The sequence below is a fragment of the Chitinimonas koreensis genome (assembly GCF_014353015.1).
GTDB classification, from domain to species: Bacteria; Pseudomonadota; Gammaproteobacteria; order Burkholderiales; family Chitinimonadaceae; genus Chitinimonas; species Chitinimonas koreensis.
On record NZ_CP060704.1, the window covers coordinates 288,358 to 403,700 of the forward strand.

The 115,343-nt window shown below is 70.7% G+C and carries 82 protein-coding genes, 4 pseudogenes and 2 riboswitches (2 of these 88 only partly in view); of the genes and pseudogenes, 49 read left to right on the top strand and 37 right to left on the bottom strand.

The window, feature by feature from the left end:
* The 9 genes from H9L41_RS01160 to H9L41_RS01195 all read right to left on the bottom strand — a co-directional run.
* A protein-coding gene (locus H9L41_RS01160; protein ID WP_157461923.1) for an amino acid ABC transporter permease crosses the window boundary here: on the bottom strand, positions 1 to 263 show its beginning. 397 nt of this gene lie to the left of the window's left edge; 263 of the gene's 660 nt are visible here — the first part of the coding sequence; the start codon lies at positions 261 to 263; its stop codon lies off the left edge, out of view.
* Positions 263 to 1,009, bottom strand: coding sequence for an amino acid ABC transporter permease (locus tag H9L41_RS01165; protein WP_028445740.1), 747 nt, complete (start codon positions 1,007 to 1,009; stop codon positions 263 to 265). The genes H9L41_RS01160 and H9L41_RS01165 overlap by 1 nt, the downstream gene beginning before the upstream one ends.
* A gap of 110 nt (positions 1,010 to 1,119) precedes the next feature.
* Positions 1,120 to 2,010: a transporter substrate-binding domain-containing protein gene (locus tag H9L41_RS01170; RefSeq protein WP_028445741.1), complete on the bottom strand. Its 891-nt coding sequence runs from the start codon at positions 2,008 to 2,010 to the stop codon at positions 1,120 to 1,122.
* 155 nt (positions 2,011 to 2,165) lie between these two features.
* A complete protein-coding gene (locus tag H9L41_RS01175) occupies positions 2,166 to 2,900 on the bottom strand; it encodes an amino acid ABC transporter ATP-binding protein (RefSeq protein ID WP_028445742.1) in 735 nt (244 codons plus the stop codon).
* 286 nt (positions 2,901 to 3,186) lie between these two features.
* On the bottom strand, positions 3,187 to 3,987 hold the full coding sequence (rsmA, locus tag H9L41_RS01180; protein WP_028445743.1) for a 16S rRNA (adenine(1518)-N(6)/adenine(1519)-N(6))-dimethyltransferase RsmA: 801 nt from the start codon (positions 3,985 to 3,987) through the stop codon (positions 3,187 to 3,189).
* A gap of 158 nt (positions 3,988 to 4,145) precedes the next feature.
* The gene (pdxA, locus tag H9L41_RS01185) at positions 4,146 to 5,249 is read right to left on the bottom strand and encodes a 4-hydroxythreonine-4-phosphate dehydrogenase PdxA (protein ID WP_028445744.1); all 1,104 of its coding nucleotides are present in this window, start codon (positions 5,247 to 5,249) and stop codon (positions 4,146 to 4,148) included.
* A 78-nt stretch (positions 5,250 to 5,327) separates the two neighbouring features.
* Positions 5,328 to 6,047, bottom strand: coding sequence for a peptidylprolyl isomerase (locus tag H9L41_RS24235; RefSeq protein ID WP_265583909.1), 720 nt, complete (start codon positions 6,045 to 6,047; stop codon positions 5,328 to 5,330).
* Complete coding sequence (locus H9L41_RS24240; RefSeq protein ID WP_265583910.1) at positions 6,041 to 6,622, bottom strand: SurA N-terminal domain-containing protein; 582 nt, start codon at positions 6,620 to 6,622, stop codon at positions 6,041 to 6,043. The genes H9L41_RS24235 and H9L41_RS24240 overlap by 7 nt, the downstream gene beginning before the upstream one ends.
* 81 nt (positions 6,623 to 6,703) lie before the next feature.
* Positions 6,704 to 8,878 carry an LPS-assembly protein LptD gene (locus tag H9L41_RS01195; RefSeq protein ID WP_028445746.1) on the bottom strand — a complete coding sequence of 725 codons (2,175 nt, stop codon included), beginning with the start codon at positions 8,876 to 8,878 and terminating at the stop codon, positions 6,704 to 6,706.
* 69 nt (positions 8,879 to 8,947) lie between these two features.
* On the opposite strand from H9L41_RS01195, the gene H9L41_RS01200 reads away from it, so the two are divergent.
* From H9L41_RS01200 to H9L41_RS01225, 6 genes are all read left to right on the top strand, one after another.
* On the top strand, positions 8,948 to 9,952 hold the full coding sequence (locus H9L41_RS01200; protein ID WP_028445747.1) for an aminoglycoside phosphotransferase family protein: 1,005 nt from the start codon (positions 8,948 to 8,950) through the stop codon (positions 9,950 to 9,952).
* A gap of 148 nt (positions 9,953 to 10,100) precedes the next feature.
* Positions 10,101 to 10,961, top strand: a complete 861-nt coding sequence (locus H9L41_RS01205; RefSeq protein WP_028445748.1) for a DMT family transporter — start codon at positions 10,101 to 10,103, stop codon at positions 10,959 to 10,961.
* 246 nt (positions 10,962 to 11,207) lie between these two features.
* On the top strand, positions 11,208 to 12,242 hold the full coding sequence (gene ltaE, locus H9L41_RS01210; protein ID WP_028445749.1) for a low-specificity L-threonine aldolase: 1,035 nt from the start codon (positions 11,208 to 11,210) through the stop codon (positions 12,240 to 12,242).
* 57 nt (positions 12,243 to 12,299) lie between these two features.
* Positions 12,300 to 13,364 carry an NERD domain-containing protein gene (locus H9L41_RS01215; protein ID WP_028445750.1) on the top strand — a complete coding sequence of 355 codons (1,065 nt, stop codon included), beginning with the start codon at positions 12,300 to 12,302 and terminating at the stop codon, positions 13,362 to 13,364.
* A 5-nt stretch (positions 13,365 to 13,369) separates the two neighbouring features.
* Positions 13,370 to 14,062 carry an N-acetylmuramate alpha-1-phosphate uridylyltransferase MurU gene (murU, locus tag H9L41_RS01220; protein ID WP_034606598.1) on the top strand — a complete coding sequence of 231 codons (693 nt, stop codon included), beginning with the start codon at positions 13,370 to 13,372 and terminating at the stop codon, positions 14,060 to 14,062.
* Positions 14,063 to 14,133: 71 nt separating this feature from the next.
* Positions 14,134 to 14,310 carry a hypothetical protein gene (locus H9L41_RS01225; RefSeq protein ID WP_157461924.1) on the top strand — a complete coding sequence of 59 codons (177 nt, stop codon included), beginning with the start codon at positions 14,134 to 14,136 and terminating at the stop codon, positions 14,308 to 14,310.
* Between the two features lie 226 nt (positions 14,311 to 14,536).
* Here the strand turns inward: H9L41_RS01225 and H9L41_RS01230 are convergent, their stop codons facing one another.
* The 6 genes from H9L41_RS01230 to H9L41_RS01255 form a co-directional block, all read right to left on the bottom strand.
* A complete protein-coding gene (locus tag H9L41_RS01230; protein WP_028445752.1) occupies positions 14,537 to 17,377 on the bottom strand; it encodes a bifunctional diguanylate cyclase/phosphodiesterase in 2,841 nt (946 codons plus the stop codon).
* A 16-nt stretch (positions 17,378 to 17,393) separates the two neighbouring features.
* Positions 17,394 to 18,215, bottom strand: a complete 822-nt coding sequence (locus H9L41_RS01235; protein ID WP_084300089.1) for a phosphate/phosphite/phosphonate ABC transporter substrate-binding protein — start codon at positions 18,213 to 18,215, stop codon at positions 17,394 to 17,396.
* Positions 18,216 to 18,512: 297 nt separating this feature from the next.
* Positions 18,513 to 19,832 (bottom strand): amino-acid N-acetyltransferase, encoded by a 1,320-nt coding sequence (gene argA, locus H9L41_RS01240; protein WP_028445754.1) that lies wholly within the window; start codon positions 19,830 to 19,832, stop codon positions 18,513 to 18,515.
* 218 nt (positions 19,833 to 20,050) lie between these two features.
* A complete protein-coding gene (locus H9L41_RS01245; protein WP_187523643.1) occupies positions 20,051 to 22,480 on the bottom strand; it encodes a putative bifunctional diguanylate cyclase/phosphodiesterase in 2,430 nt (809 codons plus the stop codon).
* A gap of 1 nt (position 22,481) precedes the next feature.
* Positions 22,482 to 23,084 (bottom strand): hypothetical protein, encoded by a 603-nt coding sequence (locus H9L41_RS01250; protein ID WP_051318907.1) that lies wholly within the window; start codon positions 23,082 to 23,084, stop codon positions 22,482 to 22,484.
* Positions 23,081 to 23,512 carry a group I truncated hemoglobin gene (locus tag H9L41_RS01255; RefSeq protein ID WP_028445755.1) on the bottom strand — a complete coding sequence of 144 codons (432 nt, stop codon included), beginning with the start codon at positions 23,510 to 23,512 and terminating at the stop codon, positions 23,081 to 23,083. The genes H9L41_RS01250 and H9L41_RS01255 overlap by 4 nt, the downstream gene beginning before the upstream one ends.
* A gap of 90 nt (positions 23,513 to 23,602) precedes the next feature.
* On the opposite strand from H9L41_RS01255, the gene H9L41_RS01260 reads away from it, so the two are divergent.
* Genes H9L41_RS01260 through H9L41_RS01275 form a run of 4 tightly spaced genes read left to right on the top strand, consistent with a single transcriptional unit; the run spans position 23,603 to position 27,340 of the window.
* Positions 23,603 to 24,445, top strand: coding sequence for a DUF3034 family protein (locus tag H9L41_RS01260; protein WP_084300091.1), 843 nt, complete (start codon positions 23,603 to 23,605; stop codon positions 24,443 to 24,445).
* A gap of 32 nt (positions 24,446 to 24,477) precedes the next feature.
* Entirely contained in the window at positions 24,478 to 25,164 is a 687-nt protein-coding gene (gene creB, locus H9L41_RS01265) for a two-component system response regulator CreB (protein ID WP_028445757.1), read from the top strand.
* Positions 25,161 to 26,579, top strand: a complete 1,419-nt coding sequence (creC, locus tag H9L41_RS01270; protein ID WP_028445758.1) for a two-component system sensor histidine kinase CreC — start codon at positions 25,161 to 25,163, stop codon at positions 26,577 to 26,579. The genes creB and creC overlap by 4 nt, the downstream gene beginning before the upstream one ends.
* Positions 26,576 to 27,340, top strand: coding sequence for a YdcF family protein (locus H9L41_RS01275; RefSeq protein ID WP_028445759.1), 765 nt, complete (start codon positions 26,576 to 26,578; stop codon positions 27,338 to 27,340). The genes creC and H9L41_RS01275 overlap by 4 nt, the downstream gene beginning before the upstream one ends.
* 6 nt (positions 27,341 to 27,346) lie before the next feature.
* Here the strand turns inward: H9L41_RS01275 and H9L41_RS01280 are convergent, their stop codons facing one another.
* The 13 genes and pseudogenes from H9L41_RS01280 to H9L41_RS01325 form a co-directional block, all read right to left on the bottom strand.
* A complete protein-coding gene (locus H9L41_RS01280; RefSeq protein ID WP_028445760.1) occupies positions 27,347 to 27,589 on the bottom strand; it encodes an acyl carrier protein in 243 nt (80 codons plus the stop codon).
* Positions 27,590 to 27,668: 79 nt separating this feature from the next.
* On the bottom strand, positions 27,669 to 27,791 hold the full coding sequence (locus H9L41_RS24245; RefSeq protein WP_265583911.1) for a hypothetical protein: 123 nt from the start codon (positions 27,789 to 27,791) through the stop codon (positions 27,669 to 27,671).
* Positions 27,792 to 27,808: 17 nt separating this feature from the next.
* Positions 27,809 to 27,943 (bottom strand): hypothetical protein, encoded by a 135-nt coding sequence (locus H9L41_RS24250; protein ID WP_265583912.1) that lies wholly within the window; start codon positions 27,941 to 27,943, stop codon positions 27,809 to 27,811.
* A 27-nt stretch (positions 27,944 to 27,970) separates the two neighbouring features.
* Positions 27,971 to 28,105: a hypothetical protein gene (locus H9L41_RS24255; protein ID WP_265583913.1), complete on the bottom strand. Its 135-nt coding sequence runs from the start codon at positions 28,103 to 28,105 to the stop codon at positions 27,971 to 27,973.
* A gap of 84 nt (positions 28,106 to 28,189) precedes the next feature.
* Positions 28,190 to 28,903: a DUF2987 domain-containing protein gene (locus H9L41_RS01285; protein WP_028445761.1), complete on the bottom strand. Its 714-nt coding sequence runs from the start codon at positions 28,901 to 28,903 to the stop codon at positions 28,190 to 28,192.
* A 130-nt stretch (positions 28,904 to 29,033) separates the two neighbouring features.
* A pseudogene (locus H9L41_RS25970) lies at positions 29,034 to 29,246 on the bottom strand (hypothetical protein); the annotation flags it as partial.
* 596 nt (positions 29,247 to 29,842) lie between these two features.
* Positions 29,843 to 30,331, bottom strand: a complete 489-nt coding sequence (locus H9L41_RS01295) for a DsbC family protein (RefSeq protein ID WP_028445763.1) — start codon at positions 30,329 to 30,331, stop codon at positions 29,843 to 29,845.
* Between the two features lie 50 nt (positions 30,332 to 30,381).
* The gene (locus tag H9L41_RS01300; RefSeq protein WP_187523644.1) at positions 30,382 to 31,215 is read right to left on the bottom strand and encodes an ATP-binding cassette domain-containing protein; all 834 of its coding nucleotides are present in this window, start codon (positions 31,213 to 31,215) and stop codon (positions 30,382 to 30,384) included.
* Positions 31,191 to 32,030, bottom strand: a complete 840-nt coding sequence (locus H9L41_RS01305) for an ABC transporter transmembrane domain-containing protein (RefSeq protein ID WP_187523645.1) — start codon at positions 32,028 to 32,030, stop codon at positions 31,191 to 31,193. Before H9L41_RS01305 ends, H9L41_RS01300 begins: the two co-directional genes overlap by 25 nt.
* Positions 32,031 to 32,043: 13 nt before the next feature.
* Positions 32,044 to 32,811, bottom strand: coding sequence for a S49 family peptidase (locus tag H9L41_RS01310; protein WP_051318908.1), 768 nt, complete (start codon positions 32,809 to 32,811; stop codon positions 32,044 to 32,046).
* Between the two features lie 241 nt (positions 32,812 to 33,052).
* Positions 33,053 to 33,577 (bottom strand): DsrE family protein, encoded by a 525-nt coding sequence (locus tag H9L41_RS01315; protein ID WP_084300095.1) that lies wholly within the window; start codon positions 33,575 to 33,577, stop codon positions 33,053 to 33,055.
* 227 nt (positions 33,578 to 33,804) lie between these two features.
* Positions 33,805 to 35,166, bottom strand: coding sequence for a SulP family inorganic anion transporter (locus H9L41_RS01320; RefSeq protein ID WP_051318909.1), 1,362 nt, complete (start codon positions 35,164 to 35,166; stop codon positions 33,805 to 33,807).
* 2 nt (positions 35,167 to 35,168) lie between these two features.
* Positions 35,169 to 35,993, bottom strand: coding sequence for a c-type cytochrome (locus tag H9L41_RS01325; RefSeq protein WP_051318910.1), 825 nt, complete (start codon positions 35,991 to 35,993; stop codon positions 35,169 to 35,171).
* 269 nt (positions 35,994 to 36,262) lie between these two features.
* Here H9L41_RS01325 and creD point away from each other — a divergent pair, with 269 nt between their 5' ends.
* The 4 genes from creD to H9L41_RS01345 all read left to right on the top strand — a co-directional run bounded on the left by creD (position 36,263) and on the right by H9L41_RS01345 (position 41,457).
* Positions 36,263 to 37,591 (top strand): cell envelope integrity protein CreD, encoded by a 1,329-nt coding sequence (gene creD / locus H9L41_RS01330; protein ID WP_028445766.1) that lies wholly within the window; start codon positions 36,263 to 36,265, stop codon positions 37,589 to 37,591.
* Complete coding sequence (locus H9L41_RS01335; protein WP_028445767.1) at positions 37,588 to 38,040, top strand: hypothetical protein; 453 nt, start codon at positions 37,588 to 37,590, stop codon at positions 38,038 to 38,040. The genes creD and H9L41_RS01335 overlap by 4 nt, the downstream gene beginning before the upstream one ends.
* 145 nt (positions 38,041 to 38,185) lie before the next feature.
* Positions 38,186 to 40,147: a PAS domain-containing protein gene (locus H9L41_RS01340; protein WP_265583914.1), complete on the top strand. Its 1,962-nt coding sequence runs from the start codon at positions 38,186 to 38,188 to the stop codon at positions 40,145 to 40,147.
* A gap of 29 nt (positions 40,148 to 40,176) precedes the next feature.
* Positions 40,177 to 41,457, top strand: coding sequence for a putative bifunctional diguanylate cyclase/phosphodiesterase (locus H9L41_RS01345; protein ID WP_265584082.1), 1,281 nt, complete (start codon positions 40,177 to 40,179; stop codon positions 41,455 to 41,457).
* Here the strand turns inward: H9L41_RS01345 and hslU are convergent.
* From hslU to metK, 4 genes are all read right to left on the bottom strand, one after another.
* Complete coding sequence (gene hslU / locus H9L41_RS01350) at positions 41,445 to 42,746, bottom strand: ATP-dependent protease ATPase subunit HslU (RefSeq protein ID WP_265584083.1); 1,302 nt, start codon at positions 42,744 to 42,746, stop codon at positions 41,445 to 41,447. The two genes, H9L41_RS01345 and hslU, sit on opposite strands and share 13 nt — an antisense overlap.
* Before the next feature lie 226 nt (positions 42,747 to 42,972).
* Positions 42,973 to 43,506 carry an ATP-dependent protease subunit HslV gene (gene hslV, locus H9L41_RS01355; protein ID WP_028445769.1) on the bottom strand — a complete coding sequence of 178 codons (534 nt, stop codon included), beginning with the start codon at positions 43,504 to 43,506 and terminating at the stop codon, positions 42,973 to 42,975.
* A 107-nt stretch (positions 43,507 to 43,613) separates the two neighbouring features.
* Positions 43,614 to 43,847 (bottom strand): hypothetical protein, encoded by a 234-nt coding sequence (locus tag H9L41_RS01360; protein ID WP_028445770.1) that lies wholly within the window; start codon positions 43,845 to 43,847, stop codon positions 43,614 to 43,616.
* 202 nt (positions 43,848 to 44,049) lie between these two features.
* Positions 44,050 to 45,219, bottom strand: coding sequence for a methionine adenosyltransferase (gene metK, locus H9L41_RS01365; protein ID WP_028445771.1), 1,170 nt, complete (start codon positions 45,217 to 45,219; stop codon positions 44,050 to 44,052).
* A 94-nt stretch (positions 45,220 to 45,313) separates the two neighbouring features.
* Between metK and H9L41_RS24260 the strand changes: the two genes are divergently transcribed.
* Genes H9L41_RS24260 through H9L41_RS01375 form a run of 4 tightly spaced genes read left to right on the top strand, consistent with a single transcriptional unit; the run spans position 45,314 to position 47,047 of the window.
* Positions 45,314 to 45,526 carry a lysophospholipid acyltransferase family protein gene (locus H9L41_RS24260; RefSeq protein ID WP_265583915.1) on the top strand — a complete coding sequence of 71 codons (213 nt, stop codon included), beginning with the start codon at positions 45,314 to 45,316 and terminating at the stop codon, positions 45,524 to 45,526.
* Between the two features lie 35 nt (positions 45,527 to 45,561).
* Complete coding sequence (locus tag H9L41_RS24265) at positions 45,562 to 46,080, top strand: LpxL/LpxP family acyltransferase (protein WP_265583916.1); 519 nt, start codon at positions 45,562 to 45,564, stop codon at positions 46,078 to 46,080.
* Complete coding sequence (locus H9L41_RS24270) at positions 46,023 to 46,187, top strand: hypothetical protein (RefSeq protein ID WP_265583917.1); 165 nt, start codon at positions 46,023 to 46,025, stop codon at positions 46,185 to 46,187. The genes H9L41_RS24265 and H9L41_RS24270 overlap by 58 nt, the downstream gene beginning before the upstream one ends.
* Positions 46,184 to 47,047 carry a lysophospholipid acyltransferase family protein gene (locus H9L41_RS01375; RefSeq protein WP_028445773.1) on the top strand — a complete coding sequence of 288 codons (864 nt, stop codon included), beginning with the start codon at positions 46,184 to 46,186 and terminating at the stop codon, positions 47,045 to 47,047. The genes H9L41_RS24270 and H9L41_RS01375 overlap by 4 nt, the downstream gene beginning before the upstream one ends.
* 214 nt (positions 47,048 to 47,261) lie before the next feature.
* Here H9L41_RS01375 and H9L41_RS01380 read toward each other — a convergent pair whose 3' ends face one another.
* Positions 47,262 to 47,912 (bottom strand): protein-L-isoaspartate O-methyltransferase family protein, encoded by a 651-nt coding sequence (locus H9L41_RS01380; RefSeq protein ID WP_028445774.1) that lies wholly within the window; start codon positions 47,910 to 47,912, stop codon positions 47,262 to 47,264.
* 148 nt (positions 47,913 to 48,060) lie between these two features.
* Positions 48,061 to 48,159, top strand: a riboswitch (TPP riboswitch).
* Positions 48,160 to 48,202: 43 nt separating this feature from the next.
* Here H9L41_RS01380 and thiC point away from each other — a divergent pair.
* The 3 genes and pseudogenes from thiC to H9L41_RS01395 all read left to right on the top strand — a co-directional run.
* Positions 48,203 to 50,098: pseudogene (gene thiC, locus H9L41_RS01385) on the top strand (phosphomethylpyrimidine synthase ThiC); the annotation flags it as partial.
* Positions 50,099 to 50,307: 209 nt separating this feature from the next.
* Positions 50,308 to 52,347 carry an NHL repeat-containing protein gene (locus tag H9L41_RS01390; RefSeq protein ID WP_265583918.1) on the top strand — a complete coding sequence of 680 codons (2,040 nt, stop codon included), beginning with the start codon at positions 50,308 to 50,310 and terminating at the stop codon, positions 52,345 to 52,347.
* Positions 52,348 to 52,510: 163 nt separating this feature from the next.
* Entirely contained in the window at positions 52,511 to 53,659 is a 1,149-nt protein-coding gene (locus H9L41_RS01395) for a hypothetical protein (RefSeq protein WP_157461926.1), read from the top strand.
* 194 nt (positions 53,660 to 53,853) lie between these two features.
* Here the strand turns inward: H9L41_RS01395 and H9L41_RS01400 are convergent, their stop codons facing one another.
* A complete protein-coding gene (locus H9L41_RS01400) occupies positions 53,854 to 56,862 on the bottom strand; it encodes a DEAD/DEAH box helicase (protein ID WP_187523647.1) in 3,009 nt (1,002 codons plus the stop codon).
* Between the two features lie 24 nt (positions 56,863 to 56,886).
* Between H9L41_RS01400 and H9L41_RS01405 the strand changes: the two genes are divergently transcribed.
* Positions 56,887 to 57,117, top strand: coding sequence for a hypothetical protein (locus tag H9L41_RS01405; RefSeq protein ID WP_187523648.1), 231 nt, complete (start codon positions 56,887 to 56,889; stop codon positions 57,115 to 57,117).
* A 337-nt stretch (positions 57,118 to 57,454) separates the two neighbouring features.
* Here the strand turns inward: H9L41_RS01405 and H9L41_RS01410 are convergent, their stop codons facing one another.
* Positions 57,455 to 58,822 (bottom strand): cytochrome-c peroxidase, encoded by a 1,368-nt coding sequence (locus H9L41_RS01410; protein ID WP_051318912.1) that lies wholly within the window; start codon positions 58,820 to 58,822, stop codon positions 57,455 to 57,457.
* Positions 58,823 to 59,247: 425 nt separating this feature from the next.
* Between H9L41_RS01410 and H9L41_RS01415 the strand changes: the two genes are divergently transcribed.
* The 20 genes from H9L41_RS01415 to metF all read left to right on the top strand — a co-directional run bounded on the left by H9L41_RS01415 (position 59,248) and on the right by metF (position 104,181).
* Positions 59,248 to 61,245: a peptidase U32 family protein gene (locus tag H9L41_RS01415; RefSeq protein ID WP_028445779.1), complete on the top strand. Its 1,998-nt coding sequence runs from the start codon at positions 59,248 to 59,250 to the stop codon at positions 61,243 to 61,245.
* An 18-nt stretch (positions 61,246 to 61,263) separates the two neighbouring features.
* Positions 61,264 to 61,983: a class I SAM-dependent methyltransferase gene (locus tag H9L41_RS01420; protein ID WP_028445780.1), complete on the top strand. Its 720-nt coding sequence runs from the start codon at positions 61,264 to 61,266 to the stop codon at positions 61,981 to 61,983.
* A complete protein-coding gene (locus H9L41_RS01425) occupies positions 61,980 to 62,909 on the top strand; it encodes a DUF1186 domain-containing protein (protein ID WP_028445781.1) in 930 nt (309 codons plus the stop codon). The genes H9L41_RS01420 and H9L41_RS01425 overlap by 4 nt, the downstream gene beginning before the upstream one ends.
* A 742-nt stretch (positions 62,910 to 63,651) precedes the next feature.
* Positions 63,652 to 66,252, top strand: coding sequence for a GGDEF domain-containing protein (locus tag H9L41_RS01430; protein ID WP_028445782.1), 2,601 nt, complete (start codon positions 63,652 to 63,654; stop codon positions 66,250 to 66,252).
* A 251-nt stretch (positions 66,253 to 66,503) separates the two neighbouring features.
* Positions 66,504 to 66,827, top strand: a complete 324-nt coding sequence (locus H9L41_RS01435) for a rhodanese-like domain-containing protein (protein WP_028445783.1) — start codon at positions 66,504 to 66,506, stop codon at positions 66,825 to 66,827.
* Positions 66,828 to 67,385: 558 nt separating this feature from the next.
* Positions 67,386 to 69,455 carry a penicillin-binding protein 1C gene (gene pbpC, locus H9L41_RS01440; protein WP_051318913.1) on the top strand — a complete coding sequence of 690 codons (2,070 nt, stop codon included), beginning with the start codon at positions 67,386 to 67,388 and terminating at the stop codon, positions 69,453 to 69,455.
* 98 nt (positions 69,456 to 69,553) lie between these two features.
* Positions 69,554 to 70,801, top strand: coding sequence for an STAS domain-containing protein (locus H9L41_RS01445; RefSeq protein WP_028445785.1), 1,248 nt, complete (start codon positions 69,554 to 69,556; stop codon positions 70,799 to 70,801).
* Positions 70,802 to 71,077: 276 nt separating this feature from the next.
* Positions 71,078 to 71,164: riboswitch (S-adenosyl-L-homocysteine riboswitch) on the top strand.
* 133 nt (positions 71,165 to 71,297) lie between these two features.
* Positions 71,298 to 72,707 carry an adenosylhomocysteinase gene (ahcY, locus tag H9L41_RS01450; RefSeq protein ID WP_028445786.1) on the top strand — a complete coding sequence of 470 codons (1,410 nt, stop codon included), beginning with the start codon at positions 71,298 to 71,300 and terminating at the stop codon, positions 72,705 to 72,707.
* A 426-nt stretch (positions 72,708 to 73,133) separates the two neighbouring features.
* On the top strand, positions 73,134 to 73,727 hold the full coding sequence (locus H9L41_RS01455; RefSeq protein WP_211236850.1) for a GNAT family N-acetyltransferase: 594 nt from the start codon (positions 73,134 to 73,136) through the stop codon (positions 73,725 to 73,727).
* The gene (locus tag H9L41_RS01460) at positions 73,724 to 74,056 is read left to right on the top strand and encodes a DUF6916 family protein (protein ID WP_028445788.1); all 333 of its coding nucleotides are present in this window, start codon (positions 73,724 to 73,726) and stop codon (positions 74,054 to 74,056) included. The genes H9L41_RS01455 and H9L41_RS01460 overlap by 4 nt, the downstream gene beginning before the upstream one ends.
* A gap of 53 nt (positions 74,057 to 74,109) precedes the next feature.
* Positions 74,110 to 74,376, top strand: a complete 267-nt coding sequence (locus H9L41_RS24280; RefSeq protein WP_265583919.1) for a phage tail protein — start codon at positions 74,110 to 74,112, stop codon at positions 74,374 to 74,376.
* Positions 74,355 to 74,792, top strand: coding sequence for a hypothetical protein (locus H9L41_RS24285; RefSeq protein WP_265583920.1), 438 nt, complete (start codon positions 74,355 to 74,357; stop codon positions 74,790 to 74,792). The genes H9L41_RS24280 and H9L41_RS24285 overlap by 22 nt, the downstream gene beginning before the upstream one ends.
* A 223-nt stretch (positions 74,793 to 75,015) precedes the next feature.
* Positions 75,016 to 91,224, top strand: a complete 16,209-nt coding sequence (locus H9L41_RS01470; RefSeq protein WP_187523649.1) for a DUF4347 domain-containing protein — start codon at positions 75,016 to 75,018, stop codon at positions 91,222 to 91,224.
* 2,522 nt (positions 91,225 to 93,746) lie between these two features.
* A complete protein-coding gene (locus tag H9L41_RS25975) occupies positions 93,747 to 94,862 on the top strand; it encodes an Ig-like domain-containing protein (RefSeq protein ID WP_373282109.1) in 1,116 nt (371 codons plus the stop codon).
* Positions 94,863 to 94,876: 14 nt separating this feature from the next.
* Positions 94,877 to 97,210 carry an Ig-like domain-containing protein gene (locus tag H9L41_RS01475; protein WP_187523650.1) on the top strand — a complete coding sequence of 778 codons (2,334 nt, stop codon included), beginning with the start codon at positions 94,877 to 94,879 and terminating at the stop codon, positions 97,208 to 97,210.
* Between the two features lie 84 nt (positions 97,211 to 97,294).
* The gene (locus tag H9L41_RS01480) at positions 97,295 to 98,791 is read left to right on the top strand and encodes a TolC family protein (protein WP_028445791.1); all 1,497 of its coding nucleotides are present in this window, start codon (positions 97,295 to 97,297) and stop codon (positions 98,789 to 98,791) included.
* Positions 98,788 to 99,606, top strand: a complete 819-nt coding sequence (locus tag H9L41_RS01485; RefSeq protein WP_028445792.1) for an efflux RND transporter periplasmic adaptor subunit — start codon at positions 98,788 to 98,790, stop codon at positions 99,604 to 99,606. Before H9L41_RS01480 ends, H9L41_RS01485 begins: the two co-directional genes overlap by 4 nt.
* A 37-nt stretch (positions 99,607 to 99,643) precedes the next feature.
* A complete protein-coding gene (locus H9L41_RS01490; protein ID WP_051318922.1) occupies positions 99,644 to 101,017 on the top strand; it encodes an efflux RND transporter periplasmic adaptor subunit in 1,374 nt (457 codons plus the stop codon).
* 1 nt (position 101,018) lies between these two features.
* The gene (locus H9L41_RS01495; protein ID WP_245589187.1) at positions 101,019 to 103,139 is read left to right on the top strand and encodes a site-2 protease family protein; all 2,121 of its coding nucleotides are present in this window, start codon (positions 101,019 to 101,021) and stop codon (positions 103,137 to 103,139) included.
* A gap of 208 nt (positions 103,140 to 103,347) precedes the next feature.
* Positions 103,348 to 104,181 carry a methylenetetrahydrofolate reductase [NAD(P)H] gene (gene metF, locus H9L41_RS01500; protein ID WP_028445795.1) on the top strand — a complete coding sequence of 278 codons (834 nt, stop codon included), beginning with the start codon at positions 103,348 to 103,350 and terminating at the stop codon, positions 104,179 to 104,181.
* A 154-nt stretch (positions 104,182 to 104,335) separates the two neighbouring features.
* Here the strand turns inward: metF and H9L41_RS01505 are convergent, their stop codons facing one another.
* Positions 104,336 to 105,109 carry a substrate-binding periplasmic protein gene (locus H9L41_RS01505; protein WP_051318923.1) on the bottom strand — a complete coding sequence of 258 codons (774 nt, stop codon included), beginning with the start codon at positions 105,107 to 105,109 and terminating at the stop codon, positions 104,336 to 104,338.
* Positions 105,110 to 105,518: 409 nt separating this feature from the next.
* On the opposite strand from H9L41_RS01505, the pseudogene plsB reads away from it, so the two are divergent.
* Positions 105,519 to 108,046, top strand: a pseudogene (gene plsB, locus H9L41_RS01515) (glycerol-3-phosphate 1-O-acyltransferase PlsB).
* A gap of 193 nt (positions 108,047 to 108,239) precedes the next feature.
* Here plsB and H9L41_RS01520 read toward each other — a convergent pair.
* Positions 108,240 to 108,983: a pseudouridine synthase gene (locus tag H9L41_RS01520; protein ID WP_034606632.1), complete on the bottom strand. Its 744-nt coding sequence runs from the start codon at positions 108,981 to 108,983 to the stop codon at positions 108,240 to 108,242.
* Between the two features lie 122 nt (positions 108,984 to 109,105).
* On the opposite strand from H9L41_RS01520, the gene H9L41_RS01525 reads away from it, so the two are divergent.
* From H9L41_RS01525 to metH, 6 genes and pseudogenes are all read left to right on the top strand, one after another.
* Positions 109,106 to 109,879, top strand: coding sequence for a tRNA threonylcarbamoyladenosine dehydratase (locus H9L41_RS01525; protein ID WP_028445798.1), 774 nt, complete (start codon positions 109,106 to 109,108; stop codon positions 109,877 to 109,879).
* Between the two features lie 99 nt (positions 109,880 to 109,978).
* Complete coding sequence (locus tag H9L41_RS01530; RefSeq protein WP_034606633.1) at positions 109,979 to 110,293, top strand: YciI family protein; 315 nt, start codon at positions 109,979 to 109,981, stop codon at positions 110,291 to 110,293.
* Positions 110,290 to 110,715 (top strand): DUF4124 domain-containing protein, encoded by a 426-nt coding sequence (locus tag H9L41_RS01535; RefSeq protein WP_028445800.1) that lies wholly within the window; start codon positions 110,290 to 110,292, stop codon positions 110,713 to 110,715. Before H9L41_RS01530 ends, H9L41_RS01535 begins: the two co-directional genes overlap by 4 nt.
* Positions 110,716 to 110,927: 212 nt before the next feature.
* Complete coding sequence (glnL, locus tag H9L41_RS01540) at positions 110,928 to 111,992, top strand: nitrogen regulation protein NR(II) (RefSeq protein ID WP_028445801.1); 1,065 nt, start codon at positions 110,928 to 110,930, stop codon at positions 111,990 to 111,992.
* Positions 111,993 to 112,005: 13 nt separating this feature from the next.
* Positions 112,006 to 113,415 carry a nitrogen regulation protein NR(I) gene (gene ntrC, locus H9L41_RS01545; protein ID WP_028445802.1) on the top strand — a complete coding sequence of 470 codons (1,410 nt, stop codon included), beginning with the start codon at positions 112,006 to 112,008 and terminating at the stop codon, positions 113,413 to 113,415.
* 436 nt (positions 113,416 to 113,851) lie between these two features.
* Positions 113,852 to 115,343, top strand: a pseudogene (metH, locus tag H9L41_RS01550) (methionine synthase); it runs 2,280 nt beyond the window's last position.

Below are 115,343 nucleotides of genomic sequence, written 5' to 3' on the forward strand. Positions count from 1 at the left end.
GCGCCGACGTCGTAGCCGGTGATCAGCGGCACCAGGATGTAGAACCAGAAGATCACCAGCAAGAGCGGCACCGAGCGGAACAGGTTGACGTAGATCGACGCGGCGATGTTCAGCGGCTTGATGCTCGACAGCCGGGCCATGGCCAGCAGCGTGCCGAACACGATCCCGACCACCGCGGCGAAGGCCGTCAGCGACAGCGAATACTTGAAGCCCTCGAACAGGAAGTCGGCGGCGCGGGGAATGGCGGACCAATCGAGTTGCATCATTTGCCTCCCGAGATGTAGCCGGGCACCTGCACGCGGCGTTCGATGAAGGCCATCAGGCGGTTCACCGAGAAGGCCAGCACCAGGTAGATCGCGCTGACCATGGTCATCACCTCGATCGGGTTGGCCGGCGCGTATTCGCCGGTGATCTGACGCATCTGGAAGGTCAGCTCGGTCAGGCCGATCGCCAGCGCCACGGCGGAGTTCTTGAACACGTTCATGAATTCCGAGGTCAGCGGCGGGATGACGATGCGGAAGGCCATCGGCAGCAGCACGTAGCGGTAGGTCTGCGGCAGCGTGAGGCCGAGCGCGAGGCCAGCATTCTTCTGGCCGCGCGACAGCGCCAGGATGCCGGTGCGCACCTGCTCGGCCACCCGGGCGGCGGTGAACAGGCCCAGGCCGATCATGGCGGTGAAGAACTCGGGCAGCGGCATGTCCTGCTTCATCCACAGGCCCAGGCGTTCGGGCACGACTTCGGGCAGCACGAAGAACCACAGGAACAGCTGCACGATCAGCGGGATGTTGCGGAACAGCTCGACGTAGGCGGTGGCCAGCGTGGCCAGCCACTTGATCGGCGCGGTGCGCGCGGTGCCGATCAGCGACCCGAGCACCAGCGCGATGACCCAGGCCGACAGCGCGGTGGCGACGGTCCAGCCCAGGCCGGTGATCAGCCACTGATAGTAGTACTCGCCGGTGCCATATACCTCTTCGAGGATGATGGCCCAGTTCCACTGGTAATGACCCATGGAGGACTCCCAAAGAGAAGGGGGCCGAAGCCCCCTTCGGACACTCAAGTCACGCGCCGCCGCAAACCGGCGCGGCGCTTTGCGAAGTGTCGTTCGTTACGCGATCACGATCAGATGCCGACGTCGGTCGGGTTCTTGATCGCTTCCTTGAGCTTGTCGCTCATCGGCAGGTTGATGGTCACGTTCTTCGGCGGGATCGGCTGCATGAACCACTTGTCGTAGATCTTGTTGATCTCGCCCGACTTGTAGATCGCGGCCAGCGTGTCGTCGGCGACCTTTTTGAACTGCGGGTCGTCCTTGCGCATCATGATGCCGTAGGGCTCGACGCTCAGGGCCGGGCCGACGATGGCGTAGTCCTTCGGGTTCTTGGAGGTGGCGATCTGGCTGGCCAGCAGGATGTCGTCCATCACGAAGGCGGCGGCGCGGCCGGTCTCGACCATCATGAAGCTCTCGGCGTGGTCCTTGCCGTAGACGTTCTTCACGTCGATCGCCTTGCCCTGCTCGTTCTGCTTGATGTAGCGGTCCGAGGTGGTGCCGGTGGTGGTGACGACGGGCTTGCCGTTCAGGTCGTCCAGCGTCTTGATGCCGGCATTGGTCTTGGCGGCCATGCGCACGGCGGTGACGAAGTAGGAGTAGCTGAAGGCGACCTGCTTCTGGCGTTCCTTGGAATTGGTGGTCGAGCCGCATTCCATGTCGATGGTGCCGTTGACCATCAGCGGGATGCGGGTCTGCGAGGTGACCGGCACCAGCTTCACCACCAGCGAGGGCTTGTTGAGCTTCTTCTTGACCTCGGCGACCACCCGGTTGCACAGGTCCATCGCGTAGCCGACCGGCTTCTGGCGATCGTCGAGGTAGGAGAACGGGATCGACGACTCGCGGTGGCCCACGGTGATCATGTTGGTGTCGTTGATCTTCTTGAGCGTACCGGTCAGTTCCTCGGCCTGCACGGCGCCGGCGAAGGCAGCCGTCACGGCGGCCGACAGGATCAGGGTTTTGCGCATTGCTGTTTTCTCCTTGTGTAGGTTCATCTCGTCAGGCCGGTTCAATCGATGGAATGCTGGAAGGCAGTCTGGAATGACTATAGATCGTCGGCGGCCGCGCTCAGGGTTTCATACCGCTTTGGATCATCCCATGGAACGCCGCGCCGGGACCGCGTTCAATGCATCGGCGACAGCACTTGTTGCAGGAACTGGCGTGCGCGCTCGGACCTGGGCGCGCTGAAGAACTGCTCGGGCGGCGCCATCTCGACGATCTCGCCGTGGTCGAGGAACACCACGCGGTCGGCCACTTCGCGTGCGAAGCCCATCTCGTGGGTCACGCACATCATGGTGATGCCGGTGCCGGCCAGGTCCTTCATGACCTTGAGCACCTCGCCGATCATCTCCGGATCGAGCGCCGAGGTCGGCTCGTCGAACAGCATCACCTTGGGCTGCATGGCCAGGCCGCGGGCGATCGCCACGCGCTGCTGCTGGCCGCCCGACAGTTGCGACGGAAACGCGGCGCGCTTGCTGGCGAGGCCGACCTTGGCCAGCAGCTCGTCGGCCAGCGCCTCGGCCTTGGCGCGCGGCATCTTGCGCACCTGGATCGGCGCCAGCGTGATGTTGTCGAGCACCGACAGGTGCGGGTAGAGATTGAAATGCTGGAATACGAAGCCGACTTCGGCGCGTACCGCGTTGATGTCGACCTTGGGGTCGGTGACGTTCTGGCCGTCGACCCAGATCTCGCCCGAGCCGATGGTCTCGAGCTGGTTCACGGTGCGGATCAGCGTCGACTTGCCCGAGCCGGACGGGCCGCACACCACCACCACCTCGCCCTGCGCGACCTCGAGGTTCACCCGCTTGAGGACGTGCAGGTCCTTGAACCATTTATCGACATTGACGAAGCGAATCAGTGACATGGCGGCTTCCGTTGAGGTGGGCAGAGTGTAGCGGCACGACTTCTCGCTTCAAGCGGGGAATCCCTAATCTGGCCGAAAAAACACAGCAATGCCGCGTCCGCCCTGGCTTCCAGCCCGATTGCGGACTTCCCGCCCGCGGCCGCTCGGGCCTGTCGCGTCAGCCAGTTAGCGCCGGCCGGGCCGCCGCGCGGCCGGCCGCGGCGGCAGGCGTCCGGGGCCGGCCCTACCGCGGCATCCGCGCAACTTCGCGACATCCGCGCAACGCCGCGGCCTGCCGCGCTCAGCGTGCGGGGAGCCGTTCGGCCAGCCGGTTGGCGAGCCGCACGTAGTCGAGGACCGACAGATTCTCCGGCCGGATGCCCGAATCGATGCCGAGCGCGGCGAAATCCTCGTCGCCCGCGATGCCCTTGAGGTTGTTGCGCAGCGTCTTGCGGCGCTGGGCGAACGACTGCGCCACCAGCGTTTCGAGGCCGGCGAGATCGGCCGCGGCCAGCTCGAAGGCGCGCGGAATCATGCGCACGATGGCCGAATCGACCTTGGGCGGCGGGAAGAAGGCCTCGGGCGGCACGTCGAGCAGCTTTTCCATGTGGAAGTGGTACTGCAGCATCACCGACAGCCGGCCGTAATCGGCGCAGCCGGGCTCGGCCACCATGCGCAGCACCACCTCGTTCTGCAGCATGAAGTGGCAATCCTCGATGCGGTCGGGGAAGCCGGCCAGGTGGAACAGCAGCGGCGTCGAGATGTTGTAGGGCAGGTTGCCGACCAACCGGATCTTGCGTTCCGGCGCGATCTCTTGCGCCAGCGCGGCGAAGTCGAAATTCAGCGCGTCGGCGTTGTGGATGGCCAGCCGCTCGGCCGGATAGCGCTTGGACAGGTGGGCGACGATGTCGCGGTCGATCTCGACCGCGTGCAGCGTGTCGAGCCGCTCGAGCAGCGGCGCGGTCAGCGCGGCGAGGCCGGGGCCGATCTCGACCATCGCGTCGTCGGGCCGCGGCCCGATGCAGGACACGATGTCGGCGATCACGCCTTGATCCTGCAGGAAGTTCTGGCCGAAACGCTTGCGGGGGATGTGTTTGCTCATGGCCGGCATTGTAGGGGCAAGCGCTGTGCGCTCCTATCGGCCGGATGGCGAGGAGGCCATTCAAGACCCTGGGCCGACCGGCGAAACGGCTGTAGGAGCGGCTTCAGCCGCGAATGGCCGCAAGTACGCCTCTTCCCGATTCGCGGCTGAAGCCGCTCCTACGTGGACGCCATCGGCCTTGCGCCGCCGGCCGCCAGCTCGACCGCCAGCCGTACCGCGGCATCGAGCGAGCCGCCGTCGGCGCGGCCGGTGCCGGCCAGGTCCAGCGCGGTGCCGTGGTCGACCGAGGTGCGGATCAGCGGCAGGCCCAGCGTGAGGTTGATGCCCTGGCCGAAGGTGGCGTGCTTGAGCACCGGCAGGCCCTGGTCGTGATACATCGCCAGCACCGCGTCGCCCTGCGCCAGCACCGGCGGGTTGAACAGCGTGTCGGCCGGCAGCGGGCCGGTCAGCCGCATGCCCTCGCTACGCAATTGTTCGAGCACCGGGATGATGACGTCGATCTCCTCGCGGCCCAGGTGGCCGCCTTCGCCGGCGTGCGGATTGAGGCCGGCCACCAGGATGCGCGGCTCGGCCAGGCCGAACTTGCCGCGCAGGTCGGCATGCAGGATGCGCAGCGTGGCGGTCAGCGATTCGGCCGTGATCGCATCGGCTACCTCGCGCAGCGGCAGGTGGGTGGTCGCCAGCGCCACGCGCAGCGCGCCGGCGGCGGCGGCCGGCGCGCTGCGCACCGAGCCGAGCGGATAGTCGTGCTCGAGATGGGCGACGCTGGCGGCGATCTCGGCCGGCGGCGGCGCGCCGCGTGGTTCGCCCGCCAGCATCATCACCACCCGCGCGGTGCCGGTGTGTTCGGCCAGGTATTCGGTATGGCCGGTGAAGCGGTCGTGGCCGGCGTCGCGGATCACGCCCTTGTGCAGCGGCGCGGTCACCATCGCGCCGAATTCGCCGCTGCGGCAGCCGAGCAGCGCACGGTCGAGCAGCGCCAGCACGTAGTCGGCATTGCGCGGATCGAGCCGGCCCGGTTCGCTCGGCGCGGCCAGCGGCAGGTGCAGCACTTCGAGCACGCCGCGCGGCGGCTCTGCGCTCGGGTCGTAGGCCTGCAGCGGCAGCCGGGCAGCGGCCAGGCGGGCGCGCTCGGCCAGCAGCGCGTGGTCGCCCAGCAGCACCAGCCGCGCTTCGAAGCGCGCCGGATCGAGCGCCGCGCACAGCTCGGGGCCGATGCCGGCCGGCTCGCCGGTGGTGATCGCGATGGTGGGACGGGACATGGCGGCCTCCGGCTCGTGGATGAAAAAACGGGTGGCCGGCCTGCGCCTCGCCACCCGTTCCGGTCGTGCTGTGCGGGCTTACTTCTCTTCGAGGCGGATCTCGACGAAGGCGGTGTCGCGCTGCTGGCGCACCCAGTCCTCGTACTGGTCGTCGGCCTTGCGGTCGCGCAGTTCCATCCGCACGCGCACGCGTTCGCGTTCGCGGGTCACGTCCTGGTCGCGCCGCTCGATCACCTGGATCAGGTGCCAGCCGAACGGCGTGCGCACCGGCTCGGACAGGTCGCCCGGGTTCAGCCCGTTCATCGCCTGCTCGAATTCGGGCACGGTGTCGCCGGGCGAGATCCAGTCGAGGTCGCCGCCCTTCTGCGCCGAGCCGTCCTCCGAATGCAGCTTGGCCTGCTCCTCGAACTTGAGGCCGCCGTTGATCAGCCGGTCGCGGATCTCCTGGATGCGCGCCTTGGCGTCGGTGTCGGAGGTCAGCTCGTTGACCTTGACCAGGATATGGCGCGCATGGGTCTGGCGGATCACTTCCTTGCCGTCGCGCTGGCGCTTCTCGGCCAGCTTGACGATGTGGAAGCCGGCCGGGCTGCGCATGATCGAGGTGGTCTGGCCCGGGCCGAGCTGGTCGAGCGCTTCGAGGAACATCGGCGGCAGGCGGCCGGCGGTGCGCCAGCCGAGGTCGCCGCCCTGCAGCGCGTCGGCAGCGTCGGAATAGGCCGCCGCCACCTCGGCGAACGGCTTGCCGGCCGCCAGCTGGCGCGCGGCTTCGGCGGCGCGTTGCTGCTTCTGGTTCACCACGTCGGGCGAGGCCCCTCGGGCAGGCCGATCAGGATGTGCGACAGGTGGTATTCCTGCTCGGCGCGGTCGGCGCCCTTGTTGGCGGCGAGGAACTGGTCGATCTCGGAATCGGTGACGAACACCCGGTTGTCGACCTCGCGCTCGCGCAGGCGCTGGATCACCAGGTCCTGCCGGATCTGGTCGCGGAACTGGCCGTAGCTGGTGCCTTCCTTCTCCAGCGCGGTGCGGAACTGGGCCGGCGTCAGCTTGTTCTGGTCGGCGATGCGGTCAATGGTCTGGTCGAGCTGGCGGTCGTCGACGCGCACGCCGGTGTCGCTGGCGTAGTCGAGCAGCACGCGCTCGGTGACCAGCCGGTCGAGCACCTGGCGCCGCAGCGCGTCGTCGGCCGGCGTGGCCATCTTCTGGCGCGCGAAGTTCTTCTTCACCGCCTCGATCCGGATGGCGAGCTCGTGCTCGGTGATCACCGACTTGTTGACCACCGCGACGATGCGGTCGAGCGTGACCGGCTCGGCGGCGAAGCCCTGCAGGGCGAGGGCGGCGGCGAGGAGCGGGGCGGCGAGGCGGGAAGGAATCATGGCGGGTCTGTCGGCGTGGATTTCGCGGTCGCGCCCCGGGGCGCAGCGGATCGGAGGCGGTTGGTCGGGAGCGGCGGGGGCCTAGTTCAGCTTGGTGTAGCCGGGGATGCTGTCGCGCAGCGTCTGCAGGGCATTGGTACCGAGGCGGCCCACATCGTTCAACTCGAGCTGGAAGAAGAAGCGGCTCTGCATGTCGTTGCCGCGGGTGACGTAGCGCTGGGCGAGCAGGCGGAACGCCCAGCAGTTGGCATTGTATTCGAGCCCGGCCAGCGTCTCCAGCGGCCGGCGGTCCTTGATCGACCAGTTGTGCCGCGCCAGCACCTGCCAGTTGCGGGTGACCGCCCACTGGGTCGACAGGTCGAGCTGCTTGGTGTCGGTGAAGCGGTCGAGCCGGTAGCGGAAATTGAGCAGCCGGCCCGGATCGGGCTGGTAGCGCAGGTTGAAGGTGGCCTTGCTGGTGCGGTGGGCGTCGCGGTCGTACTGGGTGGCGGCGTCGAGCCACCAGGCATCGAACGGCTGGCCGCCGGCGGTGACGATCACGTCGGACGCGGTCACGTCGTCGCCGCGCGCCGCCTCGCCCAGTGTGACGCGCTGCGGCTCGAAGTAGAAGCGCTGGCCGACCGCGAAGCGCGCGCGCTCGACGCCGTTGTCGGCCTCGAACAGCCGCGAGGTCAGCGCCAGCGTGAGCTGGTTGGCGTCGTTGAGGCGGTCGCTGCCGGTGTACTGGTTCTCGGTGAACATCTGGGCGAAGCTGAAATCGGCCTTGCCCGAGTCGAAGTTGGGGATCTTCGACTGGTCGCGGTAGGGGATGCGCACGTAGTAGGCGCGCGGCTCGAGCGACTGCACCATGTCGCGCCCGGCGATATGGGTCTCGCGGTCGAAGAACAGGCCCGAATCGAGGCTGAACACCGGCAGGTCGCGGCCGTAGCGCTGGCCTTCGTCGAGCCGGTAGCGCGTGCTGTGGAAACCGAGCTTGGGCGTGACGAAGCCGTAGCCGCGCTCGATCGGCAGGCTCACGCTCGGATAGGCCAGGTAGCGGTCGCCCTCGGGCCGCTTCCCGCCCTGCGCGCTCCAGGCATTGGCGAAGCGCACCGCCTCGCTGGCGACGTCGAGCCGCAGCGGGCCGGCCAGCACGCGGCTGTAGTTGGCGGTCAGCTGGGGCAGCCGGGCATAGGGCTCGTCGACCAGCCGGGCCGGGTCCTGCAGCGTCTGGTAGCGCTGCACCTTGAACATGGCGGCGAAAGCGCCCTGGTTGTAGTTCAGCGTGCCCTCGCGCGGCAGGAACTGCTGCGAGGCCACCGCCAGCCGGTCGCCGAAGTCGGCGAAGTAGCTGTCGTCCGACACCGCCTGCACGTTGAGATCGGTGCGCCAGGCCGGCGCCAGCTGCTGGTGGTGCTCGAAGCGCAGCGCGTGGCGCTCGTCGCCGTAGACGCGGTCCTTGCCGATCACGTCGGCCGACAGCACGCCGTTGTGCCGCTCGCCGAGGTAGCGGAACTCGGTGCCCAGCATCAGGCCGCGCTTGGTGATGATGCGCGGCGAGATGGTGGCGTCGTAGTTCGGCGCGATGTTCCAGTAATAGGGGATGGCCAGTTCGAAGCCGCCGCTGCTGCTCGAATCGAACGACGGGGCCAGGAGGCCCGACTTGCGCGAGCCGTCGAGCGAGAAATCGAGGTAGGGCGAGTACAGGAGCGGCACGCCCTTGAATTCGACCGTGCCGTGGTGGGCCACGCCGAGGTTGCGGCTGTAGTCGAGATCGAGTTCGCGGGCGCGGATGAACCAGGAATCGTCGCCGGCCGCGCAGGTGGTGAAGCGCGCCTGCTGCAGCGTGTAGCGGTCCGGCCCGTCGAAGATCAGCTTGACCGCGTCGCCGCGGCCGGCGCGCTCGCCGAAGCGGTAGTTCGGCGCATCGAGCTCGCCGGTGCGGCTCTCCTGCTTGAAGTAGAGTTCGCCGCCCTCGAGCACGTCCTTGTCCTGGGTCATGCGGGTGCGGTCGCCGGCGCGGATCTCGCCGCTGTCCTGGAACAGCTTGGCCCATTGCGCCTCGATGCGGCGGCCGTCCTGTTCGACGCTGACGTTGCCGCGCGCGGTGGTCTCGGCCTGGCCGATGCCTTCGACCTGGTCGGCATGGATCACGGTGGGGCCGGCCGGGGCGTCGGCGGGCGGCGTCGCGGCGGCCGGCTCCTCGGCGTAGGCAGGCCCCGCGAGGGCGGCCAGGGCACAGCAGACGGCGAGGGAGAGGGGCTTGAAACGCGGCATGGGCGCGACGGGGCGGGTACTCGAAGTGCGCTAAAATCGCACACTTTCCCCTATCGCACAAACCGCCCCATGGATCGAATCGACGCGCTGCGCGCCTGGCTGCAGGGCCGGCTGGAGACCGCTTTCACCCTGTCCGAGCCGATCGGCGACGCCTCGAGCCGGCGCTATTTCCGCGTCGCGCCGGCCGGCGGCGGCAGCTATGTGGCGATGGACGCGCCGCCCGAGCGCTGCGATCCGGCGCCTTTCCTGCGCGTCGCCGCGCTGCTGGCCCCGGCCGTGCGGGTGCCGGCGGTGCTGGCGCACGATGCGCAGCAGGGATTCCTGCTGCTGGAGGACGTCGGCGAGACCGATCTGCAGACCGCGCTGGCCGGCCTCGACGAGGAGGCCGCCACCGCGCTCTACCGCCGCGCGATCGACGCGCTGGTGGCGCTGCAGGCCGGCGTCGATGCTGCCGCCCTGCCCGACTACGATGCGGCGACCATGGCCGACGATCTGGAGCGCTTCGCCGAGTGGTACGCCGACCGCCACCTGGGCAAGCCGCTGGCCGGCGAGGACCGCGCGGTGTGGGAGCGCTGCCGGGCGCTGCTGGTGCTGCGCGCCCAGGCCCAGGGCAAGGTGGCGATCCATTTCGACTACCACAGCCGCAACCTGACGGTGCCGGCCGAGGGCGGGCGGCTCGGCGTGCTCGACTTCCAGGACGCGCGCCGCGGCCCGATCGGTTACGACCTTGCCTCGCTGCTCAAGGATATGTACGTGAGCTGGCCCGAGGCCTTCCGCCTCGAACTGGCGATCCGCTACTGGGAGGCCGCGCGCCGGGCCGGCCTGCCGGTGCCGGCGGCGTTCGACCAGTTCTACGCCGAGTTCGAGTGGATGGGCGTGTTCCGCCAGATCCGCACGCTCGGCACCTTCGCCCGCCTGGTCCACCGTGACGGCAAGCCGCGCTACCTCGACGACATGCCGGTCGCGCTGGCCTACCTGCGCGAGACCTGCGCGCGCTACGCCGAGCTGCATCCGCTGTACAAGCTGCTGAACCGGCTGCACGAGGTGCAGGTGCAGGTCGGCTACACCTTCTGAGGGCCGCGGTCCGGGCGCCTCGGGCGTCCCCCGTCGCGGCCCCGTAGGAGCGGCTTCGGCCCGAATGGTCGTTCGTCTCGCATAGCCATTCGCGGCCGAAGCCGCTCCTGCAACTGCGCCACCATTTGTCCCGCTCATCCGACTCCCCATGCCCCTGACCGCCCTGGCCCTGGTGATCTTCGCCGCCTTCACCCACGCCTCGTGGAACCTGCTGGCCAAGCGCGCCGCCGACTGCCGCCACTTCGTCTGGTTCTACTCGGCCGGCACGGTGGTGCTGTGGCTGCCGGTGGTGGCGATCTACCTCGCGTTCGAGCGGCCGCAGCTCGGCTGGCCCGAGTGGATCGCGCTGGCCGGCAGCGCGCTGCTGCACACCGCCTACTCGATGGCGCTGCAGCGCGGCTACAAGGTCGGCGACCTGTCGGTGGTCTACCCGCTGGCGCGCGGCACCGGCCCGCTGCTGTCCTTCTTCGGCGCCATGCTGGTGCTGGGCGAGCGGCCCGGCTGGCTGGCCAGCGTCGGCGCGCTGGCGGTGGTGGCCGGGGTGTTCATGCTGGCCGGCGGGCCGCGCATCTTCCATGCCGGCGGCGCGCGCCGCAGCCTGTTCTGGGGCGTGGCGACCGGTGCCTGCATCGCCGTCTACACGGTGTGGGACGGCCATGCGGTCAAGGTGCTGCTGCTGTCGCCGCTGCTGGTCGACTATGCCGGCAACAGCTTGCGCTTCCTGCTGCTGACGCCGCGCGCGCTGGCCGACCGGTCGACGCTGCTGCCCGAATGGCGGCGCTACTGGAAATTCGCGCTCGGCGTCAGCGTGCTCGGCCCGCTCGGCTACACGCTGGTGCTGTTCGCCATGCAGATGGCGCCGGTCAGCCATGTCGCGCCGGCGCGCGAATTGTCGATGATGGTCGGCGCCTGGTACGGCGCCCGGCTGCTCGACGAGGGCGAGCTGTCGCGCCGCATGCTGGCGGCCGGCGTGATCGTAGCCGGGGTGCTCGGGCTGGCGTTCGGCTGAGCGCCGGCTGCCGGGTTCCATCCCGGCGCTTTCCCCTGTAGGCGCGGCTTCAGCCGCGAATCGGCGGCGTGGCACCGGTCCCATTCGCGGCCGAAGCAGCGCCGACATGGACGCATCCGCGTCGACCTCCTGTTGCCCCGCCGCCTGCGGGCCTCAGCCTGCCGGCATCGCGGCCGGTGCGCCACGCTTGCCGCCATCGCGCGGTGCGATAAGCTTGCCGCTCCCCGATCGACAGGAAACCCCGCCATGAGCTACCCGCAGGCCGCCACCGGCCCCGTGCTGTACGACTTCCGTTCCGACACCGTCACCCGCCCGACCGCCGCCATGCGCGCCGCGATGCTGGCGGCCGAGGTCGGCGACGACGTCTGGGGCGACGACCCGACGGTGCAGCGGCTCGAAGCGGTCGCGGCCGAGCGGCTCGGCTACGAGGCCGGCCTGTTCGTGCCCTCGGGCACCCAATCGAACCTGATCGCGCTGATGGCGCATTGCCAGCGCGGCGACGAATACCTGGTCGGCCAGGACGCGCATACCTACAAGTACGAGGGCGGCGGCGCCGCGGTGCTCGGCAGCATCCAGCCGCAGCCGATCGAGAACGCCGCCGACGGCAGCATCCCGCTCGACAAGCTGAAGAAGGCGGTCAAGCCCGACGACGCGCACTTCGCCCGCACCCGCCTCCTGGCGCTGGAGAACACCATCGGCGGCAAGGTGCTGCCGGCCGACTACGTCGACACCGCGACCCGCTGGGCCCACGGCATCGGCCTCGCCACTCACCTCGACGGCGCCCGGCTGTGGAATGCCGCGGTGGCGCGCGGCACCACGCCGGCCGAGATCGCGCGCGGCTTCGACTCGGTCTCGGTCTGCCTGTCCAAGGGCCTCGGCGCGCCGGTCGGCTCGGTGCTGCTCGGCCGCCGCGACTTCATCACCCAGGGCCGCCGCTGGCGCAAGATGCTCGGCGGCGGCATGCGCCAGGCCGGCATCCTGGCCGCGGCCGGGCTGTACGCGCTCGATCACAACCTGGACCGGCTGGCCGACGACCACGCCAACGCCGCGCGGCTGGCCGACGGCCTGCGCAAGCTGCCGGGGCTGACGGTGGAGAACCAGACCAATATGGTGTTCGTACAGGTAGCGGCCGACGTCGCCGAAGGCTTCGCCCGCCACCTGGCCACGGCGGGCCTCCTGGTCAGCAGCGTCGGCACGGCGCAGCGCTGGGTGACCCATCTCGACGTCGACGCGGCGGCAGTGGATGCGGCGCTGGCGATCGCGGCGCGCTATTTCGACTGAGCGGTGGCCGATGAGCGCGGAGACAAGCGCAAGCGGCAATACGGAGAGGGGAAGACCATGATCGTCAAGGACATCGACGCATATCGCTGCGAGAGCAAGCAGGAGCAGGCGGGCTATGCCGCGGAGAAGCGCCTGGCGTGGTACCTGGCGCAATATTTTGGCGACGAGCCCCGCCTGTTGATCCTGAACGATCTCAGGGTGGTCGCACCCGACGGCGATTTCTGCCAAGTCGATCATCTGCTGATTCATCAATACGGCCTGATCATCGTCGAGAGCAAGAGCGTATCGGGCAAGATCCAGGTCAATGAACAGGGCGAATGGAAGCGGTGGTATTTCGACGCCGCAGCGAAGAAGGACAAGAGTTTCGGTATCCAGTCTCCGATCAAGCAAGGCCAGATGCAGGCGCGGCGTCTGCGCAGATTGATGTTGAGCAACGCCGCCGAAAATACCCGGTCCGCGATCGAGAAAATGCATATCGACGTTCTGGTCGCCATTTCGGACGGTGGCGAATTCCTGACCCGGGAGCGGGAGCGTTATCAGGAAGTCTGCAAGGCCGATCAGATCGACGAACGCATCGGTGAGCTGGTGAAACTGCGTGCCCAATACCATGGCGAAGGCGATTTCGTGCTGTCGGAGCAGAACAAGACCCGGCTGGCGCAATGGCTGGCGGCACGCCACCAGCCCAGGCCGCCGTCCGAACAAGCCGATTCGCCGGAGGCCGAGCCGGCGACGATCGCGGCGCCGGCCGTCGTTGCTTCGCCCGCAGTGGTGCAATCGAGCGCGGAGCCGAAACAGGAACCGAGACCGGAGCCAAAACCGAAAGCCGAGGCGGCAACGACCTGCGCATATCGCCCCAAGGATCAGGCTTTCGTCCATAAGCTGCTGGGCGTCGAACCGAGGCAATACCTGAGCAATTGCCGTCATTGCGCGTCCGATAAACTGGAAATCAGGTACGGCAAATTCGGTTATTACTTCTTCTGCCTGGCTTGCGAGAAGAACAGCAAGATCGACGCGATGTGCCCCGATTGCGGACAGTATTTGAAGATACGCAAGAATGGATCTGCCTTTTCGGGCGAATGCGCCAAGTGCAAGCAGATCCGCATGGTTCACTACAACGAATGAAGCCGATGAAAGCGATGATCCTCGCCGCCGGCCGCGGCGAACGCATGCGGCCGTTGACCGACCATACCCCGAAGCCGCTGCTCGACGTCGGCGGCCTGCCGCTGATCGGCTGGCACCTGCGCCGGCTGGCGGCGGCCGGCATCACCGAAGTGGTGGTCAACCATGCCTGGCTCGGTGCGCAGATCGAGGCGGCACTCGGCGACGGCGCGGCCTTCGGCGTGCGCATCGCCTATTCGCCCGAGGGCACGGCGCTGGAGACCGCCGGCGGCATCGCCCGCGCCTTGCCGCTGCTGGGCGAGGCGCCGTTCGCGGTGGTGAACGGCGACGTCTGGACCGACTACCCGTTCGAACGGCTGCGGCCGGTGGTGGAGCGGCTGGCGGCGGCCGGCGGCGCGCGCGGCCATCTGGTGCTGGTGCCCAAGCCCGCTTACAAGACCGGCGCCGACCTGGCGCTCGACGCCGCGGGGGCGGTCCGGCCGCATGGCGACGGGCTGGAGCCGCTGACCTTCAGCGGCGTGGCGGTCTATACGCCGGCTTTCTTCGAGGCGGTGCCGGCCGACCGGCCCGGTCCGCTGCTGCCGTGGTTCCAGGCCGCCATGGCCGAGGGCCGGTTGAGCGGCGAGCGCTATGCCGGCCAATGGCTCGACGTCGGCACGGTGGAACGGCTGGAATCGGCGCGCGCTGCCGCCCATCGCTAAAACCGGCGGGCCGTTGCGGCCGGGCCTAGCGTGATCTTGGCGCGCCATTTCCTTCGCGCCTGGAGACCATCATGCGCCTGCTTGCCCTGGCCCTCGTCCTCTTGCTGGCCGGCTGCGCCAGCACCCCGGTGGAATACGAAGTCGACCACGCCTATGTCGCCCGCGTCGAACAGGGCGCGAGGCTCGGTGGCGGCTCGATCTACTGGGTGAATTACCCGACCGTCCGCAAGACGGCCTCGCCGTCCTGATGCGGCAACCTTGAAAAAGGCCGGGGGAGCCCGGCCTTTTTTGTGAGGTGGATAGGCGTGAGGGGGAAGTGTTGGCCCCATCCCCCTCCCGGCCTCCCACTTGAGGGGGCGCCGACTCGGTCGGCAGTGATCGTCAGACGTGTCGCAATCGGGCTCCCTCCCCTTCAAGGGGGGGCGGCCGGCTTCGGATGGAGACGGGGTTACGCCTCCCTCCCCCACACCCATCTCACGCATGCACCGCCTGCACCCCGCGCAAGGCCGGATGGTCGGGCGTCGGCTTGTCGAGGTAGTAGCCCTGCACCATGTCGACGCCGAACTCGACCAGCATGCGCAGCGTCTCCTCGTCCTCGACGAACTCGGCCACCGTCTGCTTGCCCATGTCGCGCGCGATGCTGGCCATGCCCTTCACGAACACCTGGCTGTCGTGGTCCTTGGGCAGGTCGCGGATGAACAGGCCGTCGATCTTCAGCACGTGCGCCTTGAGGTGCTTGAGGTAGGCGAAGGAGGAGAAGCCGGCGCCGAAGTCGTCGAGGCAGACGGTGCAGCCGGTGGCGCGCAGCGCCTCGATGAAGCGCTGGGCGTCGCGCATGTCGCTGACCGCCGCGGTCTCGGTCAGCTCGACCATCAGCCGCTCGGGCTCGACCTGGCATTCGCGCAGCATGGCGTTGATGTAGTCGGGCAGGCTGGTCTCGTCGAAGCTGCGGCCCGAGATGTTGACCGCCACCGAGGGCATGGCGCGGTTGGCGGCCAGCAGGCGGATGGTCTGGCCGATCACCCAGCGGTCGATGTCGAGGATCTTGCCGCTCTTCTCGGCATGCGGGATGAAGTGGCCGGGCGGCACGATCTGGCCCGGGTTGTTCGGGTCCTTCATCCGCACCAGCGCCTCGAGGTGGGCCACCTCGCGGGTTGCGGCGTCGTAGATGCCCTGGAAGTACAGCACGAAGCCGTCGTTCTCCAGCGCCTGCTGGATCTTCTCGTTCCAGGTCAGCCGGTTGACCATCTCGCGGCTGGCGTCGCGCTCGGCCTGGTACATGCGCCAGGTCGCCTTGCCGGCCGACTTGGCCTGGTACATCGCGGTATCGGCATGCGCCACCAGGTCCTCGGCGTTCTCCGCGTGCAGCGGGAACATCGCCACGCCGAGGCTGCTCGACAGCCGCAGCGGCTGGCTGTCGACGCTGAACTGGATGCCCGACACGGTGGCCACCACCCGGTTGGACAGATGGGTCACGTCGGTCTCGGTGCAGCTCGGCACCAGGATGGCGAACTCGTCGCCGCCGAGCCGGGCGAAGAACTCGTTGCGGCGCACCTGGCCCGAGATCTCCTGCGCCACCCGCTTGAGCAGCTCGTCGCCGGCGCCGTGGCCGAAGGTGTCGTTGACGTACTTGAACTCGTCGAGGTCGAAGTACAGCACCGCCAGCGTGTCCTGCAGCCGCTCGGCCTCGGCCAGCAGCCGCTCGAGCTGCTCCTGGAAGGCGTGGCGGTTGTAGAGCCCGGTCAGCGCGTCGCGCTCGGCCAGGAACACCATGCGCTCGTTGAGGAAGTGCTCCTGGGTGACGTCCTCGTAGACCCACAGCCGGCCGGTGAAGATGCCGAGCTCGTCGCGCACCGTGTAGCAGTGCTGGGTGACGATGCGGCCGTCGTTCATGGTCAGGTCGCCCGGGTAGACGTCCATCGCCGCCAGCGCGTCGCTGGCCTCGAGGTGGGTGGCGAAGTCGTAGTCGGCCGGCTTGTTCAGCGCGGTCTGCAGCACCTGACCGATCGGCTTGCCGATCACCGGGATCGAATCGTCGATCAGCCACAGCGTCTTGAAGGCCGGGTTGTGGAAGACCACCTGGTTGTCGTTGTCGACGAACAGCACGCCGAAGCGCATCGCCGACAGCAGGGCGGTCAGCCGCGCGCGCTCGGCCTCGGCGCGGGCCAGGTAGGTCTGGTTCAGCGCCTGCGACTGCTGCAGCTCGTACACCGCGCGCTTGAGCGCCAGCCGGTCTTCCTTGAACTGGCTGTTGTCGTGGATCGAGGCGCGGATGCCGAGGTAGTTGGCGTGCGCGTCGTAGATCGGCTGCCAGCTCATGGCGGCCCAGAAGGTGCGGCCCTCGCGCTTCATGGCGCGGAATTCGAAATCCTGGCCGGCGGTACCGGTCAGCGCCTGCTTGAGCGCCTCGGCCACCCGGCCGCGCTCCTCCAGCGTGGCCAGCGGCAACGGGAACTGGCGCATCTCCATGCATTCGCGCACGGTGTAGCCGGTCAGCCGCGTCACCGAGGCGTTCACCCAGACCAGCCGGCCGTCCGGGTCGAGCCACAGCTCGACGCCGTAGGTGTAGTCGGCGATGGCGAGGAATTTCTCCTCGTTCTTCTTCAGCGCGTCGAGCCGTTCCTGGATGCCGACCGCCATCTGGTTGAAGCGCTGCGCCAGCTGGGCGATCTCGTCCTCGCCCTCGACCGCGATCTGGCCCAGCGCGCCGGCGGCGGCATGGCGGTCGGCCGCCTCGATCAGCCGGTACAGCCGGCGGGTCAGCCAGAAGCCGAGCGAGGCCAGCAGGATGGCCGACACCAGCGCGCCGACGATGACCACGGTGGCGCTCTGCCAGACGATGCGGTCGGCCGACTCGCGCAAGAGTTCGGTCGAGATGCCGAAGCGCAGCAGGCCGTAGCGCTGGCCGGCCAGTTCGATCGGCGCGCTGGCGTGCACGATCGGCGGCACCTCGCCGCCGCCGGCCAGCCGGCCCGGCGCGTCGGGCGGCGGCAGCGGCGTGCCGATGTCCCAGCCGCGCGCGGCCACCACCTTGCCCTGGCGGTCGAACAGCACCAGGTAGTCGATGCCCTCGGGCGTGCGCACGCCGTCCAGCAGCTCGGCCGCCGGCGCGTAGTCGAGCGAGGCCATCGACGGCGCCAGCGCGGCGTTGAGCAGCCGGGCCAGCTCCTGCACGCGCACCTCGGTGGCGCGCAGCACCATGTCGGACCAGACCCGGCCGACATTGGCCAGCAGCACCGCCAGCACCGCGCACTGCACCACCAGGATGGCCAGCACCAGCCGCGCGCGCAGGGTTCTGAAGAAGGGCACCTGCATCAGCATCTCGTTCCTGTCATTCCGTCCTCAACCTGCGCCGCAGCTCGGCGACCAGCGGCTCGACCACGTCGAGGTCGCCCTCGCGCACCGCGTCGGCGCCGGCGAAACCGAGCTTGCCGGCGAAGCTCTCGCCGTGCTCGGCCGAATTGACGAAGCCGGCCACCGCGTCGGCGTAGCGCTGCCGCTCCTCGGGGCCGTAGCGGCCGTTCAGCAGCACCACCATGTGCGGCAGGCTGCGCGTCTCGGCCAGCACCCGCAAGCTGTCGCGCACCTCGGGCGGCAGGTGGCCGAAGGCGGTCTTGTTGACGAAGGCGGCGGCCACGTCGCCGTGCAGCACGGCCATCGCGGCGGCGTTATGGAAATCGAAGTAGCGCAGCGCGGTGCGCAGGTTCTGCTTGCGCAGCCATTCCTCGCCCAGCATCGCGGTGGCGGTCAGCGAGTCGGGCATGGCGATGGTCTGGCCCGACAGGTCGGCGGCCTGCCGCACGCCGCCGTCGCGCTTGACCACCAGGAGGCTCAACAGGCGCGCGCGGCCGATCAGCGTGGCGCGGTAGCCGGCCTGCTGCTCGGCATAGCGCGCGGTATGCGGGCCGATGATGACCAGGTCGAACTCGCGCGCCTCGATGCGGCGCACGAACTGGCGGTAGTCGGGCGCGGTGAGCAGCACCACCGGCTGGCCCAGCGTGCGCTCGAGCGCCTCGCGCATCGGCTGGAAGCTCGAGATCAAGAGGCGCGGCGTGAAGTAGGGCTCGATGCCGATGGTCAGTTCGCGCGCGGCCGCCTGCGCGCCGAGGCAGGCGCACAGCAACAGCCATCCAAGCACCAGCCGATGAAGCATGTCCCGATCCCTCCGGGCGCCGTCGGCGCCCAGCCCGCCCTGTTCCGGAAAAGTCGTCCCGGGCCTTGTCGCCGGCCCTCGATCGTCGCGTCCCGCTGCCGCCTGCGGCAGGGGCGCTATTTTGTTCAGCTTCTGTGAGATGCGAACAGCCCTAGAAGCCTAGCAGGCCGTTGAAAAAGGCGCGAATCCCGCGTCGGCGGGGCGCCCGCGCGGCAGCGAGGACGGCAGGAGCGGGATGGAGCGGCAGGAACGCGTCGATTTTCCAGGAACCGAAGCGCCGGGCCGGGCGGGCCGAGGTCACAGCGGCTTGAGGAAGACCTTGGAGCGGCGCTGCCAGTTGTACAGCGTCTTCTTCTTCATCGGCAGCACCTCGACGTCGGCCGGGGCGAAGCCGCGCTCGACGAACCAGTGGGCGGTGCGGGTGGTCAGCACGAACAGCTGCTTGATGCGCAGCCGCCGCGCCTCGCGCTCGACGTGCTTGAGCAGCTGCTCGCCGCGGCCGCCGTCGCGGTAGTCCGGGTGCACGGCGAGGCCGGCCAGCTCGGCGATGTCGCTCTCCTCGAAGGTATGCAGCGCCACGCAGCCGATGATCTTGCGGTCGTGCTCGAGCACCGCGAAGCGCTCGATCTCGCGTTCGAGCAGCTCGCGCGAGCGCTTGACCAGCACGCCCTGCTCCTCGAGCGGCTCGATCAGCGCCAGGATGCCGCCGACGTCGTCGATGGTGGCGCGGCGCAGGGTCTCGAGCGGCTCGCGCGAGATCATGGTGCCGATGCCCTCGTGGGTGAACAGCTCGGTCAGGAGGCCGCCGTCGAGGTGGCGCGAGATCAGGTGGGCGCGCGCCACGCCGTGGCGCACCGCGCGGATGCAGCAGGGCAGGTAGAAGTCGATGTCGTCGGTGACGCGGATCTCCTCGCGCAGGTAGCGCTCGGCCTCGGCCGCGGTCAGCTCGTTGAGCAGCTGGCCGTCCTCGTCGACCACGCCGGGCTGGTCGAGCAGGAAGATCAGCTTGTCGGCCTGCAGCGCCACCGCCGCGGTGGTGGCGACGTCCTCGAGCGTGAGGTTGAACGCCTCGCCGGTGGGCGAGTAGCCGACCGGCGAGAGCAGGATGGTCTCGCCGAACTCCAGCCGGTCGCGCATCGCGGCGACGTCGAGCTTGCGCACCTCGCCGCTGTACTGCATGTCGACGCCGTCGCGCACGCCGACCGGCTGGGCGGTGACGAAGTTGCCGCCGGCGACGCGGATGTCGGCATTGGCCATCGGCGAATTGGCCAGGCCCATCGACAGGCCGGCCTCGATCTCGAAGCGCACCTGGCCGATCGCCTGCAGCACGCCGCCCATGCTGTCGCGCTCGGTCACCCGCACGCCCTGCTCGAACTTGCACGGCAGGCCGGCCTCGGTCAGGCGCTGGTTGATCTGCGGCCGGGCGCCGTGCACCAGCACCAGGTTGACGCCGAGGCTGACCAGGATGTTGAGGTCGTGCGCCAGGCGCACGAAGTCGCCGTCGCGCACCAGGTCGCCGCCGAAGGCGACCACGAAGGTGCGGCCGCCGAAGGCGTGGATGTAGGGCGCGGCCTGGCGGAACCAGAAGACGAATTCGGGGGAGCCGATGTCGGGCATGGTGGCGGTACGGGGCGAGGAGGGGAAACGGCGGAAGGGTAGCAGGCGACGTGAAATGTGAAACGTGAAATGTGAGGGGTGGGCGGGAAGGGGGAAGGGTGAAGAGGGAAGGGTAACCCCATCCCCCTCCCAGCCTCCCCTTGAAGGGGGAGGAGCAGGGCGCGCCATTCTGAATGAGCTGTGATCGTCGTACGTGTTGCAATACAGCTCCCTCCCCTTCAAGGGGAGGGTTGGGGTGGGGATGAGGTTACCCTTCCCTCTTCACCCTTCCCCTTCACCGCCTCGCCTTCCACCACCCGGGCCACTCCCGCCCGCTCGTCCCGCCACGCGTCGAACGCCGCCACCGCCATCGGCCGCGCGAACACATAGCCCTGCACCCGGTCGCAGCCCATCTCGGCCAGCAGCGCCACCGTCGGGGCGTCCTCGACGCCCTCGGCCACCACCGTCAGGCCCAGTCCGCGGCCCAGTTCGACGGTGGAGCGCACGATCAGCGCGTCGCGCGGGTTGTGCGCCAGTTCGAGCACGAAGGCGCGGTCGATCTTGAGTTCGGTCACCGGCAGCCGGCGCAGGTAAGCCAGCGAGGAATAGCCGGTGCCGTAGTCGTCGATGGCGATCCGGACGCCGAGCGCCCGCAGCTTGTCGAGCACGTCGCGGGCGCGCTGCGGCTCCTCCATCAGGCCGCTCTCGGTGATTTCCAGGCACAGCAGCTCCGGCGGCAGCCGGTGGCGGTCGAGCCGGCTGGCCACCTCGGCGGCGAGGCCGGGATCGAACAGGTCGCGCGCCGACAGGTTGACCGACACCTCGACCGGCCGCCCCGCCCCGGCCCACAGGCCGGCCTGGCGGATCGCCTGCGCCAGCACCCAGCGCGTCAGCTCGGTGATGTAGCCGGTCTGCTCGGCGAAGGGGATGAACTCGCCCGGCGGCACGAAGCCCTTGTGCGGATGGTTCCAGCGCACCAGCGCCTCGGCCGCGTTGGCGTCGCCGTCGGCCAGCCGCACCTTGGGCTGGTAGTGCAGCGTCAGTTCGTCGTGCTCGATGGCGCGCTGCAGGTCGCCCAAGAGCGACAGGTGCTCCTCGCGGAAGGTCTGCATGCCCGCGTCGTAGCGCAGGTGGCGCTGGCCGGCGCGCTTGGCGCGGTGCATCGCCAGGTCGGCGCAGCGGACCAGGTCGATGGCGTCGCGGCCGTGCTCGGGGAAGCCGGCGGCGCCCATGCCGGCGCGCAGGTCGAGCGGCCGGCCGCCGAGGTTGAGGCGGCGGTCGAACACCCGGTGCAGCCGGTCGAGCGCCTGCGGCGACTGGTCGATGTGCACGTCGTGCAGCAGCAGCGCGAATTCGTCGCCCGAGAAGCGCGCCACCACGTCCTCGGCGCGCGCCGCCGCGCGCAGGCGCAGGCCGACCTCGACCAGCACCAGGTCGCCGGTCGGGTGGCCCAGGCTGTCGTTGATGTACTGGAAGCGGTCCAGATTGAGCAGCACCACGGTCAGCGGCCTGCCCTCGCGGCCGGCCGCCTCGATCGCCGCGTCGAGCAGCTGCTTGAAGCGCAGCCGGTTGGGCAGCCCGGTCAGCCGGTCCTGGTAGGCCAGCTTGCGGATCTCGGCCTCGCGCTCGGCGATGGCGTCGCGCATATGGGCCAGGCTGCCGGCCAGCTGGGCGATCTCGCGGGTGTCGGCGGCTGCCGGCTGCCGCTGCTGGTAGTCGCCCTGCTGGATCCGCTCGGCCGCCTGCGCCAGTGCGCGCAGGGGGCCGGTGATGCGGCGGGCGATGCGGGTACTGGCCATCAGGCTGAAGCCGAGCGCGATGGCGGCCACCGCCGCCAGCGTCCCCTGCAGCGCGTAGAAGGGCGCCATCGCCTCGTGCAGCGAGCGCGCCAGCAGGGCGTAGAGCGGGCCGGCCGGGCCGTCGCCGAGCTTGACCAGGCGGGTCTGGAAGTCCTCGCCGTCGAGCCGCAGCGTGCCGGTGGCGGGCTGCCCGCGCCTTTCCGCCTCGGCCAGCCCGGCGGCGAGCGCGTCGCGCTCGGCCTGCTCGAGGGTGGAGGCGAATTGGCGCCAGCCGCCGGCCTCCCGGCCGAGGAAGGCCACCTGCAGGCCCGATACCGCCAGCAGGTCGTCCACCACCGGCTGGTCGATCTCGAAGCCCATGGTCACCCAGCCGGTCAGCACCGGCGCGCGTACCGGCACCACGACCAGCTGGTAGAGCCGGTCGCCCACGCGCTCCACGCCGTTGGCGCCGCCGTGGCGGCCGGCCTGCGCCAGCAGCCGGCCGAACGGGTAGGGCTGGCCGGCCCGGCCGGGCTCGACCGTGTCAGCCAGGATGCGGCCGTCGGTGCCGGACCACATCAGGAGGTCGGCATGGATGCGGTTGCCGTGGTTCTCCAGCACCGAGACGATGGTGTCGGTATCGCCGGTGGCGACCGCCTCGCGGAAGCCGAAATCGGCCGCCAGCACGCGCGAGGCCTGGGCCAGCTGGTTGCCGTTCTGCTCCAGCAGGCGCTTGAACACGCGCTCGCCGGTGGCGAGCTCCTGCGCTGCGGTGTCGCGCGCGATGTGCAGGTTGGCGACGCCGACCAGCACGAAGGTAGCCAGCAGCACCGCCCCGAGCAGCCCGGAGAAGGCGGCGACGATGCGGAAGTTGAGGCTGCGGATGCGCATCTCAGGGCGCCGTGGCCGCGGCGGGCGCGAGCTGCAGCCGGAAGGTGGCGCGGCCGGCGTCGCCGGCGCCGATCCTCAGCTGCTGCACCGGCGCCTCGGCCGCCTGCGCCGGATGCCAGGCGTGCAGCCGGTAATCGCCCGGCGGCAGCTCGCCGAGCCTCGCCAGGCCGGCCGCGTCGCTGCGGCCGAACCACGGCGTGTCGACCACCAGCAGGTGGCCCACCATCCAGTCGTGGATCTTGCAGCCCAGCACCACCACGCCGGGCTTGTCGAACACCACCGGCGCCGCCGGCGTGCCCGAGTAGAGCTTGAGGTCGAAGGTCTTGGCCGGCGAGAACGAATAGATGTTGTGGCGGATGTTGTCCTTGTTGGGGAAGCTGACCGCGGTGCCGGCCTGCACGACGGCGATCCGCGGCACGAATTCCTTGTTCACCTGGTCGACCGCCGCGCTGAGCCTGCCCTTGGGCGCCGCGCCGGCGGCCGGCTCGGCGTAGACCACCGCGTCGGCCAGCGGCTTGCCGGCCGCGTCCAGCACCACCGCGTCGTAGGCGCCGGCGAGGCCGGGCGCCAGCAGCAGGAGCAGCGGCAGGGCCGGGCGCCTCACGGCTTGTCCACCACGTCGCGCCGCATCGGCGCCAGCAGGGCCAGCAGCGCGTTCTTGTCGGCCTGGGCCGCGCCGCGCGCGTCGAGCACCTCGCGCAGGTGCGCCACCATGCCGTAGAACTCGGCCTCGTCGATGCCGAGGCCGGCGTGCACCTGCTTCATGCTGTCGCCGCTGTAGCGGCACGGGCCGCCGCTGAGCTGGCAGAACTGCTCGGCCAGCAGTTTCTTGAGCCGCGGGATGTCGACCTTGGCGAAGCTGCGGCGGGTGGCCGGATCGCTGGCGCTGCGGTCGATCAGGCCGCCGGCGATGGCCGCCATGCCGGCCTCGCCGCCGAGGCGGCGGTAGAGGCTGTCGGCGGCGGGCGCTTCGGCGGCCGGGACGGCGGGAATCAGGCAACAGGCGAGCAGCAGGGCGGGCAGGCGGGGCATGGCGGACTCCGGCACGGGGCCATCCAGATCGGGCGGGGGAGCTGGCCCGAGTATAGACTCGAAGCGCCATCCCCCATGCGGAGTATGCCCATGCGCGCCCCCCTCGCCCTGCTGCTCGCCACTGCCCTGCCCGCGCTGGCCGGCGGCCGCCTGCCCGCCACCGGCGGCGTCACCCAGCTCGAGGGCGCCGCCGGCGGCGGCCTGGCGCCGTGGGCCCTGATCGCCGGCTACGGCACCGCCGACGAGGTCGGCGGCAACGCCTTCTATACCCGGGTGCAGAGCCAGGGCTTCCGGCTCGAATCGGCCGGCGCGGCGATCGGCCTGTTCGACCGGGTCGAGCTGTCGTTCGCGCGCCAGCGCTTCGACCTCGGCGACACCGTGCCGGGCCAGGCGATCCGGCAGGAGGTGGTCGGCGCCAAGTGGCGCGTCTACGGCGACGCGGTGGTCGACCAGGACCGGCCCTGGCCGCAGCTGGCGATCGGCCTGATGCACAAGCGCAACCGCGATTTCGATCTGGTGCCGCGCCTCGTCGGCGCCCGCCGCGGCAGCGACGTCGAGCTCTACCTCGCCGCCACCAAGGTCTGGCTCGACGGCCTGGCCGGCCGCAGCACCCTGCTCAACGGCACGCTGCGCTACACCCGCGCCAACCAGCTCGGCATCCTCGGCTTCGGCGGCGACAAGTCGGATGCGCGCCAGCTGCGCTTCGAGGGCAGCGCGGCGCTGTTCCTGACCGACCGCCTGATCGTCGGCGCCGAGTGGCGGCAGAAGCCGGACAACCTGTCGGCCTTCAAGGAGGACGGCTTCGGCGACGCCTTCGTCGCCTGGGTGCCGAACAAGCGCCTGGCGCTGACGCTGGCGCATACCGAGCTCGGCAACATCGCCGACAAGGACGGCCAGCGCGGGCCCTACCTGTCGCTGAAGGCCGATTTCTAGCCGGGCGGCCGCCGGCCGCTACAATCGCGCCCATGAACAAGCGCATCCTGCTGGCCGAGGACGAGGCCGCCATCGCCGATACCGTGGTCTACGCGCTCGGCCGCGAAGGCTACGACGTGCGCCACCACCTGCTCGGCGGTGCGCTGCTGGCCGATTTCGCCGCCGCCGGCGCCGACCTGCTGATCCTCGACGTCGGCCTGCCCGACCAGAGCGGCTTCGAGGTCTGCAAGGCGGTGCGGCGTACGTCGACGGTGCCGGTGGTCTTCCTGACCGCGCGCGGCGAGGAGATCGACCGGGTGGTCGGCTTCGAGATCGGCGCCGACGACTACGTGGTCAAGCCGTTCAGCCCGCGCGAGCTGGCCGGCCGGGTCAAGGCCATCCTGCGCCGCGGCACCGGCCAGCCTGCCGCGGCCGGCATCGGCCTGGTGCACGACGCGCTGCGCGCGCGCATCAGCGTCGACGGCGTCGCGCTCGAGCTGACCCGCTACGAATACCGCCTGCTGGCCGCCCTGCTGGCCGAGCCCGAGCGGGTGTTCAGCCGCGCCCAGCTGATGGATCGCGCCTGGGACGAGCCCGAGGCGAGCTTCGAGCGCACCGTCGACGCCCATATCAAGAGCCTGCGGCAGAAGCTGCGCGCGGCCGCGCCCGGGCTCGACCCGATCCGCACCCACCGCGGCCTCGGCTACAGCCTGAGCTGGCACGGCGGGCCGCGGCCGTGAGGATCGTCTTCCGCATCTTCCTCGGCTATTTCCTGGTGGTCGGCCTCGCCGCCTGGTTCCTGCTCGACAACGCGCGCGACCGGCTGCAGCCGGCGCTGCGCCAGTCGATGGAGGACACCCTGGTCGACACCGCCAACCTGCTGGCCGAGCTGGCGCGCGACGAGGTCAAGGCCGGCACCGTCGGCAACGGCGTGTTCGCCCGGCGGCTGGAGGATTTCGCCGCGCGCCGGCTCGACGCCGACATCTGGGGCATCAAGAAGGACCGGCCCAACCACCGGATCTACATCACCGACGCGCAGGGCCGCGTGCTGTACGACTCGGACCACCTGGCGGTCGGCCAGGACTACTCGCGCTGGAACGACGTCTACCTGACGCTGCACGGCCGCTACGGCGCGCGCACCAGCCATCCGGCCGACCAGCAGAGCTCGGTGATGCACGTGGCGGCGCCGATCCGCGACGGTGGCCGCATCATCGGCGTGGTCACCGTGGCCAAGCCGTCGAGCGCGGTCGAGCCGTTCTTCGAGCAGGCCTTCTTCGGCCTGGCCCGTGCCGGCGCGCTGGTGCTGGCGGCCTCGCTGGTGGTCGGCGGCCTGCTGGCCTGGGGGCTGACGCGCTCGCTCGGCCGGCTGGTCGACTACGCGCGCGCGGTCGGCCGCGGCGAGCGGGTGGCGGCGCCCGATTTCGGCGGCGGCGAGGTCGGCGTGCTCGGCCGCGCGCTCGAAGGCATGCGCAGCGAGCTCGACGGCAAGCGCTACGTCGAGGACTACGTGCATGCGCTGACCCACGAGCTGAAGAGTCCGCTGGCGGCGATCCGCGGCGCGGCCGAACTGATCGACGCCGACATGGCGCCGGCCGACCAGGCGCATTTCCTCGGCCATATCCGGCACGAGTCGGCCCGGCTCGGCAGCATCATCGACCGGCTGCTGGCGCTGGCCCAGCTCGAGAGCCGCCGCGCGCTCGAGGACGTCGAGCCGATCGCGCTGGCCGCGCTGCTGGCCGAGGCGGTCGAGGCCAAGTCGGCCGCGCTGCGCGCCGGCGGGCTGGCGGTGGCGGTCGAGGCGGCCGACGGCCTGACTCTGCGCGGCGAGCGCTTCCTGCTCGGCCAGGCGCTGTCCAACCTGCTCGACAACGCCATCGCCTTCTCGCCGGCCGGCGGCCGCATCGAACTGGGCGCGACGCAGGCGGGCGGGACGGTGACGATCACGGTGCGCGATCACGGGCCGGGCGTGCCCGACTACGCGCTCGAGCGGGTGTTCGAGCGCTTCTACTCGCTGCCGCGGCCCGGCGACGGCCGCAAGTCGACCGGCCTGGGCCTGCCCTTCGTGCGCGAGGTGGCCAGCTTGCACGGCGGCCGCGTCATGCTGGCCAACGCGGCCGGCGGCGGCGCGCTGGCCACGCTGGCGCTGCCGGCATGACGGCGGCCGGCCCGGGGATGCTGTTCTGGCTCAAGAAGCTGTGTTCGGCGCTGCTGCTGCCGCCGGTCTTGCCCTTGCTGCTGGTGCTGGCGGGTCTGCTGCTATTGCGCCGCCGGCCGCGCCGGGGCTGCGGCCTGGCCGTGGCCGGCTTGCTGGCGCTGTGGCTGTGCAGCGCGCCGGTCGGCGTGCGCCTGTTGCTCGAGCCGCTCGAATCGGCGCCGCCGGCCGGCCCGGCGGCCCTGCGCCAGGCGCAGGCGATCGTGGTGCTGGCCGGCGGCCGCGACCGCGTCGCGCCGGAATACGGCGGCGAGACGATCAGCGCCATAACGCTGGCGCGGCTGCGCTACGGCGCTCGGCTGGCGCGGCAGACCGGCCTGCCGCTATTGCTCAGCGGCGGCGCACCGTCGGGCGGCCTGCCCGAGGCGGTGCTGATGGATCAGTCGCTGCGGCAGGATTTCGGCCTGGCCGCGCGCTGGCTCGAAGCCGGCTCGCTCGATACCGCCGGCAATGCCGACGCCAGCGCCCGCCTGCTGCTGCCGGCCGGCATCCGCCGCGTCGCGCTGGTCAGCGATGCCGCCCACCTGCCGCGGGCCGCGGCCGAATTCCGCCGCGCCGGCTTCGCGGTGATCGCCGCGCCGACGCGCTACCAGGGCGGCAGCCTTGGCCGTTTCGCCTGGCTGCCGAGCGGCGAGGCGGCGATGGCCGGCCACTATGCCGCGCACGAATGGCTGGGGCTGCTGGCGCAGCGGCTGCGCGGCTAGGCCGGATCAGGCGCGCGCGAGCGCCAGCTCGTCGACCGCGGCGACCAGTTGGTCGATGCTGTCGATCCGCTCGAGGCGATCGTCGGGAATCGTGATGTCGAAGGCGGTTTCCACCGTGGCGATCAGGTCGATCAGTTCGAGCGAGTCGACGCCGAGGTCGGCCAGGCTGCGGGCGGACTGGACCTGTTCGACGGGTTGGCCGAGGTGCTCGGCCACGAGGGCGACGAGCCGGGTGCGTAGGGTATCCATGGTCACCTCCAGGAAAATGGGGCGGGACCGGCCCGCAGCGAGTGCGGCGGGGCCGGGACCTAGCGGCCGGGCTTACTGCTTATTCGCTGGAGCAGCAGCACTTGAACGCACCGACCAGGCTCTTGGGAGCCTGGATGGCGGGCACGGCGACGCGGACCGTTTGGCCCTTCTTGGCAATGACGCGCAGGACTTTGGCTTGCATGACGTTCTCCTCGAGGATCAGTTGTTGGCTTCGTTGGAACAGCAGCACTTGAAGGCGCCGACCAGGCTCTTCGGTGCCTTGACGGCCGGGACGGCCACGCGGACCACGTCGCCCTTCTTGGCGACGACGCGCAGGATCTTGGTTTGCTTCATGGTGGAGCTCCTCTGTCCGGTGTCGATTTAGTTATTGGCTTCGTTGGAGCAGCAGCACTTGAACGCGCCGACCATGCTCTTGGGTGCGACGGTCGCCGGAACGGCGACGCGGACCTTGCTGCCCTTGCTCGAGAACACGCGGAGAACCTTGACTTGCTTCATTGCATAGACTCCTGAAGTAATGCGCCTGGGGATGACGGGCGGGCGGCGGCGCAAGGAACCGCCCGCCCCGGATGGGGATGCGGCTCAGCCTTCCGAGTCGACGAACAGCTCCATGTTGACCGGGTAGTGCGGGCGCGCCTCGAGCACCGGCGCCGACAGCAGCACCTGGCCGTCGGCGGCGTCGCCGAGCGCGTCGAAGGCCAGCCGGAAGCGGCCCTGCGAATTGGGCGCCAGCCGCTGTTCGGCCTTGCCCGACAGCAGCCGGACCCAGGCGCCCTGCTGCTCGGCCAGGCGCAGCTCGATGCCGTCGGCCTTGGGCATGAAGAAGCTCCAGATGCCGGCCCGGCTGCGCACGCTGCGGTCGGCCTGGCGGCCCAGCTCGGCCAGTTCGTCGGCGCGGAAGCGGGTGCGCGGCGGCAGGTTCACCAGCACGTCGACGTTGACCGCCAGCTTGCGGCCGGCCGGCAGGTTGGTATGGATGGTCGGGTTGTCGCGGTGCAGCTGGTCCGACAGCGGGAAGTCGAGCGCGCCCTGGGCGTCGATCGGGATCGGCGTGCGGCCGCCGGGGCCGACCAGCGTCAGCTGGACCTGGCTCAGCGCGATGTTCTTGTCGACCGGCTTCACCCGCAGGCGGAAGCGCAGCTTGTCGCGCTGCTCGGGCGGGATCGACTGGAAGCGCGCATAGAGATCGTAGAGCTCGTTGTAGGGCGCCCAGGCGCGGCCCTCGTCGGCGGCCGGGACGGCGCCTGCCAGGGCCAGCAGCAGGCTCAGCGCGGCGGTGCGGATGGATCGCTTCATGCCGGTCCTCATTCCGCCGCGGCGATCTGCTCGCCGTAGTACCACTTGGCCCGCAGCGAACCCCACGCGCCCACTTGCCGGGCGCCTCGACGATGTCCTGCTCCAGCGCGGCGTTGAGCCGGTCGGCCAGCCAGCTGACGCGGTCCTCGTGCGGGCAGTCGGCCGGGTCGATCGGTTCGCCGAAACGGGTCTCGAAGCCGCCGCCGACGTAGCGCGTGGTGCAGGTCAGCACCGGCGAGCCGGTCTTGTCGGCCATCATCAGCGCGCCGGCGGCGAGGCAGGACGGCCGGCCGAAGAAGGGCGCCGGCACCATCATCAGGTCGGCGTCGACGTAGTCGACCATGCAGACCACCACCCGGTTGCGGCGCAGCGCCAGCAGGAAATCGAGTGCGGCCCGCCGGTCGCCGGTCTCGATGAACTGGAACGGCCGGCCGCCGATCGCCAGCGTGCGGCGGTAGAGCGCGTCGAACAGCGGGTCGGCCGAGTCGACCGGCGGCCGCACCAGCGTGAACTGGCTCGCCTCGGCCTGCGCTGCGCCGGCCAGCGGCGCCATCATCCCGTAGTAGAAGCAGGAGAAATTGGACGCCGCCAGCACCACGCCGCGGCCATGGGCCATCGCCGCGGCCAGCCGGTCCTCGCCGACGCAGCGGTTGCGGCTGGCGTTGAGCCGCTCGAGCCGCCGCGCCGGGGCGTGCAGCAGGTAGGCGCTGTCGAAGGCGTACAGCGTGGACGTCACCACCGCGCGCCAGGCGATCGCGTGGCCGCGCCAGAAGCCGACGCCGAGCGCGTCGCGGATCAGCGGCAGGATGTCGCTGCGGCAGTCGCTGGCGTCGGCCAGGTAGTGGGCGCTGCCGACCGCCCAGCCGATGCCGCGGTAGAGGCGGATCGGCAGGGCGCTCAGGCGGCGGCCGAAGCCGGAACGGAGCACGGAGGTCAGGTTCATGGCCGCTGCTGCCCGGCGAGGGTCCAGGCGGCCAGCTCGCCGCGCTTCCAGCCGCTGCCGTACTTGATCTTGCCGCTCGGCACCACCAGCGCCGGCGTGGCCTTGAAGCCGAGCTGGCGGCCGAGCTGCAGGTAGCGCTCGAGCCCGGCGTCGCAGGCCGGCGCGGTCAGCTGGGCGCCTTCCATCATCTGGTCCAGCGCCTGGGCCGGGTTGCCCGAGCACAGCGCGGTGCTGGCCAGCTGCTTGGATTCGCTGGCGGTGATCGGCAGCAGGAAGACGTAGACCGTGGTGTCCTTGAGCACCTTGAGCTCGCGGTGCAGGTCGTGGCAGGCCTCGCAGCCGATGTCGGTGAAGACGGCGAGCTTCTGCTCGCCGCTGCCCTGGCGATAGACGATGGCCTGTTCGAGCGGCAGGGCGTCGAACTTGGTGTTGGTCGCGCCGCAGACGCCCAGACCGCAGGCGAGCGACATCAGAGTTTCCAGCATCGGGGTGTTCCTCCTTGATCCATCTTCTCGTCTCTATCCGGCCGCGCCGTTCAGGCCGGGTCCAGCTGCGGCGCGCGCAGGCTGCCGGCGGCCGCCGGCCGGACCAGCGCCTGGCCGGCGCGCAGCTCGACCACCCGGTCGGCGCAGGCCTCGGCCTCGTCGTCGTGCGAGATCAGCAGGACGCCCAGGCCGCGGCGGCGCAGGCCGGGCAGGATGTCCTGGTAGTAGCGGCGCCGGTAGGCCGGGTCCTGGTTGGCGGCCCATTCGTCGAGCACCAGGAAGGGGCTGTCGCCGAGCAGCAGGCCGACCAGGGCGGCGCGCTGGCGCTGGCCGGTCGACAGCGCGCTGCAATCGACCCAGCCGGCGCGGAAAGGCAGGGCCGCGTCGAGGCCGAAGCTGCGCCACAGCGCCTCGGCCTCCTGCGCGGCGCCGGCGGCGGCCGGCAGGTGGATCAGCGGCTGGACGTCGTCGCTCCAGCTGGCGCCGAAGCACTCGCGGTAACGGGCCGAGCCCGCCTCCAGCGGCGCGCCGTCGAGCAGCAGGCTGCCCTCCTGCGGCCGGTAGAGGCCGGCCAGCAGCTTGGCCAGCGTGGTCTTGCCGCTGCCGTTGCCGCCCTTGAGCAGCACGATCTCGCCGCGCCGCAGCTCCAGGTCGAGCGGCCCCAGCGCGAAGCCGGGCCGGCCGGCCTCGTCGCGGTGCCGGTAGCGCGCGCCGCGCAGGCCGAGCGTCTGCACCGCGCCGACGGCGGCGGCCGGGCCGGCCGGCTCGGCGGCGGCCAGCTCGCTGCGCTGGATCTTGGCCAGCGCGGCGTCGGCCTCGAACAGCCGGGCCAGGGTGTTCAGCGCCGACGAGAACGGCGTCACCATGAACATGTAGGCCAGCACCGCGCTGCGCAGCGCCTCGCCGCCGGCCAGGCCGGCAGCCAGGCGGCGGCCAGCAGGATCGAGCCGACCGCGAGCAGGAAGGCGACCTTGGCCACCGAATCCATGCCCACGCCGAGCGAATTGCAGCGGTCGGCGTCCCGCATCACCTGCTGCACGGTGGGCCGGTACAGCTGGTCGAGGAAGGCGTCGCGCAGCGCCTGGCGCTGCTTGAGCGGCTTGGTGGCGCCGACCAGCAGCTGGAAGCACTGCATCAGCGCCTGCCGGCCCGGCTGGGCGGCGCGCAGCCGGGTCTCGTAGCGGCCGAAGAAGACCGCCATCGCCAGCAGCGTGAGCGCCTGGCCGCCGGCCACCAGCAGGAACAGCGCCGGGCTCAGCACCGCGATGTAGGCCAGGATGGCCAGGCAGATCGACAGGTCGATCACCAGTACCGGCAGTGCGGCGGCGCCCTGGGCCAGCCGGTTCAGGTCGTCCGACAGCAGGGTCAGCAGCGCCGCCCCGCCCAGCTTTTCCAGCCGCACCAGCTCGGTGGCCAGGATGCGCTCGCACAGCTGCTGCCGCAGCCCGGCCAGCCGGCGCTGCATCAGCCCCGCCACCAGGCTGCCCGACAGGTAGGTGAGCCCGCCGACCGCCAGTGCGCCGGCCAGGTAGGCCAGCCCCTGCGGCCCCTGGCCGAGGCTGCGCCAGCCGCCGTCGGCGAGCAGCCGGTCGATCATGCCGATGGCGCCGGCGAGCGCGGCGCCGCCCAGCATGCCGGCCAGCGCCGCGCCGGCGAGGGCGAGCGGCGAGGCGGCGGCGAGGAAGCGGACGATGCGCATGGCCGGGTTCCGCCTACAGCTTCAGCAGCCGGCTGACCAGCTGGCCCAGCGGCAGCATCTCGGCCAGCTTGGCCAGCGGCGAAGCGCTGCGCGATTCGGTCTCGATGACGATCAGCTCGGCCTGGCCGAGTCCGGCCGTCTCGGCCAGGTGGGCGACCGCGCCGGCCATCCCGCCGGTGAGGTCGATCAGGCCCAGCGCATGGGCCTGCCGGCCCGACAGCGAGCGGCCGTCGGCCACCTGCTCGGGCAGCCGCGCCAGCTTGCGCCGCGCCACGATCCATTCGACGAACTGGGCGTGGATGTCGTCGACCAGGCCCTGCAGCGCGGCGCCGGCCGCCGCGTCGGGCGCATGGTGCAGGCTCGGCTGGTCCTTCATCGGCCCGCTCTTGACCACGTGGTGGCGGATGCCGAGCCGCTGCTCGAGGCCTTCGAGGTCGTAGCTGCCGATGATGGCGCCGACGCAGCCGACGTTGGCCGCCGGCGCCGCCACCACTACGTCGGCGGCCAGAGCCAGGTAGAAGCCGGCCGACAGCGCCATGTCCTCGATCACGGCCGCGACCGGGATGTCGGTCTCGCGCCGCAGCAGCGCCAGGGTGTCGCCGATCGACTGGGCCGCGGCCAGCGAGCCGCCTTCGCTGCAGATGCGCAGGATCAGCCCGCCGATGCGGCGCTTGTCCCATTCGACCCGCTGCACGGCCAGGAAGACCGCCAGCGCGGTGGCATCGGAAATGCGTCCGCTGATATTGAGCACCGCAATGGCGCGCGAGGCAGCACGAATCATTCGATCGATCCGAATCGTTCAAGTTTGTTAGGACAATGGAATTGAATTCCGGGACTAAGGAAATTGCTCCAAAATCGAATTGGACGGATTCGGTCGTACATTCGTCCAATTCAATCCAATTCCCTGGGTGACCGAATTGAAAGTCAAATCGGCCCCGCTCGCCGATCGAATCGGCAAAACGAATTCCAGCGAAGTCGGGAATAATGTCCGAAGCGATTCCGGAATGAATCCGGAACGGAAATCAGGGCTTCAGGTAGGCATAACCCTTGGCCTGCAGCCGCGACAGTTCGACCACGCCGGACGGCACGACCTTGACCCCGGGGATCAGGGCCGATCGATCGATATGGCGGGACAGCAGGGTGTTGTTGCAGGCCTCGAACTCGACGCCGCGGGCGATCAGCTCGCGGATGCCGGGGGCGAACTGGGTGCCGTTGCGGTCGGCCGCGTCGGCCAGCAGAAAGTCGACGCCGGGGCCGTGCCCGACCAGCACGATGCGGGCCGACGGGTCGCCCGACAGGTGGTTGGCGACGAAGCGCAAGGCCCGCGAGGCCTGCTCGACGCCTTCGCTGATGTGGTAGACGGTGAGGGTCGGCGCCGCGCTCTCGGCTTCGGCGCGGGCCGGCTGGGCGGCGGCCAGCAGCGCCAGCGCGAGGGTGGCGCGGATCAGTCCCGGCAGCGCGCGGGCGATCGGACGGTATTGGGACTGGATATAAAGAAACGCATTCCTGAACGAGCGTACAATCGAATGCGAGATATCTGAATGCATGGACGCGAATAAGCCCCGCGCCAAGTGGCGATGATCCACTTGCTCCTCCTTGGAAAATATTCTTTGTACGTACCGCATGCGCTGCATTCTTAGATGATGCAGGAAGTGACCGCGTACCGCCCGGACTGATTCGATGTTATTGAATGCAGCCGGCTATTTATTATGGATGAGATAATTGCCGTGTTACATGCCGGTGTCAAGCGTGAATTCACACATTAGGCAATCGCTTATTTACTGTTGCGTATCATGCAGAAAATGCCGGCCGCGCAGCCCCAGCCGATGGCCGGCACGATGCCCGAAAACAATGCGCAGGCGCCGACCGCCAGCGTGGCCCAGGTCGCCGCGCGCGGCATCCGCCAGGCGGCTCGCCAGGCTCCGCGCGCCAGGCCCCAGCCGACCAGCAGCAGGGTGGCCGCCATGGCGCCGGTCGGGATGTAGGCGATCGCGCCGCCGGCCAGCACGGCCAGCAGCAGCAGGAACACGCTCGACCAGACCGCGGCCAGCGGCGTGCGGGCGCCGGCGGCGACATGGGCGGCCGTGCGGTTGAACGAACCCGAGCCAGCGAAGCCGCCGCAGCAGGCCGCCGCCAGGTTGCCCAGCCCCTGCGCCCGCAGCTCGCCGCAGGGATCGTCGCGGCCGCCGGCCGGGCCGGCCAGGGTGCGGGCGATCACCGTGGTCTGCAGCCCGCCGACCACGGCGATGGACAGCGCGCCGATCAGCAGCTGCTTGAGCACGTAGGTCTCGCCCCAGTCCAGCGCCGGCAGGCCGAACGGCAAGGGCAGCAGGGCCAGGTGGCCGACCCGCTCCAGGCCGCAGGTGGCGGCGCCGAAGACGAAATCGAGCAGCAGGCCGGCTGCGGTGCCGGCCAGCAGGGCGGCGAGCAGCGGATGGAGCCGGCCGCCGCGGCGCTGCGCCCAGAGCCCGCAGCCGATCGCCGTGGCCACCACGGCCAGCGCGTAGGGATTGCTGCGCGGCCAGCCGGCCAGCGCGTACCACGCCGGCAGCCAGGGCTCCATGCCGGCGACCGGCAGGAGGCCCAGCGCCGTCGGCAGCTGCGACACCATGAGGATGGCGCCGACGCCGAGGGTGACGCCCTGGGCGACGAAATCGGGGATCGCGCGCAGCAGGCCGGCCAGGCCGGTCAGCGCCAGGACCAGCTGGCACAGCCCGGCCAGCAGGGTCAGCCCGAGCGCCAGGCCGATGTAGTCGCTGCCCTGCGGGGTGGCCAGCGGCGCCAGCGTGGCGGCGATCAGGAGGGATACCGCGGTATTGGGCCCGGACAGCAGCAGCCGGGCGCGGCCGGCCAGTGCGGCGATCGCCACCGGCAGCACCGAGGCGTAGATGCCCATCTCGGGCGGCAGGCCGGCCAGCGTGGCCAGCGCCACGGCCTGCGGCAGCATGGTGACCGCCGACAGCCAGCCGGCGGCCAGGTCGGCGCGCCCGGCCGGCCTCGGCTCCTTCGGCCCGGCGGCCGGGGGCGTGGCCGGCCCGGCGTCGCCCGGCCCGGCGGCCTGTTCGGCCGGCGCCGGGCGGCGCAAGGCCGGCATGGGCGCGGCGACGGCGAGGCGGCGGAGGCTCCCGGTCGGCACCCCTAGTTCTCCAGCAGGCCGCGCAGGAGGCCCTTGCGCGGATCGGGCCAGCGCTCCTGCAAGGTGATCCAGGCCGCCAGGTCGAGCGCCGACTGGTCGTCGAGATCAGGCCGGCCATAGGGCATGTTGGCCTTGAGGAAGCCGGCCATCAGGTCGATCCGGTTGAGCCCGGCGCCCTTGTTGAAGCTGCGCGCGCCCCACAGCGGCGGGAAACCGGCCTGGCCTTCGCCGTCGCGGCCGTGGCAGCTGGCGCAGCGCTGGGCGTAGAGCACCTTGCCGCGCTGCGGATCGGGATCGGCGCCGGTCCGCGGCACGGTGGGGAAGCCGCGGCCGGGCAGCGACTGGCCGACCGGCACGCCGCGCGACAGCCAGTGGGCATAGGCCATCAGCGCCTTCACCTCCTGGCTGTCGGCCGGCGGCGGAAAGCCGTTGAGGCTGAAGCGGAAGCACTGCTGGATGCGTTCGTCGAAGCCGGCGACGCGGTCGCTCTTGGCCAGGTAGGCCGGATACATGCCCCAGGCCGCCCACATCGGCGCGGCGCCGGCGCGGCGGCCGGCGTCCAGGTGGCAGCTGCCGCACGACAGCGCATTGCCGCTGTAGCGGCGGGCCTGGTTGGGGGTGTCGGTGAAGATGCGGTAGCCCTGCCGGACCAGCTCGCCGTACTTGTCGCGCGGCAGGTCTTCGAGCCGCTGGGGATTGCCGCCGGGCGTCGAGGCGGCCGCCGGCCAGGCCAGCAGCGAGGCCAGGCCGGCGCCGGCCAGCAGGCGGGCGATGGCCGTGCCGCGGCGGTACGGCGCGTGCCCGTTGGCGGGCAGGGATCGTTCCACGTGTCCTCGCTCCATCCCGTTGACGGGATTGCCGGCGTTGACGCGGCCATGGGCAGCCGCGTTGCCGTTCTTATATCTATGACGATCGGCTGCCGATCGATATTCGGTCGTATGCCGGAAAGCTATGTTTCTAGGCCACATTGGCCGCGCCGGCAAGCCGTGCCGCTGGCAACAAATACCGGCGACTTCACACGGCTTCATTTTCGGCGCATCAAACCCGCATACGGCTTGGCCACACTCCGGCGGTCACATTCATCAAGGGGAGTGTCATGTTCAAGTCGTTGATGTGGAAGCTGGTCGCCATCGGCGTGCTGGCCCTGCTGCTGCTGATCCCGCTGGCCATGGTCGACGGCCTGGTCGGCGAGCGGCAGAACTACCGCCGCCAGGCCATCGCCTCGATCGCCGACGGCGTCGCCGGCAGCCAGACTCTGGCCGGGCCGGTCTGGGTGCTGCCCTACAAGCGCCGCTACCTGGAGCGCACCGAGCAGGGCGGCGAGCTGCGCGAGGTCTGGCGCGACGAGCAGGTGCGCCTGCTGCCCGACAAGCTGGCCGTCGGCGGCAAGCTGAGCACGCAGACGCGCCAGCGCGGCATCTACCGTACCCAGGTCTACCGCGCCGATCTCACCGTCGGTGGCAGCTTCGTGCTGCCGGCGCGCGCCGGCCTGCCGGCCGACGCAGACGTGCGCTGGGGCCAGCCCTACCTCAGCGTCGGCATCGCCGACGTGCGCGGCATCAAGCAGAGCCCGCGCACCAGCTGGGGGGCGCAGACCGCCGCCTTCGAGCCCGGCGCGCGGCTCAAGCCGCTCGGCGACGGCATCCATGCGCCGCTGCCGGCCTACGACGGCCAGGCCGCCAGCGTGCCGTTCAGCTTCGAGCTGGCGCTCGAGGGCATGGACGGCTTCGGTCTGATCCCGCTCGGCCGCGACAGCGAGGTCGGCCTGAGGTCGGACTGGCAGCACCCGAGCTTCGACGGCCGCTTCCTGCCCGACCGCCGCCAGGTCGACGCCAAGGGCTTCGTCGCCGGCTGGCGCACCAGCTGGTTTTCGACCAACCTGAACGAGCTGTTCGGCCGCTGCCAGGCCGGCGAATGCGACGGCTTCCGCGCCGCCGCGCTCGGCGTGCGGCTGATCGAGCCGGTCGACGTCTACCTGCAGACCGACCGCGCGGTGAAGTACGGCTTCCTGTTCGTCTTCCTCACCTTCTGCGCCTTCTTCCTCACCGAAGTGCTCAAGCGCGTCGCGATCCACCCGGTGCAGTACGGCCTGGTCGGCCTGTCGCTGGCGGTGTTCTTCCTGCTGCTGCTGTCCTTCGCCGAGCAATGGGCCTTCGCCCCGGCCTACGCGCTGGCGGCCGGCGCCTGCGTACTGCAGAACGGCATCTACGCCGGCCATGCGCTCGGCGGCCACTGGCGCGGCCTCGGCTTCGCCGCGCTGCTGGCGGCGCTGTACGGACTGCTCTACCTGCTGCTGCGCTCGGAAGACCATGCGCTGCTGCTCGGTTCGCTGCTGCTGTTCGGCGTGCTGACCGCGGTGATGATGCTGACGCGCAAGCTCGACTGGTACGCGGTGGCCCGGCCGCAGGCCGAGGAGCGCGCATGAGCTTCCTCCTGTTCTCCGCCGGCCTGCTCGGCTTCGGCCTCGGGCTGCCGCTGCTGCTGGGCTACTGCGGCGCGCGCGGGCTCGACGCCTGGCTCCTGCGCCAGAGCGGGCACTATGCCGGCCTGATGCGCGGCCGGCTGCGGGCCGCCGCCGCCTGCGCCCTGCTGCCGATGGCGGCCGGCAGCGCGGTGATGGCGCTGTGGTGGCCGGGCCTGGACGATGCATGGGTGCTGGCCGGCCTCGCCGTGGCCTGGGGCGGCCTGGTCCTGTTCGCGCTCGGACTGCGGCTGCTGTGGCGGGTGCGGCTGCTGCACGCCGCCGCCGGCCGGCGCTGGCAGAAGCCGGCATTGGCGGTGCTGCTGCTGATGTGCGCCAACCTGCCGCTCGCGGCGAGCTATGCCGTGCTGGCCGAGCGGCACATGGCGCTGCACGCCTATCCGGCGGACTGAACCCGCCGCGCGGCGCCCCTCGGCGCCGCCCCGGTACGGCCTACTCGTAGCGATCCCAGTCCTCGCGCGCCGCATCATTGCCTACACTGGCAGCGTCGGGGGGCGGCCGCGATGGTCGCGGCCGGCCCGGCGGGGAGAAGGACGCATGGCAACCGATCTGCGGGCGATCCGGGTGGCAGCCTGCTATCTGCTGCTCGGCATCGGCTGGATCCTGTTTTCCGACCAGTTGCTGATGGCGCTGGTCGCCGACCTGGAGACCTTCGCCCGGATCGGCCGCTACAAGGGGCTGTGCTTCGTCGCCCTCACCACCGTGCTGATCTACGGCCTGCTGCGCCATGCGCCGCCGCCGCGCCCCGTCCCGGCCGGCAGCCCCTGGCCGCTGCTGGCGCTCTTCGTCGCGCTGGCGCTGGCCATCGTGGCGGTCGGCGCGAACCAGGTGCGCGAAGCCCGGGCCAGCCGCCAGGCCGCCAGCATGGCCGATCTGCGCGCGGTCTCGCGGCTCAAGCGGCAGGAGGTGGCCGACTGGCTGGCGGTGCGCGCGCGCGAGACGGCCAGCCTGCGCGACAGCATCGACCTGCCGCATGGCTGGCCCGGCGGGCCGGCGGCGGCCGTGTCGGCGCGGCTGCAGGCGCTGGGCCGGACCTTCGGCGCCAAAGGGATCTGGCTGGTGGACGCGGACGGCCGCGTGCTGGCCGGCCAGGCCGGCGACGAGCCGCCGGCCGATGCCGGCTGGCGCGACCTGCTGCGGCAGGCCGGCAGCGGCGGGATGCCGCATTCGGGCCTGTTCAAGCATGCGCAGCGCTGGCACATCGATTTCGCGGTGGCGCTGACGCCGGCAGCCGGCGGCCCGCCGGTGTTCGCGGTGGTCCGCTTCGACCCGGCCGATTCGCTGTTCGCCCACTTCGGCGACTGGCCGTTGCCGAGCACCAGCGCCGAGGTGCTGTTGTTCCGCCGCGCCGGCGACCAGGTGCTGGTGCTCAACCCGGTCCGCTACCGGCGGGCCGATGCGGGCGCCGGCTTCACCCTGTCGCTTGCGGCGCCGGAGCTGCTGTCGGCGCGGGCGCTGCGGGGCGAGATCGCGCTCGGCGAGCCGGTCGAGGGCATCGACTACCGTGGCCGGCCCTCGGTCGGCGTGGCGCAGCAGGTACCGGGCACCCACTGGTTCCTGCTGGCCAAGATGGACCGCAGCGAGCTGTTCGCCGGCAGCGAACGCGACATCGGCCGGCTGGTCGGCAGCTACCTGCTGGTGCTGCTGCTGGCCGGGGCTGCCGCCGCCTATCTCTACCAGCGCCGCGGCCTGGCCCAGGCCGCCTTGCTGCGGCAGGCGCAGGCCGAACGACTGCGCACGCTGCAGCTGATCGACGCCATCGCCGCCGCCTCCAGCGACGCCATCTTCGCCAAGGACCGCGAGGGCCGCTACATCCTGGCCAACGCCGCCACCTGCCGGGCGCTGGGCCTCGGCGAGTCGCAGATCGTCGGCCACCTCGACGAGGAGCTGTTCCCGCCCGAGTATGCGGCCGCCTTCGTGGCCGACGACCGCGCCGTCATGGCGTCCGGCCAGTCGCGCACCTACGAGGAGGCCGTGTCGACGCCGGCCGGCGTGCGCACCTACATGACCACCAAGGGGCCGCTGTGCGACCCGGACGGCACGGTCCGCGGCATCTATGCCATCACCCGCGACATCACCGAACGCAAAGAGGCCGAGGCCCAGCTGGCGCAGGCGGCGATGGTGGTGAGCAGTACCCAGGACGGCGTGATGGTGACCGATGCGCGTGGCCGCATCCTGCACGTCAACCAGGCCTTCAGCGTCATCACCGGCTACCGCGAGGACGAAATACGCGGCCAGACCGCGCGGGTGCTGCATTCCGGCCGGCAGACCGAGGCCGACTACGCGGCGATGTGGCAGACGCTGATCGCCACCGGCAGCTGGCAGGGCGAGATCTGGAACCGCCGCAAGAACGGCGAGATCTTCCCGAATGGCTCAGCATCAACGCCGTCCGCGATGCCGACGGCCAGGCCGCCCACTACGTCGGCGTATTCACCGACATCAGCCGGCTCAAGCGCAGCGAGGCCGAGCTGGCCCGACTGGCCGAGTACGATCCGCTGACCGACCTGCCCAATCGGCGGCAGGTCAACCTGCGGCTGCAAGGCGCGCTGCAGCGCTGCCAGCGCCACGGCAGCCGGCTGGCGGTGCTCTATCTCGATCTCGACCATTTCAAGAATATCAACGACAGCCTGGGCCACCACGCCGGCGACGAGCTGCTGCTGGGGGTGGCGGCCCGGCTGCGGGCCCGGCTGCGCGAAGAGGATCTGTTCGGCCGGCTCGGCGGCGACGAATTCCTGGTGCTGCTGGAAGGGCTGGAGCAGCCCGAGCGGGCGGCCGTGGTGGCGCGCGACCTGCTGGCGGCGCTGACCGCGCCCTTCCTCCTGGACGGCCGCCACGAGGTCTACGCCACCGGCAGCATCGGCATCAGCATCTACCCGGAGGACGGCTGCGAGGACGGCGAGCTGCTGCGCAATGCCGACACCGCCATGTACCGGGCCAAGGCGCAGGGCCGCAACCAGTTCTGCTTCTACACCGGTGAGATGAATGCCGAGGCGCAGGCCCGGCTGGCGCTGGAGGCGGCCATGCGCCACGCGCTGGAGCGCGGGGAATTCCAGCTTTACTACCAGCCCAAGGTCGAGGCCGGCAGCGGCCGCATCGCGGGTGCCGAAGCCCTGCTGCGCTGGCTGCCGCACGAAGGCGGCGCGGTTCCGCCGGCGACCTTCATCCCGCTGGCCGAGCAATGCGGGCTGATCGGCGAGATCGGCCGCTGGGTGATCGACCGCGCCTGCGCCGACCTGTCCGGCTGGCGTGCGCAGGGGCTGCCGGTCGTGCCGGTGGCGGTCAACGTGTCGGCTCGCCAGTTCATGTCCGGCGAGGTGGAGACGGTGGTCGCCGAGGCCCTGGCGCGCCATGGCGTCACGGCCGACCAGATCGAGCTGGAGCTGACCGAGAGCGTGCTGATGGAACGGCCGGAGGCGGCGGCCGCGACGCTGCGCGCGCTGAAGGCGGCCGGGCTGCGGCTGGCGCTCGACGATTTCGGCACCGGCTACTCCAGCCTGTCCTACCTGATGCGCTTCCCGATGGACGTGTTGAAGATCGACCAGACCTTCGTGCGCGAACTGGTGCAGCGGCCCGGCGCCGCCATGCTGGCGGGCGCGGTGATCGGGCTGGCGCACCGGATGGGCATGGAGGTGGTGGCCGAGGGCGTGGAGACGCGCGAGCAGCTCGACTTCCTGCGCGAACAGGGCTGCGAGCTGATCCAGGGCTATTACTTCAGCCGGCCGCTGCCGGCCGACGACTTCGCCGTGCTGCTGCGCGACGGGCTGCCCGCCTTGCCGGCGGTCGAGCCGACCGGCTGCTACAGCACGTAGCGGGCCAGATCCTCCGATTGCGCCAGCGCGCCGAGCCGGCCGTCGACGAAGGCGGCGTCGATGGCGACGCGGCCGGCGCGGGCGTCGTAGGCGACGTCTTCGAGCAGCCGTTCCATCACGGTATAGAGCCGCCGCGCGCCGATGTTCTCGGTTTTTTCGTTGACCTGGTGGGCCACCTCGGCCAGCCGGCGGATGCCGTCGGCGGCGAATTCGAGCTCGACGCCCTCGGTCGCCAGCAGCGCCTGGTACTGGCGCGTCAAGCAGGCGTCGGTGCCGGTCAGGATCTGCTCGAAATCGGCCACCGACAGCGAATCGAGCTCGACCCGGATCGGGAAGCGGCCCTGCAGCTCGGGGATCAGGTCGCTCGGCTTGGCCAGGTGGAAGGCGCCCGAGGCGATGAACAGGATGTGGTCGGTCTTCACCATGCCGTACTTGGTCGACACCGTGGTGCCCTCGACCAGCGGCAGCAGGTCGCGCTGCACGCCCTGGCGCGACACCTCGGCGCCGCTGCCCTCGGCCCGGCTGGTGACCTTGTCGATCTCGTCGATGAAGACGATGCCGTTCTGCTCGACCGCCGCCAGCGCCTCGGCCTTGAGGTCGTCCTGGTTCACCAGCCGGCCGGCCTCCTCCTCGACCAGCAGCTTCATCGCCTCGGCCACCTTGAGCTTCTTGTGCTTGCGCTTCTGCTGCTGCATGCCCTGGAACATGCTCTGGATCTGGCTGGTCAGCTCCTCCATGCCGGGCGGCGCGAAGATCTCGGCGCTCGGCTGGCCGTCGGCCACCTCGATCTCGATCTCCTTGTCGTCGAACTTGCCCTCGCGCAGCATCTTGCGGAATTTCTGCCGCGTCTCGCCGTGCTCGGGCGCGGCCGGCTCCACCGTGCCGAAGGGGCGCGGCGAGGGCGGCAGCAGCGCGTCGAGCACGCGTTCCTCGGCGGCGTCCTCGGCCAGCGTGCGCACGCGCTTCACCGCCAGGTCGCGGGTCTGCTTGAGCGCCATCTCGACCAGGTCGCGCACGATGCTGTCGACGTCGCGGCCGACGTAGCCGACCTCGGTGAACTTGGTCGCCTCGACCTTGATGAAGGGCGCGTTGGACAGCCGCGCCAGCCGGCGGGCGATCTCGGTCTTGCCGACGCCGGTCGGGCCGATCATCAGGATGTTCTTCGGCGTGATCTCGTGCCGCAGCGGCTCGGCCACCTGCTGGCGCCGCCAGCGGTTGCGCAGCGCGACGGCCACCGCGCGCTTGGCGCGATCCTGGCCGACGATGTGCTTGTCGAGTTCGTGGACGATTTCCTGGGGGTCATTTCGGTGGTCATGGCGTGTTCGGTGAGGAGGGAGGGGTGAGGAGTGAGGTGTAACCCCATCCCCCTCCCAGCCTCCCCCTTGAAGGGGAGGAGCGGGGCAGCGCCGTATCCATGCTCGGCGATCGTCGTTTCCGTCGCTGCACACCCCCTCCCCTTCAAGGGGAGGGCTGGGGTGGGGATGGGGTTACCCCTCACTCCTCACACTTCACGCCTCACAGCCTTTCGATCACATGATTGTGATTGGTATAGATGCAGATCTCGCCGGCGATCTCGAGCGCCTTCTTGACCACTACGTCGGCCGGCAGTTCGGTGTTCTCGAACAGCGCCTTGGCGGCGGCTTGGGCGAAGGCGCCGCCGGAGCCGATCGCGGCGATGCCCTGCTCGGGCTCGAGCACGTCGCCGTTGCCGGTGATGACCAGGGTGGCGCTCTTGTCGGCCACGATCAGCATCGCCTCGAGCCGGCGCAGCATGCGGTCGGTGCGCCAGTCCTTGGCCAGCTCGACCGCGCTGCGCAACAGGTGGCCCTGGTGCTTCTCGAGCTTGGCCTCGAAGCGTTCGAACAGGGTGAAGGCGTCGGCGGTGCCGCCGGCGAAGCCGACCAGCACACGGTCGTGGTAGAGCTTGCGCACCTTGCGCGCGGTGGCCTTGATCACTACGTTGCCGAGCGTGACCTGGCCGTCGCCGCCGAGCGCGACCGAGTCGCCGCGCCGCACCGAGACGATGGTGGTGCCGTCGAATTGCTGCATGGAAGGACTATCCGTTGGGTTGGGCGATAGTCCGGTAGATGGGGGCCGGCGCGCAATTGCAACAGCCGGCCCTGAACGAAGCGCCTTGAGCGGCGGCTGCGACAAACTCAGCCGCCCGGGCCCTTGGTGGTGACGCTGCGTGCTTGCCGCGCCTTGTCGATGACGTCCTGCGCCTCAGCCTTGCGCACGTCGCCGCTGCCGCGACGCGGGATCGAACTGCCGGTCACGTATTCGGGTTCTTCGCGCGCTTCCTCCTGGTTTTGCTCCAGCTGGCTCGAGGTCGCGCATCCTGCCGCTGCGAGGGCTGCGCCCAGCATCAGCATCCACATCTTGTACCGCATGCCTGACTCCTAAGATTTCCGGGATGATTTCGGCCGTCCTGGCCCGGCGGGGCACCGTGGTTCACGGCACTGCCAGCAGCCGGCGACCGCTTCGAGTCGGCTTCCGTTGCAGGCCGGCCGCGATCGGCGGGGCTGCCCAAATGCAACAGGCCCGAACCGAGCGGTCCGGGCCTGTCCTTGGGGGAAACCGTGCCTCAGCGTATCACAGCCCGGCGTCGGCCCGCAGCGCCTGCGCCTTGTCGGTCGCTTCCCAGCTGAACTCCGGCTCCTCGCGGCCGAAGTGGCCGTAGGCGGCGGTCTTGGAGTAGATCGGGCGCAACAGGTCCAGCGTCTGCACGATGCCCTTGGGGCGCAGGTCGAAGTGGCGCTTGATCAGTTCGACGATGGCCTCGTTGCTGATCCGGCCGGTATCCCAGGTGTCCACCATGATCGACACCGGCTGGGCGATGCCGATCGCGTAGGCGACCTGCACCTGGCATTGGCGGGCGATGCCGGCGGCCACGATGTTCTTGGCGATGTAGCGGCCCATGTAGGCGGCCGAGCGGTCGACCTTGGACGGATCCTTGCCGCTGAACGCGCCGCCGCCGTGCGGGCAGGCGCCGCCGTAGGTGTCGACGATGATCTTGCGGCCGGTCAGGCCCGAGTCGCCCTGCGGGCCGCCGATGACGAAGCGGCCGGTCGGGTTGATGAAGTACTTGATCTCGCCCTGCACCAGCTCGGCCGGCAGCACCGGCTTGACGATCTCCTCGATCACCGCCTCGCGGATGGTGTCGTAGGCCACGTCCGGGTGGTGCTGGGTCGACAGCACGATGGTGTCGATCGCCACCGGGCGGCCGGTCTCGGCGTCGTAGCGCAGCGTGACCTGGCTCTTGGCGTCCGGCCGCAGCCACGGCAGGCGGCCGTCCTTGCGCAGCTCGCTCTGGCGCTGCACCAGCCGGTGCGACAGGTAGATCGCGGCCGGCATCAGCGTCGGCGTCTCGTCGCAGGCGTAGCCGAACATCAGGCCCTGGTCGCCGGCGCCCTGGTCGAGGTCCAGGCCCTGGCCTTCGTTGACGCCCTGGGCGATGTCGGGCGACTGCTTGTCGTAGGCCACCAGCACCGCGCAGCCCTTGTAGTCGAAGCCGAGTTCCGAATTGTCGTAGCCGATCCTGCGGATCGTCTCGCGCGCGACCTGGATGTAGTCGACGTTGGCGTGGGTGGTGATCTCGCCGGCCAGCACGCACAGGCCGGTGTTGACCAGGGTCTCCGCCGCGACGCGCGCATGCTTGTCCTGCGCCAGGATGGCGTCGAGGATGGCATCGGACACCTGGTCGGCGACCTTGTCGGGATGGCCTTCCGAGACCGATTCGGAGGTGAACAGAAACTCGCGCATGGATATTTCCTCTTGTCGCTGCGCCGCATGCGGGGCGGCTGGATGGCTAAACCCGCTAAAATGCGCGGATTTACTGATTGATTCGTAGACCTGGATGCTGACTTTACTACTGAAGTTCCTGGCGCGCTGGCCGCTCTGGCTGCTGCACGGCCTGGGCGCGGCGCTGGGCTGGCTGGGCTACTGGCTGGACGGGGGCTATCGACGTCGGCTGGCTGAGAACCTGCGCGCCAGCGGGCTGGCCGCGGCCGGGCGCGATTATAACCACTTGCTACATCGAAGTATCGTCCACCACGGCAAGGGGCATTAGAGCTGCTCGCCGCCTGGGGCCGGCCCGGCGACGCGGTGGCCGCGCTGGTGCGCCGCTGCGAGGGCTGGCAGCACGTCGAGGCCGCGCTGGCCGCGCACAAGCCGATCATCTTCGTCACGCCCCACCTCGGCGGCTTCGACGTGGCCGGCCGCTACGTCAGCAGCCGGCTGCCCTACCCGCTGACCGCGATGTACCGGCCGCCCAAGCTCGGCTGGCTCGAGCCGCTGATGCAGGCCGGCCGCGTGCGCGACAACGGCCGCACCGCGCCGGCCACCGCCGCCGGCGTGCGGGTGCTGATGAAGGCGCTCAAGGGCGGCGAGGCCACCGTGATCCTGCCCGACCAGGCGCCCGGCGCCGGCGAGGGCGTCTGGGCCGACTTCTTCGGCCGGCCGGCCTACACCATGACGCTGCTGCCGCGGCTGGCGGCCGCCACCGGCGCGGTGGTGCTGTTCTTCTTCGCCGAGCGGCTGCCCTGGGCCGCGGCTTCGCGCTGCGCGTGTACCCGCTGCAGGGCAGCTTCGGCGGCGACCGCGAAAGCGACGCGGCGACGCTGAACCGCAACGTCGAAGCGCTGGTCCGCCTGGCGCCCGAGCAGTACCTGTGGAGCTACAACCGCTACAAGCAGCCGGCCGGTGCGCCGGCGCCGGGAGCCGCCGCATGACCGCCCGTCTCGTCGCCGGCCTCCTGTGGCTGATCCACTGGCTGCCGTTCCGCGCGGTGGCTGCGCTCGGTTCGATCCTGGGCTGGCTGCTCTACCGGCTGGCCGGCTCGCGCCGCCGCATCGGCCAGACCAATCTGCGGCTGTGCTTCCCCGCCATGGCCGAGGCCGAGCGCGAGCGCATCCTGCGCCGGCATTTCGTCGAGATCAGCCGCATGCTGCTCGAGTACGGCTACTGCTGGTTTTCGTCGCGCGAGCGGCTGAAGCGGCTGATGCGCATCGAGGGCCTGGAGCACCTGCGCGCCCTCGACGGCCGGCCGGTGATCCTGTGCATGCCGCACTTCACCGGGCTGGATCTGGCCGGCCTGCGCGTTTCGCTCGAGACGCCGGTGGTCAGCATCTATTCCAAGCAGAAGGACGCCGGCCTCGATGCCTACGTCGAGCACAAGCGGCTGCGCTTCGACACCGGCATCGTGCTGTCGCGCCAGGCCGGCATCCGCCCGGCGCTGAAGGCGCTGCGGCAGGGCTACCGCTTCTACTACCTGCCCGACCAGGACTTCGGCGCGCGCGATTCGGTGTTCGCGCCCTTCTTCGGCGTGCCGGCCGCCACCATCACCGGCCTGTCGCGCCTGGCCAAGGCGGCCGACGCGGTGGCGCTGCCGTGCTATCCGCGCCGCGAGGCCGACGGCTACACGCTGGTGATCGAGCCGCCGCTGGCCGATTTCCCCAGCGACGACGTGGTGGCCGACGCGGCGCGCATGAACGCGGTGATCGAGGCGCAGGTGCTCGAACAGCCGGCGCAGTATTTCTGGCTGCACAAGCGCTTCAAGACGCGGCCGGAGGGCGAGGCGGGGTTCTACTAGGGCGCCGCCGCCGGCAGCGGGCGCGCTTCATGCAGATCGGGTTTCATATCCGACAGCGCCGCATGCAAAGACCGCTGGCGGGTATGAAACCCGACCTACCCCGATCGATGCGCTTTATGCCCGTCTGCACTGGCCATCACGGGCACGGGCGCCAAATGAAAAGGCCCGCTTGCCAGCGGGCCTTTTTGATTTGCAGCGACCGGCGCGCAACGGATCAGAAGCTGAACCGCTCCGGCTGCGGCACGTTCTGCAGCGGCGCCACCACGGTCTCGAACAGCTTGGTCGCGCTCACCGCGCCGGCCTTCTTCTCGAACAGCGTGGCGCTCATCACCGGCTCCTCGCCGACGATGGCGAACAGGCGGCCGCCTTCGGCCAGCTGCTCGAACAGGAAGTCCGGCGTGGTCGGGTAGGAGCCGGCCGCCACGATCACGTCGTAGGGCGCGTGCTTGCTCCAGCCGCGCGCGGCGTCGCCGGTCTCGACCGTCACGTTGTCGATGCCGGCGGCGGCCAGCTTGCCGCGCGCCTGCTCGGCCAGCGCGGCGTCGATCTCCACCGAGTAGACGTGCTTGGCGAGCTTGCCGAGCAGCGCGGCCAGGTAGCCGGCGCCGGTGCCGATCTCGAGCACGCGTTCGCTGCCTGTCAGGCCGACTTCCTGCACGGCGCGCGCTTCGAGCTTGGGTTGCCACATGCGCGAACCGTTGCCCAGCGGGATTTCCATGTCGATCAGCGCCAGCTCGCGGTGCGCGGCCGGCACGAAGTCCTCGCGCTTCACCTCGGACAGCAGGCTCAGCACGGTCAGGTCGAGCACGTCCCAGGGGCGGATCTGCTGCTCGACCATCAGATAGCGGGCGTTTTCCCAATCCATCGCGGATATTCCTCTCAAACCAGAACGCCGCTCAGGGGCGGCGTTCGTCAAATCAGGGGCTGTGGGGCGACAATTAAATCCTTGTAATTATTCCATAGTTGCCTTAGCTTCGCAGGACTTCCGGCCGCCCTTTCCTCGCGGCGGCCGTACAAGACGCTAGGGGTTCCGCGGCTGTCGCCGTGGATGAGAAAGACCCTCAGCACCTGATCCGGTTAACACCGGCGTAGGGAAGCGTCGCACGGCAGCGCCCGTACCCCGCCTTCTCTCCGCCGTTCATGGAGTTCTTCCCGATGAACGCGCCCAACAACAAGTTCCTCTCCCAGACCGCCCACGTCGACGAAGCGTCGGTGCAGCCCTTCCCGGCTTCGCGCAAGGTCTACGTCGAAGGCAGCCGGCCCGACCTGCGCGTGCCGATGCGCGAGATCACCCAGACCGACACGCCGACCAGCTTCGGCGGCGAGAAGAACCCGCCGATCTACGTCTACGACACCAGCGGCCCGTACACCGACCCGGCGGTGCAGATCGACATCCGCAAGGGCCTCGCCCCGCTGCGCGCCGGCTGGATCGCCGAGCGCAACGACACCGAGCTGCTGGCCGGCATGAGCAGCGACTACGGCCGCGAGCGCGAGGCCGACCACGGCCTCGACCACCTTCGCTTCGAGCTGACCCGCAAGCCGCTGCGCGCCCGCGCCGGCGCCAACGTCACCCAGATGCACTACGCGCGCCGCGGCATCATTACGCCGGAGATGGAATACATCGCCATCCGCGAGGACCTCAAGCGCAAGGAATACATCGAGTCGCTGCGGCAGGCGGGCGGCAAGCTGGCCGACCGGATGGTCGAGCTGCTGACCCGCCAGCATCCGGGCCAGGGCTTCGGCGCCGCGATCCCGCAGGAGATCACGCCCGAGTTCGTGCGGCAGGAAGTGGCCCGCGGCCGCGCCATCATCCCGGCCAACATCAACCATCCCGAGAGCGAGCCGATGATCATCGGCCGCAACTTCCTGGTGAAGATCAACGGCAACATCGGCAACTCGGCCGTCACCTCGAGCATCGAGGAAGAGGTCGCCAAGATGACCTGGGGCACCCGCTGGGGCGCCGACACCATCATGGATCTGTCGACCGGCAAGAACATCCACGAGACGCGCGAGTGGATCATCCGCAACAGCCCGGTGCCGATCGGCACGGTGCCGATCTACCAGGCGCTGGAAAAGGTCGACGGCCGCGCCGAGGAGCTGACCTGGGCGCTGTTCCGCGACACGCTGATCGAGCAGGCCGAGCAGGGCGTCGACTACTTCACCATCCACGCCGGCGTGCTGCTGCGCTACGTGCCGATGACGGCCAAGCGCATGACCGGCATCGTCAGCCGCGGCGGCTCGATCATGGCCAAGTGGTGTCTGGCGCACCATCGCGAGAATTTCCTCTACACCCACTTCGAGGAAATCTGCGAAATCATGAAGGCCTACGACGTCAGCTTCAGCCTCGGCGACGGCCTGCGCCCCGGCAGCGGCTGGGATGCCAACGACGACGCGCAGCTGGGCGAACTGAAGACGCTGGGCGAGCTGACCCAGATCGCCTGGAAGCACGACGTGCAGACCATGATCGAAGGCCCCGGCCACGTGCCGATGCAGCTGATCAAGGAGAACATGGACCTGCAGCTGGAGTGGTGCGACGAGGCGCCGTTCTACACGCTGGGCCCGCTGACCACCGACATCGCGCCGGGCTACGACCACATCACCAGCGCGATCGGCGCGGCCCAGATCGGCTGGTACGGCACCGCGATGCTGTGCTACGTGACGCCGAAGGAGCACCTGGGCCTGCCCGACAAGGACGACGTCAAGGAAGGCATCATGGCCTACAAGATCGCGGCCCACGCCGCCGACCTGGCCAAGGGCCACCCGGGCGCGCAGATCCGCGACAACGCCCTGTCGAAGGCGCGCTTCGAATTCCGCTGGGAAGACCAGTTCAACCTCGGCCTCGACCCCGACCGCGCCCGCGAGTACCACGACGAGACGCTGCCGCAGCAGGGCGCCAAGGTGGCGCACTTCTGCTCGATGTGCGGGCCGCATTTCTGCTCGATGAAGATCACCCAGGATGTGCGCGACTTCGCCGAGAAGCAGGGGATTGCCGAGGAGGAGGCTTTGCGCAAGGGGATGGAAGTGAAGTCCATTGAATTCGTGAAGCAGGGGCGCAGGTCTATCACAAGGCCTGACGGCGCCGCACCGCGTGGACAAAGGCCGCATTGCGGCCTTTGTGCTTTTCCGCTCCCGGTGAATCCGGGTCGCTCGTCTGTTCAATGCTGGCCGGCCCGGCTAGGCTGCGCCACCTTCTGCCGCAGGTTCCGGTCATGTCTCGCCGTACTCTCGTCCTCCTCGCGTTCGTCCTGCTCGGTCTGGCCGTGGGCTGCACACTGCTGCTGCAGCGGCAGGCGCCATCCCTGGCCCAACCCACCGCCGCCCCCGTTCCGCTCCGCCTCGACGGCCCCGTCCAGCTCGACCTGCTGGCCGGCGACGGCATCGCCGGCCGGCGCGATGGCCCGGCGGCGCAGGCGCGGTTCGACGATCCGTTCGGCCTGGTCGCGGACGAGGCCGGCAATCTCTACCTGGCCGACGGCGGCGACGCCAACCGCATCCGCCGCATCGGCGCCGACGGCACGGTGACGACGCTGGCCGGCTCGGCCGAGGGCTTCGCCGACGGCGCCGGCGCCGCGGCCCGCTTCCATACGCCGTCCGGCCTCGCCCGCGATGCGGCCGGCAATCTCTACGTCGCCGACACCGGCAACCACGCGATCCGCAAGATCGGCCCGCAGGGCACGGTCAGCACCCTGGCCGGCGACGGTACGGCCGGCTACCGCGACGGCCCGGCCGGCCAGGCGCGCTTCGACGGGCCGGTCGGCGTGGCGGTCGACCGCCGCGGCAACGTCTTCGTGGCCGATACCTACAACGACCGCATCCGGGTGATCCGGCCCGACGGCACGGTCGCCACGCTGGCCGGCGGCGACCGGCCCGGTTACCGCGACGGCCCGGGCGCCGAGGCGCGCTTCGACACGCCCTGCGGCATCGCGCTCGACGACGGCGGCAACCTGTGGATCGCAGACACGCGCAACCGCGCGATCCGCAAGCTGGCGCCCGACGGCCAGGTGAGCACGCTGGCGCAAGGTATTCCCGAGGACGCCCGCGCGGTGCTGCGGCGGCCGCTGTCGATCGCGTTCGGCCGCGACGGCGCGCTCTATGTCGGCGAGGCCAGCCATGGCCGGCTGCTGCGCATCGCCCGGACGGGCGAGCTGACGGCGTTGACCGGCGACGATCCGGCCGAGCGGCTGTCGCTGCCGGCCGGGCTGGCCCTCGATCGCGACGGGCGGCTGCATGCCAGCGACGGCCAGGCGCATCGGCTGCACCGGATCGGGCCGCGCGCCGGCGCCGTCCGGCCGGTTGTGACCGGCCCGGCGCCGGCCGATCCCATGCCGGCCACCGGCGGACGCTGGCCCCTGCGGCCGCAGGACGGCTGGCACGAGGTGGTCGGCACCGTGGGCGAGGTGCGCGGCAACGCGCGCGGCGAGAGCCGCGACCATCTGCACAACGGGCTCGACGTGCGCGGCGAGGTCGGCGAGACGGTGCTGGCGATCGCCGACGCCAAGGTCGACGACCCGCTGGCGACCTGGGGCTACGGCCGGCTCGGCGAGGGCATGGCGCTGGGCGCGCTGCACTACATCCATATGCGGGTCGGCCGCGATGCGCGCGAGCAGCCGCTCGATCCGGCCCGTTTCCAGCAACTGCAGGACCTGGACGGCAAGGGCCGCGTGCGGGTGCGCCGCGGTACGCGCTTCCGGGCCGGCGAGGCGCTCGGCAGCATCAACGCCATGGCCCACGTCCATCTGGCGCTGGGCGCGGGGTGGACGATGCGCGATCCGTTCGAGCTGGGTCTCTTGGGTTTCACCGACCGGGTGGCGCCGACCATCGTGCAGATCGCCGTGCAGGACGGGCAGGGCAAGGCGCTCGGCCGCCTGGAGCAAGGCCGGCTGGTGCTGGCGCGCGACGGCGGGCCGCTGCAACTGGTGGTCGAGGCCTACGACCAGGTCGACGGCAACCGGCCGCAGCGCCGGCTCGGCCTGCATGCGCTCGGCTACCAGCTGTTGCGCGGCGACGGCACGCCGCTGACCGGTTTCGAGCAGCCGCGCGTCGGCATCGATTTCTCGCGGCTGCCGGCCGACGACGAGGCGGTCAAGGTGGCCTATGCCGCCGACAGCGGCATCACGGTCTACGGCAGCGCCGCCACCCGCTTCCGCTACCTGGCGGAGCACCGCGTGCGCGACGGCGTGGCCGAAGCGGCGGACGGGCCGCTGGCCGGCCTGCCGGCGGGCGACTACCTGATACGCGCCGTCGCCCGTGACCGGGCCGGCAACGAGACGCGGCGCGAGCTGGCGCTGACGCTGCGCTAGGCCATCATCCATCGGGCCGGCGGGCGGCATTTCTCCGCTTGCCGCCGCCGCGCGCCGGCGGCAGACTTGCGCCCCGCCCGTCCTATGCCGTCGTCCTGGCGGCTTTGCCGGCGGCTTTCCGAGTCGTTTCACCATCTCCTTACCCGATCGAAATCCGTCCAAGATGATTCGTCCATACCTGTTGTCCATCGCCTGTTCCGCCGCGCTCCTCGGCCTCTCCGGCTGCGCCAGCACGCCCGTCGCCGCGCCCAAGTCGGCCAACCTGCTGGCGCGCGCTGCCGTCGAGAACCAGTACCTCGAGCGCGGCTTCAATTTCACCGGCTCGGCTCGCTTCACCGAGATCGAATTCCAGCGCGACGGCGAGCTCGGCAAGCTGATGCAGCAGCTCGAACCGGCCACGGCCGACAAGTCGGCCTCCGGTAAGCTGGCCGGCGGTGCGATCGACATCGGCATCGACGCGATGCGCTCATTCCGCATCGAAGCGCGCGGCGCGGTCGACTTCGACGCTGCCCGGCTCGAGCTGGCGCCCACGCTGCGCTTCGCCCGGCCCAACCTGGAGGCGGCGCTGACGCTGCCGATGCTGTTCGAGGGCAAGGAGGCGGCGGTGTATTTCGACGGCTCGGCCATCGACTGGATGCTGCCCGGCCTGCGCGACAAGCAGGGCCAACTGATCCGCCTGGGCGGGCCCGAGGCGCTGAAGAAGCTCGACTTCGCCCTGCTGCGCAGCGACCTGAAGCAGGCCACGCGCGACACCTACGCCGCCATCGCCGACGATGCCTTCACCCTGCTGCCGATCAACGAGGACGAGCGGCGCGAGGGCGTGGCCTACAAGGTACGGCTCAAGCTCGACGCGGCACAGTACCGCCAGTTGAGCGACCGCATGATCGAGGGCCTGGCGCGCGCCGCGCAGACCCAGCTCGACCGGGTCGCGCCGGACAACAAGGAGCTGCCCGCTTACGTCGCGCTGCTCAAGATGGCGATGGGCGAAGCGAAATCGGAAGTCGATGCCCAGTTGCTGATCGATGCCAACGGTCGGCTGATCGGCACCGAATCGCGTTCCTGGGTCGACCAGAAGGGCGCACGTTTCGCGATGCAGACCTCGATGCGCATCTCGAACTTCGGCCAGCCGGTGTTCGCGCTGGCGCCGCAGGCCGGCCGCTGGTATCCGGCGGAAGAGCTGGCCGCGGTGTTCGCCAGCAAGAAGAAGGACCGGGCCGAAGAAGCCGAAGCCCCGGCCGCCGTCCCGGCGCCGAAGGCCCCGGCGAAGCCGGCCAAGCCGAAGAAGCGCAAATCCGTCAAGCAGACTGGCTAAGCAAGCTCAAGCCGAGGCGACAAAGCACTGCCGTCATCAGGGTCACTGACGAGCGTCAGCGAGGCTTCCCCGCGGCGGCGGGACGGGAGGGTAGGGATGTAACAGGAAGCCGCGGTCGCTTCAGCTCTAACGAACGGTGAGCGCCAGGGTTCCCCTGGCGCCTGCACCGCCCTGTTGATCTGCACGACTGTTCGTCAGGACCCCAGCGGCGCCAGCAGCGCCGCCAGGTCGCCCTCGTCGAAGACCGGCAGCTCGCCCGCGCGGTCGGCCAGTACGCCGGCCGCCAGCGCGGCCTTGCGCTCCTGCAGCGCCAGGATGCGCTCCTCGATGCTGCCGGCCGCCACCAGCTTGTAGACGAACACCGGCTTGTCCTGGCCGATGCGGTGGGCGCGGTCGGTGGCCTGGTTCTCGGCGGCCGGGTTCCACCACGGGTCGAAGTGGATCACGGTGTCGGCGGCGGTCAGGTTGAGGCCGACGCCGCCGGCCTTGAGGCTGATCAGGAAGATCGGCGCCTCGCCGTCCTGGAAGCGCCGCACCGGCGTGGCGCGGTCGGCTGTGTCGCCGGTCAGCAGCAGGTAGCCCAGACCGGCCGCCTGCAGTTCGGCCTCGATCAGCGCCAGCATGCTGGCGAACTGCGAGAACACCAGCACCCGGCGGCCTTCCTCGACCAGTTCGGGCAGCATCGCCATCAGCGCGTCGAGCTTGGCGCGCTCGTCCACCGCGCGGGCGCTGTCCTGCTTCAAGAGCCGCGGATCGCAGCAGACCTGGCGTAGCTTGAGCAGCGCATCGAGGATCTCGATCCGGCTGCGGGCGAAGCCCTTGCCGGCCACCGCCTCGCGCACCTTGGCGTCGAGCGCGGCGCGCACCGTCTCGTACAGCTCGCGCTGGCGTTCGCCCAGCTCCACTTCACGTACCACCACCGTCTTGGCCGGCAGTTCGCGCGCCACCTCGTCCTTGCGCCGCCGCAGCACGAAGGGCCGGATGCGCCGCGCCAGCAGCGCATGGCGTTCGGCGTCGCCGTGCTGCTCGATCGGCGTGCGCCACAGCCGGGCGAAGGCGCGCGCATCGCCGAGGAAGCCGGGCAGCAGGAAATCGAACTGCGCCCACAGCTCGCCCAGGTGGTTCTCCAGCGGCGTGCCGGTGATCGCCAGCCGGTGGCGCGCCCGCAGCGCGCGCACCGCGTCGGCGCTGCGGCTGGCGGCGTTCTTCACCGCCTGCGCCTCGTCGAGGATCAGCAGGTGGTAGTCGTGGCGGGCCAGCGCGTCGAGGTCGCGCCACAGCAGCGGGTAGGTGGTCAGCACCAGGTCGTGCTCGCCGATGCGGTCGAAATCGCGCGCCCGCTGCGGGCCGTGTAGCGCCAGCAGCCGCAGCGAGGGCGCGAAGCGCTGCGCCTCGTGGCGCCAGTTCGGCACCAGCGAGGTCGGCAGCACCACCAGCGCCGGCCGGTCGAGCCGGCCGGCTTCCTTTTCGAGCAGCAGATGGGCCAGCGCCTGGACGGTCTTGCCCAGGCCCATGTCGTCGGCCAGGATGCCAGCCAGACCGTGGCGGCGCAGGTATTGCAGCCAGGCCAGGCCCTGCAGCTGGTAGGGCCGCAGCGTCAGCGCGAGGCCCGCCGGCGGCGCCACCGGCTCGACCGCGCCGGCCTGGCGCAGCGTGTCGGCCATGCGCCGGGCGGCCTCCAGGCCGTCGGCCTGCCAGCCTTCGAGCGCCTCGACCAGCCGCGGCGCGTCGAGCAGCGGCAGCCGCAGCGTCGTTTCGTTCGCTTGCTCGAACAGCTCGGCCAGCGTCGCCAGCAGCGGCTTGATGCGGCCGGCCGGCACCTTGACGCGGCGGCCCATCGCGCCGCGCAGCATCACCGGGGTCTCGTCCGGCAGCAGCGCGCGCCGCTCGGCCAGCAGCCAGTGCGGCTCGCGCTGCACCAGGTCGGCCAGCATCGGCGCCAGCGGCAGGTGCTGGCCGTCGAATTCGACCGTCAGCGCCAGCGCGTAGCCGTGTTCGTCCTCGGCCACGTCGGCGCGCCAGTCGGTCGGCTCGGGCGCCCAGTGGCGGAAGCCGTCGCGCACCTCGATGCGCCAGCCCTGCTCGACCAGCCGCGGCAGCGCGTCGCGCATGAACAGCGGCCAGTCCTCGGGCCGGGCCAGGCCGTGCAGGCCGCGGGCGGCCTCGAACCATTGCGCGCTGGCGAACAGCTTGCTGGCCGGCACCGGCTTGAGGCCGGCCTTGGCCAGCGCTTTGAGCCAGGCGGCCTCGCGGTCCGGATCGCGCCGCAGCGCCAGCGCCCGGCCGTTCGCATCCTGGACGTGGCGCAGCCCGTCGCCGGCCTGCACCAGGTGGCCGCCGTAATCGAAGCGCGGCAGGGCGAGGTCGAACAGCTGGGCGCCGAACTGCCGGCCATAGCCGCGATAGCCGTTGATGCCCTGCACCGGCAGGCTGTCGAGCAGCAGGACCGGGACCGGCGCCGCATCGACGGTCGGCAGCGCGGCGGCGGCCGGCAGCGCCGGTTCGGGCAGGTAGGGCCGCAGCGCCTCGGCCACCAGCGGCAGGTCGAAGGCGCCGAGCGGCGGGATGGTCAGCAGCTCGCGCAGCAGCGGCCAGTCGCCGTCGAGCAGCAGCGGGCCGACCTGGGCGGTGTCGATGTCGAGGTAGGCGGGCCGTTCCAGCCGCAGCGTCCGGCCGGCCGGCTCGATCGCCAGCTCGGGCCGCTGCCGCGCCTGTTCGTCGTGGCGCCAGCACAGGCTGGCCGGCCGAGCCGGCCCGGCGCGCAGCGGGCCGACCAGGCCGAGCCGGCCGTCGTCGAGGTAGCAGCGCTCGGTGGCCAGCAGGCGTTCTAGCAGCGCCTGGTCGTTGCAGCCGGCCAGCGGGTAGCCGCCGCCGAGCCAGGTCTCGGCCGGCGCCTGCAGTTGCAGCAATTGCAGGATGGCGCGGTCGTCGGCGTCGATGAAGCCGGCCGGCCGCCGCAGCGCGCCGTCGAGGTTGTTCCACGGTTCGCCGTGCTGGGCCAGGCGGCCGTCGGGCTGCGGCCGGGCCTTGCAGAACGAGACCAGGCCGTCGCCGCGCGGAGTGAAATGGAGCAGGTAGAACAGCCGGACCGGCATGCCCCTGGGCGCGGCGGCGCGCTTGCCCTGGCGCGCCTCGAACTCGCGCAGCCAGGCCAGTACGGCCGGGTCGGCCTCGCGCTGCGGCTCGGGCGGCGCCTGCCGCAATGCCGCCAGCAGCAGCGCGGCGCAATGCTTGCAGGCGTAGCCGAGCGGGCAACTGCAATCGAACAGCAGGCGGCGGCGAGGCGCGGGCCGGGCGGCGAGAAGTCGATGTCGACCTGGCAGAGCTGCGCCGGATCGCGCACCTCGCCCTGCAGCCGGCAGCCGTCGGCCGACCAGCGCAGGCGGCCGACCGTGCCGACCAGCGGCTCGGCCTGGCGGACTTCGGCTTCGCCGAGCCAGTCGACGACGTCCTGGTAGCAGTAGGAAGGCGGGGAAGACACCGTGCGGCCCGGCAAAAGCCGCGATTCTAGCGCGTCGGCACTGGCGTCCGTTGCGCCTGTAGGAGCGGCTTCAGCCGCGAATCGGCGGTATGGCGCTGCCGGCATTCGCGGCTGAAGCCGCTCCTACATGGGAATCGCCGGCTCCCGCCAGGTCGGGCTTTACGCCCGACCGCGCTCTTCATTCGCGGCGCTGTCGGGCGTAAAGCCCGACCTACGGGCCTTCCCGTGAGCGCCATCGACCGAGGCCGCCGTCGGACAGAAGTCCGACCTACACCGCGCTACGCATCGGTCGGCGCGAGCCGGCTGAGGCGCGCTCACAAACACTGCGCCGGCACCGCCTGCGCCGCCGGATTGCGCGGATCGAAGCCGTCGGTCAGCGTGCACAGGAAGGCGATCACGTCGCGCACCTCGGCGGCGGTCAGCGTCGGCCGCGGCTGGAAGGGCGCGAAGCCGCGCGGGACGTTGGCGGCGTAGGCGGCCGGCAGGTCGTTGTAGCGCTGGTCGGGCGAGCCGTCGGCGCGGCGGTACCAGCGCGTCGGGTCGGCCTCGCGGGTGGCGTAGAAGCCGACCACGTCGCCGAGCCGGTCGAACACGCCGTTGTGGAAATAGGTCTGCTTGATCGCCACGTTGCGCAGCGTCGGCACCTTGAACTGGCCGCACAGCGCGGTATTGCGCGACAGGTCGGTGCGCAGCGGGCCGCACAGGCCCATGTCGTAGTACGGGTGGTTGGGGGCGCCGAGGTTGATCCCGTTGGCCGGGGCGAAGGCCGGCAGCACGGTGTCGTCGCGGTTGTAGACGATGCGGAAGTTGCGCGGCACGCCGAGCGCGCGGTAGCTGTGGTCGGTGAACAGCGCCGGCACCCCGGCCACCGCGGTGGCGGTGTGGCAGGCGGCGCAATTGCCCTTGGCCGCGTCGTTGAACAGCCGCTGACCGCTCGCTTCGCGCGCGCTGAAGGCGGCCTGGCCGCGCGTCACCGCGTCGAACTTGCTGCTGAACGGGTGGAACGACGGGTCTTCGGTCTCGAAGGCGGCGATCGCCCGGCCCAGGGCGGCCAGCGCGGCGTCGCCGCTGGTGGTCGCCGCCGCGCCGAACACCTGGCCGAACTGGGTGTAATAGGGCCGTGTGCGCAACCGCTGCAGCACCTCGGCCGAGCTGCGGTTGGCCATCTCGAACGGTGCGGTGAACGGCAGCTGGGCCTGGGCGGCCAGGCTGGCGGCGCGGCCGTCGAGCAGGAAGCCGCCGGCGGCCACGCCGGTCCGGGCCGGCTGGCCCGGCGCCTGGGCTGCGCCGCTGGCCGAGAAGGCCGGCGTGTAGTGGGCGTACATCAGGCTCGGCGTATTGCGCAGGCCCTGCAGTTCGAGCGAGGCGCCGCCGAACTGGGTCGGCTGGTTGCCCGGCGCCGCATAGCCGCGTGCCGGCGCATGGCAGGTGGCGCAGGACTGGCGGCCCGAGGCCGACAGCGCCGGGTCGAAGAAGATCGCGCGGCCGAGGCTGGCGGCGGCGGACAGCGCGCCGGCCGGCGTCGGCGTGGGTTGCGGGGTGGGCGTCGGCTTGGCCGGCGGCGGCGGTACCGGCGGCCTGGGCGGTGGGGGCACGGCGGCCAGCAGGGTGCAGTGCAGGATGCCCAGCAGGGCCAGCGGGGTCAGCCGGCGGATCAATTGTCCGATGGTCTTGTTTTCCATGAGCGCGCATCCTCGTCGGGTCGGTTGCTGGCGAGCGGGAGGGGGGTCTCCCGGCGGCCAAGTTGCGCGCACAATGTGGAGCAATCGTGGAGGCGGGTCCGGCGGCCGGGCGTGAGAAATACCGCGCATGGCCTGCGATCTGACGCCCGCGGCGATGTCGCGACATGCGGCGGTGTGGCGTCATGTAGCAGCGGCTTCAGCCGTGAATGGCGCCGGTGGCCATGCCGCCATTCGCGGCTGAAGCCGCTCCTGCGGTCACGCTTCGGCGACGTGGCGTGACGGCGCCGTCGGGCATGAAGCCCGACCTTCGGTGGCAGTGTCGCCGCCTTATCGTAGCCGCGCCGGGTTTTCCCCTCACTTCGGGATGCGGTTAACGCCTTGATTCTGCTATCCTTCCGCCCCTTTCAAAGTCCGCGCCCCTCGCCATGAGCCTGCTGCCCCATCAACTCGAACTGCTTGCCCCCGCCAAGACCGTCGAGATCGGCCGCGAAGCCATCCTGCACGGCGCCGACGCGGTCTACATCGGCGGGCCCTCGTTCGGCGCGCGCCACAACGCCTGCAACGAGGTGAGCGAGATCGCCGGGCTGGTCCGCTTCGCCCACCGTTACCACGCGCGCATCTTCGTCACGCTCAACACCATCCTGCACGATGCCGAGCTGGAGCCGGCGCGGCAGCTGGTCCACCTGCTCTACGACGCCGGCGTCGACGCGCTGATCGTGCAGGACATGGGGCTGATGGAGCTCGACCTGCCGCCGATCCAGCTGCACGCCTCGACCCAGTGCGACATCCGCACGCCCGACAAGGCGCGCTTCCTGGCCGAGTCGGGCTTCTCCCAGATCGTGCTGGCGCGCGAACTGACGCTGGACAAGATCCGCGCGGTGCGCGCCGCCGTGCCGGCCGACACCACGCTCGAATTCTTCATCCACGGCGCGCTGTGCGTGGCCTACTCGGGCCAGTGCTACATCAGCCACGCCGACAACGGCCGCAGCGCCAACCGCGGCGACTGCTCGCAATCGTGCCGGCTGCCCTACACGCTGACCGACGCCCAGGGCGGCGTGGTGGCCTTCGAGAAGCACCTCTTGTCGATGAAGGACAACGACCAGAGCGCCAACCTCGAGGCGCTGGTCGACGCCGGCATCCGCTCGTTCAAGATCGAGGGCCGCTACAAGGACATGGGCTACGTGAAGAACATCACCGCCCACTACCGCCTGCTGCTCGACGCGCTGCTCGAAGCGCGGCCGGACCTGGCGCGCGCCTCCAGCGGCAGCACCGAAATCTTCTTCACCCCCGACGTCGACAAGAACTTCCACCGCGGCCATACCGACTACTTCGTCACCGGCCGCAAGGCCGACATCGGCGCCTTCGATTCGCCCAAGTTCGTCGGCGTGCCGCTGGGCACCGTCACCCGGCTCGGCCCCGACTGGTTCGAGCTGGCTACCGCCGAGACGCTGGCCAACGGCGACGGCCTCAACTACATGAAGAAGCGCGAAGTGATGGGCCTGCTGGCTAACGTGGCGCAGCGCGTCGGCGAGACGGTCGACGACGACGGCGCCGCGCTCGGCGTCTGGCGCGTCTGGCCCAACGAGCCGATGGCGGCGCTGGCCGGGCTCAAGCCGGGCCTGGGCATGAACCGCAACCGCGACCACGCCTGGGAACAGGCGCTGCTGCGCCAGTCGGCCGAGCGCCGCATCGGCGTGTGGGCGCGGCTGGAGGACGACGCCGAGGGCCTGGTGCTGACGCTGACCGACGAGGACGGCATCGCCGTTACCGTGCGCCAGCCGCTGGCGCTGGAGCCGGCCCAGCATGCCGACAAGATGGCCGCCACGCTGCGCGACAAGCTGGCCGCGCTCGGCAACACGCCGTTCCGCGCGGTCGACGTCGTCCTGGCCACGCGGCAGACCTGGTTCGCGCCGGTCTCGGTCCTCAACGGCCTGCGCCGCGCCGCCGCCGAGCAGCTCGAGGCCGCCCGCCTCGCCGCCTGGCAGCGGCTGCCGCGCAAGGCCGAGACGCAGCCGCCGGCGCCCTATCCGGAGACCTCGCTGAGCTACCTCGCCAACGTCTACAACGAGGCCGCCCGCGCCTTCTACACCCGCCACGGCGTGCAGCTGATCGCGGCGGCCTACGAGGCGCACGAGGAGGCCGGCGAGGTCAGCCTGATGATCACCAAGCACTGCTTGCGCTTCAGCTACAACCTCTGCCCCAAGCAGGCCAAGGGCGTGAAGGGCGTGCAGGGCCAGGTCAAGGCCGAGCCGATGACGCTGCGCACCGGCAACGAGACCTATACGCTGCGCTTCGACTGCAAGCCGTGCGAGATGCACGTGGTCGGCGCCATGAAGCCGCACATCTTCGATTCGCCGGCGCCGTCGAGCGTGCCGGTCTCGACCATCACCTTCTTCAAGCAGCGGCCGGCCGCTGCCCATTGAGCGCCGACTAGGATGTCCATGACCACCCCCGCCACCGCCTCGCCCTTCGTCGAGGAAACCCGCTTCGGCAACTGGTTCCTGCGCACCGCCACCTGGCGCGTCCACGTGCTGCGCCGCGCGCTGGCCGACCTGGCCCGGCTCTTGCCGCCCGACCGCCGCTACGACGAGATCCTCGACGTCGGCTGCGGCTTCGGCCATTCCTTCGCCGAGCTGTCGGCGCTGCTGTCGCCGCGCCGCATCGTCGGCTTCGACGCCGACCCGGGCCTGGAGCAGCGCGCGGTCGACAATGCGCGCATCGCGCCGTGCGAGGTCGAGCTGGCGGCCGGCAACGCCGCCCGCATGGATTTCGCCGACGGCCGTTTCGACCTGATCTTCTGCCACCAGACCTTCCACCACATCGTCGAGCAGGAGGAGGCGCTGGCCGAGTTCTACCGCGTGCTCAAGCCCGGCGGCGTGCTGCTGTTCGCCGAGTCGACCAAGCGCTACATCCATTCGCTGCCGATCCGGCTGCTGTTCCGCCACCCGATGGAGGTGCAGCGCACGGCCGAGGAATACGTGGCCATGATCCGCCGTGCCGGCTTCGACCTGCCCGACGCGCGGCTGTCCTACCCCTTCCTGTGGTGGAGCCGGCCCGACCTCGGCTTCCTCGAATGGATCGGCTGCAAGGTGCCCGAAGTCCGCGAGGAGACGCTGGTCAACGGCGTCGCCATCAAACCCCTGAACGAGGAAACCCGATGACCGCCACCACCTGGGACGCGATCCGCCCGGCGCTCGAGCACTACGACGAAGCCCTGCCGGCCGACGAATTGGCCGCGGTGCTGGCCGACCCCGGCGCGATGGCGCCGGCGCTGCTGGCCGAGCTGGCCGCCTGCGCCGCCGACCCCGGGCCGCGCATGGACGACGAGGCCGGCTGGATGCTGCACCTCTACGCCATCAACCTCCTGGCCGCGCTGCGCGACACGCGGGCGTTCGAGCCCTTGCTGGCGATCGCCCGGCTCGACGGCGACGCGCTCGAGGCGCTGCTGGGCGACCACCTGACCGAGAGCCTGCCGCGCGCGCTGGCCGCCACCTGCGACGGCGGCGAGGCCGCGCTGCAGGCGCTGGCGAGCGACGCTGGCGCCTATTTCTGGAGCCGCGCCGCGGCGCTGCGGGCCTTGTCGCTGCGCGCGCTCGAGGGCGACTACCCGCGCGCCGAGCTGCTGGCCTGGCTGAGCGCCGAGAGCGAGCGCGAGGCGCAGCGCATGGTCGACGAAGACTTGCAGCCCGAGCAGGGCAGCGGCAGCGACTACCTGGGCGAGCTGGTGGTGACCCTGGAGGAGATCGGCGCGGGCGAACTGGCCGAGACGGTGGCCGACTGGTACGAGGACGGCCTGATCGACGATGGCGTCACCTCGCTGGAAGACTCGCAGCAGCGCCTGGCGCGCGACTGGGAAGCCTGCCGCGCCGACGAGCTGGCGCACGGCTGGGGCTACCCGCGCGACGTGATCGGCGAGATCGGCCGCTGGGCCTGCTTCAATCTCGACGAGGCCGACGCGGAAGACGAGGACGGCGAGGCCGAGCCGCAGCAGCCGGTGCGGCGCGAGGAGCCGAAGGTCGGCCGCAACGATCCTTGCCCGTGCGGCAGCGGCAAGAAGTACAAGAAGTGCTGCGGGGCGAGCGCCTAGGCGGACTCGCATAGGGTGGTGCGCTCGCTGCGGCCGGGCGTTCGAGGTGAGTAGACACTCGACCGCGGCGCACCCTGATTGATCCCTTCCCCCTCACCCCCGCCGCCGCGGGGGAGCCTCGCTGGCGCTCGTCGCGCCTGTGGAGCCTTAGCCGGACGCTCGGCGGTTCGTGATTTCGCCGAGGGTGGAGCTGCGCCCGGCGGAGCCGGGCGTTCGAGGTGAGCGAGTACTCAGTCCCGGCCCCACCCTGATCGACTCCACCCCCCTCACCCCCGCCGCCGCGGGGGAGCCTCGCTGACGCTCGTCGCGCCTGCTTCGTCCGTTTGCACTGATCGGCCGATCCCTCTCGCGATGGATCGAGATCGCTGTAGGAGCGGCTTCAGCCGCGAATGGTCGGGCATCCACCACGGCCATTCGCGGCTGAAGCCGCTCCTACACATATCCAGACCGCTTTTGCGGCGACTTGAACGTGTCCGTGGGGTTTGGTCCGCCCCATTCTTCCGTTCCCGCGGCAGACCTTTCGTCGCATCCATTCAAGCGCTCGCTTGCAGACCCGATCATCGAGGGAAAACCGGTCTTGCCCGGCCCGCGGCAAGCTGTTCCGATCGCGGCCTGGCGGCCGGCCCTGCCCTGTGTGGCGGCCGTGTCGCCCATCATTTGTGCTGCACACGCAAGCGGTGTAAACCGATGTGATTGCACCTGCCGTCCAGTCCGGACGGTGCGCCCGTTCATGGATGCCCGCATGGATTTCTACGCCGACGAAAGTCGGGTCGCCGCGCTCGAACTCCGCTTCGGCGCCAGCGAGCCGCTGCCGCTCGAAGCGCTGGTCGAACTGGCCTGGCACCTGCGCCAGCGCGACAGCCGCCGCGCGCTGTCGCTGGCCGACGAAGCGACCCAGTGGCTGGCCGCCGGCGACGACGACCACGCCGCGCTGCGCGCGCGCCTGTCGCTGTTGCGCGCCGAGATCGCCGCGCTGAACGCCGAATTCGAACGCGCCGCCGATCTGCTGGCCCGCGCCCGCACCGCCTTCGAGGCGATCGGCGACGCGGCCGGTGTCGGCGACTGCTATCTGGGCGGCGCCCTGCTGGCCGGCTTGCGCGACGACGAGCGCGGCCAGCTGGTGGCGGCCGGCCTCGCCGCCACCGCCTACAGCTTGTGCGACGATCCCGCCCGCAGCCAGCTGGCGGCGGCCTGGGCGGCGCTGGCCAGCACGCTGGCGGCGCCCGATTCGACCACCCGCCGCATCGACGAAGCGCGCGCGCCGGGCGCGGTGCCGCCTGGCGGCACCGCGCTGCTGCTGGCGCTGGCCGAGGGCCGCCAGGCGCTGCTGGCCGGCGAGCCGGTGCGGGCCGCCATGCTGTTCGCCGGCCAGACCGAGGCGGCCGAGCAGTTCGGCATGCTGCATTGCCGCATCCGGATCGGCGCCTGGCTCGGCACGGCCTTCGCCGAACTCGGTGACCGCGAGGATGCGCTGGCCTGGCTCGAGCAGGCGCTCGCCCTGGCGCGCCGCGCCGGCTGGCCGCAGGCGATCGGCGACGCGCTGGCGCAGCTGGGCGACCTGGTCCAGCAGGCCGGCCAGCCCGAGCGCGCCCTGGGCTTGCTCAACGAAGCGCTCGGCTGGCTGGCGGTGGTGCCGGCCTCGCGCGGCTATGCGCGGGCGCAGTGCTACCTCGGCCACGTCGAACTGCAGCTGGGCCGCAACGAGAGCGCGCTGGAGCAGGCCGAGGCGGCCGAGCGCATCGCCACCGCGCTGTCGGCCTGGCCGGTGGTGGTCGACGCCACCACCCTGGCGGCGCGCGCGCTGGCCCGCCTGCACGCGGCCGAGCCGGCCCGCCAGCACGCCGCCCGGGCATTGGCGCTGGCCAGCCAGCACGGCCTGCCGCGCTGGGAGCTCGAGGCGCTGCGCGCGCTGGCCGACATCCACACCGCCCATCCGCAGCCCGAGCATGCCGATGCGCCGCTGCGCTGCCTCGAACGCGCGCTCGACATCGCCGGCCTGCTCGGCAACCCGGCCGAGCAGACGGCGGTGCTCGAGCGGCTGTCGCAGGCCTGGGAGGCGAGCGGCGACGCGGTCCAGGCCCTGCGCTGCGAACGCCGCGCGCGCGCCTGCGCCGCCGGTGCCGAGCAGCAGCGCCAGGCCAACCGGCTGGCCGCGCTGGAGATGCGCCACCGGGCCGAGCAGCAGCGGCTCGACGCCGCCCACCAGCGCGACCTGGCGCGGCTCGAATCGGTGCGTGCGCAGGAGCTGGCCGGCTCGCTGCAGGTGCTGGAGAACCTCGGCCGCATCGGCCGCGAGATCACCGCCAGCCTCGACCTGTCGAGCGTGCTGTTCACTCTGGTGGCCCACCTGGGCAAGCTGGTGCGGGTGACCTACGTCGGCATGTCGGTGCTCGAGGCCGACGGCAAGACGCTGTGCCGCCGCGGCGTCGAGGACGGCCGGCCGCTGCCCGAGCGGCGGGTGTCGATCGACGACCCGCAGTCGCAGGCGGCGCGCTGCGCGCGCGAGCGGCGCGAGATCCTGACCGACTACCCGGCCGGCCAGCGCAGCCAGTCCCACGTGCCGGGCACGCGCGAGATGCACGCCTCGTGGTTCGGCCCGCTGCTGGTCGGCGACGAGCTGGTCGGCGTGCTCAGCATCCAGTCGACCGACGAGCACGCCTACGGCGAGCGCGAGCGGCTGATCTGCCGCACGCTGAGCGCCTACGTCGCGGTGGCGGTCGCCAATGCGCGCGTCTACGCCCGGCTGGGCGACCAGCACGCGAGGCTGACCGAGGTCGAGGCCGAGATGCGGCGGCTGGCCGCCACCGACGCGCTGACCGGCATTCCCAACCGGCGCCAGTTCCTTTCGGTGCTGGCGCTCGAGATCCGCCGCGCCTGGCGCACCGGCCGGCCGCTGGCGGTGGTGATGGCCGACATCGATCATTTCAAGTCGGTCAACGACACGCTGGGCCACGCCGCCGGCGACGCGGTGCTGACCCGGGTGGCGCGGGTGCTCGACCGCGGCAAGCGCGGCGTCGACACGGTGGGCCGGCTCGGCGGCGAGGAATTCGCCATCCTGCTGCCCGAGACCGACCTGATGCAGGCGGCCGAGGTGGCCGACCGGCTGCGCACCGCGGTGGCGGCCGAAGCGTTCGACTGGGAGGGCCGCGGCGTACCGGTGACCATGAGCTTCGGCTGCGCCGTGCTGGCCGACCCGCCGGCCGGCGGCGAGGAAGCGGCGATCGCCGGCCTGCTGCAGGTGGCCGACCGCGCGCTCTACCAGGCCAAGCACGCCGGCCGCAATTGCACGGCCTGGCTCCGCGACGGGGAGGGTGCGCTGTTTTCGGTGGTGGACGAGGAGTGAGTGAGGGGTTAGGCGTGAGGGGTTAGGTGTGAGGTGTAACCCCTCCCGGCCTCCCCCTTGAAGAGGAGGGGCGCGGTGCGTCGACCTCCGACGTCGGCGATGTGCACGCCCGTCTCGCCTGCTCTGCACGAACTCCCTCCCCTTCAAGGGAGGGCTGGGGTGGGGATGGGGTCACCCCTCACGCCTCACCCCTCACCCCTCACCCTTGCGCTACCATCGCGGCCTCTCGACCCATCAACCCGGCCCATGCAATGAAACAGCTCACCCCCACCGAACTCGCCCAATGGCTGGCCGACCCGGCCGCCGATCGACCGCTGCTGCTCGACGTGCGCGAGCCGTGGGAATTCCAGCTGTGCAACATTGCCGGCGCCGAGAACCGCCCGATGCAGACCATCCCCGCCACCGTCGGCGAACTCGATGCCGACCGTCCCACGGTGGTGATCTGCCACCACGGCATGCGCAGCTACCAGGTCGGCGTCTTCCTCGAGCGGGCCGGCTTCGACGCGGTCTACAACCTCGCCGGCGGCGTGGCCGCCTGGGCCGACGAGGTCGAGCCGGCGATGGCGCGGTATTGAGAGGGCCACCCAGGCACGTCCGCTCATACCGATTGCCGCCGACGGCGATTTGAGGCGTAGGAGCGGCTTCAGCCGCGAATGGTTGAGTACCCACCGACGCCATTCGCGGCTGAAGCCGCTCCTGCAAAACGCGAGGGCCGCGCCGCCCTGCGCGGAAGATCGAGCCCGCGCGGAGGGTAGAAATAGCCGCTGATGAGCGTCAGCGAGGCCCCTCTGGACCACCCCACAAAGTCTGCGACTTTGCGGGGGCCCGGGGCGGCGAAGGTGGGGGAGTAGGGCTGGATCGAGGTCCGCACCGGTCCGTTCAGTCTGTACCAGCCTGGAAGCGCCCGGCTCCGCCGGGTGCCTGCACAAACGGCGCACTCAAGAGCGGCAGGCAAAAAAAGCGGCGCGGATTCCGCGCCGTTAATCATCCTGTTGGGGGTGACAGGATTCGAGGAGACAACATCCGCGATGATTCGCAAGGGCAAATCGCGCGACATGGCTTCAGAGCGCCGTCGCCGCGCCGGGTTCCGCACTGCAGCAAAATATATCCTCGCGTTCGGCACGGCGTCGGCGTTGACCGGTTGCAGCCCTGCCCCGCCCGGCTTCGACGCGGTGCGTGCGCAATGGCGTAGCAGCGACGCGCTGATCGTCGACCGGGCCGGCCGGCCCCTGCAGGCCGGCCGAATCGACCCGCGGCTGCGCAAACTTGGCTGGACGCCGCTGGAGCAGGTTTCGCCCACGCTGCTGCAGGCGCTGCTGGCGGCCGAGGACAAGCGCTTCTACGAGCACCGCGGCGTCGACGGCGCCGCGCTGGTGGCCGCGGCCCTCGACACCGCCGGCGGCGAGGTGCGCGGCGGCAGCACGCTGACCATGCAACTGGCCGGCCTGCTCGACGACGAGCTGCGCGCCGCCGGCGGCCGCCGCAGCGTCCGGCAGAAGCTCGGCCAGCTGAGCGCGGCCGGCCGCATCGAAAGCGGCTGGAGCAAGCCGCAGATCCTCGAGGCCTATCTGAACCTGGCGCCGTTCCGCGGCGAGCTGGTCGGCATCGACGCTGCCAGCCGGCTGTTGCTCGGCAAGGCGCCGGCCGGGCTCGACCGCCGCGACGCGCTGCTGCTGGCCAGCCTGCTGCGCGCGCCCAACGCGGCGCCCGAGGCGGTGGCGCGGCGCGCCTGCGCGCTGGCCGCGTCTACCGCCTCGCCCGATGCCGCCGCGGCGACCGCCTGCGCCCCGTTGCGCGCCTATGTGCTGGCCACGCTGGCGGGGCCGCCGCGCGCCCTGCCGGGGCCGGACGCCGCGCCCGAACTGCTGGCCCGCCTCGCGCCGGCCGCCGGCGCCACGCTGCGCAGCAGCCTCGACGGCGACTTGCAGCGCGCGGTGCGCACCATCCTGCGCGACCAGCTGGCCCAGCTCGGCGGCCGCAACGTGCGCGACGCCGCCGCGGTGGTGCTCGACAATGCCAGCGGCGAGGTGCTGGCCTGGGTCGGCTCGCCCGGCGCCGGCGGCGGCGCGCGCTTCGTCGACGGCGTGCTGGCGCCGCGCCAGGCCGGCTCCACGCTCAAGCCCTTCCTCTACGCGCTGGCCTTCGAGCGCGGGCTGCTGACGCCGGCCTCGCCGCTCGACGATTCGCCGGTGGCGCTGGCCACTCCGGCCGGCCAGTACGTGCCGCAGAACTACGACCGCAGCTTCCGCGGCCCGGTCAGCGTGCGCAGCGCGCTCGGCGCCTCGCTCAACGTGCCGGCGGTGCGCGCGCTGCTGCTGGTCGGGCTCGACGACTTCCACGCCCGGCTGCAGGCGCTCGGGCTGCCGCTCGACCGGCCGGCCGCCCACTACGGCTACGGCCTGGCGCTCGGCGCGGCCGAGGTGCGGCTGATCGACCTGGCCAATGCCTACCGCGCGCTGGCCAACGGCGGCCGCGCCGCGCCGTGGCGGCTCACGCCCGGGCCGGCGCTGCCGGGGCGCCAGGCGCTGGCGCCGGCGGCCAGCTGGCTGGCGGCCGACATCCTGGCCGACCGCGGCGCGCGCGCCGCCGCCTTCGGCTTCGACAACGCGCTGGCCACGCCGGGCTGGAGCGCCGCCAAGACCGGCACCAGCAAGGACATGCGCGACAACTGGGCGGCCGGCTTCAGCGCGCGCCATACCGTGGCGGTGTGGGTCGGCAACGCCGACGGCGAACCGATGTGGGACGTCTCGGGCGTCACCGGCGCGGCGCCGGCCTGGCGCGAGATCATGCTCCGGCTGGCCGACGGCGGCGGGGCGGCGGCCGTCCCGGCCGGCGTCGAGCGCCGCGCGATCCGCTTCCAGCCTGCGATCGAGCCGCCGCGTGTCGAATATTTCATCGCCGGCACGGCGCAGGACGTGATTGAACTTGCCGACGGCCGACCGGGTCCGACCATCGTCTATCCGGCCGACGGCCTGATCGCCGCGCTCGACCCGGACATCCCGCCGGCGCGCCAGCGCATGGTGCTGCGGGCCAGCGGCAGCGAGGGCCTGCGCTGGCAGCTCGACGGCGTGCCGCTGGGCGATGTGGCCGTCGCGCTGGACTGGTCGCCGGTCCCCGGCCGCCATCGCCTGGCCCTGGTCGACGCGGCCGGACGCTCGAAAGATGCGGTGCGATTTGAAGTTCGCGGCGCACTCGTCCGATAACTCGTCTGCCGTCCCCTACAATTGCGGGGTGGGCCGCAAGAGGCCCAGGCATTAGAATTGCCGCGCCGCGCGGGGGCGCGGATCAACAGGATCGCATCGTGGTGTTCTCTTTCTTCAAGAAAAAAGACGTCGAGCCGGACGAGCCGCTGCCCAAGCAGCCGCGCATCGTCCAGCCCAAGCCGGCCACGCCGCCGGCCGGCGACGGTGGGCCGGCCGCGGAAGCCGCCGCGCCGCCGCGCGAATTGCCGGTACTCGATTTCACCACCATCGGCCCGACCACCATCTCGGGTGCCCGCATCGACGTGGTCGAGAGCAGCGACGCGCTGTCGGCCGCGATGGAGCAGGCCGCGATCAGCTTCGCCAACGACCAGGTCGACGACGCCATCGCCATCCTGGTCGCCGACATCGCCACCGCCGAGGGCCAGCACGCGCTCGACACCTGGCTGATGCTGTTCGACCTCTACCAGATGCGTAACCGCCGCGCCGAGTTCGACGAGCTGGCGCTGCGCTTCGTGGTCGCCTTCGAGCGCAGCGCGCCGGTATGGCAGGGCGCCAGCGGAGCAGACAAGCCGGCCGTCCCGCCGGCGCAAGCCAAGGCCGGTGGCCCGTCCTACCTGTTCCCCCAGCAGCTCAAGGGCGACACCGTCGAAGGCCAGCTCGACCAGCTCGAGAAGCTGACCGCGGCCGGCGCGCCGGTGCGCATCGACTTCGGCCGCATCGAGCAGATCGACTCGGCCGCTGCGGCCGCCGTGGTGGCGCGCTGGGCGCGCTTCCGCAAGAAGAAGGTCCGCTTCCAGCCGACCGGCGGCCCGGCGCTGGCCGACAAGCTCAAGGCCAGCATCGAGGTGATGCGGCGCGTCGACGACGAGGCGCCGTTCTGGCTGCTCCTGATGGAGGTCTACCAGTTGCTGGGCCTGCAGGAGGACTTCGAGAACACCGCGGTCGACTACGCGGTGACCTACGAGGTCTCGCCGCCGTCGTGGGACATCACCGCCAAGACCAAGACCGCCGCCGAGGTGGCGGCCGAGGAAGCCAAGCTGCGCGCCGAGGCGCCGACGCCGGAGCCGGTGGTCGACGCCTTCCAGTTCCAGGGCCCGATCGTCGGCGGCAGCGAGGCCGCCTTCGCGCCGATGCTGGCCTATGCCGAGGAACACCAGGATGTGCGCATCGACTTCTCGCGCGTCAGCCGGATCGACTTCGTCAGCGCCGGCATGCTGATGAATGCGCTGGTCACGCTGACCGCGCAGGGCAAGAGCCCGATCCTGACCGGCGCCAACGAGCTGGTGGTGGCGCTGTTCCGCATCATGGGCATCGCCGACGTGGCGCGCATCGTCCGCAAGAAATAGCGGGCTTGGCCGGTGAGGTGCGAGGGGGTTAGGTGTGAGGGGTTGACCCCATCCCCACCCCAACCCTCCCCTTGAAGGGGAGGGAGCAGATGGTGGTTGGCTGAACGATCACCGGCGATGGAGCCGTCGCTGCGCGGCTCCTCCCCCTTCAAGGGGGAGGTTGGGTGGGGGATGGGGTTCACCCCTCACCCCTCACCCCTCACCCCTCACCCCTCACCCCTCACCCTCACCCCTCACACCTCACACCTAACCCCTCGCGCTTCGCTATAATCCGACCGCTCCGGGGAGCGCTGCGAGGTCGTTCCGATCCCAGGCCCGGTGTCCAAGTCCAAGCCGACTGTCCCAAAACCGCGCTCACCTGACCAACCCGTGCCGGGCACGGGATGCAATCCAGGTGAGAACCGCATCCCGCCTAGGTCCCTCCGCTGTCACGTCCGGCCGCATCGCGCGGCGGCGTCGCCGCGCGGGCGCCTGACCCGGCCACCTGTTCGAAAGGATGAACACCGTGGCAGACAAGCAAGACTACGTGATCGCCGACCTGGCGCTGGCCGACTGGGGCCGCAAGGAAATCCGCATCGCCGAGACCGAGATGCCGGGCCTGATGGCGATCCGCGAGGAATACGCCGCCGTCCAGCCGCTCAAGGGCGCGCGCATCACCGGATCGCTGCACATGACGATCCAGACCGCCGTGCTGATCGAGACGCTGCAGGCGCTCGGCGCGCAGGTGCGCTGGGCCTCGTGCAACATCTTCTCGACCCAGGACCACGCCGCCGCGGCGATCGCCGCCACCGGCACGCCGGTGTTCGCGGTCAAGGGCGAGACGCTGGCCGAATACTGGGACTACACCCACCGCATCTTCGACTGGAGCGACGGCGGCTACTCCAACATGATCCTCGACGACGGCGGCGACGCCACCCTGCTGCTGCACCTCGGCGCCCGCGCCGAGCAGGATCCGACCGTGCTGGGCAACCCCGGCAGCGAAGAGGAGCGCGTGCTGTTCGCCGCCATCAAGGCCAAGCTGGCGGTCGACGCCAGCTGGTACTCGACCCGGCTCGAGCACATCCAGGGCGTGACCGAGGAGACCACCACCGGCGTGCACCGGCTGTACCAGATGCACCAGCGCGGCGACCTGCGCTTCCCGGCCATCAACGTCAACGACTCGGTCACCAAGTCCAAGTTCGACAACCTGTACGGCTGCCGCGAATCGCTGGTCGACGGCATCAAGCGCGCCACCGACGTGATGGTGGCCGGCAAGATCGCGGTGGTGGCCGGCTACGGCGACGTCGGCAAGGGTTCGGCCCAGGCGCTGCGCGCGCTGTCGGCCCAGGTCTGGATCACCGAGATCGACCCGATCTGCGCGCTGCAGGCCGCCATGGAAGGCTACCGCGTGGTGACCATGGACTACGCCTGCGAGCACGCCGACATCTTCGTCACCGCCACCGGCAACTACCACGTGATCACCCACGACCACATGGTGCGCATGAAGGACCAGGCCATCGTCTGCAACATCGGCCACTTCGACAACGAGATCGACGTCGCCGGCATCGAGCAGTACCAGTGGGAAGAGATCAAGCCGCAGGTCGACCACGTGATCTTCCCGTCGGGCCGCCGCATCATCCTGCTGGCCCGCGGCCGGCTGGTGAACCTCGGCTGCGCCACCGGCCACCCGAGCTACGTGATGTCGTCGAGCTTCGCCAACCAGACCATCGCCCAGATCGAGCTCTACACCCGCAACCAGGACTACCCGGTCGGCGTCTATACGCTGCCCAAGCACCTGGACGAGAAGGTGGCGCGGCTGCAGCTGAAGAAGCTCAACGCCCAGCTGACCGAGCTGACCGATGCGCAGGCAGCCTACATCGGCGTGTCGAAGCAGGGGCCGTACAAGGCGGACCACTACCGCTATTGATCGGCCGTCGTTTGCCGTATATCGGTAAATGATCAAATTCTGTAGCAAGGTGGTGCGGCGTCGCGGCGGCGGCGCCGCCCGCCGCGACCGGGCGGATGCCCGCGAGGCCAGGCCAGGCCTCGTTCGCAAGTAACAGACGGCCTGTTACTTCCGTGCTTGGCAATAGTGGCGGCGCCGGTTGCGATCTGTAACTTCGCGGTGCTATAACTTTTCCGTATCCGATTGGCCGAACACACAGGCCGCGGCTTACCCCGACGGCTCTCGTTGTCTGCCCCGCATCGGATCGCCACAAAATCCGAGTTCGTCCCTGCCTGTCGGTCGCACGACCGATGCCGCGCAGGTGGACGCCAGCGGAAACCCAGAACCATAAGAACGAGCCCGACCGTCGGGCACCCGCCGTTGCTGGTGGATTCTGAGGAGAGCGGTGTGTCCGCAATCGAAGTGCCCGCGCGTGCCGAATGCGCCGCGCCATCCGAGCCGATCGGGCTCGCCGCCTGCTTCCCCCATGCACCCGGGCCGCTCGCCGCTGCGCTCGACGGCCTGCTGGCCCGTCCCTTCACCGTCGCCGACCTCGACTTCCTGTGCGCGCTCTATGTCTCGACCCGGCTCGACGAGCTGGCCGAGGTGCAGTGGAGCGAGGCCGACAAGCTCGGCTTCTTGACCCAGCAGTTCGCCGCCCAGCATTGCTATTACCAGGAACACTACGCCGACGCGCAGCGTCTGCTGCTGCTGCGCGAGGGCCGGCCGATCGGCCGGCTCTACTGGTGGGCCGATGCCGCCGCCGCGGTGCTGATCGACGTCAGCCTGCTGCCCGATGCGCGCGGCCAGGGCATCGGCCGGGCGCTGATGCAATTGCTGGTCGGCCAGGCCGACCGGCTCGGCCTGCCGATCACGCTGCACGTCGAGCCGACCAATCCCGCCCAGCGGCTGTACCGCCGCTTCGGCTTCGAAACCATCGCCCAGAGCGGCGTCTACGACAAGATGCGCCGCAGTCCGGCGCACGAGGCTTCCCGACCATGAACCAGACCATGCCCGCCAAGGACGAGCTGCAGGCCGCCGTCGGCCGCGTCTTCCTCATCTCCAACGCGCTCGGCGCCTCGGTCGAAGCCACCTTGGCGGCGGTGTACGACGGCGTGCCGATGAACAAGCGCTACTGCTGCTTCAGCGCCGAATTCGCGCTGCCGGTCGGCCAGGCCATCGCCTCGTCGGTCTACGGCGTGTCCGACGGGCAGTCGACCTGGCCGCTGCTGCTGACCCCGGTCGGCCGCGACGAGGAGGACAGGCCGCTGGTCGAGGCGGTCTTCCACTATCCGGTTTCCCAGCCCGCCGCCGTCCCGACGGCGGGCTGAATTCCAGCGCCTCCGGCGCCCAATGCAACGCGCAATCTGAGGAGATAGCAAAAATGAGTGAACCGTTCCTGGGTGAGATCAAGATGTTCGGCGGCAATTTCGCGCCGCGCGGCTATGCGCTGTGCAACGGGCAGCAGATGAGCATTTCGCAGAACACCGCGCTGTTCTCGATTCTCGGCACCACCTTCGGCGGCAACGGCCAGGTCACGTTCGGCCTGCCCGACATGCGCGGCCGCGTGCCGACCCATTGGGGCCAGGGCCCGGGCTGTCGCTCGTCGACCTCGGCGAAGTGGGCGGCGTGGAGAACACCACCCTGCTGATCTCCAACATGCCGATCCACAATCACCAGGCCGTCTTCACCGGCACCCCGGCTGCGGTGACCGGCGGCGGCAGCGGTACGACGGTGACGATCGACGTGGGCACCTCGGCCAGTCCCGCGCTCGCCAACCCGACCAATGGCGGCACCACCTACCTGACCGCGGTCACCGCTGCGACCAGCGGCGGCGACAACGTCGACTTCCAGGGGCTCTACACCACCACCGCGCCGGCGGCCGGCGCCAAGGCCACGCTCGGCGGCGTGACGGTCGGCAGCGGCGGCGGCGGCGGCACGGTGACGGCCACCGGCACGGTCACGGTCGGCAACAACGGCGGCAGCCTGCCCTTCAGCATCCAGCAGCCCTATCTCGGCGTGACCTTCATCATCGCGCTGAACGGCATCTTCCCGTCGCGCAACTGATCGCGCGACCCCGCGGCAGCAGGAACGAACGGACAAGGCGTTGCTCGATGAGCAAATAACGTAATCGTCGATTGCGCGCGGATCGCGCCTTGTGCCGAGCAACAACGCGCATGCAGCAGCAGGGAGGGATGCCTGGGCATTTCCTCCCGTACCCATTTCCCGCCGGCCTCGACAGCGTGCCGGTGGGCGGTCCCGAGCAGGGACACAGCACGTGGAGACAGTCATGAACACCAAGCAACCCCATCGATCGCAATCCGTCCCGGGCCGTGCGCGAGCCAAGCGCAGCTCGCTGATGCTGGCGCTGGAACAGCGCGTGATGTTCGATGGGGCGGTGGTCGCCACCGCGGCTCAGGGCGCCGATGCGCTGCATGCCGCCGTGGAGTCCGCCCGCGAGGTGGCGCGCCCGCACGAAGCGCGCCTGCAGGACGGTCCGGGCCGCGCCGTCGACCTCGCCCGCACGGCCGTGCCGGCCGAGCCCGCCCGCGAGGCCGACCGCAAGGAAGTGGTGTTCGTCGATACCAGCGTGGCCGACTACCAGATGCTGGTGGCCGGCATGAAGGACGGCGTCGAGGTGGTGCTGCTCGACCGCTCGCAGGACGGCGTGGCCCAGATGGCTGCCTGGGCGCAGAGCCACTCGGGCTACGACGCGATCCACGTCGTCTCCCACGGCAACGCCGGCCGCGTGCTGCTCGGCACGGCCAAGCTCGATGCCCAGACGGTACCCGGCTACGGCGAGGCGCTGCGGCAGATCGGCGCCTCGCTGACCGCCGGCGGCGACATCCTGCTCTACGGTTGCGACGTCGGCAGCGACGCGCGCGGCGCGGCGCTGCTGGCCTCGATCGCCGACGCCACCGGCGCCGACGTGGCCGCCTCGACCGATGCGACCGGCGCCACCGCCGCCGGCGGCGACGGCGTGCTCGAGGCCCGCTTCGGCACGGTGACCGCCACCTCCGCCGTCCGCTACGACACCTGGGAGGCCTACGGCGACGTGCTCGCGCAGAGCTTCTCGTCCGGTACCGTGCCGCTGACCGACTTCAACACCTCGAACATCAACTTCATCCAGGTCGCCGATGTCGACAACGACGGCGACATCGACATCCTGACCCAGGAAGGCGGCGCGGCCACCGCCGTGACGCTGTGGAGCAACAACGGCAGCGGCAGCTACACCAGCTCCACCGCCATCGCGACCGGCGTGACCGGGCTCAACATCAGCGCCGTCGGCGCCAAGTTCGCCGATTTCGACAACGACGGCGACCTCGACTACTACCAGTGGGTCAGCGGCGCCACCAACGACATCTACTACACCAACGACGGGTCGGGCGGCTTCACTTCCGGCACCGTGCCGCTGACCGATTTCAATACGTCGAACATCAACTTCATGCAGGTCGCCGATGTCGACAACGATGGCGACATCGACATCCTCACCCAGGAAGGCGGTTCGGCCACCGCCGTGACGCTGTGGGCCAACAACGGCAGCGGCAGCTTCACCAGCTCCGCCGCCATCGCGACCGGCGTGACCGGGCTCAACATCAGCGCCTCCGGCGCCAAGCTCGCCGATTTCGACAACGACGGCGACCTCGACTACTACCAATGGGTCAGCGGCGCCAGCAACGACCTCTACTACACCAACAACGGATCGGGCGGCTTCTCGTCCGGCACCGTGCCGCTGACCGATTTCAATACGGCGAACATCAACTTCATGCAGGTCGCCGACGTCGACAACGACGGCGACACCGACATCCTGACCCAGGTCGGCGGCTCGGCCACCGCCGTGACGCTGTGGACCAATGACGGCAGCGGCGGCTTCACCAGTTCCACCGCCATCGCGACCGGCGTGACCGGGCTCAACATCAGCGCCATCGGCGCCAAGTTCGCCGATTTCGACAACGACGGCGACCTCGACTACTACCAGTGGGTCAACGGCGCCAGCAACGACCTCTTCTACCGCAACGACAACGCACCGCCGACGCTCACCTCGTTCACGCCGTCGGCCAACGGCGCCGTCAACGCCAACGACAACCTGGTCCTGACCTTCAGCCACAGCAGCACGCTGAGCAAGGGATCGGGCACGATCTCGATCCGGATCGACGACGGCGACGGCAACTACGCCAACGACACCGTGTTCGAATCCTTCGCGGTGTCCGACGCACGCGTCTCGCTCAGCGGCAACTCCACGGCCTCGACCGTCACCATCAATCCGAACGGCAGCTTCGTCTCGGGCGTGAACTACTACGTGGTGATGGGCCCGACCACCTTCGTCGATGCCGACAGCAAGGGCTTCGTGACCAAGGTCAGCAACCGCTTCCACAGCGGCCTGCCCGACCCCGCCATCAAGCGCGCCGGCAATTCGCTGGACCCGCTGGCCGACCGGACGGTGATGAGCTTCATCGGCGCCAACTCCACGCCGGTCATCGGCAGCCTCGGCGGCGACAGCGTCGCCTGGGCCGGCGTCGGCAGCTCGGTGACGCTCGACTCGGGCGGCGATGCCACGGCGAGCGACGCCGAGCTCGGCCTGCTCAACAGCGGCAACGGCAACTGGTCCGGCGCCAGCCTGATGGTCCGCCGCTCGGTCGGCGCCGTCTCGACCGACGTCTTCGGCTTCAACACCTCGGGCGCCCTGTTCACGGTCAGCGGCAGCAACCTGCAGTCCGGCGGCCTGACCTTCGCCACCTACACCAATACCGGCGGCACGCTGACCATCAGCTTCACCAGCAGCGGCACCGCCGCGACCACCGCGCTGGTGCAGGACCTGATGCGGCACATCACCTACCGCAGCGACACGCCGGCCGGCGACGCCACCATCCGCTTCTCGCTCAGCGACGGCAATACGACCGCCACCGCCGACACCACGGTCACCAGCGACACGATCTACATCACCAATACCACCGACACCGCGACCATCGACGTCACCAACGGCGTCAGCTTCAGCGAGGCGGTGGCGATCGCGGCGGCCGACGGCACCGGCAGCCAGACGCTGATCTTCACCAGCAGCTTCACCGGCAGCATGAGCCTGGCCGGCAACCTGTCGATCGCCGAGAGCCTGACGCTCAACGCCGATTCGGCCAACGGCCTGAGCCTCAACGGCAGCACCATCACGCTCGGCAGCGGCACCACGCTGAGCTTCACCAATGCCTCCGGCACGGTCACCATCGCCAGCACGCTGGCCGGCAGCGGCTCGCTGAGCAAGGCCGGCAGCAGCGGCACGCTGGCGCTGACCAGCTCCAGCAACGAAGCCAACATGTCCGGCGGCATCACCGTCACCGCCGGCACGCTGCAGATCTCCAACGACGACTACCTGTCGTCCGGCACGCTGACGCTGAACGGCGGCACGCTGACCAACAACAGCGCTGCCTACACGCTCGACAACGCGATCGCGATCGGCGCGTCCGGCGGCACCCTCAACGTCGGCGGCGGCGGCGGCGCCACCCAGATGAACATCTCGGGCGTCATCTCCGGCTCGGGCACCCTGATCAAGAATGGCCAGGCCATCCTGCAGCTCGACGGCAACAACACCTTCACCGGCTCCATGAGCATCACGGCCGGCACCGTGATCGCCAACCATGCCAACGCCTTCGGCACTACCGCCAGCAGCACCACCGTGGCCAGCGGCAGCTCCGTGCGCGTCAACGGCGGCCTCACCATCGCCGAGGCCTTCACCGTCTCCGGCACCGGCAAGACGGTCAGCGCCGTCGACTACGGCGCGCTGCACCTGGTCAGCGGCAGCTCCACGCTGAGCGGCAACATCGCCTTCACCGGCGACACCAACATCGGCGCCTCCAGCGGCGCCACGCTGACCCTCAGCGGCGCGCTGAGCGGCGGCGCCTACAACCTGAACAAGACCGACGCCGGCACGGTGGTGCTGTCCAACAGCGGCAACGAGGCCGGCCTGACCGGCGGCACCACCGTCACCGCCGGCACGCTGTCGGTCGCCAACGACGACTACCTGGCCGCCGGCACCATCACGCTCAACGGCGGCACGCTGGCCATCACTGGCGCCACCACCATCGACAACGCGGTCACGCTGCCGTCCGCCTCCACCATCAGCACCACTGCCAATGCCACGCTGAGCGGCGCGCTCAGCGGCGCCAACCCGCTGACCAAGAGCGGCGCCAGCACGCTGACCCTGGCCGGCACCAGCAGCGCCCACTTCGGCGCCGTCAACGTCACCGTCGGCGGCCTGACCCTGAGCGGCGGCAGCGCGCTGGGCGACACCAGCGCGGTGACGCTGTCGTCCGGCACCACGCTGACCGTGTCGAGCACCGAGACCATCGGCTCGCTGGCCGGCGCGGGCAGCGTCGTGCTCAACGCCGGGCTGACCGCCGGCGGCGACAACAGCAGCACCACCTATTCCGGCGTGATCTCGGGCACGTTCGGCCTGACCAAGGCCGGCAGCGGCACGCTGACGCTGACCGGCAACAACCTCTACACCGGCGCCACCACCGTGTCGGCGGGCGGACTGACGCTCAACCGCGTCGGCGGCGCGCTGGACGACAATACCTCGATATCGGTGGCATCCGGCGCGACGCTGACCGTCTCGGCCGACGAGACCATCGACAACTTGTCCGGCGCCGGCACGGTAGCCCTCGGCACCTCCGCGCTGACGATCGGCATCAACGGCAGCAGCAGCACCTTCTCCGGCGGCATCACCGGCAGCGGCACCTTGACGCTGGACGGCAGCGGCACCTTCACGCTGTCCGGCACCAACAGCGGCCAGAGCTGGTCGATGCAGGTCCTGAGCGGCGGCACGGTCGCGATCGCCGGCGACGCCAACCTGGGCACCGGCACCTTGCAACTGAACGACGGCACGCTGTCGGTCACCAGCGCCGCGACCGTCGACAACGCGATCACCCTGGGCGCGAGCTCGGGCACCGTCTCGGTGGGCTCCGGCCTGGCCGTCGGCCTGAGCGGCGCGATCGGCGGCGCCGGCGCCCTGACCAAGACCGGCAGCGGCACGCTGACCTTGTCGGGCAGCAACAACTACTCGGGCACCACCACCGTTTCGGCCGGCACGCTGGCCGTGGCGGCCGACGGCAACCTCGGCGCCGCCGGGGTCTCGCTGGCGGCCGGCAGCACGCTGCAGGTCACCGGCGCCACCACCATCGACAACGCCCTCACCCTGAACGGCGCGGCCACGCTGCTGATCGACGCGGCGGTCACCGCCTCGGGCGCGATCGGCGGCAGCGGCAGCCTGACCAAGACCGGCACCGGCAACCTCACGCTGAGTTCGTCCTCGAGCAACTATTCCGGCGGCACCACGCTGACCGCCGGCACGGTGACGGCACAGAACGCCGCCAGCATCGGCAGCGGCACGATCACCTTCAACGGCGGCGCGCTGACGGTCGACTCGGCTTCCGCCACCTTCGCCAACGCCGTGACCATGGTGGCCGGCGGCACCCTCGGCCTGACTTCCGGCAGCACCGCCACCTTCAACGGCGCCTTCAGCGGCACCGGCGCGCTGGCGGTGACCGGCGTGTCGGGCGGCGGCGCCGAGACCCTGGTGCTGGGCAACACCGGCAACTCGGCCAGCTGGAGCGGCGACCTGGCGGCGACCGATGCCACCGTGCAGTTCGCCGGCGACAACCAGCTCGCCGCCGGCAGCATCACGCTCAACGCCGGCGCCCAACTGACCGCCAGCGCCACCACCACGGTCGACAACGCGATCGCGATCGCCGGCGCGGCCACGCTGTACGCCAGCACCGGCACGCTGACCGTGAGCGGCGTGGTGTCGGGCTCGGCCGCGCTGACCAGCGCCGGCGGCGTCGGCGCCACCGTCCTGCTGTCCGGCACCAACACCCACACCGGCAGCATCAACGTCACCTCGGCCACGCTCGGCGTGTCCGGCGGCTCGGCCATCGACGACGCCTCGGCTGTCACCCTCAGCAACGGTTCCACGCTGTCGCTGCAGGCCAACGAGACCATCGGCTCGCTGGCCTCCGGTTCCGGCAACGCGCTGTCGCTCGGCAGCAACCGGCTGACCGTCGGCGGCGACAACACCAGCACCACCTACAGCGGCTCGATCAGCGGCACCGGCGGCCTGACCAAGATCGGCACCGGCACATGGACGCTCGGCGGCACCAACACCGCTTCCGGCACCGTGCTGATCACCGCCGGCGGCCTGACCGTGAGCGGCGGCAGCGCCATCGGCAATTCCTCGGCCGTGACGGTCGACTCGGGCGCCACGCTGACGCTGTCGGCCACCGAGACCATCGGTTCGCTGGCAGGCGCCGGCACGGTGGCGCTGGGCAGCGCCACGCTGTCCAGCGGCAGCACCAACGCCAGCACCACCTTCAGCGGCGCCATCAACGGCAGCGGCAACCTCACCAAGACCGGCACCGGCAAGCTCACGCTCAGCGGCACCAACGGCTACACCGGCACCACCACGGTATCCGGCAGCGGCGGCACGCTCAGCATCGCCGGCACCAGCAACATCAGCAGCAACACCATCACCCTGGGCAGCGGCGGCGTGCTGGAGGTCACCGGCAGCAACGTCACGCTGACCAACGCCTTCACCATCAGCACCGGCGGCGGCAAGGTCAGCAACGACAACGCGCTGACGCTGGCCGGCGTGGTGGCGGGCGCGAGCGGCGCGTCGTTCAACAAGCTGGGCAGCGGCGTGCTGACGATGTCGGCCGCCAATACCCTGGCCGGCAACACCGTGGTGACGGCCGGCACGCTGATGCTGACCGGCTCGCTGACCGCCACCAACTCGGTCTCGGTCCTCAGCGGCGCCACCCTGGCCGGCACCGGCACCATCACCACCGCCAACTCGGTGGTGATCGCCAGCGGCGCATTCCTCTCGCCGGGCAACGGCGGAGCCGGCACGCTGACCATCAACGGCGACCTGGCCATGTTCGGCACGCTGCAGGTCGACATCAACGGCACCACCGCCGGTACCGGCTACGACCAGATCGTGGTCAACGGCGACGTCACGCTCGACTTCTCCGGCGCCGCGCTGACGGCCACCCACGGCTATACGCCGGGCCTGGCCGACAGCTACATCATCATCGACAACGACGGCAGCGATGCCATCGTCGATACCTTCGCCGGCCTGTCCGAAGGCGGCACCCTCACTGCCGCCGGCAACGGCACGGTGCTGACCGCCAGCTACATCGGCGGCGACAGCAACGACTTCACGCTGACCGCGCCGACCAACAGCACGCCGGTGGTGACCAATCTCGACGGCGACAGCGCGGCCTACACGCCCGGCAGCACGGTGGTGCTCGACGTCGCCGGCAATGCCACGGTCAGCGATGCCGAGGACGACGCGGGCAACTGGAACGGCGGCAGCCTGGTGGTGCAGCGCGTCACCGGCGGCACGGCCGACCCGAGCGCCAACGACGTGCTCGGCTTCGACCTGACCGGCGCGCTTTTCACCGTCAGCGGCAGCAACCTGCAGGACGGTGGCGGCCTGACCTTCGCCACCTTCACCAACACCGGCGGCGTGCTGACCGTCAGCTTCACCGGAAGCGGCACCGCGGCGACCACCGCGCTGGTGCAGAGCGTGATGCGCAGCATCAATTACCGCAACGACACGCCCTACGGCGACGCGACCGTCCGTTTCGCGCTGACCGACAGCATGGGCGCTACCGCCGACAGCGACGTCACGCTGACTTGTTCGGCCATCTACGTCGACCAGGGCAACGACGACGCCGGCGGCGACGCGGCCGACGGCTTCAGCCTGCGCGAGGCGCTGGCGCGCGGTGCGGCGCAGGCCGGCGCCGACACGATCTACGTGGTGCTGGCCGACAACACCACCATCACGCTCGGCAGCGGCGTCACCAGCGGCGCCGGCGACACGCTGGCGCTCGACGGCGCCAACGGCCTGGTCGTCACCGGCAGCACGCTGACGCTCGGCGGCGCGCTGACCATCGACAACGGCAGCGGCGACACCGCCACCATTTCCAGCACCCTGGCCGGCAGCGCCACCCTGACCAAGACCGGCGCCGGCACGCTGGCGCTGACCAGCAGCGGCAACGAGGCCGGCTACTCGGGCGCGATCGCGATCAACGGCGGCACGCTGTCGGTCGACAGCGACGACGCGCTCGGCAGCGGCGCGCTGCAGCTCGACGGCGGTACCTTCCGCGTCTCTACCGGCAGCACCACCATCGACAACGACATGGCGTTCGGCAGCGGCGGCGGCACGCTCGAAGCCAACGTCGACTGGACCGCCTCGGGCGTGTTCTCCGGCAGCGGCACGCTGAGCAAGACCGGCCTGTTCGGCATCCTGACGCTGAGCGGCACCAGTACCCACACCGGCATCACCTCGCTCGGCGAGGGCATCCTGGCGGTCGGCTCCGACGCCAACCTCGGCACCGGCACGCTGGAGCTGTACGGCGGCACCTTCTCGGTCAACACCACCGGCCAGACCATCGACAATGCGATCTCGGTCACCAGCCGCTCCGGCGCGATCGAGCTCGGCTCCGGCATCGAGGCCACGCTGTCCGGCCTGATCAGCGGCACCGGCGACATGCACAAGAGCGGCTCGGGCAGCCTGACCCTGACCAATACCGGCAACAGCGCCACCAACTGGAGCTTCGGCCAGGTCAACGGCAAGACCACGGTCACCTCGGCGGACCAGATCGGCGGCGGCACCCTCAAGCTCGCCGGCGGCACGCTGGCCATCGACGCCAGCAGCAGCTTCACCCTCGACCGCACGACCCAGGTGATCAGCACCGTCGCGATCGACGCCACCGGCAGCAACACCGGCGCCGTGATCAGCCTCGGCGGCCTGATGAGCGGCAGCGGCGCGCTCAGCCTCGATGCCGGCGACAGCCAGATCTATCTGAGCCAGGCCGACAACCTGGCCGGCAACCTCACCATTTCCTCGAGCGGCAGCGGCCTGGTCGCCGCGATCGGCACCGGTACCCTGGGCAGCGGCCAGATCAACCTGACCGCCGGCGCCACGCTCGGCGTGGCCGGCAGCAGCCGTACCATCGGCAACGACATCATCCTGCAGGGCGATGCCACGCTGCGCACCGGCGCGCCGGCCGTCAGCGCCGACACCATCACCTTCACCGGCGTCATCAGCGAAAGCGGCGGCGCGCGCAACCTGACGGTGAACGCCTACTCGGTCGGCGGCAACCATACCGACGTGGTCCTGAGCGGCATCAACACCTACACCGGCACCACCACGCTGCTTGGCGGCACCCTGAGCGTGGCTTCCGACGCCAACCTCGGCGCCGGCGCCATCAACCTGGGCGGCGGCATCCTGGCCGTCACCGGCTCCACCACCATCGACAACGACGTGGCGGTGAACGGCGCCGCCACGCTGCGGATCGACGCTGCGGCGACGCTGTCGGGCGTGCTGTCCGGCAGCGGCGTACTGACCAAGGCCGGCACGGCCACGCTGGGGTTGACCGGCACCCAGACTCACAGCGGCAACCTGGCCGTGACGGCCGGCGCGGTGAGCGTGGCCGACGACGCCAATCTCGGCAGCGGCGCGATCTCGCTCAATGGCGGCACGCTGGTGCTGACCGGCGCCACCACCATCGACAACGCCATCTCCATCGGCGGCGGCGGCGCCACCATCCAGGCCGATGCGGCGGCCACGCTGTCCGGCGTGCTGTCCGGCAGCGGCGCGCTGCAGAAGACCGGCACCGAGATGCTGACGCTGACCGGCACCCAGACCCACAGCGGCACCACCGAGATCGCGGCCGGCACGCTGAGCGTCGCCGACGACGCCAACCTCGGCAGCGGCGACCTGACCCTGTCCGGCGGCACGCTCGACATCAGCGGCGCCACCACCATCGACAACGCCATCGTGGTGGCGGCCGCCTCGGTGATCCAGAACGCCGCGGCGGCCACGCTGTCCGGCGTGCTGTCGGGCAATGGCGGCCTCTCCAAGAGCGGCGCCGGCACGCTGACGCTGAGCGCCACCCAGACCCACACCGGCACCACCACCATCCAGGCCGGCACGCTGAGCATCGCCGGCGACGCCAACGTCGGCAGCGGCGACCTGATCCTGGCCGGCGGTACGCTGGCCGTCACCGGCGCCACCACCATCGACAACGCCGTGGTGCTGACCAGTGCATCGACGCTGCAGGCCGATGCGGCGGTCACGCTGTCGGGCGCGCTGTCCGGCGGCGCCTTCACGCTGAGCAAGACCGGCAGCGCGGCGCTGACGCTGACCAACACCGCCAACCACGCCGGCCTCACCGGCGGCGTCGAAGTGTCGGCCGGCACGCTGGCCGTCAGCGACGACAGCGCGCTGATGGCCGGCACCGTCACCCTGGCTGCTGGCACCACGCTACGGGTCGGCGGCGTCGATGCCGTGGTCGACAACGCCATCGTGCTGAGCGGCGACGCCACCATCGCGACCGACGCGGCGGTCTCCAGCAATGGCGTCACCTTCAGCGGCAACATCAGCGAGACCGGCGGCAGCCACACGCTGACGCTGGCGGCCGACGCCAGCAACGCCATCGTCTACAGCGGCAGCAGCGCCAACGTGGCGCAGACCACGCTGACCACCGGCACGCTGCGGCTGGCCGGCGGCACCTTCGACCAGGCCGTCACCATCAACAGCGCCACCCGCCTCGAAGGCACGGGCGCGGTGTACGACCTCGTGGTGGCCGGCGTACTGGCCCCGGGCGTCGGCACCGGCGGCACCGCCCGCATCGACGTCAACCACGACCTGACCCTGGCCAGCGGCGCCGAAGTCCAGGTCGACCTCGGCGGCCCGGTCGCCAGTACCAGTTACGACCAGATCAACGTCACCGGCGCGCTCGACCTCAGCGGCGGCACGCTGACCATCAACAGCAACGCCTACGCGCCGGTCGCAGGCGACAGCTTCCAGATCTTCGCCCACGGCGGCGCCGGCGCCATCACCGCCTTCCCGGGCATCGCCCAGGGTGCCTTGATCGCCTACAACGGCGAGGTGCTGCACGCCAGCTACACCGCCGGCGACGGCAACGACTTCGCGCTGACCGCCAACAGCGCGCCGGTGCTCGACGCCAGCGATTCGCCGGCGCTGAACGGCGTGCTCGAGGACATCGGCGTGCCGAGCAACGGCAGCACCGCCAATGCGACCCTGGTCTCCAGTCTGGTCGACATCGGCGGCGCGCTGGGCAACGTCAGCGACGCCGACGGCAGCGCGCTCGGCATCGCCATCACCGGCCTCTCGGGCCTCGGCACGCTGTACTACAGCACCGACGGCGGCGCCAACTGGACCCAGGCCACCGGCCTGTCGGCCAGCTCGGCCCTGCTGCTGGCCGCCGACGCCTCGACCTGGGTCTACTTCCGGCCCGATGCCGAGGTCAACGGCAGCATCAGCGACGCGCTGACCATCAAGGCCTGGGACCGCAGCAGCGGCACGGCCGGCACCAGCGCCGACACCACCACCGGCGACCGCGCCTTCTCGACCGCCACCGACACCGTCGCGATCGCGGTCACCGCCGTCAACGACGCGCCGGTGCTGACGCCGGCCGCGCCGACGCTGACCGGCATCGACGAAGACGCCACCACCAACGCCGGCCAGACCGTCGCCAGCATCCTCGGCAGCAGCGTGACCGACGTCGATCCCGACACCGCCGGCATCGCCATCGAAGGCCTGGTCTCGGGCAACGGCACCTGGCAGTACTCGCTCGACGGCGGTACCAGCTGGAGCGCGGTCGGCACCGTGTCGGCCAACAGCGCGCTGCTGCTGCGCTCGACCGACCTGGTCCGCTTCGTGCCGAACGGCGTGAACGGCACCAGCGCCAGCTTCGACTACCGCGCCTGGGACGCCAGCGCCGGCACGGCCGGCAACAAGGTCGACGCCAGCGTCACCGGCGGCACCACCGCCTTCTCGACCGCCGGCGACACCGCCAGCATCACGGTCGGCGAGGTGAACGACGCGCCGACGCTGAGCGCCACCGGCGGCAGCCCGACCTTCACCGAGAACGGCAGCGCGGTCGACCTGTTCAGCGGCGTGACCATCGGCACGGTCGAGACCGGCCAGAGCATCACCGAGCTGGTGCTGACCGTCGGCAACGTGCTCGACGGCGCCAGCGAAGTGCTGACGATCGACGGCAGCGACGTGGCGCTGACCGACGGCAACAGCGTCACCACCACGACCAACGGCATGACGGTCACCGTCAGCCTCAGCGGCGCCACCGCCACGGTCACCATCGGCAAGGTCGGCGGCATCGCCGCCGCCAGCGCCGAGACGCTGGTCGACGGCATCACCTACCGCAACGACAGCGAAGCGCCGAGCACCGCCTCGGCCCGCACCGTCACGCTGGTCAGCCTGAGCGACGACGGCGGCACCACCGCTGGCGGCGTCGATACCGGCACCCTGTCCGTCGCGGCCACCGTCACGGTGGAAGCGGTGAACGACGCGCCGGTCATCACGGCGCCGGCCAGCATCGCGGTGACCGAGGACGTGTCGAGCGTGCTGTCCGGCATCAGCTTCGCCGACGTGGACGCCGACACGGGCAGCGTGACCGTCACGCTGACGGTCGGCTCGGGCAGCCTGGCCGCGACCAGCGGCGGCGGCGTGACCGTCGGCGGCAGCGCCACGGCGCTGACGCTGAGCGGCACGGTGGCCGATATCAACGCCTTCATCGCCGCCAACGGCGTGAGCTTCACCACCGCAGCCGATGCGACGGCCGACGTCACGCTCGGCGTGGCGATCGACGACGGCGGCAACACCGGCACGGGCGGTGCCCTGACCGACAGCGCCAGCGTCACGTTGGACGTGACGGCCGTGAACGACGCGCCGACCATCACGGCGCCGGCCAGCATCGCGGTGACCGAGGACGTGTCGAGCGTGCTGTCCGGCATCAGCTTCGCCGACGTGGACGCCGACACGGGCAGCGTGACCGTCACGCTGACGGTCGGCTCGGGCAGCCTGGCCGCGACCAGCGGCGGCGGCGTGACCGTCGGCGGCAGCGCCACGGCGCTGACGCTGAGCGGCACGGTGGCCGATATCAACGCCTTCATCGCCGCCAACGGCGTGAGCTTCACCACCGCAGCCGATGCGACGGCCGACGTCACGCTCGGCGTGGCGATCGACGACGGCGGCAACACCGGCTCGGGCGGCGCTCTCACCGACAGCGCCACCGTCACGCTGACGGTCGACGCGGTCAACGACGCGCCGGTCATCACGGCGCCGGCCACCATCGTGGTGACCGAGGACGTGGCCGCGGCGCTGACCGGCATCAGCTTCAGCGACGTCGATGCCGGCTCCGGCAACGTCACCGTCACGCTGACGGTCGGCTCGGGCAGCCTGGCCGCGACCAGCGGCGGCGGCGTGACCGTCGGCGGCACTGCCACGGCGCTGACGCTGAGCGGCACGGTGGCCGACATCAACGCCTTCATCGCCGCCAACGGCGTGAGCTTCACCACCGCGGCCGATGCCACCGCCGACGTCACGCTCGGCGTGGCGATCGACGATGGCGGCAACACCGGCACGGGCGGCGCTCTCACCGACAGCGCCAGCATCACACTCGACGTCACGGCCGTGAATGACGCGCCGACCATCACGGCGCCGGCCAGCATCGCGGTGACCGAGGACGTGTCGAGCGTGCTGTCCGGCATCAGCTTCGCCGACGTGGACGCCGGTTCGGGCAACGTCACCGTCACCCTGACGGTCGGCTCGGGCAGCCTGGCCGCGACCAGCGGCGGCGGCGTGACCGTCGGCGGCAGCGCCACGGCGCTGACGCTGAGCGGCACGGTGGCCGACATCAACGCCTTCATCGCCGCCAACGGCGTGAGCTTCACCACTGCGGCCGACGCGACGGCCGACGTCGCGCTCGGCGTGGCGATCGACGATGGCGGCAACACCGGCACGGGCGGTGCCCTGACCGGCAGCACCAGCATCACGCTGGACGTGACCGCGGTGAACGACGCGCCGACCATCACGGCGCCGGCCAGCATCGCGGTGACCGAGGACGTGGCCGCAGCGCTGACCGGCATCAGCTTTGCCGACGTCGACGCGGGCTCGGGCAACGTCACCGTCACGCTCACGGTCGGTTCGGGCAGCCTGTCCGCCACCAGCGGCGGCGGCGTGACCGTCGGCGGCAGCGCTACGGCGCTGACACTGAGCGGCACGGTGGCCGACATCAACGCCTTCATCGCCGCCAACGGCGTGAGCTTCACCACCGCGGCCGATGCCACCGCCGACGTCACGCTCGGCGTGGCGATCGACGACGGCGGCAACACCGGCACGGGCGGCGCCCTGACCGACAGCACCAGCATCACGCTGGACGTGACCGCGGTGAACGACGCGCCGACCATCACGGCGCCGGCCAGCATCGCGGTGACCGAGGACGTGTCGAGCGTGCTGTCCGGCATCAGCTTCGCCGACGTGGACGCCGGTTCGGGCAACGTCACCGTCACGCTGACGGTCGGCTCGGGCAGCCTGTCCGCCATCAGCGGCGGCGGCGTGACCGTCGGCGGCAGCGCCACGGCGCTGACACTGAGCGGCACGGTGGCCGACATCAACGCCTTCATCGCCGCCAACGGCGTGAGCTTCACCACCGCGGCCGATGCCACCGCCGACGTCACGCTCGGCGTGGCGATCGACGACGGCGGCAATACCGGCTCGGGCGGCGCCCTGACTAACAGCACCAGCATCACGCTGGACGTGACCGCCGTGAACGACGCGCCGACCATCACGGCGCCGGCCAGCATCGCGGTGACCGAGGACGTGGCCGCGGCGCTGACCGGCATCAGCTTCAGCGACGTCGATGCCGGTTCGGGCAATGTCACCGTCACCCTGACGGTCGGCTCGGGCAGCCTGTCCGCCACCAGCGGTGGCGGCGTGACCGTCGGTGGCAGCGCTACGGCGCTGACGCTGAGCGGCACGGTGGCCGACATCAACGCCTTCATCGCCGCCAATGGCGTGAGCTTCACCACCGCGGCCGACGCGACGGCCGACGTCACGCTCGGCGTGGCGATCGACGACGGCGGCAATACCGGCACGGGCGGCGCGCTGAGCGACAGCGCCAGCGTCACGCTGACGGTCGACGCGGTCAACGACGCCCCGCTCAACACCGTCCCGGTGGCGCAGAGCACCGACCAGGATCTCGACCTGGTGTTCAGCAGCGCCAACGGCAACCTGATCTCGGTCGGCGACGTCGATGCCGGCACGGGCATCGTCCGCGTCACGCTGACCGCCGACAACGGCCTGATCGCGCTGTCCGGCACCAACGGGCTGAGCTTCCTGGTCGGCTCCGGCGCCAACGACGGCACCATGGTGTTCGAGGGCACGCTGGCCGACATCAACGCCGCGCTCGACGGCCTGGTATTCACCCCGACCGCCGGCTACCACGGCGCGGCCAGCCTCGAGATCAGCACCGACGACCTCGGCCTGACCGGCAGCGGCGGCGCGCAGACCGACACCGACGTGATCGCCATCACGGTCGACGCGCTGAATCCGACCATCACCACCGTCCACGTCGGCAACGCCGATGGCAGCTACAAGGTCGGTGACGTCATCACCGTGACGCTCACCTTCGACCAGGCGATCGACGTCGACACCAGCGGCGGCACGCCGACGCTGCTGCTCGAGACCGGCGCGACCGACCGCGTCGCCACCTACCTGTCCGGTTCGGGCAGCAATACGCTGACCTTCAGCTACACGGTGCAGGCCGGCGACAGCAGCGCCGACCTCGACTACGCCTCGACCGCCGCGCTGGCGCTCAACGGCGGCACCATCCGCAACGGCGCCGGCGACGACGCCTCGACCCTGCTGCCGGCCACCGGCGGCGCCGGTTCGATCGCCGGCCAGCACGACATCGTGATCGACGGCGTGGCGCCGACGGTCGCGACGGTCGACGTCCCGGCCGCCGCCACCTACACCGCCGGCGAGACGCTGAGCTTCACCGTCCACTACGGCGAAGCGGTCACGGTCGACACCAGCGGCGGCGTGCCGCGCATCGCCATCGACATCGGCGGCACCACCGTCTACGCCAGCTACGTCAGCGGCTCGGGCGGCACCGACCTGGTGTTCAGCTACGTCGTGACCACCGGCGTGCAGGACGGCGACGGCCCGACCGTCGGCGGCAGCCTCGACCTCAACGGCGGCACCATCCGCGACCTGGTCGGCAACGACGCCGATACCGCGCTCGCCGGCATCGGCGACACCAGCGGCGTGCTGATCGACGCGGTCGCGCCGGTCGTGGCCGACGTCACCGTGCCGGCCGACGGCCAGTACAACGCCGGCGACGTGCTGACCTTCACGGTCGACGCGAGCGAGGCCGTCACGGTCGATACCAGCGGCGGCACGCCGCGGCTGGTGCTCGACATAGGCGGCGTCACCCGCTACGCCACCTATGTCTCGGTTCGGGCGGCAGCAGCCTGGTGTTCCAGTACATCGTGCAGCCCGGCGACAGCGACACCGACGGCATCGCCGTGGGCAGCACGCTCGACCTCAACGGCGGCACGGTCGCCGACGCCGCCGGCAATGCCATCGACCCGGCGCTGGGCAGCGTGCCGGCGGCCGGCGTGCTGATCGACACCGACGCGCCTGCCGCCAGCGGCATCGTCCGGGTCGATCCGACCCCGACCGGCGCCGCCAGCGTCAGCTACACGGTGACCTTCTCCGAGGACGTCACCGGCGTCGACACCACCGACTTCACCCTGGTCGGCAGCGGCAGCGCGGCGGGCAGCATCGCCAGCATCACCCAGCTCGACGCCCACACCTACACCGTGCTGGTTACCGGACTCAGCGGCAGCGGCACGCTGCGGCTGGACCTGAACGCCAGCGGCACCGGCATCGCCGACGTGGCCGGCAACGCCATCGCCGGCGGCCTGGCCGGCGAGGCCTACACCATCGATCGCATCGCGCCGGTGGTGACCGGCGTCGGCGTACCGGCCGATGCGACTTACGTCGCCGGCCAGAACCTCGACTTCACGGTCGACTTCGACGAAGCGGTGCTGGTCGATACCGCCGGCGGCACGCCGCGCCTGGCGGTGACGCTCGACACCGGCGGCACGGTCTACGCCAGCTACGTCGGCGGCTCGGGCGGTACCACGCTGACCTTCCGCCTGACGGTGGCCAGCGGCCAGCTCGACGCCGACGGCATCGCGCTCGGCGCCAGCCTCGACCTCAACGGCGCCACCGTGCGCGACGCGCTCGGCAACGATGCGGTCGCCGCCCTCAACGGCGTGCCGGCCACTGGCGGCATCCTGGTCGACGCCGTCGCGCCGGCCATCGCCAGCGTGACGGTGCCGGCCGACAGCCACTACAACGCCGGCGAAGTGCTGACCTTCACGCTGAACACCAGCGAGGCGGTCACCCTCGATACCAGCGGCGGCACGCCGCGGCTGGTGCTCGACGTCGGCGGCGTCACCCGCTACGCCAGCTACGTGTCGGGCTCGGGCAGCAGCAGCCTGGTGTTCCAGTACACCGTGCAGCCCGGCGACAACGACGCCGACGGCATCGCGGTCGGCGCCAGCCTCGACCTCGACGGCGCCACCGCCCGCGACGCGGCGGGCAACGACCTGGCGCTGTCGCTCGGCAGCGTGCCGTCGACCGCCGGCGTGCTGGTCGACACGCTCGACCCGAACGCCAGCGGCATCGTCCGGGTCGATCCGAACCCGACCAACGCCAACAGCGTCAGCTACACGGTGACCTTCTCCGAGGACGTGACCGGCGTCGACGCGGCCGACTTCGCGCTGGTCGCCACCGGCAGCGTGGCCGGCAACATCGCCAGCGTCGTCCAGGTCGATGCGCGCACCTACACCGTGCTGGTGAACGGCGTGACCGGCGCCGGCACGCTGCGGCTGGACCTGAACGCCAGCGGCACCGGCATCATGGACGTGGCCGGCAACACCATCGCCGGCGGCCTGGCCGGCGAGGACTACACCTTCGACCGCACCGCCCCGGCGGTGACCGCCGTCGGCGTGCCGGCCGATGCGATCTACGGCAGTGGCCAGGATCTCGACTTCACGGTCGACTTCGACGAAGCGGTGGTGGTCGACACCGCCGGCGGCACGCCGCGTATCGCGGTGACGCTCGATACCGGCGGCACGGTCTACGCCAGCTACGTCGGCGGCTCGGGCAGCGCCACGCTGACCTTCCGCCTGACGGTGGCGGCCGGCCAGCTGGACGCCGACGGCATCGCGCTCGGCGGCAGCGTCGATCTCAACGGCGCCACGCTGCGCGACCTGGCCGGCAACGACGCCGCGGTCGCGCTCAACGGCGTGCCGGCCACCGGCGGCATCCTGGTCGACGGCGTCGCACCGACGGTCGCCAGCGTGGCGGTTCCGGCCGACAGCCATTACAACGCCGGCGACGTGCTGACCTTCACGGTCGGCACCAGCGAGGCGGTCACCCTCGACACCAGCGGCGGCACGCCGCGGCTGGTGCTGAACATCGGCGGCGTCACCCGCTACGCCAGCTATGTCTCCGGCAGCGGCGGCAGCAGCCTGGTGTTCCAGTACGTCGTGGCGGCCGGCGACAACGACGCCGACGGCATCGCGGTCGGCGCCAGCCTCGACCTCGACGGCGCCACCGTGCGCGACGCGGCCGGCAACGACCTGGCGCTGTCGCTCGGCAGCGTGCCGTCGACTGCCGGCGTGCTGGTCGACACGGTCGCCCCGGACGCCAGCGGCATCGTCCGGGGCGATCCGAGCCCGACCAACGCCGGCAGCGTCAGCTACACGGTGACCTTCTCCGAGGACGTGACCGGCGTCGACGCGGCCGACTTCGCGCTGGTCTCGACCGGCAGCGCGGCCGGCAGCATCGCCAGCGTCGTCCAGGTCGATGCCCGCACCTACACCGTGCTGGTGAACGGCCTCGCCGGCAGCGGCACGCTGCGGCTGGACCTGAACGCCAGCGGCACCGGCATCGCGGATGCGGCCGGCAACGCCGTCGCCGGCGGCCTGGCCGGCGAGGTCTACGCGGTCGACCGCGTCGCCCCGGCGGTGAGCAGCGTCGACGTGCCGGCCGACGGCAGCTACGTGGCCGGCCAGAACCTCGACTTCACGGTCCACTTCAGCGAAGCGGTGCTGGTCGACACCAGCGGCGGCATGCCGCGCATCGCGGTGACGCTCGACACCGGCGGCACGGTCTACGCCAGCTACGTCGGCGGCTCGGGAGGCACGGCGCTGACCTTCCGCCTGACGGTGGCCACCGGCCAGCTCGACGCCACCGGCATCGCGCTCGGCGCCAGCCTCGACCTCAACGGCGCCACCGTGCGCGACGCGGTCGGCAACGACGCCGCGGCCGCGCTCAACGGCGTACCGGCCACCGGCGGCATCCTGATCGACGCGGTCGCGCCGGGCGTGACCGGCGTCACCGTGCCGGCCGACGGCCTGTACAACGCCGGCGACGTGCTGACCTTCACGGTCGGCGCGAGCGAGTCGGTGCTGGTCGATACCAGCGGCGGCACGCCGCGGCTGGTGCTGAACATCGGCGGCGTGACCCGCTACGCCAGCTACGTCGGCGGCTCGGGCAGCGGCACGCTGGTGTTCCAGTACACCGTCCAGCCCGGCGACAGCGACGCCGACGGCATCGTCGTCGGCGGCAGCCTCGACCTCAACGGCGGCACGGTGCGCGACCCGGCCGGCAACGCCATCGACCCGGCGCTGGGCAGCGTGCCGGCGGTCGGCGTGCTGATCGACACCACCGCGCCGGCCGCCAGCGGCATCGTCCGGCTCGACCCGAACCCGACCGCGGCCGGCAGCGTGCGCTTCACGGTGACCTTCTCCGAGGACGTCAGCGGCGTGAACGCGGCCGACTTCGCCCTGGTCGGCACCGGCAGCGCCTCGGGCACCGTCGGCACGGTGACCCAGGTCGACGCCCGCACCTACACCTTGCTGGTCAGCAACGTCGCCGGCGCCGGCACGCTCGGCCTCAACCTCAAGGCCAGCGGCACCGGCATCGTCGACGCGGCCGGCAATGCCGTCACCGGCGGCCTGACCGGCGCGGTCTACACCGTCGACCGCGTCGCCCCGGTGGTCGGCAGCGTCGGCGTACCGGCCAACGGCAGCTACGTGGCCGGCCAGAACCTCGACTTCACGGTCAACTTCAGCGAAGCGGTGGTGGTCGACACCGGCGGCGGCACGCCGCGCATCGCGGTCACGCTCGACACCGGCGGCACGGTCTACGCCAGCTATGTCGGCGGCTCGGCAGCACCGCGCTGACCTTCCGCCTGACGGTGGCGACCGGCCAGCTCGACAACACCGGCATCGCGCTCGGCGCCAGCCTCGACCTCAATGGCGGCACCGTGCGCGACGCGCTCGGCAACGACGCGGTCGCGGCGCTCAACGGCGTGCCGGCCACCGGCGGCATCGTGGTCGACGCGGTCGCGCCGACCGTGGCCGGCGTCACCGTGCCGGCCGATGGCCGCTACAACGCCGGCGACGTGCTGACCTTCACGGTCGGCACCAGCGAAAACGTCGTGGTCGATACCAGCGGCGGCACGCCGCGGCTGGTGCTGAACGTCGGCGGCGTCACCCGCTACGCCAGCTACGTGTCGGGCTCGGGCGGCGGCAGCCTGGTGTTCCAGTACGTGATCCAGGCCGGCGACAACGACGCCGACGGCATCACCGTCGGCGGCAGCCTCGACCTCAACGGCGGCACGGTGCGCGACCCGGCCGGCAACGCCATCGACCCGGCGCTGGGCAGCGTGCCGGCGGTCGGCGTGCTGATCGACACCACCGCGCCGGCCGCCAGCGGCATCGTCCGGCTCGACCCGAGCCCGACCGCCGCCGGCAGCGTGCGCTTCACGGTCACCTTCTCGGAAGACGTCAGCGGCGTCGACGCGGCCGACTTCCTGCTGGCCGCGACCGGCAGCGCGAGCGGCAGCATCGCCGGCGTCACCCAGGTCGATGCCCATACCTACACGGTGCTGGTCAACGGCATCGGCGGCGCCGGCACGCTCGGCCTCAACCTCAAGGCCGGCGGCACCGGCATCGTCGACGCGGCCGGCAACGCCGTCGCCGGCGGCCTGACCGGCGCGGTCTACGCGGTCGACCGGGTCGGCCCGGCCGTCACCACGGTCAGCGTGCCGGGCAACGCGGCCTACAACGCCGGCGACGTGCTGAACTTCACCGTCAACCTCAACGAGGCCACGCTGGTGAGTACCGCCGGCGGCGTGCCGCGGCTGGCGCTGAACGTCGGCGGCCAGACGGTGTACGCCAGCTACGTGTCGGGCAGCGGCAGCAGCGCGCTGCTGTTCCGCTACATCGTGCAGGCCGGCCACAACGACGCCGACGGCATCGCGGTGATCGGGCTGCAGGCCAACGGCGGCACGCTGCGCGACGCGCAGGGCAACGACGCCAGCCTCGCGCTGGCCGGCGTGCCGGGCACCGCCGGCATCGTGATCGACACCGTCGCGCCGCAGGTGGCCGGCATCGAGCGGGTCGACGCCTCGCCGACCTCGGCCACCTCGGTGCGCTACACCGTGACCTTCTCGGAGAACGTGTTCGGCCTCAACGCCGCCGACTTCACGCTGGTCAAGGTCGGCCTGGTCAGCGGCCAGGTCGGCTCGGTCACCCAGGTCGACGGCCATACCTACACCATCACCATCACCGGCATCTCGGGCGCCGGCAGCATCGGGCTCAACCTGAACGCCGCCGGCAGCGGCATCAGCGACCGCGCCGGCAACAACCTGAGCGGCATCACCATCGGCCAGGTCTACGTGGTCGCGGCGCTGCCGCCGGTCGAGCCGCCGGCACCGGCGCCGGTGATCCCGCCGAGCAACATCACGGTGCCGACCATCGGTTCCGATCCGATCAACCTCGGTCCGATCACGCCGAACATCGTGCTCAGCGCGCTCGACGGCGTCAGCGGCGGCGGCATCGTCGGCGGCACCGGCAGCCTGTTCGGCGGCAGTCCGCTCGGCGGCGGCTCGACCGGCGTCTTCGGCGGCCTCGGCACGCTGGGCGGCTCCGGCTCGATCGGCTCGCCCGGCTTCAGCCTCGGCGTGCCGAGCTCGATCGGCGTGGGTCCGCGCCCGACCGACGGCCGGCCGACCACGCTGGTGGCCAACGAGTCGCCGTTCTTCGCCCCGTCCAACCCGGCCCAGCGCGAGCCGATCATGGCGCGGCCCAACCTCGGCATCCAGAGCCTGCAGCCGGGCCAGAGCTTCGGCTTCGCGCTGCCGGCCGGCACCTTCAGCCAGAAGGACCCGGACGCCCGCGTCAGCATCACGGTGCGCCAGGCCAACGGCCGGCCGCTGCCGAGCTGGCTGCAGTTCGATCCGGTGAACGGCTGGTTCAGCGGCCAGGTGCCGGCGGGCCAGCGCCAGACGATGGTGCTGGAGATCGTGGTGCGCGATGCCCAGGGCAACCAGGCGGTCAGCCGCATGGAGGTCGAGTTCGACGGCGGCCAGGGCCGCGCCGGCCAGGCCGACAAGCTGGCCTCGCTGTTGCCGGCGGGCAAGCCCGCGCTGGCGGCACAGTTCGGCCAGTTCGGCCATACTGCGTTCGAACGCGATCTCGACGCCCTGCTCGGCCGCAGCCAGCCGCGCTCGACCGAAGTGGCCTGACCTTCACCGGCGGGCCGTCCAGCGACGGCCCGCCGCTCCGTAAACAGATATCGCAAGCTCACAGCAAAAATAGGGACCCCGAGGATGACAAAGCGTCCAATCAAGCTGCTCCCCCTGGCCATCGCCGCCGCCTTCGTCACCGGCTGCGCGGTGCAGCCCAAGCCGATCGAACTGGCCGAGCGCCAGTCCACCCTCGAGGAAGACCGCGCCGTCATGTTCGGCCAGCAGGAAGCCGTCAACGGCGCCATCGGCCTCGAACAGGCGATGGCCCGCGCGCTCAAGTACAACCTCGATTTCCGCGTCAAGCTGATGGAAGAGGCCCTGGCCCAGCGCCAGCTCGACCTGACCAGCATGGACATGCTGCCCAAGCTGGCGCTCGGCGCCGGCTACAGCTCGCGCAGCAACGAATCGGCCTCGAGCTCGGAGGACGTGGTGACCCACCGGCAGTCGCTGGTGCCGTCGATCTCGAGCGAGCGCGAGCGCGGCAACGCCGACCTCACGCTGAGCTGGAACGTGCTCGACTTCGGCGTCAGCTACTACGGCGCCCAGCAGCAGGCCGACCGCCTGCTGATCCTGCAGGAACGCAAGCGCAAGGTCGCCCACCAGCTGATGCAGCAGGTGCGCCAGGCCTACTGGCAGGCGGTCGGCGCCCAGCAGCTCGAGGGCCCGGTCGAAGCGCTGCTGAAGGACGCCGAAGCGGCGCTGGCCGACTCGCGCAAGGTCGAGCAGGAAAAGCTGCGCGCGCCGCTCGAGGCGCTCAACTACCAGCGCCAGCTCCTGGACGTGATCCGCCAGATGGCGCTGATCCGCTCCTCGCTGGCGCAGGCCAAGCCGCGGCTCGCGACCATCATGAACCTGGCGCCGGGCAGCCGCTTCTCGGTCGGCACGCCGGCCAAGCTCGAAACGCCGCCGCTCGGCGTGCCGCTGGAGAAGATGGAAGAGCTGGCGCTGCTGAACCGGCCCGAGCTGATGGAAGCGCGCTACAACCAGCGCATCAGCACGCTGGAGACCAAGAAGGCGATGGCCAAGCTGATGCCGGGGCTCGAATTCAGCATCGGCGAGCACTACGACAGCAACAAGTTCCTGGTGAACCAGGCCTGGGGCGACGCCGGCGTGCGGGTGAGCTGGAACCTGCTGAACCTGGTCAACGCCGGCAAGATCCGCGGCTCGGCCGAGGCGCAGCTGAAGGTGGCGCAGGAGCAGCGCATGGCGCTGAACATGGCGGTGCTCACCCAGGTGCACGTGGCCTACATCGACTACCAGGGCCGGGCGCGCCAGTACGAGCTGGAGCGCGACCTGAACACGGTCGAGCAGCGCATCCTCGACCAGACGCGCAACGCCGCGCAGTCGAGCGCGCAGGGCAAGCTGCAGGCCATCCTGGCCGGCGCCAACGCGGTGCTGTCGCAACTGCGGCTGTACCAGAGCTACGGCGAGCTGCAGAACGCCTACGGCCAGATCGGCGCCACGCTGGGGCTCGACCCGCTGCCGGGCGAGGCCAACGGCTACGACCTGGCCTCGCTGTCGCTGGCCTTCGAGGGCGCTGAAGCGCGCTGGCAAGGCACGGTGGGTGGCAAGCAATGAGTTTGACGAGGTATCCGGCCGCCGGCGTACTGGCGGCCGTTCTGTCCGTTCCGGCCTGGGCCGCGCAAACGGCCCCGGCCGCCCCGGCTCCGGCAGCGCCGCGGGCGGCGCCCGCCGCGCTGCCCGGTACGCCGACGCCTAACGACGGCCGCATCCGTACCCAGTTGATGGCGCGCAACGCGGTCACGGTGTCGAGCGAGATCGCCGCCAAGATCGCCCGCCTGCCGGTGCCCGAGGGCGGCAGCTTCAGCAGGGGCCAGGTGCTGGTCGAGTTCGAGTGCAGCAGCTACCGCGCCCAGGTGCGCAAAGCCGAGGCCACGCTCGAGGCGGCGCGCCAGCTGGTCAAGGTGAACAGCCGGCTGGCCGAGCTCAATTCGATCGGCAAGCTCGAGGTCGACCAGGCCGAGGCCCGCGCCAAGGAGGCCGCCGCCGAGCTCAGCTACATGCAGACGGTAGTGTCCAAGTGCGTGGTGTCGGCGCCGTTCAACGGCCGCGTCGCCAAGCGCAGCGCGGCGGCCTTCCAGTTCGTCAGTCCGGGCAACCCGATCCTCGACATCGTCGACGTCGGCCAGCTCGAACTGCGCATGATCGTGCCGTCCAAGTGGCTGGCCTGGCTCAAGCCCGGCAGCAAGTTCACGGTGCAGGTCGACGAGCTCGGCCGGGCGTTTCCGGCCAGCGTGGCGCGGCTCGGCGCGCAGATCGACCCGGTCAGCCAGTCGGTGCTGGCCATCGGCGTGATCGACGGGCAGGATGCCGCTCTATTGCCCGGCATGAGCGGCTGGGCCGGCTTCAATCCGCCCAAGGGCGCCCAGTAGATCCACGCCGCTACGGCATTTTCCAGTCAGAGTCGCGATGAACAGTCCCGAAGCCGCGGTCCGGACCCCGGTGCAAGATCCGGCGCGCACCCTCGCCACCCTGGTGCAACTGATGCGCCGCGCGCGCGAAGCCGACGGCGAGGACGCGCTCGGCTTCGTCATGGTCAACGAGAGCCTGCGGCTGTTGGCCTACCGCCAGGCCGCGCTGTGGCGCGAAGGGCCGCTGGGCCGGGTGGCCGCGCTGTCGGGCCTGGCCGAGACCGACCCGTCGGCGCCTTACGTGCAATGGCTGGCCGCCGCTTTCAAGGCGTTGGCCGCGGCCGACGCCGCCGAGGCCGGACCGGTCCGCTTCGTCGGCGCGGCCGAGTTGCCGCCGGTGCTGGCCGAGGAATGGGCCGGCTGGCTGCCGGCGCACGGCCTGTGGCTGCGCCTGCCGCCGATCGGCGGCCATCCGGGCGGGGCGCTGCTGCTGGCGCGCGACGAGCCCTGGACCGAGTACGAGCGCACGCTGGCGGCCGAGCTGGCCGATGCCTATGCCCACGCCCAGGCCCGTTTCGCGCCGCAGCGCAACTGGCGCGACCGGCTCGGCGGCTGGGTGCGGCCGGGCAAGACGCGCCGCCGCATCCTGCTCGGCCTCTTGCTGCTGGCCTGCTGCCCGGTGCGGCTGACGGTGCTGGCGCGGGCCGAAGTGACGCCGCAGGAGCCCTTCCTGGTGCGCGCGCCGCTGTCGGGCGTGATCGACCGCATCGACGTGCAGCCCAACCAGCGCGTCGCCGCCGGCGCGCCGCTGTTTAGCCTCGACCAGACCCAGCTGGCCGGCCAGTACGCGCTGGCCGACAAGGCGCGCGAGGCGGCGCAGGAAGCCTACCGGCAGAGCGCCCAGTTGGCGGTGACCGATGACCGCGGCAAGCTCGAGATGGCGATGGACCGCGCCAAGCTCGACGAGAAGGCGATCGAGGCCGACTACACCGGCCGCCAGCTGGCGCGCATCAGCGTCAAGGCGGCACGCGAGGGCGTGGTGGTGTTCTCCGACCGCAACGACTGGCAGGGCCGCGCCGTCTCGGTCGGCGAGAAGGTGATGACGCTGGCCGACCCGGCGCGGGTCGAGCTGACCGCCTTCCTGCCGGCCGCCGAGGCGATCCGCATCGCGCCCGGCGGCACCGTGCGGCTCTATCCCAACGCCTCGCCGACCGAATCCTACGACGCCACCATCACTCGGGTGGCCTACCGCGCCGAGCCGACCGAGGACGGCATCCTGGCCTACCGCATCCATGCCCGCTTCGAGCAGGTCGACGCCTTGCCGCGCATCGGCCAGATGGGCACCGCGCGCGTCTACGGCGACTGGGTGCCGCTGGTCTACTACGCGCTGCGCCGGCCGCTGACCTGGGCGCGCCAATGGCTGGGGCTGTAAGGTGATCGGGTCCGACGCAGCCGCGCTGCTGCCGCCGCTGCGGCAAGACCTGAGCCTGCATCCGGGTCCGGTGCAGGACGGCGGCGAGCCGAGCTGGATGCTGCACGATCCGGCCGCCAACCGCTTCTACCAGCTCGGCTGGCCGGCCTTCGAGATCCTGTCGCGCTGGGGTCTCGGCTCGGCCGCGGCGGTGGTCGAGGCGGTCAACGCCGACACCACGCTGGAGGTCGACGAGGACGAGGTCGCCGCCGTGGCCGACTTCCTCGGCCGCCACGACCTCCTGCTGGCCGTGTCGCCGGAGCACACCGCGCGTTTCACCCGCATCGCGCGCGCCAGCAAGCTCGGCCACGCCAAGTGGCTGCTCAAGCACTACCTGTTCTTCCGCGTGCCGCTGCTGCGGCCGATGCCGATTCTGCGCAAGCTGGCGCCGGCCTTCGCGCTGGTGTTCGACCCGCGCTTCTGGTGGGGCGTGGCGGCGGTGGCGGCGCTCGGGCTGTTCCTGGTATCGCGCCGCTGGGACGAGTTCACCCACACCTTCTCGGCCTACTCGGGCATGGCCGGGCTGATCGGCCTGGGCTTGTCGCTGAGCTTCGCCAAGGTGCTGCACGAGTTCGGCCACGCGCTGACCGCCCAGCGCTTCGGCTGCCGCGTGCCGACCATGGGGGTGGCCTTCCTGGTGATGATGCCGGTGCTCTACACCGACACCAACGAGGCCTGGAAGCTGCCGGGCCGGCGCGAGCGGCTCTTGATCGGCGCGGCCGGCATGGCGGCCGAGCTGACGCTGGCGGTGTTCGCCACGCTGCTGTGGAGCTTCCTGCCCGACGGCCCGCTGCGCGCCGGCGTGTTCATGCTGGCCACCACCACCTGGGTCGCCACGCTGGCGATCAACGCCAGCCCCTTCATGCGCTTCGACGGCTACTTCCTGCTGTCGGACTGGCTCAACCTGCCCAATCTGCACGGCCGCGCCTTCGCCTTCGGCCGCGTCTGGCTGCGCCGCCACCTGCTCGGCCTCGACGAGCCCGATCCCGAGTCGCTGCCGCCGGCGCGGCGGCGCCTGCTCACCGGCATCGCCTTCGCCACCTGGCTGTACCGGCTGGTGCTGTTCCTCGGCATCGCGCTGCTGGTCTACCACTACTTCTTCAAGGTGCTCGGCATCCTGCTGTTCATCGTCGAGATGGCCTGGTTCATCGCGTTGCCGCTGTGGAGCGAGGTGTCGGTATGGTGGAAGCGCCGCGCCGAACTGCGCTGGAATTTCGCCACCGCGCGCAGCCTGGCGGTGCTGGCCGGCCTCGTGCTGTTCGTGGCCCTGCCCTGGCAGGCCGACGTCGGCGCGCCGGCGGTGATGGGTGCGCGCGACTCGACCCAGCTCTACTCGCCGGCACCGGCCGAGGTGGTGGCGGTGCAGGTGCGCGAAGGCCAGTGGGTGGCGGCCGGCCAGCAACTGCTGCAACTGCGTTCGCCCGAGCTCGAGGTCGACCTGGCGCGGGCGCGCGCGCGGGCCGACGCGCTGCGCTGGCAGATCGAGCAGCAGCCGTTCGACGCCAAGCTGCAGGCCGAGGGGCCGGCGCTGGTCAAGCAATGGCAGGCGGCCGAGGCCCAGGTCGAGGCGGTGCGGCAGCAGATCGCCCGGCTCGATTTCCGTGCGCCGTTCGCCGGCCGGGTGGTCGACGCGGTCGAGTCGCTGCAGCCCGGCACGGTGATCGGTGGCGGCGAGCGGCTGCTGTCGCTCAACGGCGCGGACGGCCTCAAGGGCGAGGCCTTCGTGGGCGAAGGCGCGCTGCGCCGGCTGGCGCAGGGCGACGAGGCGGTGTTCGTGGCCGACCGCGCCGAGGCGCCGCGGGTGCGCTGCCGTATCGGCGCGATCGACCGCATCAACCTGTCTTCGCTGGACCAGCCGGTACTGGCCTCGACCTACGGCGGCCCGATCGCCACCCAGCGCGTCGAGCGCAGCCTGGTGCCGCTCGAGGCCTTGTTCCGGGTGCGGCTGGACCAGTGCGAGGCCGGCAACGCACCGCTGCGCGAGGTGGCCGGCGTGGCGCGGCTGCGCGGCGAGCGGCAGAGCATCCTGGGCCGCGCCTGGCGCGCGGCATTGGCGGCGCTGCAGCGCGAGGCGGCGCTGTAGCGGGTCGCCGGGCAGGCGCGGCTTCCGGCGGAAGTCCTGGGCGGCCCGCTGCTCATCGCCCGGCCATTCGCGGCGGGAACCTCCGGCGTGGAATGCGGCGCCACGATGAAAACAGCTTCTATCGACATGCGCCGATTTCATTGGCGCCGATCCGCCGCCGGACGCTAGCATCGGCCGACCTTCCCTGAGCACAGAACACGAGACCGCCGTGAGCATCGCCCCGACCTACAGCTTCGAATTCTTCCCGCCCAAGACGCCCGAGGGCGTGGAGAAGCTGCGCAATACCCGCCGCCAGCTCGGCCAGTTCAAGCCGCAGTTCTTCTCGGTCACCTTCGGCGCCGGCGGCACCACCCAGCAAGGCACCATCGACACCGTGCTGGAGATTCGCGGCGAGGGCTTCGAGGCCGCGCCGCACCTGAGCTGCGTCGGCTCGACCAAGCAGAACGTGGCCGGCCTGCTGCAGCTCTACCGCGACCAGGGCATCCGCCGCATCGTCGCGCTGCGTGGCGACATCCCGAGCGGCATGGTCGAGGTCGGCGAGTTCCGCTACGCCAACGAGCTGGTCGAGTTCATCCGCGCCGAGCACGGCGACTGGTTCCACATCGAGGTGGCGGCCTACCCGGAATACCACCCGCAGGCGCGCAGCGCCCAGGACGACCTGGCCAATTTCGTGCGCAAGGCGCGTGCCGGCGCCGATTCGGCGATCACCCAGTATTTCTTCAATCCGGACGCCTATTTCGCCTTCGTCGACGAGATCCGCGCGCGCGGCGTCGACATCCCGGTGGTGCCCGGCATCATGCCGATCAACAATTTCAGCCAGCTGGCGCGCTTCTCCGACACCTGCGGCGCCGAGATCCCGCGCTGGCTACGGCTCAAGCTGCAGAGCTACGGCGACGACAGCGCCTCGATCAAGGCGCTCGGCCTCGACGTGGTGACCGACCTGTGCCGCAAGCTGCTCGATGGCGGCGCGCCGGGGCTGCATTTCTACACGCTGAACGCGGCCGGCAACGTGTCGACCATCTGGCAGCGGCTAGGACTGTAGTTCTCGCACCCGGCATAGGCAGGATCGGTAGATCGGAATCGGGGTTGTCGGCCGGAATTCATTCCGACCGCGCCCTCGGCATAAATCGCTGTCGGAATGACTTCCGACCTGCAAAACAGCTCCTCCGCCGTGCGGCTCGCTCGGCCGCACCGCCTCATTCCGCATACAACGGTAGCAACCGCGCCGCCATCTCGTCGCGCAGCTCGGCCAGCGCAGTCCAGAAGCGCTCGGTCGTATCGTGCTGGCGCGCGGCGAAGTCCGGGTTGAACACCACGAAGTAGTCCTTGGTCGACAGCGGCGCCGGCAACCGCTCGACCCGCTCCTGGCCCCAGCGCTGCACGGCGGCGTCGCCGGCCAGGTCCTGCGTCGCGTAGGCGGCGATGCGGCCGGCCAGCAGCTTTTCGAGGTTGGAACGGCTGCCCAGCGCCTCCTCCACCGTCACGCCCATCGTCTTCAGGTCGCGCCCGATCGACCAGCCCAGGTTCACCCCGACCGCGCCATTGAGCCCGCGCAGACGCTGGCCATCCCATTCGACCGGGCTGCCGGTCAGGCGGTACAGGTAGTAGCGCAGCGTGGCGATGCGCCGGTCGTGGTCGGGCTTGCCGTCCTTGAGCGGGTAGGCGAGGCCGGCGGCGCGCTCGGGGTTGTGGGAATACATGAATGCGCCGTCGTGGCGGCCGGCCTGGGTCTCGGCCAGCACCCGCACATTGGGCAGGCGCACGAAGCGGGCGGTGCAGCCGATGCGGCGGCTCGCCTCGCGCACCATCTCGACCGCCACGCCGGGTCGTTCGGCCTGCACCGTGGCTTCGCCGACCATATAGGGCGGCGAGGGCTCGGCGTTGTAGGCGAAGGAGAGATTGCAGGCGGCCTGGGCCTGCGGCCATGCGGCAGACAGCGCCGCGATGGCCAGGAGCTGAGGAATCTTCATGGACGGTCCGTGGTCCTTAGAGTCTATCCCGACAGGAATTCGCCTTGCGCCGAACTGGCTTGGGGCTCAGGCCCAGGCGCGGGTCACGTAGCAGTTTGGCCGACTGCAAGTGACTCGTAACGACGGCATGAGCCCCAAGCCAGTTCGGGCCTCCGGGTTGCCGTCAGAATGCCCGTCAGCTTTGTCGCTCATCGTCATGTAGATCGCTACATTGCCTCTTCGCTTCGCGCTGGCGGGCTTGTCTGCCGGCAACGCAAGGCGAATTCCTGTCGGGATAGACTCTTCCGCTGTCTGTGTTCTTGTAATACCGGTCTGCCTTCTTTTTGGACCGCGCCGCCAGTCCGGTCAAGCATGCGCTTGGCCGGAGCGCGTTTATAATTGGACGCTCATCCAGATTCCAGTTCGCTGCATGCTCAAATACCTCGGCCTCGACAGGCCTTTTTTATTGCTCGCACGCCGGCTGCTGTTCAGCGTGGCGCGTACCCAGACCCTGTCGGATACGCCGCAGGCGCTCGGCCTCGATCCGTCCCGGCCGGTCTGCTACGTGCTGCAGCGGCGCTTCCTCAGCAATATCCTGGTGCTCGAGCGTGAAGTGCTGGCGGCCGGCCTCGCCTCGCCGCTCGACGGCATCCATACCGCCACGGTGCGCGAGAACCGCGCCTTCTTCTTCACCACCCGCGCCGAGCCGTGGTTCGGCCGCACCAAGTCGGGCGGCCATTCGCCGCTGCTGGAGCGGCTGACCCAGGCGGTGCGCAACCAGCCCGATTTCGACGTGCAAGTGGTGCCGGTCAGCATCCTGTGGGCCGCACGCCCGACAAGGAAAGCTCGATCTGGAAGCTGATCTTCTCGGAAAGCTGGTCGCCGCGCGGCTCGCTGCGCCAGTTGTTCACCATCCTGCTGCATGGCCGCAACACCCTGGTGCGCTTCGGCCAGCCGCTGTCGCTGCGCGAGCTGGCGGCCGACGCCGAGGACGACGAGCGCGCCATCCGCAAGGTCTCGCGCGTGCTGCGCGTGCATTTCCGTCAGCAGCGCGAGATGGCGATCGGCCCCGACCTGTCGCACCGCCGCACCCAGGTCGAAGGCATCCTCGACACCGATTCGGTCAAGGCCGCCATCGCCGCGCTGGCCGCCGAGCAGGGCGGCGGCGCCACCGCGATGCGGCGCGCCGAGGAGAAGGCGCGCCACTACGCCTGGGAGATCGCCGCCGACTACAGCTACCCGGTGGTACGGGTGTTCCACCGCTTCCTGACCTGGGTGTGGACACGGCTGTACGACGGCGTCGAGCTCGGCAACTTCGATACCGTGACCGGCGTCGCGCCCGACCACGAGATCATCTACGTCCCCTGCCACCGCAGCCATATCGACTACCTGCTGCTGAGCTACATCGTCTACCAGCAGGGCCTGATGATTCCGCACATCGCGGCCGGGGCGAACCTCAACCTGCCCATCGTCGGCGGCATCCTGCGCCGCGGCGGCGCCTTCTTCCTGCGCCGCTCGTTCAAGGGCAATCCGCTGTATGGCGCGGTGTTCAACGAATACCTGCACATGGTGATCGCCAAGGGCTTCCCGATCGAATACTTCGTCGAGGGCGGCCGCAGCCGCACCGGCCGGCTGTTGCAGCCGCGGCCCGGCATGCTGGCGATGACGGTGCAGAGCTATCTGCGCGACTCCTCCCGGCCGATCGTGTTCCTGCCGGTCTACATCGGCTACGAGAAGCTGTTCGAGGGCCGCAGCTACGTCGGCGAGCTGATGGGCAAGCCCAAGCAGAAGGAGTCGCTGTTCAACCTGCTGATGAGCGTGCGCGAGCTGAAGAAGAACTTCGGCAAGGTGCACGTCAATTTCGGCGAGCCGATCAAGCTGGCCGAGGTGCTGGCCGAGGCGCACCCGGACTGGCGCCAGGAGCCGCCGCTGGGCGAGAGCCGGCCGGCCTGGTTCAGCCAGGGCATCAAGCAGTTGGGCAACCGCATCGCCGACGGCATCAACAGCGCGGCAGTGGCCAACCCGGTCAACCTGGTCAGCCTGGCGCTGCTGGCGACGCCGCGCCATGCGATGGACGAGGACCAGCTGGTGTCGCAGCTCGACGGCTACCGCCGGCTCCTGAGCGCGGTGCCCTATGCCGGCCGCGCGCGGCTGACCGCACTCGACGGCCGCGCCATGGTGGCGCACTGCGAGAAGCTGCGGCTGATCCAGCGCCATCCGCATGCGCTGGGCGACGTGCTGCACTTCTATCCGGAGGATGCGGTGCTGTGCAGCTATATGCGCAACAACGTGCTGCACTGCGTCGCCATCCCGGCGCTGATCGCCTGCCTGTTCTCGCGCAACGCCAGCCTGAGCCGCGAGCAGCTGGCCAACCTGACGCGCACGGTCTATCCCTTCCTGCGCGCCGAGCTGTTCCTGCGCTGGGAAGAGGAGGAACTCGGCGGCGCGCTGGACGCCTACCTGGCCGCGCTGGTCGAGATGGGCTGGCTGGCCGAGAGCACCGGCCGCGAGGGCATCTACAACGCGCCCAACCTCAACAGCGACGAATACGCCCAGCTGATGCTGCTGGGCAACGCGGTGCGGCCGGCGCTGGTGCGCTACTTCATCTCGCTGTCGGTGCTGACCCAGCAGGGCAGCGGCGCGGTCAGCGCCGACGAGCTCGAGGGCCTGTGCCACCTGCTGGCGCAGCGCATGTCGCTGCTGCGCGAGTTCAACGCGCCGGAATTCTTCGATCGGGCGATCTTCCGCACCTTCATCGCCACGCTGAAGCAGAACGGCCTGGCGGCCGAGGACGAGGCCGGCAAGCTGACCTTCGACGCCAAGCTGCGCAACGCCGCGGCCGAATCGCGCTACGTGCTGTCGCCCGACGTGCGGCAGAGCGTGCTGCACCTGACGCGCATCGATCGCGGGACGATGGAGCAGGCGCTGGCGCGGTTGGCGGCGAAAGGGAAAGCGTGAGGTGATAGGTGTGAGGGGTGAGGTGTAACCCCATCCCCTCCCAACCTCCCCTTGAAGGGGGAGGGCAGTGCAGCGACGGCTCCAAGACATGCGCTCTTTCAGCCGGCACGAACGGACTCCCTCCCCTTCAAGGGGAGGGTCGGGGTGGGGATGGGGTCAACACCTCACGCCTCACCCCTTCCTCCTCACACAATCAGAATTTCTCTTCCTCGCGCAGATACCGCCACTGCCCCATCGGCAGATCCGACAGCGGAATGCGGCCGATGCGGATGCGCTTGAGGCCGACCACCTTGAGGCCGACCAGCTCGCACATGCGGCGGATCTGCCGCTTCTTGCCCTCGCGCAGCACGAAACGCAGCTGGTGCTCGTTCTGCCAGCTCACCTTGGCCGGCTTGAGCGCCTGGCCGTCGAGGCTCAATCCGTGGTTCAGCAGGGCAAGGCCGGCGGCGTCGAGCGTGCCCTCGACCCGCACCAGGTATTCCTTCTCGATCCGGGTCTCGTCGCCGATCAGCGCCTTGGCCACGCGGCCGTCCTGGGTCAGTACCAGGAGGCCGGTCGAATCGATGTCGAGCCGGCCGGCCGGCGCCAGGCCCGCCAGGTGGCGGCGCGAGAACTCGATGCCCGAGCGGTCGCCGACGAAGCGGTTGTCCGGCAGGATCAGCAGCGAGGCCGGCTTGTAGCCCTGTTCGGCCTGGCCCGAGACATAGCCGATCGGCTTGTTGAGGATGATGGTCACGCGTTGGGTCTGCGCCACCGCGGCGCGGCGGTCGAGCTCGATGCGCTGGGTCGGCAGCACCCGGCTGCCGAGCACGTCGACGACGATGCCGTCGACCTTGACCCAGCCGCGCTCGATGTATTCGTCGGCCTCGCGGCGCGAGCACAGGCCGAGTTCGGCCATGCGCTTGGAGAGACGGAGCGATTCCTGCGGTTCGGTCATGGCGGTGTTCCCATCGGCTAAACCGGCATTTTAGCGCCGGCGGCCGGCACGGTCGCCGTCCTGGCCGATTTGGCCGCGCGGCGACGCTGGCGGCGCCGGCCCTGCGTTAGAATCGCCCCCCTATGAATCTCGCCGACGACCTCGACCATCAGCGCCGCTTCGGCGGCATCGCCCGACTCTACGGCGAGGCCGCGCTGCGGCGCTTCGAAGCGGCCCACGCCTGCGTGATCGGCGTCGGCGGCGTCGGCTCCTGGGCCGCCGAGGCGCTGGCGCGCAGCGCGGTCGGCCGCATCACGCTGATCGACCTCGACCACGTCGCGCCGAGCAACGTGAACCGCCAGCTGCACGCGCTGACCGACACGCTCGGCATGGCCAAGGTCGCCGCCATGGCGGCACGCATCCGCGCCATCAACCCGCGTGCCGAGGTGGTCGAGATCGACGACTTCCTGACCGCCGACAACCTGGCCGAGCTGGCCGCGCCGGGCCGCTACGACGTGGTGCTCGACTGCATCGACCAGCTGCGGGTCAAGGTGGCGCTGATCGCCCACTGCCGCCGCCACAAGATCCCGCTGCTGGTCTCGGGCGGCGCCGGCGGCCGGGTCGACCCGGCCCGCATCGCGCTGGCCGACATCGCCCAGACCAGCGGCGACGCGCTGCTGTCCAAGATCCGCGCCGAGCTGCGCCGCCATCACGGTTTTCCGCGCGAGGGCAAACGTTTCGGCATCGAGGCGGTCTATTCGACTGAACCCATCGTGCGTGCGCCGGAAAGCTGCGAGCCGGCCGCGCCGGGCGGCGGCGGGCTCAACTGCGCCGGCTACGGCTCGGCGGTGGCCGTGACCGCGAGCTTCGGCATGGCGCTGGCCGGTCGTGCGCTGGCCCGCCTGGCCAAGGGCTGAGGCGTTGCCGCGGCAAAAGGCATTTGTGCCCGGCGCCCGCACCGGGCCGAACGGTGGACGCGTGCTATGATCCGAACGGTATTTTCCTAGTCGAATGTCATGCAGTATCTCTACCTGATCCGTCCCACCCGACCCGACATGCTGCGCACCGGCCCGAGCGACGCCGAAGCCTCGGCGATGGCCGAGCACTTCGCCTACCTGCAGGCCGCGCTGGCCGACGGCCGCCTGATCCTGGCCGGCCGCACGCTCGACCCGGACGGCTTCGGCATCGCGATCTACAACGCCGACGACGAAGTCTCCGCCCAGGCCTTCGCCGCGGCCGATCCGGCGGTGCGCTACGGCGTGGTCACCGCCGAAGTCCGGCCCTACCGCGTCGCGCTGATCGCCCAGGACAACGTGCGGGAGGCGGCATGAAACGGCTCGCGCTGGCCCTGCTGCTGGCCCTGCCGGCCCAGGCCGAGATCTACAAGCACGTCGATTCGGAAGGCCGCGTCACCTATTCGAACATCCCCAGCAAGGGCGCCAAGAAGCTCGACCTGGGCGACGTGCCCGGCGCGATCCCGGCGCCGCGCAACGGGGTGGTGCGCTCCGGCGGCGGTTCCAGCGGCAACGCCACGCCGTCCAGCTTCCCGCGCGTCGACGTTGCCACCCAGCGCAGCCGCGACCAGACCAAGCTGCAGATCCTGCGCGACGAACTCGGCAGCGAGCAGAAGCTGCTCGACAGCGCGCGGCAGAAACTGGCGGCAACGCCCGCCGACGCACGCCAGCGCGACAACGTGACGATGCACGAGAAGAACATCGAAGCGTTGCAGAAGGAAATCGCCCGGGTGCAGTAAGCATCCGGCACCGCTCGTCCCCACTCCCCGATCGATCGCCGAATGCACTAAGATGGTGCATTCGTGCGCCATCTGCACGCACCGAAGCGGAGCACGCCGCCGCCCGGGCGGCCGGTCCGTTCCAAGTCGCTGATTCCGCTGGCCGTCGCCGCATGCGCATGGCATGGCCCATTCCTTGCTTGATGGCTGCCAACCCTTGCATTGCGAATGCCATGTCCGCTTCTCCCTACGCCGGCCTCGACCTGTTGGAAACCGCCGTGATCGTGCTCGATTCGGCCCGCGCCGTCCGCCACATGAACCCGGCGGCGGAGACGCTGTTCGAGCTGTCGGCACGCGAAACGGTGGGCCGGCCGCTGTCGGCCTGCTTCTCGGAGCCAGCCGAGATCCTGGCCGCGCTCGACGCCGCCGAGAAGCAGAACGCCGCCGTCACCGAGCACGACGTCGCGCTGGCGGTGCGGCTGGGCAACACCATCCACGTCGCCTTCACCGTGCGCGAGATCGAGGCGCCGGTGCTCACCGTGCTCGAATTCCGCCAGACCGACCAGCAGCGCCGCATCGCCAACGAGGAGCGGCTGGCGGCCCAGCAGCAGGCCAACCGCCAGCTGATCCGCAACCTGGCGCACGAGATCAAGAACCCGCTCGGCGGCATCCGCGGCGCGGCCCAGCTCCTGAAGAAGGAGCTGGACGATCCCGGCCTGCGCGAATACACCCAGGTGATCACCGACGAGGCCGACCGGCTGCAGGGCCTGCTCGACCGGCTGCTGACGCCGCACCGGCTGCCGCAGGTGGGCGAATTGAACATCCACGAGGTGCTCGAGCGCGTGCGCAGCGTGCTGCTGGCCGAATTCCCCAACGGCCTGGCGGTGCGGCGCGACTACGACACCAGCATGCCCTACCTGTACGGCGACAAGGAGCAACTGATCCAGGCGGTGCTCAACATTGTGCGCAACGCCGCCCAGGCCATGCACGGCGCCGGCCAGATCGTGCTGAAGACCCGCATCGCCCGCCAGGTCACGCTCAACCGCCGCCGCTACCCGCTGGCGCTGACGCTGCAGATCACCGACAACGGCCCGGGCATTCCCGAGCAGATCCGCGAGACGCTGTTCTACCCGCTGGTCTCGGCCCGGCCGGGCGGCACCGGCATCGGCCTGCACCTCGCCCACACCTTCGTGCAGCAGCACAACGGCAGCATCGAGTTCGAGTCGCAGCCCGGCTGCACCCGCTTCACGCTGACGCTGCCGATCAACGGCTGGACCCCGCTGGACCCCGGCAAATAAGACAAGACACCCCATGAAACCAGTCTGGATCATCGACGACGACCGCTCGATCCGTTGGGTCTTCGAGAAGGCCCTCGGCCGCGAGGGCATCGCCTTCCATGCCTACAGCTCGGCCGCCGAGGCGCTCGACGCGCTGCGGCGCGAGACGCCTGCGGTGGTGGTCAGCGACATCCGCATGCCCGGCGAATCGGGGCTGGACCTGCTGGCCCAGCTCAAGGAGCGGCTGCCGCGGCTGCCGGTCATCATCATGACCGCCCACTCGGACCTCGAGAGCGCGGTGGCGGCTTTCCAGGGTGGCGCCTTCGAATACCTGCCCAAGCCCTTCGACGTCGACCACGCGGTCGAGCTGATCCGCCGCGCGATGGACGAAAGCCTCAAGCAGGAGGTGGTCGAGGCGCCGCTCGAGGAGACGCCCGAGATCCTCGGCCAGGCGCCGGCGATGCAGGAGGTGTTCCGCGCCATCGGCCGGCTCAGCCAGAGCTCGGCCACGGTGCTGATCACCGGCGAATCGGGCGCCGGCAAGGAGCTGGTGGCGCGCGCGCTGCATCGGCACAGCCCGCGCGCGAGCAAGACCTTCGTCGCGATCAATACCGCGGCGATCCCCAAGGATCTCTTGGAGAGCGAGCTGTTCGGCCACGAGCGCGGCTCGTTCACCGGCGCCCAGGCGCAGCGCACCGGCCGCTTCGAGCAGGCCGAGGGCGGCACGCTGTTCCTCGACGAGATCGGCGATATGCCGGCCGAGTTGCAGACCCGGCTGCTGCGCGTGCTCAGCGACGGCTATTTCTACCGCGTCGGCGGCCATGCGCCGATCAAGGCCAATGTGCGGGTGATCGCGGCGACCCACCAGGCGCTGGAGGAGCGGGTCAAGCTGGGCCTGTTCCGCGAGGACCTGTTCCACCGCCTCAACGTGATCCGCCTGCGCCTGCCGGCGCTGCGCGAGCGGCGCGAGGACATCCCGCTGCTGGCGCGGCACTTCCTGGCCAAGTCGGCGCGCGATCTCGGCGTCGAACCGAAGCGGCTCAGCGAAGAGGCGATGCGGGTGCTGGCCGGCTTCGAATTCCCCGGCAACGTGCGCCAGCTCGAGAACCTGTGCCACTGGATCTGCGTGATGGCGCCGGGCCAGGCGGTCGGCCCGGCCGACCTGCCGCCCGAGGTGAAGAGCGAAGCGGCCGGCGCCCAGGCCGGCCACGGCGGCGACTGGGCCGCCCAGCTGGCGGCCGAGGCCGACCGCCGGCTGCGTGCCGGCGAGCGCGGCTTCATCGAGGCGCTGACCCAGCAGTTCGAGCGCACGCTGATCCTGCGCGCGCTGGCGGCCACCGGCGGCAAGCGCATCGAGGCGGCCGAACGGCTGGGCCTCGGCCGCAATACGCTGACGCGCAAGATCCAGGAGCTGGACCTGGAGCGCGAGCTGGGCGGCGAGTGAGGCGCTGAAGAGCGCCAGGCTGTAGATCGGGTAGGCCCATTGCGGGCAGGCCCATTCGAGCTGACGCCATGGCGGCGGCGCGAGGGCCTGGTAGGTCGGGCTTTATGCCCGACGGCGCCGCTTGTGAAGACCGCTGTCGGGCATCAAGCCCGACCTGCAGGTGAACCTGCCGACCAAGGTGGCGTGGCCGACGACCCTGGCAGCGGATTGCACCGCCGAGGTGTTGTAGGAGCGGCTTCAGCCGCGAATGCCCTGGCGGCATCTCGACCATTCGCGGCTGAAGCCGCTCCTGCAGGCGTGCCGCTGCCGATGAGCGAACGCCATGCCCGCCGCGCCGCATGAATCCCATTCATGCAGAACCCATGGCCCGGCCGCCAGGCCGGCCCGGCGCGCATGGTAAGATCGCCGACTTTCCCCCGAATATTCAGCGACTTCCATGACGTCCCGCCGCGACCAGCTCTCCGCCCTCCTGCAACGCCGCATCCTGATCCTCGACGGCGGCATGGGCACCATGATCCAGCGCCACCGGCTCGGCGAGATGGACTACCGCGGCGAGCGCTTCAAGGACTGGCCGAGCGACCTCAAGGGCAACAACGACCTGCTGGTGCTGACCCGGCCCGACGTGATCGGCGGCATCCACCAGGCCTACCTCGACGCCGGCGCCGACATCGTCGAGACCAACAGCTTCAACGCCACCTCGATCGCCATGGCCGACTACGACATGGAATCGCTGGTGCACGAGCTGAACGTCGAGGCCGCGCGGCTGGTGAAATCGCTGTGCGAGGCCCAGACCGCCCGCACGCCCGACAAGCCGCGCTTCTGCGCCGGCGTGCTGGGCCCGACCAACCGCACCTGCTCGATCAGCCCCGACGTCAACGATCCGGGCTTCCGCAACGTCAGCTTCGACCAGCTGGTCGAGAGCTATACCGAGGCGATCGACGGCCTGGTGGTCGGCGGCGCCGACCTCCTGCTGGTCGAGACCATCTTCGACACGTTGAACGCCAAGGCGGCGGTGTTCGCCATCCACCGCTACTTCGACGAGCGGCCGGGGATCGAACGGCTGCCGGTGATGATCTCCGGCACCATCACCGACCAGTCCGGCCGCACGCTGACCGGTCAGACCACCGAAGCCTTCTACAACTCGCTGCGCCACGCCGACGCGATCAGCTACGGCCTCAACTGCGCGCTCGGCCCGGACCTGTTGCGGCCCTACGTCGAGGAGATGGCGCGGGTCAGCGAGGGCTATGTCTCGGTGCACGCCAACGCCGGCCTGCCCAATGCCTTCGGCGGCTACGACCTGACGCCCGAGGTGATGGCGGTGCAGGTGCGCGAATGGGCCGAATCGGGGCTGGTCAACATCGTCGGCGGCTGCTGCGGCACCACGCCCGAGCACATCGCGGCGATGGCCGCCGCGCTCGACGGCCTGGCGCCGCGCGCGCTGCCTGCGATCGAGCCGAAGGCGCGGCTGTCGGGGCTCGAGCCGTTCAACGTCGGCGACCGCGACCTGTTCGTCAACGTCGGCGAGCGCACCAACGTCACCGGCTCGCGCGCCTTCGCCAAGCTGATCCTGGCCGGCGACTACCCGGCCGCGCTCGAAGTGGCGCGTCAGCAGGTGGTGGCCGGCGCCCAGGTGATCGACGTCAACATGGACGAGGGCATGCTCGACGCCGAGCATGCGATGGTCACCTTCCTGAACCTGATCGCCTCCGAGCCCGACATCTCGCGCGTGCCGGTGATGATCGACTCGTCCAAGTGGAGCGTCATCGAGGCCGGCCTCAAGTGCATCCAGGGCAAGGGCATCGTCAACTCGATCTCGCTCAAGGAAGGCCACGACGAGTTCGTCAAGCACGCGCGGCTGGTCAAGCGCTACGGCGCCGCGGTGATCGTGATGGCCTTCGACGAGACCGGCCAGGCCGACACCTACCAGC

Bases quoted from the DNA above. Each gene is read 5' to 3' on its own strand.
- H9L41_RS01165 (WP_028445740.1), bottom strand. From the start codon at position 1,009: ATGGGTCATTACCAGTGGAACTGGGCCATCATCCTCGAAGAGGTATAT.
- H9L41_RS01170 (WP_028445741.1), bottom strand. From the start codon at position 2,010: ATGCGCAAAACCCTGATCCTGTCGGCCGCCGTGACGGCTGCCTTCGCC.
- rsmA (WP_028445743.1), bottom strand. From the start codon at position 3,987: ATGAGCAAACACATCCCCCGCAAGCGTTTCGGCCAGAACTTCCTGCAG.
- pdxA (WP_028445744.1), bottom strand. From the start codon at position 5,249: ATGTCCCGTCCCACCATCGCGATCACCACCGGCGAGCCGGCCGGCATC.
- H9L41_RS24240 (WP_265583910.1), bottom strand. From the start codon at position 6,622: ATGATTCCTTCCCGCCTCGCCGCCCCGCTCCTCGCCGCCGCCCTCGCC.
- H9L41_RS01195 (WP_028445746.1), bottom strand. From the start codon at position 8,878: ATGCCGCGTTTCAAGCCCCTCTCCCTCGCCGTCTGCTGTGCCCTGGCC.
- H9L41_RS01200 (WP_028445747.1), top strand. From the start codon at position 8,948: ATGGATCGAATCGACGCGCTGCGCGCCTGGCTGCAGGGCCGGCTGGAG.
- H9L41_RS01205 (WP_028445748.1), top strand. From the start codon at position 10,101: ATGCCCCTGACCGCCCTGGCCCTGGTGATCTTCGCCGCCTTCACCCAC.
- ltaE (WP_028445749.1), top strand. From the start codon at position 11,208: ATGAGCTACCCGCAGGCCGCCACCGGCCCCGTGCTGTACGACTTCCGT.
- H9L41_RS01215 (WP_028445750.1), top strand. From the start codon at position 12,300: ATGATCGTCAAGGACATCGACGCATATCGCTGCGAGAGCAAGCAGGAG.
- murU (WP_034606598.1), top strand. From the start codon at position 13,370: ATGAAAGCGATGATCCTCGCCGCCGGCCGCGGCGAACGCATGCGGCCG.
- H9L41_RS01225 (WP_157461924.1), top strand. From the start codon at position 14,134: ATGCGCCTGCTTGCCCTGGCCCTCGTCCTCTTGCTGGCCGGCTGCGCC.
- H9L41_RS01230 (WP_028445752.1), bottom strand. From the start codon at position 17,377: ATGCAGGTGCCCTTCTTCAGAACCCTGCGCGCGCGGCTGGTGCTGGCC.
- H9L41_RS01235 (WP_084300089.1), bottom strand. From the start codon at position 18,215: ATGCTTCATCGGCTGGTGCTTGGATGGCTGTTGCTGTGCGCCTGCCTC.
- argA (WP_028445754.1), bottom strand. From the start codon at position 19,832: ATGCCCGACATCGGCTCCCCCGAATTCGTCTTCTGGTTCCGCCAGGCC.
- H9L41_RS01245 (WP_187523643.1), bottom strand. From the start codon at position 22,480: ATGCGCATCCGCAGCCTCAACTTCCGCATCGTCGCCGCCTTCTCCGGG.
- H9L41_RS01255 (WP_028445755.1), bottom strand. From the start codon at position 23,512: ATGCCCCGCCTGCCCGCCCTGCTGCTCGCCTGTTGCCTGATTCCCGCC.
- H9L41_RS01260 (WP_084300091.1), top strand. From the start codon at position 23,603: ATGCGCGCCCCCCTCGCCCTGCTGCTCGCCACTGCCCTGCCCGCGCTG.
- creB (WP_028445757.1), top strand. From the start codon at position 24,478: ATGAACAAGCGCATCCTGCTGGCCGAGGACGAGGCCGCCATCGCCGAT.
- H9L41_RS01275 (WP_028445759.1), top strand. From the start codon at position 26,576: ATGACGGCGGCCGGCCCGGGGATGCTGTTCTGGCTCAAGAAGCTGTGT.
- H9L41_RS01280 (WP_028445760.1), bottom strand. From the start codon at position 27,589: ATGGATACCCTACGCACCCGGCTCGTCGCCCTCGTGGCCGAGCACCTC.
- H9L41_RS24245 (WP_265583911.1), bottom strand. From the start codon at position 27,791: ATGCAAGCCAAAGTCCTGCGCGTCATTGCCAAGAAGGGCCAAACGGTC.
- H9L41_RS24250 (WP_265583912.1), bottom strand. From the start codon at position 27,943: ATGAAGCAAACCAAGATCCTGCGCGTCGTCGCCAAGAAGGGCGACGTG.
- H9L41_RS24255 (WP_265583913.1), bottom strand. From the start codon at position 28,105: ATGAAGCAAGTCAAGGTTCTCCGCGTGTTCTCGAGCAAGGGCAGCAAG.
- H9L41_RS01285 (WP_028445761.1), bottom strand. From the start codon at position 28,903: ATGAAGCGATCCATCCGCACCGCCGCGCTGAGCCTGCTGCTGGCCCTG.
- H9L41_RS01295 (WP_028445763.1), bottom strand. From the start codon at position 30,331: ATGCTGGAAACTCTGATGTCGCTCGCCTGCGGTCTGGGCGTCTGCGGC.
- H9L41_RS01305 (WP_187523645.1), bottom strand. From the start codon at position 32,030: ATGCGCATCGTCCGCTTCCTCGCCGCCGCCTCGCCGCTCGCCCTCGCC.
- H9L41_RS01310 (WP_051318908.1), bottom strand. From the start codon at position 32,811: ATGATTCGTGCTGCCTCGCGCGCCATTGCGGTGCTCAATATCAGCGGA.
- H9L41_RS01315 (WP_084300095.1), bottom strand. From the start codon at position 33,577: ATGCATTCAGATATCTCGCATTCGATTGTACGCTCGTTCAGGAATGCG.
- creD (WP_028445766.1), top strand. From the start codon at position 36,263: ATGTTCAAGTCGTTGATGTGGAAGCTGGTCGCCATCGGCGTGCTGGCC.
- H9L41_RS01335 (WP_028445767.1), top strand. From the start codon at position 37,588: ATGAGCTTCCTCCTGTTCTCCGCCGGCCTGCTCGGCTTCGGCCTCGGG.
- H9L41_RS01340 (WP_265583914.1), top strand. From the start codon at position 38,186: ATGGCAACCGATCTGCGGGCGATCCGGGTGGCAGCCTGCTATCTGCTG.
- hslV (WP_028445769.1), bottom strand. From the start codon at position 43,506: ATGCAGCAATTCGACGGCACCACCATCGTCTCGGTGCGGCGCGGCGAC.
- H9L41_RS01360 (WP_028445770.1), bottom strand. From the start codon at position 43,847: ATGCGGTACAAGATGTGGATGCTGATGCTGGGCGCAGCCCTCGCAGCG.
- metK (WP_028445771.1), bottom strand. From the start codon at position 45,219: ATGCGCGAGTTTCTGTTCACCTCCGAATCGGTCTCGGAAGGCCATCCC.
- H9L41_RS24260 (WP_265583915.1), top strand. From the start codon at position 45,314: ATGCTGACTTTACTACTGAAGTTCCTGGCGCGCTGGCCGCTCTGGCTG.
- H9L41_RS01375 (WP_028445773.1), top strand. From the start codon at position 46,184: ATGACCGCCCGTCTCGTCGCCGGCCTCCTGTGGCTGATCCACTGGCTG.
- H9L41_RS01380 (WP_028445774.1), bottom strand. From the start codon at position 47,912: ATGGATTGGGAAAACGCCCGCTATCTGATGGTCGAGCAGCAGATCCGC.
- H9L41_RS01395 (WP_157461926.1), top strand. From the start codon at position 52,511: ATGATTCGTCCATACCTGTTGTCCATCGCCTGTTCCGCCGCGCTCCTC.
- H9L41_RS01405 (WP_187523648.1), top strand. From the start codon at position 56,887: ATGCTTGCAGGCGTAGCCGAGCGGGCAACTGCAATCGAACAGCAGGCG.
- H9L41_RS01410 (WP_051318912.1), bottom strand. From the start codon at position 58,822: ATGGAAAACAAGACCATCGGACAATTGATCCGCCGGCTGACCCCGCTG.
- H9L41_RS01415 (WP_028445779.1), top strand. From the start codon at position 59,248: ATGAGCCTGCTGCCCCATCAACTCGAACTGCTTGCCCCCGCCAAGACC.
- H9L41_RS01420 (WP_028445780.1), top strand. From the start codon at position 61,264: ATGACCACCCCCGCCACCGCCTCGCCCTTCGTCGAGGAAACCCGCTTC.
- H9L41_RS01425 (WP_028445781.1), top strand. From the start codon at position 61,980: ATGACCGCCACCACCTGGGACGCGATCCGCCCGGCGCTCGAGCACTAC.
- H9L41_RS01430 (WP_028445782.1), top strand. From the start codon at position 63,652: ATGGATTTCTACGCCGACGAAAGTCGGGTCGCCGCGCTCGAACTCCGC.
- H9L41_RS01435 (WP_028445783.1), top strand. From the start codon at position 66,504: ATGAAACAGCTCACCCCCACCGAACTCGCCCAATGGCTGGCCGACCCG.
- ahcY (WP_028445786.1), top strand. From the start codon at position 71,298: ATGAACACCGTGGCAGACAAGCAAGACTACGTGATCGCCGACCTGGCG.
- H9L41_RS01460 (WP_028445788.1), top strand. From the start codon at position 73,724: ATGAACCAGACCATGCCCGCCAAGGACGAGCTGCAGGCCGCCGTCGGC.
- H9L41_RS24280 (WP_265583919.1), top strand. From the start codon at position 74,110: ATGAGTGAACCGTTCCTGGGTGAGATCAAGATGTTCGGCGGCAATTTC.
- H9L41_RS01470 (WP_187523649.1), top strand. From the start codon at position 75,016: ATGAACACCAAGCAACCCCATCGATCGCAATCCGTCCCGGGCCGTGCG.
- H9L41_RS25975 (WP_373282109.1), top strand. From the start codon at position 93,747: ATGCCGCGCATCGCGGTGACGCTCGACACCGGCGGCACGGTCTACGCC.
- H9L41_RS01480 (WP_028445791.1), top strand. From the start codon at position 97,295: ATGACAAAGCGTCCAATCAAGCTGCTCCCCCTGGCCATCGCCGCCGCC.
- H9L41_RS01485 (WP_028445792.1), top strand. From the start codon at position 98,788: ATGAGTTTGACGAGGTATCCGGCCGCCGGCGTACTGGCGGCCGTTCTG.
- H9L41_RS01490 (WP_051318922.1), top strand. From the start codon at position 99,644: ATGAACAGTCCCGAAGCCGCGGTCCGGACCCCGGTGCAAGATCCGGCG.
- H9L41_RS01505 (WP_051318923.1), bottom strand. From the start codon at position 105,109: ATGAAGATTCCTCAGCTCCTGGCCATCGCGGCGCTGTCTGCCGCATGG.
- H9L41_RS01520 (WP_034606632.1), bottom strand. From the start codon at position 108,983: ATGACCGAACCGCAGGAATCGCTCCGTCTCTCCAAGCGCATGGCCGAA.
- H9L41_RS01525 (WP_028445798.1), top strand. From the start codon at position 109,106: ATGAATCTCGCCGACGACCTCGACCATCAGCGCCGCTTCGGCGGCATC.
- H9L41_RS01530 (WP_034606633.1), top strand. From the start codon at position 109,979: ATGCAGTATCTCTACCTGATCCGTCCCACCCGACCCGACATGCTGCGC.
- H9L41_RS01535 (WP_028445800.1), top strand. From the start codon at position 110,290: ATGAAACGGCTCGCGCTGGCCCTGCTGCTGGCCCTGCCGGCCCAGGCC.
- glnL (WP_028445801.1), top strand. From the start codon at position 110,928: ATGTCCGCTTCTCCCTACGCCGGCCTCGACCTGTTGGAAACCGCCGTG.
- ntrC (WP_028445802.1), top strand. From the start codon at position 112,006: ATGAAACCAGTCTGGATCATCGACGACGACCGCTCGATCCGTTGGGTC.